Source organism: Cupriavidus sp. Agwp_2, assembly GCF_040784895.1.
GTDB lineage: Bacteria > Pseudomonadota > Gammaproteobacteria > Burkholderiales > Burkholderiaceae > Cupriavidus.
Genome location: NZ_CP088083.1, coordinates 1,408,562 through 1,521,839 on the forward strand (window position 1 = coordinate 1,408,562; position 113,278 = coordinate 1,521,839).

A 113,278-nucleotide genomic window follows, 5' to 3' on the forward strand; every position below is an offset into this window, starting at 1 on the left:
TCGGCGAATTGCCACTGGTCCAGCTTGTTCAGGTCCTTGTGTTCGCGGCGCCATGCCAGCTTGACGAACTCGTTGTCGGTCGAGCCGCCCAGCACGATTGCATCGCGGTCGGCGAAGTCGCCGTTCAGCTTGGCGAATGCAACGATTTCGGTCGGGCACACGAAGGTGAAGTCCTTCGGGTAGAAGTAGATGACCTTCCACTTGCCTTCGAACGACTTTTCGGTGATGTCTTCGAAAGCCGACTGGCCGTTCTCTTCGTGATTGTTGAAACCCGGCTTGACACCGACGACGTGGAAGGCTTCCAGCTTTTGACCAACGGTCTTCATAAGACTATCTCCAGATACGTTGCAATAAGTACAGTGCCGCCGTTGTGGCCCGGCGTGGATCTTGCCAGGCACTTTGCTGCGGTGCACCGCGACAAAACGTGATTATGCGTGAACATCCCGCATGGGGCTAATTGATATTCTCAAAGAGCCCGATAGGCACGGCATGTGGCGATTTAGTGCCGCCTGCATCGGCCGGCAGGGCTGGCGATGCGAAGCGGCAAGTATGCCATGCAAGGCAAGCACGCAAATGGCAAGTTGGTGACGATCCGCCGGGATTCAAGCCCGCTTTCACGCGCGGCGAAAACAGGCACTGACCACCAGGCCCGAATCCGGCGCGGCGCGGTTGGCCAGCAGCAGCCGCCCGCCGTTGCGCTGCATGATGCGGTTGACGATGGACATGCCCAGTCCCGCGCCCTTGGCCTCGCTGCGCGCGCTGTCGAGCCGGTAGAACGGCCGCGTCAGCAGCGACAGCTGGCCTTCGGGCACGCCGTTGCCGCGGTCGGCCACCGTCAGCACCGCTTCCTTGTCGTCGACGCGGGTGGAAATCTCGACCACCGCCATGCCGCTCTGCTCGTCCTTGGCATAGCGGCGTGCGTTCTCGACCAGGTTGTCGAGGATGCGCTGGACTTCCATGCGGTTGGCCACGGCCATCACCGGCGCATTGGCGCGCACATGCACGCGCACATCGTCGTGCGCGGCATAGACACCCACGGCATCGTGCACCAGTGCTGACAGGTCGACCGGTTCGACGGTTTCCAGCGGCGGCCGCGCGTAGTTGAGGAACTGGCCGATGATCGCATCCATCTGCTCGATGTCGGCGATCATGGCGTCGCGCGTGGGCGTGTCCATCGGCGACATCTCGGTCTCCAGCCGCAGCCGCGTCAGCGGCGTGCGCAGGTCGTGCGAGATGCCGGCCAGCATCACCACGCGGTCGTCGTCGAGCTGGCGCAGGTCTTGCACCATCTGGTTGAAGCTGTGGTTGGCCAGCGCCACTTCGCTGGCGCCGCGCTCGGGCAGCGGCGGCGGGTCGCCGCCGGCGCCGATCGCCCGCGCGGCATTGGCCAGGCGCTTGAGCGGATAGTTGACGCGCGCGGTGATAAAGGCCGCGCCGATGATCGACAGCAGCAGCGCGGCAATACTCCACCACAGCCACTGTATGCCGGGCACGCGCTCGAAGCGCTCGGGGCTGATCGCGACCCAGTAGTCGTCGCCCTCGATCTCGAAGCTGACCCACACGCCGGGGATGTCATTGACGGTGGTGGCCAGCACGGTGTCCTCGCCCAGGCGGCTGCGGATTTCCTGCTGGACCAGCGAGGTCAGGAAGGGATTGGCGGTGGGCGCGGCGAAGTCGTCGTCCTTCTCGCGCGGATAGACCTTGATGCCTTCGTTCTGCACCAGGTCGAGCAGCAGGAAGCGGCGCCGCGCGGGGTCTGAGTAGAGCAGCGCGGCGCGCGTGAGCTTGACCACGCTGACCACCTGCATGGCGATCTGCTGCGCGCGCGGGGCGCGTTCGAACAGCCGGTAGCTCTGGAACCAGATACCCAGCGAGATCGCCAGCAGCAGGGCGATAAGCATGAAGGTTCGCCAGAACAGCGAACCAAAGAACCGCGTCGCGGTCCTGCCGATAACGGTCGCCACGATAGGAACAGCGGCCGTTATCGGTTATTTCACGCCATCGGGAATGAAGACGTAGCCCAGGCCCCAGACCGTCTGGATAAAACGCGGGTTGCTGGGGTCCGGCTCGATCAGCTTGCGCAGGCGCGAGATCTGCACGTCCAGGCTGCGGTCGAATACTTCGTATTCACGGCCGCGCGCCATTTCCATCAGCTTCTCGCGCGACAGCGGCTGGCGCGGATGGCGGGCAAACACCTTGAGCACCGAGAATTCGCCGGTGGTCAGCGTGATTTCCTCGTCGTTCTTGGTCAGCGTGCGCGTGGCCAGGTTCAGCACGAAATCGCCGAAGGCGAAGGTCTCGGGCGTTTCCGACGGGGCGCCGGGCACTTCGGCCGGACCCTTGCGGCGCAGCACCGCGTGGATGCGCGCGATCAGCTCGCGCGGATTGAACGGCTTGGGCAGGTAATCGTCGGCGCCCATTTCCAGGCCGACGATGCGGTCCACATCCTCGCCCTTGGCGGTGAGCATGATGATCGGGGTCTGGTCATTGGCGCCGCGCAGCCTGCGGCAGATCGACAGGCCGTCTTCGCCCGGCATCATCAGGTCCAGCACAAGCAGGTCGAAACGCTCGCGCAGCCAGAGCTTGTTCATCGCGGTGGCGTTTTCCGCCACCAGCACGGTGAAACCCTGTTCGCCCAGATAGCGGCGCAGCAGATCGCGCAGACGCGGGTCATCGTCGACGACAAGAATCTTGTGGCTGGTATTTTCCATGGCGGTATCTTAGCGACTATCGCTTTCGCTCAAAATGGCTTAACAAAACGTTACATACTTTACCCCGTGGTATGGCAGCGTGCATCAATCGTGCGATTACACTGCGCCATCGCGTCTTTTTGCGTACCTTGCGCGCCGATTTTCCGCGCGTTTGACCGCAGGATCCACGGCATCGGCCGCCCCGGCTCGCGGGCCCTGGCCCGATGCTTGCAGAGGACAGTAGCGCCAGACGGGTATCGGACGGGGTAACGAAATTTCCCGGCTTCCGGCGGTTTCAAGGACCGCATTTCCCGAAGCCAAGACCGCCATTATCAATGAAAGTGAACCGAACCCGGCACGGGCTTCCGCAGCATGGTATCGCCGGCGCATGCATTGCGCTTGCTGCTGCCGCATGGCTGCTTGGGCCGGCCGGGCCGGCACGTGCCCAGTCGGCCGGCATGGCCAACCTGCTCAAGCGGCATCCGTCGGCGCAGGCGAGCGATCCGGGCAATGGCCAGCGCGAGGCGCGTGCCCGTGCCGAGCGCCATCGGGCCGAGCAGCGCGAGACCGACCGCCGCCGCGCGGACGAACGCGACCGCGGCGGTTCGCGGCTGTCGCCGGACGAGCGGCGCCGTCTGCGCAAGAGCCTCTACGATTTCAGGCGGGAGATGTACGACGGCAGTTGAAAGCTGCCGTCTGCCGTCTGCCGTCAGCCGCGCGGCTGGAAGTGGCGCAGGAAGTCGACGAAGACTTCGGCCGCCAGTTGCGCATCGTCGGCGGTGATGGTCTCCAGCGGGTTGTGGCTGATCCCGCCATTGCCGCAGCGCACGAACAGCATGGCCACGTCGGTGATGCGGTGCATCATCATGGCGTCGTGTCCGGCGCCGGAAGGCAGCTCGAACGCCTCCAACCCCCGTTTTTTCAATACCGCGCCGAACTGGTCCATCAGCCAGCGGGCGCAGGGCGCGTTGTTGACCGGCGGCACGCGCTCGACCTGGGCCGACAGCCCGCGCCGTGCGGCGATCCGTTCGATGCCGGCCACGATGTCGGCGATGGCCGCCTCGCGGATGTCGTCGGCGCCGGCGCGGATATCCATCGAGAAGGTGCAGGCCGCCGGAATCACGTTGCTCGATCCGTTGGGCACCTGCAGCTGGCCGACGGTGCCGACCAGCGTGGGCGCTGCGGCGCAGCGCTCTTCCACCAGCAGGATCATTTCGGCCGCACCCGCGGCGGCGTCCTTGCGCATGCCCATCGGGGTGGTGCCGGCATGGCTGGCCTGGCCTTCCACCCGCACCTGGAAGCGGCTGCTGCCGGCAATCTGCGTGACCACGCCCAGTGGCAGGTCGTGGTGCAGCAGCACCGGTCCCTGTTCGATATGGACTTCGACAAAGCCCAGCAGGGTTGCGGGATCGAGCGCCGCCGCACGCAGCGCGTCCAGGCCGCCCGTGCCGGGCAGGCCGGAGGCAGCCAGCGCCTCGGCCAGCGTGACGCCGTCCGCGTCGGTGCGGGCTAGCAGGGCAGGATCGAAGCGGCCCGCCAGCACGCTGCTGGCCAGGAAGCTGGTCTTGAAGCGCAGCCCTTCCTCCTCGGCGAACCCCACCACCTCGAAGTGGTATGGCAGGCGGATTCCGGCCCGGTTCAGCGCGCCCACCACGGCGATCGGCAGCAGGATGCCAAGGCGCCCGTCATAGCGGCCGCCATTGCGCACCGTATCGAAGTGCGAGCCGGTCATCAGAACGCGGGCATCGGTGACGGCGGCGTCGGCGGCGTAGCGGCCGATGACATTGCCGATGGCGTCGATGCGCACCTGCATGCCCGCGGCTTCCATCCATTGCGCCAGCTGCTCCTGCGCGGCACGGTGCGCCGGCGTCAGGTAGGCGCAGGTCAGGCCGCCCTCCAGGTCGGAGAAGCGGGCGAGCTGGTCGGCGTGGTCGAGGATGGCCTGGCCGAGGGAAGCGGTAGTCTGGGTCATGACGGGTATCGTGGCTGGGCTGCCTATTTACTATGCATCAACTATTGCGGATCCAGGTCTTCCAGGCGATCCACAGCTTGCGCAGCGGCGTCAGGGCGATGCGCTGGCCGAGGACCTGGAACTGGCTGGCCTCCAGCTCATCGAGCAGCGCATGGTAGATCGCCCCCATCAGCAGGCCGGCGCGCTGGGCGCGGCGGTCCTGGCGGGGCAGGGCGGCCAGCGCCTCGCGGTACAGCTTGCGGGCGCGCTCGGCGTGGTATTGCATCAGCGCGACGAAGCGCTCGGAATGCTGGCCCTTGAGGATCTCGGAAGCCGGCACCTGGAACTGCTGCAGCGTATTGACGGGCAGGTAGATGCGGCCACGGCGGGCATCCTCGCCCACGTCGCGCAAGATATTGACCAGTTGCAGCGACAGCCCAAGCTTTTCGGCGAATTCCAGCGTCTTCGGGTCGGTATAGCCGAACAGCCGCGCGCTGAGCGTGCCGACCACGCCGGCCACGCAATGGCAGTAGCGGTTCAGGCCGGCTTCATCCAGGTAGCGTGTCTGCGCCAGGTCCATCTCCATGCCGTCCAGCACCTCGGCCATTTCGGCCTGGGGCAGGCCGGCGCCGGCAACATGCGGCTGCAGTGCCTGGGTGGTCGGGTGCGTGGGCGCGCCGTCGAACAGCCGCCGCAGTTCCGCGCGCCACCAGTCCAGTTGCTGGTGCGCCAGGCCCGTATCATGCGTATCGTCGACCACGTCGTCGACTTCGCGGCACCAGGCGTAGAGCGCGGTGATGGCGCGCCGGCGTTCGGCTGGCAGGAACAGGAAGCTGTAATAGAAGCTGGAGCCGCTCTGGGCGACTTTCTCTTGGCAATACTGATCGGGCGTCACGCCGGTCTCGGTCTGAAAGATGGGGTGGGGGAAGGGTGGGGGGAAGCGCGGGGCGCCGATTGTAGCATCGCCGCTCCCGGCAGCCGGCCGCCGCAGATCGCCGCCAGAGGGCCGCCAGCGGGCCGGGCGGCAGACATTTAACCACAGCTCATCCGCCGGGAACGGCACCTGAGGAGGCATTCCAGTTGTTTCATCGCCTGCCGTTTGACGCACCCCGGTGGGGATCGCTATATTACTGACCGGCCAGTTATTTATTGCCCCGCACTGGCCTCCGCGGCCGACGGCCTGTCTTGCCAGCTGTTCCATCCGACTCTAGCTTACCGATGCCAGTGCTTTGCCCAGTGCCGGAAGTTGCGGCCGCAGCGACTTTTTTTGACACCAAATCGTTACGCCGCGCGCGCTTAGGGCGCGCCTGGCGCCTGGGACGCCTGGGGCGCTTCGCAGTTGCCGCGCTGGTGGCCGTTTCCGCCGTCACGGTCGCGGGTTGCGGCAAGAAGGCCGAGCCGGCGCCCGAGGTCCGCCCGGTGCGCCTGATGCAGCTCAGCCAGCACAGCGGCAAGACCGCCTTCGAGTTTTCCGGCGACGTGCGCCCGCGCGTCGAATCGCGGCTGGGGTTCCGGGTGGGTGGCAAGATCGCCGCCCGCCTGGTGGACGTGGGTGCCGTCGTCACCAGAGGCCAGTCGCTGGCCCGGCTCGATCCGACCGACCTTTCCCTGGCCGAAGCAGGCTCGCGCGCCCAGTTCGAAACGGCGAAAACCGACCGCGACCTCGCCGCGTCAGACCTGAAGCGCTACAACGACCTGTACGCCAAGGGCTTTATCAGCGCCGCGGAGCAGCACCGTCGCCAGGCCAGTTTCGAGGCAGCCGACTCGCGCCTGCGCCAGGCTCAGGCCGGCCTGCGCAGCCAGGCCAACCAGACCGCCTACGCCGTGCTGCATGCCGATGCCGACGGCGTGGTCACGGCCATCGATGCCGAGGTGGGCCAGGTCGTCACCCCGGGCCAGCCGGTGGTGCGCGTGGCCCAGACCGCGGAGAAGGAAGTGGCGATCGGCCTGCCGGAAGACCAGGTCGACCTGCTGCGCGGCATTACCGACGTCAGCATCCATACCTGGGCCGGGCCGCAGCGCGCGCTGCCCGGCCGCGTGCGCGAGATCGCCGCCGCGGCCGACCCGGTCACCCGCACCTATGCCACCCGCGTCACCATTCCCAATCCGCCGGCCGACCTCAAGCTCGGCATGACGGCCGTGGTGACGTTCGTACGCACCGGCGCCACGCCCGCGATCCGCGTGCCGCTGACGGCGCTGCTGCAGGAACAGGGCCGCAACCAGGTGTGGATCTACGACGCTGCCGCCGGCACGGTCAAGCCGGTCACGGTGACGCTGGGCGACGCCGTCGGCAACGAGGTGGAAGTGCGCCAGGGGCTGGCACCGGGCCAGACCATCGTCACCGCAGGCGTGCACCTGCTGCGCCCGGGTCAGAAGGTGCGGCCGCTGCAGACCGTCGCGCCCGCTTCCGCGCCGACCCCGGCCCCGACAGCGGCTCCGACAGCGGCCCCTAAGCAGGGCTGAGGTCGGCATGGATCATTCCCGCTTCAACCTGTCGCGCTGGGCGCTCGAGCACCAGCCGCTGACCCGTTACCTGCTGGTGGTGCTGCTGCTGGGCGGCCTGCTGGCGTTCTTCCAGCTGGGTCAGGACGAGGATCCGCCCTTTACCTTCCGCGTGATGGTGGTGCAGGCATTCTGGCCGGGCGCCACCGCCGAGCAGATCGCGGTGCAGGTGACCGACAAGATCGAGCGCCAGCTGCAGGAAGTGCCTTACGCGGACAAGATCCGCAGCTTCTCCAAGCCGGGCGAAACCACGGTGATCTTCCAGCTCAAGGACACCTCGCCGGCCAGGGAAACCGGGCAGATCTGGTACACCGTGCGCAAGAAGATCGGCGATATCCAGCAGACGCTGCCCGCGGGCGTGCGCGGGCCGTTCTTCAACGACGAGTTCGGCGACGTCTACGGCACCATCTACGCGCTGTCGGCCGATGGCTTCAACTACAAGGAACTGCGCGAGTACGCCGACCTGGTGCGGCAGGAGCTGCTGCGCGTGCCGTCGGTGGCCAAGGTGTCGCTGATCGGGCTGCAGGACGAGAAGGTCTATATCGAGTTCAACCAGGCACGCTTTGCCCAGCTCGGGCTGGACATCAATGCCATCGCCGACCAGATCTCGCAGCAGAACAACCTGACCGGCAGCGGCGTGCTGGTCACGCCGAGCGACAACCTGCAGGTGCGCCTGTCCGGCCAGTTCGCCAGTGTCGAGGACCTGGAGAACCTGGTGCTGCGCGGGCCCAACGGCATCGCCAATATCCGTCTTGGCGATATCGCGCACGTGTACCGCGGCTATGTCGACCCGACCCAGACCCGCATGCGCTTTAACGGCAAGGACGTGATCGGGCTTGGCATATCGATGCAGAAGGGCGGCGACATCATCCAGCTCGGCAAGGACCTGCGCGCGGCCTTCGAGAAGCTGCGCGGCCAGCTGCCGGTCGGCATCGAGATGGACCAGGTGCAGGACCAGCCCAAGGCGGTCAGGCAATCGGTGGGCGAGTTCGTGCGCGTGCTGATCGAAGCCGTGGTAATCGTGCTGGCCGTCAGCTTCGTCGCGCTGGGTTTGCATACGCGGCCGCTGCGGCTGGATGTGCGGCCCGGGCTGGTGGTGGCGCTGACGATTCCGCTGGTGCTCGCGGTGACCTTCCTGTTCATGCACATCTTCGGCATCGGCCTGCACAAGATCTCGCTGGGCGCGTTGATCGTGGCGCTGGGGCTGCTGGTCGACGACGCCATCATCGCGGTCGAGATGATGGTGCGCAAGCTGGAAGAGGGCTTCTCCAAGATGGAGGCGGCCACCTTTGCCTATACCTCGACGGCGATGCCGATGCTGACCGGCACGCTGATCACGGCGGCGGGCTTCCTGCCGGTCGGGCTGGCGCGGTCGACGGTGGGCGAGTACACCTTCGCGATCTTTGCCGTGACCGCGCTGGCGCTGGTGCTGTCGTGGCTGGCGGCAGTGTATTTCACGCCTTACCTCGGCTACCTGCTGCTCAAGACGCGTGGGCCGGGCGCCGGCGAGCATCATGAGGTGTTCGATACGCCGTTCTACGCGCGCTTCCGCCGGCTGGTGGACTGGTGCGTGAGCTGGCGCAAGCTCGTGATCGCAGTCACGCTGGTAACGTTCGCGCTCGGCATCTATGCCTTCAAGTTTGTCGAGAAGCAGTTCTTCCCCGACTCCAGCCGGCCCGAACTGATGGTGGAGCTGTGGATGCCGGAAGGCACCAGCTTTGCCCAGATGGAAGCCGAGGCCAAGCGCTTCGAGCGGCTGGTGGGCAAGGACAAGCAGGTGGAGAGCCTGACCACCTTCGTCGGCACCGGCGCGCCGCGCTTCTACCTGCCGCTCGACCAGATCTTCCCGCAGAGCAACGTGGCGCAGGTGATCGTGATGCCGGTCAGCACCGAGGTGCGCGATGCGCTGCGCCGTCGCATCATCACGCTGCTCGACACCGAATTCCCATACCTGCGCGGCCGCGTCAAGCTGCTGCCGAACGGGCCGCCGGTGGCGTATCCGGTGCAGTTCCGCGTGATCGGCCCGGAGGCGGGCGCAGTGCGCCAGCTGGCCGACCAGGTAAAGGCCATGATGCGCGCGAACCCGAACACGGTCGGCGTCAATGACAACTGGAACGAGAACGTCAAGATGCTGCGCCTGGAGATCGACCAGGACAAGGCACGCGCGCTGGGCGTCACCACCAGCGCGATCGCACGCGTGACGCAGACTGTCCTGACCGGCGTGCAGGTAGGCCAGTACCGCGACGGCGACAAGCTGATCGAGATCCTGATGCGCACGCCGCGCAACGAGCGCGATGCCATTTCCGACCTGAACAACGTGCTGGTGCCGACCAATGCCGGCCGCACCGTGCCGCTGACGCAGGTGGCCCGCGTGGCGCTGAAGTCCGAGCCCGGCGTGGTCTGGCGCGAGAACCGCGACTTCGGCGTGACCGTGCAGGCGGACGTGGTCGACGGCATCCAGGGCCCGACCGTGACCGCGCAGATCAACCCGCAGCTGGACAAGCTGCGCGCGCAGCTGCCGGCGGGCTACCGCATCACCGTGGCCGGCGCGGAAGAAGAAAGCGGCAAGGCCGGCGCGTCGATCGCCGCGCAGCTGCCGCTGTGCATCTTCCTGATCTTCACGCTGCTGATGCTGCAGCTGCACAGCTTCTCGCGCGCGCTGATGGTGTTCCTGACCGGGCCGCTGGGCCTGATCGGCGCCGCCGCGACGCTGCTGCTGCTGCGCGCGCCGATGGGGTTCGTGGCGCAACTGGGCATTACCGCGCTGCTGGGCATGATCATCCGCAACTCGGTGATCCTGGTCGACCAGATCGAGCAGGACATCAGCGCGGGCGTGCCGCCCTGGACCGCCATTGTCGAGGCCGCGGTACGCCGCTTCCGCCCGATCATCCTGACCGCCGCCGCGGCGGTGCTGGCGATGATTCCGCTGTCGCGCTCGATGTTCTGGGGGCCGATGGCGGTGGCGATCATGGGCGGGCTGATCATCGCCACCGTGCTGACGCTGCTGTTCCTGCCGGCGCTGTACGCGGCGTGGTTCCGCGTCAGGCGGCCGGAAGGGGGCGTGGGGGCGCTGGCGGGCTGACGGCGGCGCCAGCAGCCCCGGCATCCGGCCTCAGGCCTGCGTGGCGGCGATTCGCTCTGCCAGAGCGACCAGGCTGCGGTCGCTGCCAGCAGGCCCGATCAGCGAGATACCCAGCGGCGCACCGTCGCGGCTGGCCAGCGGCAGGCTGATTTGCGGAAAGCCGCTCAGCGGCGTCAGGCACAGCGTGTGCGAGGCCAGGTTGCGGTAGCTTTCGAGCGCATCGATCGGCGTGGCGCGCAGCGGGGCGATGTCAGGCATGGTCGGCATCACCAGCACGCCGTCGTCGCCCAGCAGGCGGGCGAGATGCGCGATGAAGTCGCGCCGCACTGCGCTGGCCTCATCGAACTGCGAGCGCGTCACGCCCTTCGAGAACGCAAAGCGCGCGGCCACGTCGGCACCCAACTCCAGCCCGTATTGCTCGATCAGCGCGCCGTCGCTGTGCCACGCTTCATATCCCTGGATGTAGCGGAATGCCCACCACAGTTCCGACAGCGGCCGGTCGGCCACCGTCATGGGCGAGGCCTTGCCGAGAGCTGTCTCGATCCTGGCGATTGCCCGCGACAGCGCGGCGCAGGCCTCGGCGGTGGGCTGCGCAAACAGGTCGGTGGCCAGCAGCACGCGGGGCAGCGAAGGCAGCGGCTTGCGGTCGGCGCCAAACATCACCTCGGCCACGCGCGCGAATGTGCCCGCGTCGCGCGCGAAGAAGCCACACGTGTCCAGGCTCTCGGACAGCGGCAGGCAGCGTGCCAGCGAAATACGCCCGTGCGTGGGCCGGATGCCATACAGCCCGCAGTGGCTGGCCGGCGCGCGTACCGAGCCGCCGGTATCGGAACCGAGCGCAAAGGCGCACAGGCCGTGGGAAACCGCCGCCGCCGAGCCGGACGACGAGCCTCCGGTGATCCGGTCTGGCGCCGCGCCGTTGACCGGCCGCCCGTAATGGGCGCTCTTCCCGTTCATCGAGAACGCGAGTTCGTCGGTATGGGTCTTGCCGCCGAAGGCGGCGCCGGCATCGAGCAGGCGCTGCACGGCCGGCGCGGTGGCGGCCTTGATGCCCGAGCGCGCCAGCACATGCGGATTGCCGCCGCCGGTGGGATAGCCCGCCACGTCGAACAAGTCCTTGACGGCAAAGGTCAGTCCTTGCAGCGGACCGCCGGCGGCGTGGGGCACGGCAACGTCCGGATAGGGCATGAAGGCGCGGGCGGGATGGGTGGCAAGCGTCATGGGTGATCTCTTGGAAGGTGGGGCGATAGCGGGATTACGCCGCGGTGGCAACGGCCGGTTCGGCAGCCAGCACACAGCTGACACGGTGCCCGGCGCCGATGCTGACCGGCGCCGGCACTGCTGCCAGGCAGGCCGGGCGCGCATGCGGGCAGCGCGGCGCGAAGGTGCAGCCGGGCGGCAGGTCGGCGAGGTCGGGCGGGGCGCCGCCGATGGCCTGCAGACGCTGCCCGCGCGCCATGCCGTGCTGGCGGCTTTGCAGCAGCGCGATGGTGTAGGGATGCCGGGCCTCGCGCAGCAGCGTGCGAATGGGGCCTTCCTCGACGATGCGGCCGCCGTACATCACCGCGACGCGGTCGGCGATTTCCACCGCGGCGCCGATGTCGTGGGTGACGAAAACGATCGACAGGCCCAGTTCGCGCTGCAGTTCCCGCAGCAGGATCAGCACCTGGATCTGCACGGTGGCGTCCAGCGCCGTGGTGGGCTCGTCCGCCAGCAGGATGTTCGGGCGCGCCGACAGCGCCAGCGCGATCATGGCGCGCTGGCGCATGCCGCCAGACATCTCGTGCGGGTAGGCGGCCAGGCGCCGCTCCGGGCTGGGGATACGCACTGCTTCCAGCGCCTTGAGCGCGCGTTCCCGCGCCTCGGTGGCTGAAACCTTGCCGTGGGTGCGGATGCACTCGACGATCTGCTGGCCGACGGTGTAGACCGGGTCCAGTGCCAGCAGCGGCTCCTGGAACACCATCGCCACGGTTCCGCCGCGCAGGCGCGCCAGCGCGCGCTGGTCCAGTGCCATCACGTCGGCGCCGTCGATGCGGATCTCGCCTTCCATGCGGGTGCGGCGCGGCGGGTGCAGACGCATCAGCGCGCGCAGCGTGACGCTCTTGCCCGAGCCGGATTCGCCGATCAGCGCCACGGCCTCGCCGGCGCCGACGTCGAGCGAGACGCCATTGACCGCGCGGATGGTCTTGCCGCCACCGGAGAAGGTGACGTGCAGGTCCCGCACCGAGACCATGGGTGCACCGGGGGAAGCTTGTTGTGGGGTTGCAGTCATGTCGGGCTCCTCAGGACGCGGTGGCCAGCAGGCAAGCCGCCGAATGGCCCGGCACCAGTTCGGCCAGCTGCGGTTCCCTGCGCGCGCAGGCGTCCTGCGCCATGGCGCAGCGCGGGTGGAAACTGCAGCCGGAAGGCGGGTCGATCGGATTGGGCGGGTCGCCGGCCAGCGGCGCGGCCTCGGTGCGGCGGTCCGGATCCATCGATGGCATCGACGCCAGCAGCGCGCGCGTGTACGGATGCGCCGGGTCCTGGTAGAGGGTCTCGGTGTCGCCGATTTCCACCACCTTGCCCAGGTACATCACCATCACGCGGTCGCACAGGTAGCGCACCACGTTGAGGTCGTGGCTGATGAAGACGTAGGTCAGGTCGAACTCGGCCTTCAGTTCGAGCAACAGGTTCAGCACCTGTGCCTCGACGGACTTGTCCAGCGCCGATACGGCCTCGTCCAGGATCACCAGCCGCGGGCGCAAGGCGAGCGCGCGGGCGATATTGACGCGCTGGCGCTGGCCGCCCGACAGTTCGTGGGGATAGCGCCCGGCAAAGCGCGCCGGCTCCAGCCCGACGCGCTGCAGCAGGAAGCGCGCGCGCTCGGTGGCCTCGCGCGCCGGCACGCCGTGCACGCGCGGCGTGAAAGAGATCGATTCCTCGATGGTCAGACGCGGGTTCAGCGACGAATAGCTGTCCTGGAACACCATCTGCACCTGGCTGCGGAACTGCTTCATCGGCAACTGCGCCGAGCCGACGCCTTGCGCGTCGAAGATCAGTTCGCCGCTGTCCTGCCCGGTCAGCTGCATCAGCAGCCGCGCGGTGGTGGACTTGCCGCAGCCGGACTCGCCGACCACGCCAAGGGTCTCGCCCTTGAGCACGTCGAAGCTGACGCCGTCGACCGCGCGCACCGCGGCTGCGCGCGGGCGCAGGCCGGGCATGCCGGACTTGATCGGGAAGTGCTTGACCAGCTGGCGGGCGATCACCAGTGGCTGGGCCGGGCCGCCGATATCGCGCGCGGCAGTGGGGGAAGGGGCCTGCATCAGTGCTGGCATGGTTCAGTCCTTGATTTCCATGGCCGAACGGATCCCGTCGGCCAGCAGGTTGAACGAGACCGAGGTCAGGAAGATCATGGCGCCGGGCAGCGCGGCCACCCACGGCTGGGTGTAGATCGCGGTGCGCAGCGTGTTGAGCATCAGGCCCCACTCGGGTTCGGGCGGCTTCACGCCCAGCCCGAGGAAGGACAGCCCCGAGGCCAGGATCATCGATACCGAGATGAGGCTGGTGGCATAGACGAAGATCGGCCCCAGCACGTTGTTGAGCACGTGGGCGCGCACGATCGTCAGCGACGAGGCGCCCGAGGCACGCGCCGCATCGACGAACTCGCGGTTGCGCACCTGCGTGGTCACGCTTTCCGCTACGCGCACGATCTGCGGTATGAAGACGATGGTCAGCGAAAGCAGCGCGTTGCCCACGCCGGCGCCCAGCGTGCCGGACAGCGCGATCGCCAGCAGCACCGACGGGAAGGCATAGAGGATGTCGGTGACGCGCATGATCACGGTGTTGGTCCAGCCGCCGGCATAGCCGGCGACGATGCCAAGCGTGCTGCCGATGACAAAGGCCAGCAGCACTGGCGCGATGCCCATGAACAGCGACAGCCTTGCGCCCAGCATCAGGCGCGACAGCATGTCGCGGCCCAGCTCGTCGGTGCCGAGGGGGAAGTGCTCGGTGCCGATCGGCTTCAGGCGCTTGAGGATGGACGAGGCATACGGGTCGGCCGGCATCAGCATCGGCGCGAACAGCGCCATCAGCACCAGCGCCAGCAGCACCAGCGCGGCCAGCATTGCGAGCTTGTTGCGCAGCAGGCGGCGGCCCACCGTCGCCCAGTAGCCGGGCGAGCGCTGCACCGCCGGCGCGGCTTGCGAGCGGTTGTCTAGCGTCATTTGCATGGCGGTCTCCCTGGCGCTAGCTGCGCTGGATGCGCGGGTCGAACAGCGTCTGCAGCGTGTCGACCAGCAGGTTGAGCAGCACGAAGAACACCGCCAGCACGAGGATCGTGCCTTGCAGCAGCGGGAAGTCGCGCTGGAAGATGGCGGAATTGAGCAGGAAGCCGGTGCCGGGCCACGAGAACACCGTCTCGATCAGGATCGAGCCACCAAGCAGGTAGCCCAGCTGCAGGCCCATCACCGACAGCGCGGTCGGCGCGACGTTCTTCAGCACATGGCGGAACACGGCCAGGTCCGACAGCCCGCGTGCCCGCAGGCCGACGATGAACTCGTTGGACAGGATCTCCGCCACCAGCGCGCGCACGGTGCGCGCGACGATGCCCATCGGGATCACCGACATGGTCACCGCGGGCAGCAGCATGTACTGCATGTGCTCCCAGTCCCACGCCCAGTCGCCCGAGCCTCCCGGTCCCGCGCCGGTAGCCGGCAGCCAGCCGAGCAGCACCGAGAACGCGATCACCAGCACCATGCCGAGCCAGTAGTGCGGGATGCTGACGCCCAGCACCGACAGCAGCGATGCGGTGCGGTCGGCGATCGAATCGCGCAGGTAGCCCGCGACGAAGCCGAACAGGCAGCCGAAGCTGAAGCCGATCAGCGTGGCGATGGTCGCCAGCCGCAGCGAATTGACCACGGCGTTGCCGACTTCGGCCATCACCGGGCGGCTGGTGGCGATGGACGTCCCCAGGTCGCCGTGCAGGGCGCGCCAGAGCCAGTGGACGAATTGCTCCAGGAAGGGCTTGTCGAAGCCGTAGAGCGCGGTGAGCTGGCGGCGCAGTTCTTCGGAGGCGTCGGGCGGCAGCACCGACACCAGCGGGTCGCCCGGTGCGATGTGAACCAGCGAGAAGCACAGCAGCGCCACCCCAAGCAGGATCGGGACGGCATAGAGGATGCGGCGGAACAGGTATTGCATGGCTGGCGGTATCCAGGTGAGGCGGGCTGCGGGGAACCACCGCCGTTCCCGCGCAGGCGGGAACGACGGTGTAGACGGCAGGCGGATCAATCCATCGACATCGTCGCGATGTCGATAAACCAGCTCTGCGGCTGCACCACGCCCTTGACCTTCTTCGAGATCGCGCGCGGGCCGACATCATGCGCAATCAGCACGAACGGCGACTCCTCGACGATGCGCGCATGCAGCCTGGACAGCGCCGCGTCGCGCGCTTTCTCGTCGAACGAAGTGCGCGCTTCCTCGATCAGCTTGTCGAACTCGGCATTGCCGAAGTAGCCCCAGTTGTTGGAAACCGGCGGCTGGGTCTTGGTGCTGACGAAGCGCACCATCGCGAAGAACGGGTCCATTGCCGCGAAGCTGACGTTGATCGCATTGGCGCCGTGCGCGCTGGCGTCCTTGGCGCCGACGCGCCAGTTGGTGAAGAGCGTGTTCCACTCGACCACGTCGAAGTCGACGTCGATGAAGCACTCCTTCAGGTTCTGCTGCACGTACTCGTTCATTGGCAGCGGCTGCATCTGGCCGGAGCCCGAGGCCGACACCTGCACCTTCACCTTGACCGGCCTGGCGGCCGAGTAGCCGGCCTCCTGCATCAGCTTCTTCGCGGCGGCCGGGTCGTACTTGATGTCGAATTTCGGATTGCCCCACCACGGATTGCCGGCCTCGACGATGCCCTTGGCCTCGGCCATGTAGCCGCCCAGCAGCGTCTTCAGCCCGCCGCGGTTGACGCACAGGTTGGCCGCCTGGCGCACGCGCTTGTCCAGCCACGGCGAGCCGGGCGCAAACGACAGTTGCCATGGCCACATATGCGGCTGCGTGTTGGCATAGACCTGGAAGCCGCGGCTCTTGATCTGCGCGACGGCGTCAGGCGCGGGTGCCTCGATCCAGTCGACCTGCCCCGACAGCAGCGCGGCGGTGCGGGCGTTGGCCTCGGGCATCGGCACCATCACCACCTTGTCGATCTTCGGCACGCGCTTTGCGTCCCAGTATTGCGCATTGCGCACCACTTCCAGGCGCTCGCGCGGGACGAAACGGCTCATCTTGAACGGGCCGGTGCCGGCGGCTTCGGCGGCAAAGGCCACCCACGCCTGCTTGGAGCGCTCCACCGGCTCGGTGACCGAGGCCGGCACCGCGGCGAATTTCTTCTCCCACTGCGTGGGCGAAGCCATGAACAGGTTGGTCAGGTTGTAGGGCAGGAAAGAGTCCGGCTCGGACGTGACCAGCTCCACCGTGAGGTCGTCGACCTTCTTCGCGGAGCGCAGCGTCGGCATGCGCGACGCGGTCACGCCGACCTGGCTCGGGTCGAACTGCTTCGCGGTCTTGTCCAGGACCTTGCCGACGTTCCACACCACGGCATCGGCGTTGAACGGAGTGCCGTCATGGAACTTGACGCCGGGGCGCAGCTTGAACACCCATTTGGTCTTGTCCCTGGCATCGACCTTCCATTCGGTGGCCAGGCCCGGGATCAGCAGGCTGGGGCCGTTGCCCTTGGACAGGTCCCACTGCGTCAGTCCGTCGTACATGGGGATGCCGGAGAAGCGGTTGCCTTCGAAGCCCTGGTCGGGCTGGCCGAGCGTGCGCGGGATGTCGGCCGCGGTCATGCCGATGCGCAGCACCTTGTCGGCATGCGCGGCCCCGGGCAGTGCGAGCAGCGTCAGCGCGGCGGCGCTCATCAGGGAAGCGGCGGACTTGAGGCCTTTCGCGAGAGGGGAGGGGACGTGGTGCACAGGCTTGCTCCTGGTTTGGCGTGAGGTCACGTGTGAAGGGACGCAGGTCGGCAAAGCAAGTCATGTGCCACTTTGGCGGCGGCGGTAGCTGCCGCTGCAGCGGCTGCATGCGGTGGTCTGCTTCTTGCTGAACCGATGTCATTCCCTCACCAACCAGCAGACATGGAACCGACACACCTTCCCCGCATCAATGGCGCCCGCCTGTGGCAATCGCTGATGGACCTCGCAGCGATCGGCGCGACGGCCAAGGGCGGCGTATGCCGCATCGCGCTGACCGAGGCCGACCGAAAAGGGCGCGATCTGGTTGTGCAGTGGTGCCGCGAGGCCGGGCTCGACGTGCGTGTCGACGAGATCGGCAACGTGTTCGCGCGGCGTGCCGGCACCGATCCCGCTGCGCGCGCCGTGGCCACCGGCAGCCATATCGACACGCAGCCCTCGGGCGGCAAGTTCGATGGCAACTTCGGCGTGCTGGCCGGCCTTGAGGTCATGCGCACGCTCGATGACCTCGGCGTCGCCACGCGCGCGCCGCTGGAGGTCGCGTTCTGGACCAACGAGGAAGGCACGCGCTTTACGCCGGTGATGATGGGCTCGGGGGTGTTCGCGGGCGAGTTCGACGCCGGCTTTGCGCGCGCGCAGAACGACCTCGACGGTGTCAGCGTGGGCGATGCGCTGCAGGCCATCGGCTACCTCGGCGCGCATCCCGCGGGCGAGGTGCCGGGTGGCATGTTCGCGGCGTACTTCGAAGCGCATATCGAGCAGGGGCCGGTGCTGGAGGCGGCCGGGATACCGATAGGCGTGGTCACGGGCGCGCTCGGGCAGCAGTGGTACGACGTGACCGTGACCGGCATGGACGCGCACGCTGGCCCCACGCCGCTGGCGCTGCGCCACGACGCCATGCTGGCCGCCGCGCGCATGGTCGATGCGGTCAACCAGATCGCGCGCGACGAGGCGCCGCACGGGCGCGGCACGGTCGGCTACCTGCAGGTCACGCCGAATTCGCGCAACGTGATCCCGGGCCGGGTCGATTTTTCAGTGGATTTCCGCAACCTGTCGCAGGCCGGGCTCGATCGCATGGATGCGGCCATGCATGCCGCCTTCGAAGGCATCGCCGCGGCCGCCGGTGTCGAGGTCGGGATCCGCCAGGTGGTCAAGTTCGCGCCGTGCGAGTTCGCGCCCGCGTGCGTCGACAGCGCGCGGCGCGCGGCGGCCATGCTCGGGCTGCCGCACATGGACGTGGTCAGCGGCGCCGGCCACGACGCGGTCTACGTCGCACGGCGCGCGCCCACCGGCATGATCTTCGTGCCCTGCAAGGACGGCATCAGCCATAACGAGCTGGAGGACGCGCTGCCCGAGCATATCGAGGCGGGCGCCAACGTGCTGCTGCAAGCCATGCTGGCGCAAGCGCGCTAGCGCCAGCCAGCGCGCGGCCATTGCAGGCGCGGGCCGGACGGCCTGCGCGCCTAGTTGCAGATCGTGCCGGGAACCGGCTTGCCGGAGTTGGTCAGGCCCTGGCAAGCGTCGCCGTTGGCCAGGCTGGTGTCGGAGGCCGAGGCCGGCGACAGCTTGAGCTTGCCTGCCACCGTGCAGCAGCCGCGCGGCGGCGGAGGCATCGGTGTGCGCTTGATCGGCGGAGCCAGGGCCGGGGCCGGTCCCGGTCCGCCGGCTTCAGCCGTTTCTTCGGCATCGGGGAACACGCACTGCCCTTGCTGGCAGATCCGCTCCCCTTTGCACTGCATGTCGTACTGGCATCCGGCAGCCTGGGCGAGCGATGACCAGCCAGCGGCCATCGACGCTGCCAACAGCAAGGCAGAAACTTTCATATGCCCTCCGAAGGGCTGAGATGAAGACTGGAGTGGCCGGGGAACTGTGCAACACCGCTCCAACACCTTCAGCATAGATCGCGTGGAGGGGCTGTGAAAGCCATTGGCACTCAGGTGTTCTACCACCTCCCGCGAAGCCAGCTCGTTTCGGCGCCCGCGGTCAGTGGGCGATCGAGCGGGAGATCGCCCACGCGCATTCCTGCACCAGCGGCGCCAATCTTTTCCTGGCATCGGCCATGGTCCAGCGGCTCGCCGGCGGCGACACGTGGACGGCGCCGACCGCCTGGCCCTGGCTGTTGACGATCGGCGCGGCCAGGCCCATGTCGCCGAGAAAAAGTTCCTCCTCATTGGAGGCGTAGCCCACAGTGCGGCATTCCTCGACGCGGGCCAGGATCGCCGCCACGTCGGTCAGCGTCGCCGGCGTTCGCGCGACGCGCTCGGACTGCTCCAGCATCTCCCGCACCTGCGCGTCGGGCAGCGTACTCAGGTAGGCGCGGCCGGAACTGGTGCAATACATCGGGATGCGCATGCCCACCGGCGTCAGTACCGGCATGTGCTTGGCGGTCATCAACTGCGCCACGTAGACCATGTCGAGCCCGACCGGCTCGGTCAGGTTGGCGGTCTCGCCGCTGGCGGCGGCGAGCTGCGACAGGTAAGGACTGGCCACCGGGATCAGCGCATCGGCGGCAAGGTAGTTGTAGCCGATCTCCATGACCCGCGGCGTCAGGCGGAAGCGGCGGGTCTGCGGATGCTTGTCGACGTAGCCGAGCGCCTCCAGCGTATGGACCGTGCGCTGGGCCGAACTCTTGGTCATGCCGGTCAGCGTGGCCAGCTCGGGCAACGTCAGCGTGCGGTGGACGCCGTTGAAGGCGCGCAGGACTTCGAGGCCTTTCTCGAGCGACTGGTTGAAGAGCGGGTTGTCGCGGTCGGGGGAGGGCGCTGTTGGGTGGCCGGGCTTGGTCGCCATGGGTCGGTCAGTTTTGTGGGGCTGGCTGCGGGGGCGGGGCGGCACGGGGGCACCAGCGACGGGCCCGCTGCACCACGATGGCAGGATATTGCACCAATATACGGGCATATCGAATAACGATATGCCGGCCATGATAGCGCTGAAGTTTCACGTGCGGAAGCTCCATGGCTATGCGATCTGCCGCGGCGTTATCGGTTCGACTGGGGATGTGGTGAGACCGCCACGGGAAGAGGCGGATGGTGCGAGGGAGGGGACTCGAACCCCTACACCATTGCTGGCGTCAGGACCTAAACCTGGTGCGTCTACCAATTTCGCCACCCTCGCGGTCCTTGCGGCGCAGCCCGGACGGGCGGCCGCGATGCTCGTTGCCTGTGCGGGACACGAAAGCAAAAAAGGCGGCTGGAACTGCCCGCCTTTCATCGGTCCGCTGCTGCCGGCGCCTGCCGTGGCAGCTTATGCGCCTGCAGCGCAACGAGGCTGCGGATTGTAGCGCAAGGCGCCGGGGGAATCCACCCCTGCCGGCCGTCGATATATATTGTCGGCATTGCCAACGCGTGCCGCCTGGGGCGGCGCGCTCCCCGTCCCATGCTCCCTGGTCTGACTTCCTCTTTGAAGGCGCCGCCGTGGCGTCTGCTGTTCTGGGCCTGTGCCTGCGCCGTGCTGGCCCTGTCGCTGATGCCGCCATCCCAGCCGTTGCCAAGCACAGGCTGGGACAAGGGCAACCACCTGCTGGCCTTCGTTGTGCTGGCGCTGCTGGGGCGGCGCGCCTATGGCGGCCACTGGCTAGCCTTGCTGGTGGTGCTGGTTGCTTATGGCGGCGTGATCGAGTTGCTGCAGGGCATGACCGCCTACCGCGAAGCCGACTGGCTCGACCTGGTGGCGGACACCTGCGGGGTGCTGGCAGGCCTGGCGCTGGACTGGCTGTGGCGCAACCGCGGCCGGCGCTTGCCGCGCTGATTTGCGCTAGCTGGCGCTAACGGGCGCGGCGGCGCCTCGCGCTACCGCTCTTCGGCTTCCAGCGTGAACTTCGCGCCGTCGTCCTGGCCGAGCAGGCCGACCAGCAGCGGCATCGCCTCCTGCAGCATTTCCTTCAGCCGCCACGGCGGGTTGACGATAAACATGCCGCTGCCGTGCAACCCCAGCCCGCCTTCGGCCGGGTGCCTGACCGTCAGCGTCACGTGCAGCCAGCTCTTGAGCGGCAGGGCCTTCAGCTGCACCGGCAGCTGCAGCGATTCGCGCCGTTGCACCTGGGGATACCAGACCGCGTAGACGCCCGTGGCAAAGCGCTCCAGGCCGTCGCGCACGGTCTGCACGGTGCGGGCGTAGTCCTGCTTGTCTTCGTAGGACGGGTCCACCAGCACCAGCGCGCGCCGCGGCGGCGGCGGCAGGATCGCCTTGATGCCGCCGAAGCCGTCGCCGTCGTACAGCATCACGCGGCGGCCGGCGCCGCGGAAGTTGTCGCGTAGCACCTGGATTTCGGTGCTGTGCAGTTCGAACAGGCGCAGCCGGTCGTGCTCGCGCAGCATCTGCCAGGCCAGCCATGGCGAACCAGGGTAGTGGCGCAGGTTGCCGTCCTGGTTCAGCGCCCGGACCTGGTCCAGGTACTCGTCCAGCAGCGGCGGCAGCGCGGTGCCGCTGGCGGCGGCCTGCCACAGGGGCGCAATGCCGGTCTCGAACTCGGCCTTCTTCTGCGCCCATTCGTGCTCGAGCGCATAGAGCCCGGCGCCGGCGTGGGTGTCGATATACCAGAACGCCTTGTCCTTCTGCGCAAGGTGCTCGAGCAACTGCACGACGACGGCATGTTTGAGGACATCGGCATGGTTGCCGGCATGGAAGGCGTGACGATAGCTGAGCATGGCGAAGCGGGGCGCCGCTGAGGCGCAGGGTCGGGAGCAGGGCGGCGTGGCCACTGCGGGGAAGGCCGCTATGCTACCATCCGCGGCGAGTCGCCCCCTCCCATGTCCGGCACGTCCGCCCGGGCCCCTAGTATCCGTATCCCATGCCGCGCGCACTCGAGCCCGCCGAGCCCATCCTGTCTGCCGAAGGCACCCCGTACTCACCCCGCTACGACGACGTCTACCACAGCACCGAAGGCGGGCTGGCGCAGGCCGCCTACGTCTTCCTCGGCGGCAATGGCCTGCCGCAGGCGTGGGCCGGCCAGCGCCAGTTCGTCATCGTCGAGACCGGCTTCGGCCAGGGGCTGAATTTCCTGGCAACCTGGCAGGCGTGGCGCGACGATCCCCAGCGCTGCGGCTCGCTGCATTTCGTCTCGATCGAGAAGCATCCCTTCACGCGAGAGGGCCTGGCGCGGCTGCACGACGGCCTGGATGGGCTGGAGCCGCTGGCGCAGGCGCTGCAGGCGCAATGGCCCGATGCCTTGCCTGGCCTGCACCGGCTGGCATTCGACGGCGGGCAAGTGGTGCTGACGCTGGCGCTGGGTGACGCCGAGCAATTGCTGCCGAAGCTGGCGGTGGGTGCCGATGCCTTCTACCTCGACGGCTTTTCGCCGGCGCGCAATGCGGACATGTGGTCGCCGCCGGTGTTCCGGGGGCTGGCGCGGCTGGCCCGGCCGGGCGCGACGCTGGCTACCTACACCGCCGCGGGGTTCGTACGGCGAGGGCTGAAGGAGGTCGGGTTCGAAGTCAGCAAGGCGCCGGGCTTCGGCGGCAAGCGCGACATGACGGTCGCGCGCTTCCGGCCGCTGTGGAAGTTGCGCCGCCATGCGCCGCCGCCGGCGGCGCAGTGGCCCGATCGGCATGCCATCGTGATCGGTGCCGGTCTGGCCGGTTGCGCCGTGACCGAGCGCCTGGCCGCGCGCGGCTGGCGCATTACGCTGTTCGATGGCCACGACGGCCCCGCGCGGCAGACCTCGGCGCACCGCGCGGCGGCCATGCATGCCCATTTGTCCGCCGACGACAGCCTGCTGTCGCGCCTTTCGCGCGCCGGCAACCTGTACGCACTGCGCGCCTGGGGCGCGTTGTGCGAGGCCGGGCATCCGGTCAACTGGCACGGCTGCGGCGTGCTGCAGATCGGCGAGGACGAGGCCGAAGGCGAGGCCCAGCGCACCGCGCTGGTGGCCATGGGATTGCCGGAATCGTTCGTGCGCTGGATGAGCGCGGAGGAGGCAGCGTCTGCCCACCGTGCCGGCGTGCCGCGGGGAGGGCTGTGGTTTCCCGCCGGCGGCTGGGTGGCGCCGCCCGACATCTGCGTGGCGCAGCTGGCCCGTGCCGGCGACGCGGTCACCGCGCGCTTCGGTTGCCGCGTGGCAAGCATCGCGCGCGAAGATGACCAGTGGCACGCGCTGGACGCTGACGGCGCCGTACTGGCGTCGGCGCCGGTGCTGGTGCTGGCCAATGCGCACGAGGCGCAGCAACTGCTGCCGCAACAGCACTGGACCATGCGGCGCGTGCGCGGCCAGCTCACCACGCTGCCCGCAGCGCAGGCCGATGCGATCGGCCGCTGGCCGGACTGCGTGGTAACGGGCGCCGGCTACCTGCTGCCGCGTGCCGCGGACGGCACAGGCCGTGTCGGGTCCAGCTACGACCCTGACGAAGGGCCACTGGCCGAGCGTCCGGAAGTGCATGCGGCAAACCTTGCACGCCTGGCTGGTCTGCTGCCGCGGCAGTCTGGCGCGGTGGCCGGTATCGATCCCGCCACGCTGACGGGCTATGTCGGCGTGCGCACGGTTACGCACAACCGGCTGCCGCTGATCGGGCAGGTCGCCGACGAGGCGGCCGCGCGTGCACACGCGAATGCGTTGCGCGGCGCGCACCTGCGCGACCTGCCACGTGTCCCAGGCCTGTACGCAGCCCTTGCCTATGGGTCGCGCGGCCTCACCTGGGCAGCACTGGGGGCCGAGCTGCTGGCCAGCCAGATCGAAGGCGAGCCATTGCCGCTCGAGGTCGACCTGGCCGATGCCATCGATCCGGCACGCCTGCTGCTGCGCGCGCTGCGCCACGGCCAGGTGGGCTAGCGGCGAAGGTGCCGGAAAGCAGTTCCTGGCCCGCTTCAGGGTAAAAACTGCCGGAACCGAACCGAAACCGTGCGATAATCCTCGTTTTCCGTTTGCGCGGAGCCCTCCGTGCGCCGTCGCGCCGCGTCGGCCCCAGGCAGTGCTGCAAATGGCGCAGCGCAAGCGGTAGCGCCAACGAACACAACTACATTTCTGGATTGGATCTACGACCATGTCGAACGTGATTGAGAACCTCGGCAAGCTGGACCGCAAGGTGACCCTGGCCATCCCCAAGGCCGAAGTGGAGAAGGAAAAGCAGGAGCGCCTGGTTCGCCTGTCGAAGACCGTGAAGATGTCGGGCTTCCGTCCGGGCAAGGTGCCGATGAAGATGGTCGAGAAGCAATACGGCCAGCAAGTCGAGTTCGAAGTGCGCTTCGACAAGGCCGCGCGCAAGTTCTTCGACCTCACCAAGGAGCAGGACGTCAAGGTTGCCGGCCAGCCCAAGTTCGAGATCAAGACCGAAGGCGTGGACGCTGACCAGGTCGCGTTCGATGCCACCTTCGAGGTGTACCCGGAAGTGAAGATCGGCGACCTGGCGGCTGCCGAAGTCACCCGTACCGGCACCGAGATCACCGACGCCGAAGTCGACAAGACCGTCGACATCCTGCGCAAGCAGCGCGTGCATTACCACACCCGCGGCGAAGCCGGCGAGCACGGCGACGGCGGTGCCGACGTCGCGGCCCAGAATGGCGACCGCGTGACGCTGGACTTCGTCGGCAAGATCGACGGTGAAGAGTTCGCCGGCGGCAAGGCCGAGGACTTCCCGTTCGTGCTGGGCGAAGGCCGCATGCTGCCCGAGTTCGAGCAAGCCGCGCTGGGTCTGAAGGTCGGCGAGAGCAAGACCTTCCCGCTGGCATTCCCGGAGGACTACCACGGCAAGGAAGTGGCCGGCAAGACTGCCGAGTTCACCGTGACGCTGAAGAAGATCGAGTGGGCCCACCTGCCGGAAGTCAACGAAGCCTTCGCCAAGTCGCTGGGCATCGCCGACGGCAGCGTTGAGAAAATGCGCGCCGACATCCGCGAGAACCTGGAGCGCGAAGTCAAGCGCCGCACGCATTCCATGCTGAAGGACCAGGTCATGGAAGCCCTGCTGAAGGCAAGCGAGCTGGAAGTGCCCAAGGCCCTGATCGAGCAGGACCAGGAACGCCTGGTCGAGATGGCCCGCCGCGACCTGGAACAGCGTGGCATGCCTAACGCCAAGGACATGCCGATCCCGGCCGAGATGTTCACGCAGCAGGCTGAGCGCCGCGTCAAGCTGGGCCTGATCCTGGCCGAGATCGTCAAGGCCAATGGCCTGGAAGCCAAGGCCGACCAGATCAAGGCTGAGATCGAAGACTTCGCCAAGAGCTACGAAGACCCGAAGGAAGTGATGCGCTGGTACTACGGCGACCAGCAGCGCCTTGCCGAAATGGAAGCCTACGTGCTCGAAAACAACGTGGTAAATTTCGTGTGCGACAAGGCCAAGGTCACCGACAAGAAGGTGTCCTTCGAGGAACTCACCGCCGAAGGCAACCAGCAGCAAGCCTGAGGTCGGGGATAACCCGCAAGCCCGCTTTCTTCGGCGCCAAGGCGCGGGGGAGCGGGCCGGTGTCCCGAGTGACTGATTGCCTTGCGATCCGATGAATCCATGGAGAACCTGCATGACCCGCAATGATTTGCTTGACCGTCTCGCCACCACGCAGGCTTCGGCGCTGGAAACCCAGGGCCTGGGGCTGGTGCCGATGGTCGTCGAGCAGTCCGGCCGGGGCGAGCGCGCCTATGACATCTATTCGCGCCTGCTGAAGGAGCGTGTGGTGTTTATGGTGGGCGAGGTCAACGACCAGACCGCCAACCTGGTGGTGGCGCAGCTGCTGTTCCTGGAGAGCGAAAACCCCGACAAGGACGTGTCGCTCTATATCAACTCGCCGGGCGGTTCCGTGTCGGCGGGGCTGGCGATCTACGACACCATGCAGTTCATCAAGCCCGACGTGTCCACGCTCTGCATGGGCATGGCGGCAAGCATGGGTGCCTTCCTGCTGGCGGCTGGTGCGAAAGGCAAGCGGTTCGCGCTGCCGAACTCGCGCATCATGATCCACCAGCCGCTGGGCGGCGCGCGCGGCCAGGCCTCGGATATCGAGATTCAGGCGCGCGAGATCCTGTACCTGCGCGAGCGGCTGAACAGCATCCTGTCGGAAGTGACCGGCCAGCCGGTCGAGAAGATTGCGCGCGATACCGATCGCGACAACTTCATGAGCGGCGACCAGGCAGTGGACTACGGCCTGGTGGACAAGGTCATTGCCCGCCGCGGCTGATGCCACTGGCCGCCGTTGTGGTAGCCGGGCAACCCGCATTGCGCGGGACGTCCGGCGCGGCAGCGTTGCACCAAATGGCGAAGGCTACACCGGAACGAGGCCTTGTGCCTCGTTTTTTGCTTTTGCCCCACAGCCGGGGGAGAGCGCCGGTGAGGCCAATTGTTTTGGCGTATGATGCGTTTAAAGCGTATCGCCGGGGAGCCTTTCGCCCCGCGGTGTGCGCAATGCAAAAGTGACTGATTCCTATGGCGGACAAAAAAGGTTCATCCAGCGAAAAGCTTCTTTACTGCTCCTTTTGCGGCAAGAGCCAGCATGAGGTCAAGAAGCTGATCGCGGGCCCCTCGGTGTTCATTTGCGACGAATGCATCGACCTGTGCAACGAGATCATTCGTGACGAAGCCACCGCAACCGAGAAAGACGCCGCCGCGGCCGCGCGCTCGGACCTGCCCACGCCCCACGAAATCCGCGAAAGCCTGGACCAGTATGTGATCGGCCAGGAACAGGCCAAGAAGATCCTGGCTGTGGCGGTGTACAACCACTACAAGCGCCTGAAGCACCTCGGCAAGAAGGACGATGTCGAGCTGTCCAAGAGCAACATCCTGCTGATCGGGCCGACCGGCTCCGGCAAGACGCTGCTCGCGCAGACGCTGGCGCGCCTGCTCAACGTGCCGTTCGTGATCGCTGACGCGACCACGCTGACCGAAGCCGGCTACGTGGGCGAGGACGTCGAGAACATCATCCAGAAGCTGCTGCAGAACTGCAACTATGAAGTCGAAAAGGCGCAGCGCGGCATCGTCTACATCGATGAGATCGACAAGATTTCGCGCAAGTCCGACAACCCGTCGATTACGCGCGACGTCTCGGGCGAGGGCGTGCAGCAGGCGCTGCTCAAGCTGATCGAGGGCACCATGGCCTCGGTGCCGCCGCAGGGCGGCCGCAAGCACCCGAACCAGGATTTCCTGCAGGTGGACACGACCAACATCCTGTTCATTTGCGGCGGTGCCTTCGACGGCCTGGAAAAGGTCATCATGCAGCGTTCGGACAAGACCGGCATCGGCTTTGCCGCGCAGGTCAAGAGCAAGGAAGAGCGCGAAGTCAGCGAAGTCCTGCCGCAGACCGAGCCGGAAGACCTGATCAAGTTCGGCCTGATCCCGGAACTGATCGGCCGCCTGCCGGTGGTCGCCACGCTGTCCAAGCTGGACGAGGCCGCGCTGATGCAGATCCTGGTCGAGCCCAAGAACGCGCTGGTAAAGCAATACCAGAAGCTGCTGGCGATGGAAGGCGTCGAGCTGGAAATCCGCCCCGGCGCGCTCACCGCCATCGCGCGCAAGGCAATCCGCCGCAAGACCGGTGCCCGTGGCCTGCGTTCGATCCTGGAGCAATCGCTGATGGACGTCATGTATGACCTGCCGAATTACAAGGGCGTGCAAAAGGTGGTGATCGATGAAAATACGATCACCGGCGACGCGCCGCCGCTGCTGATGTACGAAGAGCAGCAGCCGAAAGTGGCAGGCTCCAACTGACGCGAGGGCTGCCATCGGTGGTAAGTGGTTGGAACCACACCGGCAGCCAGGCGAGAAAGCCGTTCGCGTAGAAGCGAGCGGCTTTTTTTGTTTATTTCCACCGACGAGAAGGAGGAAACGCGGGTATGCTGTTTCAGAGGGGCCTGCAAGTGCAGGAAGCGGCATCTTCCTGTCTTGGTGAATCGATTGGCACGTATCTTGTAATCGACTCAGGCGGCCCAACTTACGCCTTAAATGACTGACTTGGGGAAAATGATGTCCGGAACACAACTCCTCCCGGCCGAGCCGATTCGCCTCCCACTGTTGCCGCTGCGCGACGTGGTGGTGTTTCCGCACATGGTGATCCCGCTGTTCGTGGGACGCCCGAAGTCCATCAAGGCGCTTGAGACTGCGATGGAGGCGGGCAAGAGCATCATGCTCGTAGCCCAGAAGACGGCGGCCAAGGACGAGCCGACCGCCGACGACCTGTACGAGGTCGGCTGCATCGCCAATATCCTGCAAATGCTGAAGCTGCCCGACGGTACCGTGAAGGTGCTGGTCGAGGGTACCCAGCGTGCCAATATCCGCGAGGTGAGCGAGGACGATTCGCACTTCATGTGCGAAGCCGTGCCCGTGCCGCCCGCACCTGGCGAAAGCGCCGAGACCGAGGCCCTGCGCCGCGCGATCGTGTCGCAGTTCGACCAGTACGTAAAGCTCAACAAGAAGATCCCGCCGGAGATCCTGACCTCGCTGTCGGGCATCGACGAGGCAGGCCGCCTGGCCGACACCATCGCCGCGCACCTGCCGATCAAGCTCGAGCAGAAGCAGAAGATCCTGGAGATGGTCAATGTGACCGAGCGCCTGGAAAGCCTGCTGTCGCAGCTCGAGGGCGAGATCGACATCCTGCAGGTTGAAAAGCGCATCCGTGGCCGCGTCAAGCGCCAGATGGAGAAGAGCCAGCGCGAGTACTACCTGAACGAGCAGGTCAAGGCCATCCAGAAGGAACTGGGCGAGGGCGAAGAAGGCGCCGACCTGGAAGAGCTCGACAAGCGCATCAAGGCGGCGCGCATGCCGAAGGAAGCCAAGAAGAAGGCCGACGCCGAATTCAAGAAGCTCAAGCTGATGTCGCCGATGTCGGCCGAAGCCACTGTCGTGCGCAACTACATCGACACGCTGGTGAACCTGCCGTGGCGCAAGAAGAGCAAGGTCAACAACGACCTGGCCAACGCCGAGCGCGTGCTGGATGAAGACCACTACGGCCTGGAGAAGGTCAAGGAACGCATTCTCGAGTACCTCGCGGTGCAACAGCGCGTGGACAAGGTGAAGGCGCCGATCCTGTGCCTGGTCGGGCCTCCCGGCGTGGGCAAGACCTCGCTCGGCCAGTCAGTGGCGCGCGCGACGAACCGCAAGTTCGTGCGCATGGCACTGGGTGGCGTGCGTGACGAGGCCGAGATCCGCGGCCACCGCCGTACCTACATCGGTTCGATGCCGGGCAAGATCCTGCAGAGCCTGTCCAAGGTCGGCGTGCGCAATCCGCTCTTCCTGCTCGATGAAATCGACAAGATGGGCATGGATTTCCGCGGCGATCCGTCGTCGGCGCTGCTCGAGGTGCTGGACCCGGAACAGAACCACACGTTCCAGGACCACTATATCGAGGTGGACTTTGACCTTTCCGACGTGATGTTCGTGGCGACGTCGAACTCGCTGAACATCCCGCCGCCGCTGCTCGACCGTATGGAAGTGATCCGCCTGTCGGGTTACACTGAGGACGAGAAGGTCAATATCGCCCAGCGCTACCTGCTGCCCAAGCAGATCAAGAACAATGGTCTGAAGGCAGGCGAGATCGAGGTCGCAGAAGATGCGATCCGCGACATCATCCGCTACTACACGCGTGAAGCAGGCGTTCGTTCGCTGGAACGCGAGGTGTCCAAGATCGCCCGCAAGGTGGTCAAGCTGCTGCTGCTGAAGAAGGAGTCGGGCACGATCAAGGTCGATTCCGAGAACCTGGACAAATTCCTGGGCGTGCGCAAGTACGACTTCGGCCTGGCCGGCAAGGAAAACCAGGTTGGCCAGGTGACCGGGCTGGCGTGGACCGAGGTGGGTGGCGACCTGCTGACCATCGAAGCCGCGATCATGCCGGGCAAAGGCAACATCACCCGCACCGGTTCGCTGGGCGATGTGATGAAGGAGTCGGTCGAGGCTGCGCGTTCGGTGGTGCGTTCGCGGGCACGTCGCCTGGGTATCACGGATGAGATGTTCGAGAAGCGCGACATCCACATCCACGTGCCCGAAGGCGCCACGCCCAAGGACGGCCCTTCGGCAGGCGGTGCCATGACCACGGCGCTGGTGTCGGTGCTGACCGGCATCCCGGTGCGCGCGGATGTCGCCATGACCGGCGAGATCACGCTGCGCGGCGAGGTGCTGCCGATTGGCGGCCTGAAGGAGAAGCTGCTGGCGGCCCACCGTGGCGGCATCAAGCTGGTGCTGATCCCGGAGGAAAACGTCAAGGATCTGGCCGAGATCCCCGACAACGTGAAGAACGCCATCGAGATCGTGCCGGTCCGCTGGATCGACAAGGTGCTGGAACTGGCGCTCGAGCGCAAGCCCGAGCCGTTGCCGGAAGACGATGCCAAGCCCGCTGACGTGGCGGACAAGGCCGCGGCCAAGGTGGAGCGCTTGCACCACTGATCCGGGCAGAGTGAAATGAACGCCGCGGGGCAGCGATGCCCGGCGGCGTTTTTTTATGCGCACGGCCTTGGCAAACTGAAATCCCCTGTATTACACTTGCGCCCTCGCAACGCAAACCACGGCAACTGCCGCGAGGTGCGAAGCGAAAGCAACCTGCAGGCAGCCTGCCTGCGATGGTCGAGCGGGTGCTTAGCTCAGTTGGTAGAGCGGCGCCCTTACAAGGCGTAGGTCGGGGGTTCGAGCCCCTCAGCACCCACCACGCTCCCCATCGCAAGCGCGGCAAACATGCGGCAGGAAGCAACCGACAATGGAGTGGTAGTTCAGTCGGTTAGAATACCGGCCTGTCACGCCGGGGGTCGCGGGTTCGAGTCCCGTCCACTCCGCCAGTTTTATGAAACGCCCGCTTTAGCGGGCGTTTTTCATTTTGCGGAGGGGAGGAAGCCGCCTGCGCGGCTTCCGGCGGGAATCGAAGGGCTGCGCTTGCAAGCGCAGCCGCGGCCCGCGGGATGTGGGCGAGTCCCGTCCACTCCGCCAGTTTTATGAAACGCCCGCTTTAGCGGGCGTTTTTCATTTCTGCCGCAAGTTTCCCGCCCTGCACAAAAGGGCCGCCCCCACCGGCTCCTGCTAGAATCGCGGAGTTTGTCTTTCGTGCCAATCCACTACCCGAATCCGCATGCTTGATTTCGTACGCAACAACCGGCGCCTGATGCTCTTGCTGCTGCTGGTGCTTGTTTTCCCGTCGTTCGTGTTTTTCGGCGTGGAGAGCTACTCGCGCTTCATGGACAGCTCGCACGATGCGGCCAAGGTCGATGGCCGGGCCATCAGCGTTCAGGAAGTCGACAACGTCGTCCGTGACCAGAGCGAGCGTGCGCGCCAGATCCTCGGTGCCAATTACGATCCGCGCCAGTTCGAGGGCCCGGATGCCCGCAAGGCGGTACTGGACCAGCTGATCCTGCAGCGCGTGATGGCCAATACCGTGGCGCGCGAGCACCTGACCGTGTCGGATGCCAAGTTGCTCGAGGAAATCAGCAGCCTGCCGGCGATCGCCCAGCTGCCGCGCACGAAAGACGGCAAGATCGACGACAAGGCGTACCTGCAGCTGCTGCAGTCGCAGGGCATGACGCCCGAGCAGTTCGACGCACGCATGCGCTTCGAACTGGCAACGCAGCAACTGGGCGCTTCGGTGGCCGCGACGGCGTTCATGCCCAAGTCGCTGCTCGACCGCCTGATCGCCGTGCGTGACCAGCAGCGCGATGTGCAGGCGCTGGTGTTCAAGCCGGCCAGCTACACCGCCAAGGTGCAGCCCGATGCCGCCGCGCTGAAGGCCTACTATGACAGCCACCAGTCGGCCTTCTCGGTGCCGGAGCAGGCCAAGGTCGAGTACCTGGTGTTGTCGGGCGAGGCGCTTGCCGCCGCGCAGCCGGTCACGCCGGAAGAGTTGAAGTCCTACTACGAAAGCAATATCGCGCGCTTCCGTACCGATGAGCAGCGCCGCGCCAGCCATATCCTGATCGCCGCGCCTAAGGATGCGCCGGCTGCCGAACGCCAGGCTGGCAAGGACAAGGCCACCAGGCTGCTGGACGAGCTGCGCAAGCATCCCGGTACCTTTGCCGACGTGGCAAAGAAGCAGTCGCAGGATCCGGGCTCGGCGGAGAAGGGCGGCGACCTCGGCTTCATGGGCCGCGGCGCGCTGGTCAAGCCGTTCGAGGACGCCATGTACGCGCTCAAGGATGGCCAGATCAGTGACGTGGTCGAGACCGACTACGGCTACCACATCATCAAGCTGACCGGCATCAAGGCGTCGGAAACCAAGCCGCTGGAAGCCGTGCGTACCGAACTGGAAGCCGAGCTGCGCAAGCAGTTCGCCGACAAGAAGTTCGCCGAGCAGGCCGACGCCTTCGGCAACACGGTGTACGAACAGGCTGACAGCCTGAAGCCGGCCGCCGACAAGTACAAGCTGACGATCCAGACCGCCGAGAACGTGACCCGCCAGCCGAACCCGGCCCTGGGCGCGCAGAACCCGCTCAACAACGAGAAACTGCTGAAGGCACTGTTCAGCGAAGAGTCGATCCAGAAGAAGCGCAATACCGAAGCCGTCCAGGTCGCGCCGAACACGCTGGTGGCTGCCCGTATCGTCGACTATCGCCCGGCCACCGTGCGCAAGTTCGAGGAAGTGGAAGCCAAGGTGCGTGAGGGCTATGTCGCCCAGCAGGCTGCGGAGCTGGCCCGCAAGGCTGGCGAGGCACGCGTCGAGGCGCTGAAGAAGGCCGACAGCGCCGATGGCTTCGGTGCGGTGCAGACCGTGTCGCGCGCCAAGATCGAGGGCGTGCCGCCGAAGGCGGTCGAGGCAGTGATGCGGGCCGATGCCACCAAGCTGCCCGCGGTGGTCGGTGTCGACCTGGGTGCCGACGGCTATGCCGTCTATCGCGTCACCAAGGTCAGCCAGCCGTCGCAAGCCAACCCGGCGCAGCGCCAGGCCGAAGCGCAGCAGCTGTCGCAGCTCGCTGGCCAGGCTGACCTGCAGGCCTTCTATGAAAGCCTGAAGGCGCGTTCCAAGGTCAAGCTGGTGACGCCGGCGGGCGGCACGCAGTCGCAGGGCGCCGAGTAAGACTGGCACGCATCACGCGCACGCCGCAAGCAAAAAACCCCTGCCATGGTGGCAGGGGTTTTTTGTTTTCGGAAGCTTCGTCGTCAGGCGTTTACTTTGCCGCGGTGCGCTTGAGCATCGGCTTGAGCTGCGGCCATACGGTGTCCAGCAGCGCGGGTTGCGCCTCGGCGGTGGGGTGGATGCGGTCCGGCTGGAACCAATCCTGCCTGGCCATCACCTTGTCGAGGAAGAACGGCACCAACCGCACCTTGTATTCGCCGGCCAGTCTTGGATACAGCGAAAAGAACTTTTCAGTGTAGTCCTGGCCATAGTTGGGCGGGATGCGCATGCCGACCAGCAGCACCCCGGCGCCGGCCTTCTGCGCGCTGCTGACGATCTGGCGCAGATTGGCCTCGGTGGTCTGCAGCGGCAGGCCGCGCAGGGCGTCGTTGGCACCCAGTTCCACCACCACGATGGCCGGCTGGTGCCGCGACAACAGATCCGGCAAGCGGGTCTTGCCGCCGATGGTGGTCTCGCCGCTGATGCTGGCATTGACGACGTTATAATCGAAACGCTCTTGCTTGAGCCGGTCTTGCAGCAGCGTGACCCAGCCGGTGCCGCGCGTGATGCCGTATTCGGCGGACAGGCTGTCGCCCAGTACCAGCAGCGCAGGCGCTGCGGCCTGTGCTGGCTGCATCCCGCCGAACATCGTCAGCGCCATCGTGGCTGCAAGCATCAGCCTGCGCCTTTTGCCCCGGATCACTCGGATCACTCGGATCACTTTATCCATGTCCTCTTCCATTCTTGCCGTCGAGTCTCTTGGAAAGACCGTAGCCGACACGACAGGTTCGCTGACGATTTTGCACGACGTGTCCTTTTCCGTCACGCCGGGCGAAACGCTGGCCATCGTGGGCGCGTCCGGCTCGGGGAAGTCTACGCTGCTGGGGCTGCTGGCCGGGCTGGACCTGCCCAGCGCGGGCACGGTGCGCCTGCACGGCCAGGACCTGTATGCACTGGACGAGGACCAGCGCGCAGCGCTGCGGGGTCGGCATGTTGGCTTTGTGTTCCAGTCATTCCAGCTGGTGGGGCACCTGACAGCGCTTGAAAACGTGATGCTGCCGCTGGAACTGCGCGGCGAAACGTCGCAGGTACGCGAGCGCGCGGTGGACATGCTGCAGCGCGTCGGTCTTGGCGCGCGGCTGAACCACTACCCGCGCACGCTGTCGGGTGGCGAGCAGCAGCGCGTGGCACTGGCACGCGCGTTCGTCGCGAGTCCCGACATCCTGTTTGCCGACGAGCCGACCGGCAGCCTCGATACGGCCACCGGCGAAGCAGTGATCGCGCTGATGTTCGCGCTCAACCGCGACGCAGGCTCGACGCTGGTGCTGGTGACGCATGACCGCTCGGTGGCGGCACGCTGCGGGCGCATCCTGACCATCGACGCCGGGCGCGTGGCCAGCGACGAATGGATGGGCGCCGAGGTCTGATGCCTTAGCTGGCAGCGCCCGCTTTCAGGACAGCGCGGGCGCGCTCGATCAGCGCCGCGGTCGAGGCGTCGTGCTGGCCAGTGCCGGCGCCGGTGAGCTCGGCTTCGATCGGCCGGGCCAGGATCTTGCCCAGCTCCACACCCCACTGGTCGAACGAATTGATCTTCCACACCACGCCCTGCACGAAAGTGCGGTGCTCATAGAGCGCGATCAGCGCGCCCAGCACGTGCGGCGTCAGGTCCTCCATCAGCAAGGTATTGCTGGGGCGGTTGCCATCGAACACCATATGCGCGATGCGCACTTCGTCGGTCAGGCCGGCGGCGCGCAGTTCGTCGGCGCTGCGGCCGCGCATCAGTGCCTCGGCCTGCGCAAAGCAGTTGGCGAGCAGCTTGGCGTGATGGCCCGGCAGCCGGCGCGGCGGCACCAGCGGCGCGACAAAATCCACCGGTACCACCTGAGAGCCCTGGTGGATCTGCTGGAAGTAGGCATGCTGCCCGTTGGTGCCGGCCGTGCCCCATACCACCGGCGAGGTATGGGTGCGCACGCGCTGGCCGTCGAGCTGTACCGACTTGCCGTTGCTCTCCATCTCCAGTTGCTGCAGGAATGCGGGGAACAGTTCGAGCGACGTGGAGTAGGGCGCCATGCAGCTGGTCGGCAGGTGCCAGAAATTGCGGTACCAGATGCCCAGCATGCCGAGGATCACCGGCATGTTGCGTTCCAGCGGCGCTGTGCGGAAGTGTTCGTCCATGGCGTGGCCGCCGGCGAGCAGGTCGGCAAAGGCGTTGAAGCCTACCGCCAGCGTGATCGACAGGCCGACTGACGACCACAGCGAGAAGCGCCCGCCGATCCAGTCCCAGAACTCGAACATGTTGGCGGGATCGATGCCGAACTCGCGCACGGCGTCGGTATTGGTCGAGACCGCGACGAAATGCTTGGCCAGGTCACTCTCGGCTACCCCGTTGGCGATAAACCAGGCACGCGCGCTGCGCGCATTGGCCATGGTTTCCAGCGTAGTGAAGGTCTTCGAGCAGACGATCACCAGCGTGCGCTGTGGATCGAGGCGCACCAGCGTCTCGGCGAGGTCGGTGCCGTCGACATTGGAGACGAAGTGCATGCGCGGACCGGACTGGCCGTCGGCGTCGGACAGGTGCGACAGCGCGCGGCAGACCATGCGCGGCCCCAGGTCGGAGCCGCCGATGCCGATATTGATGACGTCGGTGATGCGTTCGCCCGTGGCACCTTTCCAAACGCCGCTGCGTACGCGTTCGGAGAAGTCGCGCATGCGCACCAGCACCTGCTGGATTGCCGGCATGACGCGCTCGCCGTCGACCTTGTAGCCATCACCGGCCGTGGCGCGCAGCGCAACATGCAGAGCCGCGCGATCCTCAGTGGTGTTGATATGCTCGCCGGCGAACATGGCGTCTCGGCGGCGCGGCACGCCAGACTCGGCCGCCAGTTGCACCAGCAGCCGCATGGTCTCGGGCGTGATGCGGTTCTTCGAATAGTCGAGATAGAGGCCGGCGGCTTCCAGCGAGAACTGCGAGACGCGTTGCGCGCCCTCGGCATCGAACCACTCGCGCATCTGTGCATCGCGAATCGTGTCATGGTGCCGAAGCAGGGCGTTCCAGGCGTGAAGGTCAGTGGGCATGCAGGACTAGTCAGGTTGCAGGGGGCGAGCCGCGTCGCAGACGGGAAGTATAGCGTCAGCGATGTGGCTTTCCGGGCAGGTTGCCACGGCATATCGTTACCACTTGAAACATAGCAGGCACCGTGCCAGCCAGCTATCGGACGTTGTCCGACGGGCGCGTCGCGCGCAGACGCGCCGCCACCGCGCGTAATGCCGGCTCGCCGCCGGCGACGCACAGTCCACCCAGGCAGATGACGCCGATACCGGCCGCCGTGGTCCAGTCAGGCAATTGCCCGAAAGCCAGATAGCCGATCGCCGTGGCCGAGAGGATCTGCAGGTACAGGAAAGGGCTCAGGAACGAGGCATCTGCATGCTGGAAGGCACGGATGACGAAATAGTGGCCCAGCGCGCCCGTGATGCCCGCCGACAGCAGCAGCGCACATTGCATCGGCGTAGGCCAGGCAGGGAACCAGAAGAAGGGCACGATCAGCGTGGTCAGGCACGCGCCGGTCACGCCGCTCTGGATCAGCGTGGTCATGGGCGTGTCGTGCGCGGCAATGCGGCGCGTCAGCATCTGCAGCAGTGCGAACACCAGCGCCGACACCAGTCCCAGCCCGACGCCGAGGGGACTTAGCTGTCCGCCTGGCCGCACCACCACCAGCATGCCGGCAAAGCCGACGATCACGCCGGTCCAGCGCATCCAGCGCGCGTGCCGCCCGGGGCGCTCGCCCAGCAGCCACGGCGACAGTGCTACCACGAACAGCGGTGCGCAGAAATTCAGCGCCGTGGCCTGCGCCAGCGGCATCAGCATCAGCACGCTGAAGAACACCAGCGTCGACACCAGCATCAGGCCGCCGCGCAGCCACTGCAGGCCGGGCTTTGCCGGACGCCAGTGGCGCCGCCAGCCGGACGGCCCCAGCAGCAGGAAGATCGCGGCCACATGGCCGACATAGCGCACCCACGCCACCGCGACCAGCGGCAGGCCCTGCTGCGTCAGCGTCTTGCTGGTGGCGTCGAGCAGGCTCAGCACCCATTGGCCGATCACCAGCAGGGCGATGCCGGCCAGCAGCTGGCGGCGGTCGGATGGGTCACGCAGCAAGGCCGCGCCAGCCGTCATGCGGCGCTTTCCGCGAGCAAGCGGTTGAACACGGCGCGGGCGGGCAGATACAGTTCGCTGGCGGACACGCCTGCCGGTCCGGTGCCTTGCGCGACGAGGTCGTCCGCCGCCTGGCCGTGTATCCATACCGCCGCCTGCGCTGCCGCCAGCGGTGGCATGCCTTGCGCCAGCAGTGCGCCGATCATGCCGGCCAGTACGTCTCCGGTGCCGGCGCTGGCCAGCGCCGCGTTGCCTGTCGGGTTCAGCGTGCCGGGACCGCCGTCCGGTGCCGCGATGACCGATCCCGAGCCCTTGAGCACGACCACTGACTGCCATTGCGTAGCCAGCGCGGTGGCCGCCGCGATGCGGTCGCGCTGCACGTCTGCCACCGAGGTGCCCATCAGGCGCGCCGCTTCAAGCGGATGCGGCGTCATCACGCAGGGCGCCCGGGCGGCCGCCAGCGCGCCGGCGAGGGCAGGATCGGACGCGAGCAGGTTGAGCGCATCGGCGTCCAGCACCGTCGGCACCGGGGCCGCGGCGAGGCCCTGCAGCAGCCGCGCGAAGTGCCGCTGCGCCGTGGCATCAGTGCCAAGGCCCGGCCCGATTACCAGTGCCGACATCGCGCCGGGCGCCAGGCCGTCCAGCGCATGCAGCATCAGTTCCGGATGCATGGGGTCGAGCAGCGGCGCCGGCTGCGCGAGAAAGCCGATATGGACCTTGCCCGTGCCCAGGAACTGCGCAGCCCGGGCACCAAGCAGGGGCGCACCGGTCATGCCATGGTTGCCGCCGATCACCGCCAGCGAGCCATGCGTGCCCTTGTTGCTGGCATGGCTGCGGCGGGGCAGTGCCGCGCCGAACAATGCAGGGCCGTTGACCCGTGCGCCTGGCGGTTCCGGCGGCGGATATTCGAGGCCGATCGGCGCGATGTCGACGGCGCCGGCGCAATCGCGGCCATCCAGCGTCAGCAGGCCGGGCTTGGCGGCAATGAAGGTCAGCGTGCGGCGGGCGCGGACCGCCGGCGCGCCCGCGCCGGTGTCGGCGAACAGCCCGCTGGGAATGTCGAGGGCGTAGACCGGCAGCCCGCTGCGGTTGATCTGTTCGATCCACCAGGCCATGCCGCCGCTGGCGGCGCGGTTCAGGCCGATGCCGAGCAGGCCGTCGACGATGGCGGCGGTTTGCGGCGGCCAGTCCGGTGCGGGATCCGGCGTCGATGCCGGCATCGCCCCAACTTCCCGTATCGGCACGCCTGCCACCTGCGCCTGCTGCCATGCGATCGCCGCGTCGGCCGGCAGCCGGGTCGGATCCGCAGTGATCCATACCTGTACCGTGTGGCCCGCGCCGTGCAGCAGGGTTGCCGCCACCAACGCGTCGCCACCGTTGTTGCCCGGGCCCGCCAGGAACAACAGCGGACCGGCCGGCGCATGCCGCGCCAGCCAGCCAGCGGCGGCGTCGCCGGCCCGCGACATCAGCGTGAACGAAGGCAGTCGTACAAACGCGGCGTTCTCGATGCGGCGGATGGTGGCGACGTCGTACAGCGGAACAGGCAACGGCGAGGCGGCGTCGAGCGCGAACCAGTCGTTGTCCTGGTCTGGCGGCGCGGCGGTGGATGCGGCAGGGTGGCTCATGGGTGGCTATCGGGCGGGGCCAAGGCCATAGCGGTCCGGCAGCAGGCCCTCCATGTCGATGTCGGGCCCGCATGCCGCGCCGGCGCTGGCGGCGATCTGGTCAGCCGCAATCTTGCCTGATCCGCAGCTCATCGCCCAGCCCGTCGAACCATGGCCGAGGTTAAGGAACAGGCCAGGCACGGCAGTGGGGCCGATCAGCGGTGGACCGTCCGGCAGCATCGGGCGCGCGCCGGCCCATTGCGTGGCCTCCTGGTAATTGCCCGCCACCGGGAACCAGTCGCGCGCCACCTTGATCAGCGTGCGCAGCGCGGCGGGGCGCAGGTCGAGCCGGCGCGAACCCAGCTCGGCCGTGCCGGCGACGCGCATGCGGTTGCCCAGCCGCGTGATCGCGATCTTGTACGACTCGTCCATCAGCGCGCCCAGAGGCGCCTGCAGTTCGTCGCGCACCAGCAGCGTGACCGAGTATCCCTTGACCGGATACAGCGGCACGTGCAGGCCCAGCGGCTGTAGCAGCGGGGCGCTGTCGACGCCAGCGGCGACCAGCACGCGGTCCGCGGCCATTGCCGGCGCGCTGCCACCGCTGGCGTGCGCAAGTTCGACCTGGAGCCTGCCGCCCTGGTCCGCCCGGATGCGCGCCACCTGTGTCTCGAAGCGGAACGCGACGCCTGCCGCCTCGGCATGCCGGTGCAGAGCGCGCACGAACATCGGGCAGTTGCCGGACTCATCCTCGGGCAGGTGCAGGCCGCCGGCCAAGGGCGTATCGGCGGCCAGGCCCGGTTCAATGCGCCGGCATTCCTGCGCGCTGACCAGCTGGTGCGGGACGTTGTTCTCGCGCAGCAGCGCCACGGCGGGGCCGGCCAGGTCCAGGTCGCGCGCGGCACGGAACAACTGCAGGTATCCCTGCGACTGCTCGTAGTCGATCTCCAGTTCGCTGCGCAGCCGGTGCAGGCACTCGCGGCTGTAGAACGCCAGCCGCTGCATCCGCAGCTTGTTGGCGCGATAGCGTTCCAGCTTGCATTCGCCCAGCCAGCGCGCGATCCAGCGCCACATCGCCGGGTCCGCCGATGGGCGGAACACCACCGGCGCCTCGCGCGCGAACAGCGTGCGCAACACCTTGCCCGGCATGCCCGGCGCCGCCCACGGCGTGACATAGCCCGGCGCGATCATGCCGGCATTGCCGAAGCTGGTCTCCTGCGCGGGCGCGCCGCGCCGTTCCAGAACGGTGACGTCGAAACCGGCCTGGCGCAGGTACCACGCGGAACTGACGCCGATCACGCCGGCGCCGATGACGATCACGTGCATGCCGTTCGCAGCCTCCGCGCAGTGCATCGGAACCGAAGCGGCGCCCGGGGCATGCTATTTGACCTCCTGCTGCATGACCATGTCGGGCAGCCACGTCACCACTTGCGGCCAGATCGTGATGATGGCGATGGCGACCACCATCATCATGAAGAACGGCAGCGAAACCCTGGCGATATAGTTGCTGTCCTTGCCGGTCATGCTCTGCAGCACGAACAGGTTAAACCCGACCGGCGGCGTCACCTCGGCGATCTCCACCAGCAGCACGATGAAGATGCCGAACCAGACCAGGTCGAAGCCCGCTGCCTGCACCATCGGCAGCACCGTGGCGGTGGTCAGCGCGATCATCGAGATGCCATCCAGCGCGGTGCCAAGCACGATGTAGATCACCGTCAGCACCGCGATCAATGCCCATGGCGACAGGTGCAGCGCGGCTACCCACTCGGCCAGCGCGCGCGGAATGCCGGTAAAGCTCATTGTCACCGACAGGAACGAGGTGGCGCCGAGCACGAACATGATCATCGCGGTCAGGCGCGTCGCCGACATCAGGCTCTCCCAGAACGCCGCGCGCGTCAGCGAGCCGCCCGCCCACGCCAGCCCCAGCGACGCCACCACGCCGTAGGCCGCCGCTTCGGTCGCGGTGGCATAGCCGGTGACCATGACCCAGGTGATAAAGGCAATCAGCACGATGCACGGCAGCAGTTGCCGGATCGACGCCAGCCGCGCATGCCAGTCGAAGCGGTCCGGCGCCGGGGTCTTGTCCGGATTGGCCAGCGCCCAGACCACGATGTACCCGGAGAACAGCAGCATCAACAGCAGCCCGGGGATAAAGCCGGCCAGGAACACGCGGATGATCGACACGTCCGCCGACACCGCATACACCACCATCGTGATCGACGGCGGGATCAGGATGCCCAGCGTGCCCGCGCACGACAGCGAGCCGAGCGTGGTGCGCTCGTCGTAGCCGCGCCGCGTCAGTTCCGGCAATGCGGACTTGGCGATGGTGGCGCAGGTCGCCGCCGACGACCCCGATACCGAGCCGAAGATGCCGCAGCCCAGGATGTTGACGTGCATCAGCCGGCCCGGCAGCCAGTTCAGCCACGGCGAGAGCCCGTTGAACATCTGCTCCGACAGCTTGGTGCGGAACAGGATCTCGCCCATCCAGACAAAGAGCGGCAGCGAGGCCAGCGTGTATGACGCGCTCGACGACCACCACGCGTTAGCCAGGCTCACCAGCGCCTCGCGGTCGGAGAACACCACCAGCCCGATCCACGACGTGACCGCGATCGCCACCGGAATCCACGCGCCGATCGCCAGGAAGACGATCATCACCAGCAGCAGGACCAATGCAACCAGGACTGTGCTCATCAGACCGTCTCCCCGAAATCGCCGGCGGCAAGCTTGGCTTCCTGCGCGAGCTGGTAGCGGGGCTTCTGCCGGCGCAGCACGCGCAGCCATTCGTCAGCGACCGCCAGCAGGAAGCCGATGATGCCCAGCACCGCGAAGCTCTGCGGAATCCACAGCGGGATCACGATCTGGCCCTGCGAGACATCGCCGATGTCCCAGCTTTGCCAGGCGAAGGTGCCAAGCGCCCAGGCCGCGTAGGCGGCAAAGGCCAGGCAGATGGTCAGCGATGCCACCTCCAGAACCCAGCGCCGCCGCGGCCCGACAGCTTCGAGCAGCATTTCCACGCGCACGATGCCGCCGTGCTGGAAGGTCTGGCCGAGGACGAGGAAGGCGGAGGCCGCGCACAGCCAGGCGACGATATCGTCGCCGCCCTTGAAGATCACCGCGGTCTCGCGCGACAGCGACATCAGGATCATGATCACGCAGACGGCGAGGATGCAGAGCGCGCCGAGCGCGGCGAACAGGTCGAGCAGGCGGTCGAGCCAGCGCTTGGGGAGTGGGGCAGTCGGCATGATGGCGGCGTCAGGGAGGAGAGGATCCCCCGCCGTGCCAGCCTGCGCGGCCTGGCGGGAGGCTGCGGTGCTGCTGGCTTACTTGCGATAAGCGTTCAGGATGGCCTTGCCGTCATCGCCCGCGGTCTTGGCCCAGTCGTCCACCATGGTCTGGCCGACCTTCTGCATGTCGGCCTTGAGCTGCGGCGAGGGCGGCTGCACCGTCATGCCGTTCTTCGACAAGGTTGCCAGGTACTCCTTGGTCTTTTGCTCCGAGACTTGCCAGCCGCGCTTCTCGGCGTCGGCGACGGCCTTGAGCAAGGCATCCTGCGTCGGCTTGTCCAGCGCCGCGAAGGCCTTCTTGCTGACCACCAGCATGTTCTTGGGCAGCCACGCGTCCACGGTGTAGAAGTACTTCACGCTTTCCCACACCTTGGTGTCGACCCCGGTGGCGCCCGACGACATGAACGAGTTGACCGTGCCAGTGGCCAATGCCTGCGCCAGGTCCGCTGCCTGGATCGTCACCGGCTGGGCGCTGACCAGTTCGGCGATGCGCGAAGTGGCCGGGTTGTAGGCCCGCCACTTCAGCCCCTTCATGTCGCCGGCCGAGTTGATCGGCTTGTTGGCGTAGATGCCCTGGGGCGGCCATGCCACCGCATAGAGCAGCTTCATGCCCTGCTTGTCGAGCACCTTCTCTGTGACCGGGCGCGATGCCTGCCACAGCTTGTAGGCATCGGTGTAGCTGGTGGCCAGGAACGGCACCGCATCGATGCCGAACACGGGATTTTCGTTGGCCAGCAGCGACATCAGGATCTCGCCCATCTGCACCTGGCCGGTCTGCACGCCGCGCTTGATCTCGTTGGCCTTGAGCAGCGAGCCGTTGGGATGCAGCACGATCTTGAGCTTGCCGCCGGTCGCCTTGTCAACGTCGTTGGCCATCTGCTGCAGGTTTTCCGTATGCAGGTTGCCCGCCGGGTAGCCGGTGGGCAAATCCCACTTGGTATCCGCCTGTACCGTCATGGCGGCCAGCGCCAGGCCGGCCGCAACGATTGCCTTGACTCGCATCTCGATCTCTCCTGGTGTGCGCGCGGGGCGCGGTTGTACAGCTTGTCTGCGTACTACCTGGTGCCTTCCGCGGCGTGGCCGCGGTCAGTGCAAGATCAACAGCGCGGCGGTGGTCTCAGTCGTCGCGCGAAGACGGTTGCACGATCCGTTCCAACGCAAGCGCCGTGCCCAGCAGTTCGGCATCGCGCATCGGGCCGTGCGACAGCATCAGCCCGACCGGCAGCTCGTCCGGCGCATGGCAGGGCAGCGAGATCGAGCAGCCGTCGAAGAAGTTGAAGGCCGAGGTGTTGCGCAACAGCTGGGCATTGACGCGGAAGAACTGCGCGTCATCGGTGCGCAGCGGCGCGATCTCGGGCGCGACCATCGGCACGGTCGGACACACCACGGCGTCGAAGCGGGCCAGGCGCGCTTCCATGCGGGCGATCCAGTCGAGGCGGGCGCGGCCCAGGTCGATATAGTCGGCGGCGCTGACCGTTGCGCCGCGGTCGATGCGCGATGCTACGCGCGGGTCGTACAGATCGCGCTTGCCGGCCAGCACATGGCGGTGGATGGCATAAGCTTCGGGCGCGCTGAAGCCACCCTGGGCGTTCAGGGCGGCGAGCTCGCCAAGCTCGGGCAGGTCGACATGTTCCAGTTGCACGCCGGCGGCCGACAGCCGGCCGAGCGCGCGGTCGAAGGCGCGGGCGACGACGGGGTCGAGGTCGTCCAGCAGGTATTGGCGCGGAATCGCCAGCCGGATTGCCGAGGGGCTGGTGACGCGCGGCAGCGCCGCCTGGTCGGCGATTACGGCATCGATCGCCACGCAGTCGCTGACTGTGCGCGCCATGGCGCAGGCGGTGTCGAGCGTGTACGACAGCGGGAGGGCGCCGGTCAGGGGCACGCGCCGCGCGGTGGGCTTGAAGCCGGTGATGCCGCACAGCGCGGCCGGGATGCGGATCGAGCCGCCGGTATCGCTGCCGAGCGCCGCGACCGCCAGCCCCAGTGCCACCGACACTGCCGCGCCCGACGACGAACCGCCGGGGATGCGCGCCGCGCCGGGCTCGCTGGCCGGATTGACCGGCGTGCCATAGTGGGGGTTGATGCCGACGCCGGAGAAGGCGAACTCCGTCATATTGGTGCGGCCGACAATGGCGGCGCCAGCTTGCCGCAGGCGCGCCACCACGGTTGCGTCCGCCGCGGCCGGGGCTGCGTCCTGGCGCACGACAGAGGCCGCGCGCGTGACTTCGCCCGCCACGTCATAGAGATCTTTCACCGAGACCGGCAGGCCGGCCAGCGGGGGCAGCGTCTTGCCGGCGCCACTGGCGGCGTCGGCGGCGCGCGCGACCTGCGCGGCGGCCTCGAAGGTGCTGTGCAGGAATACCGCTGCGGCGGCGGGCCCGGCTGCCGCGGCGGCGGCCTGCTCAAGGATCGCTGCGCGGCACGTGGCGCCCTCGCGCAGGCGGGTGTTCAGGGTGTCGAGATCGGGAAGCATGGATGGCATGGGCGCGGGGTTGCGGTACCGGGGGTGGTGACCATGCTCATAATTCGTGAATCAAGTGTCAAGCTAAAAATGCCGAATGGCGCGCATAAGCGCAGCCCGGCATGCATGGCGGGGGCGGGCTTGCTTCCCGGGCTTGCACGTCACTCGGGCGATAAATTGCGCAAAGTGATGCATAAGCATTATCACGAACCCCTCTGACACGGCCCCGCCGTGTTGGCGCAGTGCAAAATCCCCCGCCCGGCAAGGTACAATAATGGTTTCCCGCCAGCCGGACACCCCATGCAGCGGTGCCGGCCAAGCAGCAGCCATTAGCCATTACCCAGGCCTTTTTTTGCCTTTACCCAGGCCTTACCTCCACGCCTCCCCGACCGCTACGATCATGGCGCATTTCTCGTGCTTCCCCGGCGCTTTGGCGCTTTCCGCCTTCCGTCAGCAACGCCTGCTCACCGCCCTGCGGCAAATCGATGCCGATATCGAATCGGTGCACGGCCAGTTCCTGCATTTTGTTGACGCGCAGACGCCGCTGTCGGCCGACGAGCAGTCGCGCGTGGCGGCACTTCTGACCTATGGCGCACCCTTCGCCGAGCAGCCCGAGGGCGACCGCTTCGTCGTGATCCCGCGCTTCGGTACGATCTCGCCGTGGGCCAGCAAGGCCACCGACATCGCCCATAACTGCGGCCTCACGCACATCCACCGCATCGAGCGCGGCATCGAGATCACCGTGATCTGCAAGAAGGGCCTGCTGCGCGGCCGCAAGTCGCTGGACGCGGACACCCGCGCCGCCGTCGCCGCGCACCTGTTCGACCGCATGACCGAGACCGTGGTCGCCTCGCGTGACGATGCGGCCGGCCTGTTCCAGGAACTGCCGGCCAAGCCGCTGCGCTTTATCGACATCTCCGCCGGCCGCAGCGCGCTGGCCGCGGCCAACGTCGAGATGGGCCTGGCGCTGTCCGAGGACGAGATCGACTACCTGGTCGACGCCTACGCCAGGCTGGAGCGCAACCCGACCGACGTCGAGCTGATGATGTTCGCGCAGGCCAACAGCGAACACTGCCGCCACAAGATCTTCAACGCCACCTGGACCATCGACGGCGTGCAGCAGGACAAGTCGCTGTTCGCGATGATCCGCAATACGCACCAGCTCAATCCGCAGGGCTCGATCGTGGCCTATTCGGACAACTCGGCGGTGATGGAAGGCGACGTGGCCGAGCGCTGGTTCCCGCGCGGCGGCGAGCACAAGTACGGCCGCCACGAGGCGCTGACGCACACGCTGATGAAGGTGGAGACGCACAACCACCCGACCGCGATCTCGCCGTTCCCCGGTGCCTCGACCGGCGCCGGCGGCGAAATCCGCGACGAAGGCGCGACCGGCCGCGGCGCCAAGCCCAAGGCCGGCCTGACGGGCTTCACGGTGTCCAACCTGATGCTGCCCGAGGCCGTCGAATCGTGGGAAAACGACCGCGACGCCGCCCAGCCGGTGGCGCACCGCAACCCGGACGACAAGCCCGGCGTGACCGGCAAGCCGGACCGCATCGCCTCGCCGCTGCAGATCATGATCGATGGCCCGCTCGGCGGTGCCGCGTTCAACAATGAATTCGGCCGCGCCAACCTGGGCGGCTACTTCCGCGTCTACGAGCAGAACGTCGGCGGCACCGTGCGCGGCTACCACAAGCCGATCATGATCGCGGGCGGCATCGGCAATATCGACGCCTCGCATACGCACAAGAACCCGCTGCCGGCCGGCACGCTGCTGATCCAGCTGGGCGGCCCGGGCATGCGCATCGGCATGGGCGGCGGCGCCGCCAGCTCGATGGCGACCGGCACCAATACCGCCGACCTGGACTTCGACTCGGTCCAGCGCGGCAACCCCGAGATGGAGCGCCGCGCGCAGGAAGTGATCAACGCGTGCTGGCAGCTCGGCGACGCCAACCCGATCCTGTCGATCCACGACGTCGGCGCGGGCGGCATCTCCAACGCCTTCCCTGAACTGGTCGACGGCGCCGACCGCGGCGCGCGCTTCGACCTGCGCCAGGTGCACCTGGAAGAGTCCGGCCTGTCGCCGGCGGAAATCTGGTGCAACGAGTCGCAGGAGCGCTACGTGCTGGCGATCGCGGCCGACAGCTTCCCGCAATTCCAGGCCATGTGCGAGCGCGAGCGTTCGCCGTTCGCCGTGGTCGGCATCGCCACCGAGGAAAAGCAGCTGCAACTGGTCGACGCCAGCGTTGATGCCGCGCTCAAGGAGCACTACGCCGTCAACATGCCGATGGACGTGCTGCTGGGCAAGCCGCCGCGCATGCATCGCGACGTCAAGCGCGTCGAGCAGGCGCTGCCGGCCGTCGACGTGACCGGCATCAGCCTGGAGCAGGCCGTGCGCGACGTGCTGCGCCACCCGACCGTGGCCAACAAGTCGTTCCTGATTTCGATTGGCGACCGTACCGTCGGCGGCATGAACGCGCGCGACCAGATGGTTGGGCCGTGGCAGGTGCCGGTGGCCGATGTGGCCGTGACCACGCTCGACTACAAGGGCAACGCCGGCGAAGCGATGACCATGGGCGAGCGCACCCCGCTGGCCGTGATCGACGCGCCGGCTTCGGGCCGCATGGCGATCGGCGAGGCGCTGACCAACCTGGCAGCCGCTCCGGTCAAGGACCTGGGCAAGGTCAAGCTGTCGGCCAACTGGATGGCGGCCTGCGGCGTGGAAGGCGAGGACGCCAAGCTGTATGACACGGTCCACGCCGTCGGCATGGAACTGTGCCCGGCGCTGGGTATCAGCATCCCGGTCGGCAAGGATTCGCTGTCGATGCGCACCAAGTGGCAGGACGACGGCGTCAACAAGGAAGTGGTGGCGCCGGTGTCGCTGATCATCTCGGCCTTCGCCGCGGTGGACGACGTCAACCGTACGCTGACGCCGCAACTGCGCACCGACGCCGGCGACACCGTGCTGATCGCCGTCGACCTGAGCCGCGGCAAGAACCGCATGGCGGGCAGCATCCTGGCGCAGGTCATGCAGCAGGTCGGTGACAGTGCCCCGGACGTGGACAATGCCGACGACCTGAAGAACTTCTTCAACGTGATCCAGCGCCTGAACCGCGAGGGCAAGCTGCTGGCCTACCACGACCGTTCGGACGGCGGTTTCCTGGCCACGCTGGCCGAGATGGCCTTTGCCGGCCACTGTGGCGTGTCGCTCAACGTTGACATGCTGGCGCTCGATCCGCAGCAGGAACAGGACTACGGCGACGCCAAGAACTGGGCCCAGCAGATCGCCGAGCGCCGCAACGACCAGACCCTGCGCGCGCTGTTCTCGGAAGAGCTGGGAGCGGTGGTGCAGGTGCGCATGCAGGACCGCGACGCGGTATTCGCGGTGCTGCGCGAAGCTGGCCTGTCGGCATGCAGTCACGTGGTCGGCAAGCCCAACACCACCGACCAGGTCGAGATCTACCGCGATGCCAAGAAGGTGTTCGGTGCGTCGCGTACGGACCTGCAGCGCAACTGGAGCGAGGTCAGCTGGCGTATCGCGCGCCTGCGCGATAACCCCGCCTGCGCCGACAGCGAGTACGACCGCCTGCTGGATGCTGCCGATCCTGGCATCAGCCCGGTGCTGACGTTCGATCCGGCGGAGGACATCGCCGCGCCGTTCATCGCTGCCGGCGCGCGTCCGCGCGTGGCGATCCTGCGGGAGCAGGGCGTCAACTCGCAGATCGAGATGGCGTACAGCATGGATCGTGCGGGGTTCGATACGCATGATGTGCATATGAGCGACCTGATTGCCGGTCGCGCCAACCTGGCGGATTTCAGCGGCTTTGTTGCCTGCGGTGGCTTCAGCTACGGCGACGTGCTGGGCGCGGGCGAGGGCTGGGCCAAGACGATCCTGTTCAATGCGCAGATGGCTGAGCAGTTCGCGGCGTTCTTCAATCGCCAGGACACGTTTGCGCTGGGCGTTTGCAACGGTTGCCAGATGATGAGCAACCTGGCGCCGATCATTCCGGGTGCGGGGGCCTGGCCGCAGTTCACGCGTAATCAGTCGGAGCAGTACGAGGCGCGCTACGTCACGGTGGAAGTGCAGTCGTCACCGTCGATCTTCTTTGCCGGGATGGAAGGCAGCCGCATTCCTATCGTGGTGGCACACGGGGAAGGGTTTGCTGACTTCTCGCAGCAAGGGAATGTCGGGGATGCCAGGGTGGCGCTGCGGTTTGTCGATAACTACGGCGCGCCGACGCAAACCTATCCGCTGAACCCCAATGGCTCGCCCGAAGGCATCACCTCGGTGACCACCGTCGACGGCCGCTTCACCGTGCTGATGCCGCACCCGGAGCGCGTGTTCCGTGCTGCGACGATGAGCTGGGCGCCGGATGCGTGGAAGCAGGTTGGCGATGGTGGCAGCCCGTGGATGCGGATGTTCCGGAATGCGCGGAAGTGGGTGGGGTAAGACTTTGGATTGGGGGGAAAGCCCCTGTCCTTCGCTTAGAGACCTCGTTGTTGGTGACATGCTGGCGGCCGTTGACGCGTTGGTGTCGCTGCTGGTGACATGCTGTCGGCCGTTGAACCGCCTGGTTCCGCCCTCCTGGGCGGGTCACTTTTTGGCCGAGCGCCAAAAAGTAACCAAAAAGCGCGTCGCCTGAGCGGCTGGCTATCAATTTGGCGGTGTGGGTGGTTCGGGCGGTGGTGATTTCCGTTTGGCTTGAGTGCCCGTTCGAACCTGCTAACGCCAGGTGATTCAGGGCCTGTGCCTGGCGTTAACCGGTTATTGAACGATCCCCATGCCGGGCGTAGGCCGCCTGCTGCATGCCATATTGGTGGGGGCGCCTTCGGCTGCGCTGCGCGCGGGTCCTGACGTGGCAGCGCGGCCGATCTCTCTCTGGTCATTGCCGTCGCCGCCCAGCGAGCGCAGCGATGCGGGTTCGTGCCAGGGCACCTCATCCGCGAGACTGAGCCGCGCGCAGCGCAGCCGTAGGCGATGATGCGATACCGCAGGCAGCAGGCGGCCTACACTCGTCCTGGGGATTGTTCAAAAGTGGGTATTCGCCAGGCACCGACATTCACTCACCTGGCGTAGCAGGCTGGCACCGCGACCACGTCTCACGGAGACCAATAACGCCCATACATCAAGAAGCGCCAAATTGGCTCAGCCAGCCGCAGGCGACGCGCTTTTTGGTTACTTTTTGGCGCTCGGCCAAAAAGTGACCCGCCCAGGAGGGCGGAACCAGGCGGTTCAACGGCCGACAGCATGTCATCAACAGCGACATCGGGCGCTTAAACGGCCGACAGCATGTCACCAACGGCGAGGGCCGTCGAGAATCTACGACAGAGCCGACTCACCCCAAAACCGCCCCCATCAACCTAGAACTCCACGACGCATACGCATAAGTCAACATCCGCCCCGCCTCAAAGCCGGGTGTAGGCCTGATCTCACCCCGAGCCTCCTTGTACGCCACCACGGCGTGCAGGATCTTCTCGGGCGCATAACGGTCACGCAGGGGAAGGTAGGAGTGGAGCTGGCGCCAGCCAGGGGCGGCGCCGTCCAAAGATGCCCAGGCCAAAGCGCAATAGCACATGCCCCGGGACGTGAGATGCCAAAGTTGCCAGTAGGGGGCGGTCGTCTCCACACGCTGCATCGTTCACCCTTGCAGAACCGGAGGCACGACCGGTCCGTGATTACTGGATTTTCGCCTTGTCCTTCAGCGACTTCATCATGGCCTGGAACTGCTCGCGCTGCCAGTTCTGGTCGCCCATCATCATCTGCATCAGCTGCGGCTTGACCTCTTCGAAGGACGGGATCTTGGCGTCGCGCACGTCCACCAGTTCGATGATGTGCCAGCCAAACTGCGTCTTGACCGGCGTATCGGTCATCTGGCCCTTCTTCAGGCCGGTCATGGCGGCCGAGAACTCCGGCACGTAGCTGCTGCTGTTGGCCCAGTCCAGGTCGCCGCCATTGGCTGCCGAGCCCGGGTCCTTGGACGCGGCCTTGGCCTGGTCCTCGAACTTGGCGCCGCCCTTGATCTTGGCGATGATGGCCTTGGCGTCCGCTTCCTTCTCTACCAGGATATGGCGGGCATGGTATTCCTTGCCATTGCCGAACTGCGACTTGATCTTGTCGTACTGCTTGCGCAGCTCGGCGTCGCTGGCGCCGTGGGTCTTGACATAGTCCTCGAACACCGCGCCGGCCAGCACGTTCAAACGTGCCTGCTCCAGTTGCTCCTGCACGTCGTCGCGCTGGGTCAGGCCGCGCTTGTTGGCTTCCTGCGCGAGCAGTTCGCGGTCGATCAGCATGTCGCGGCCACGCTTGCGCAGCTCCGGGTTGTCGGGCTGGCCGGTGCCGGCGATCAACTTGTCCAGCTTTGCCGACGGAATGGCCTTGCCATTCACGACGGCGGCATTCTGGGCGATGGCCGGCAGGCTGCCGGCTGCAAGCACAGCCGCCAGGCTGAACGAGAGGACTGTGGTCTTCATGGAATCAGGTCTGAGAGTTGCTGGAAGAAGCGCGCGCTTGGGCGCGCGATTGGTACTCTTGGTCGGTGTACGCAGTCACGGCCAAGGCGTGGATCTGCGCGGGGAACAGACTGCGCAGCGCATCATACACCATGCGGTGTCGCGCAACCCGGCTGTGACCTGCAAAGCGCTCGCTGACGATTGTCACGTCGTAATGTCCGCCGCCGGATGCGGCACCGGCGTGTCCGGCGTGCAATGCGCTGTCGTCGCGCACGGCGAGGTGGCTGGGGGCGAGCGCTTCACGCAGCATCGCCTCGATCGTGGCGGGATTGGCTGCCATCGTTGGATTCCTTTTGGGGAAGTGGGGGCAAGACGGCCGGGACGCGTCAGTCCTGGCTGTTCTCAGGCATGTGGCGCGACAGCCAGACGCTCTGCGCGACGATGAACACCAGCATCAGCCCCATACTGCCGAACAGCTTGAAATTGACCCAGACGTCGGTGGAGAACTGGTAGGCCACGTAGAGGTTCAGCACGCCCATGGCCGCGAAGAAGGCGGCCCAGGCGGCATTCAGGCGCGTCCAGACCGGATCGGGCAGGCTGACCTGTTTTTCCATCATGGCGCGGATCAGGTTCTTGCGCCAGATGGTCACCGAGCCCATCAGCGCCGCGGCGAACATCCAGTAGAGCACGGTCGGCTTCCACTTGATGAAGGTCTCGTTGTGCAGCACCAGCGTGGCGCCGCCGAACACCCCGATGATCAGCAGGCTGACCCATTGCATCGGCTCGACCTTGCGGTGGCGGAACCAGACCCAGCCGATCTGCACCACCGTGGCGGCAATGGCCACGGCGGTGGCGGCGTAGATGTCGGCCAGCTTGAAGGCGGCGAAGAACAGGATGACCGGAAACAGGTCGAACAGGAATTTCATGCGGTACCAGGTTGTTGCCGGCGTCCTTGCCGGGGCATTCAGCGCGGCGGGTCGCGCCGGGGATCGTTGCCGCTGCCGGCGCCGTGGGCATCATCCGCCTCACGCTGCGCCGGGTCGCGATCGTCGAATTTTAGCGCAGCCGAGTTGATGCAATAGCGCAGGCCGGTCGGCGCCGGGCCGTCCTCGAAGACATGGCCCAGGTGGCTGCCGCATTCCTTGCAGCGGACTTCCACCCGCACCATGCCGTGCGTGTGGTCGGCATGCTCGGCAATGACCTCGCCGTTGATCGGGCGGAAGTAGCTGGGCCAACCGCAGCCGGCGTCGAACTTGGTGGCGGACTCGAACAGCGGCGTGCCACAGCCTACGCAATTGTATATGCCGCGATCCCAGTGGTCCCAGTAGCGGCCGGTGAACGGCCGCTCGGTGGCGGCCTCGCGCGCCACGCGGTATTCGATGTCGGAGAGCTGTTCACGCCACTCGGCGTCGGTCTTGGTGGTGGTCATTGTCATTTCCTCACGGTCTTGGCCGGGGTCATGGCCCCGGAACCTTCGTTGGTCGGCGCACTGGCGCGAACCTTACACCGTCCGGCGCCGGCGTGCCGGCTTCGTCTCATCCGCAATCGCATCATGACGAACAGCTGACTTCCAGCCCGGAGGCCCAGTCGGGCGGCAGCGCGGCGTAGTGCTCGGCCTCGGGCTGCTCGTCGAAGGGGCGCGACAGCACCGCCAGCAGTCGCTCGGTTTCGCTGAAGTCCTTTGCGCGCGCCTGCCGGATCGCGGTCTCGGCAAGATGGTTGCGCAGCACGTATTTGGGGTTAGCCGCCAGCATTTCCAGTTCTCGCGCGGCATCGTCCGATTGCTCCGCACGCAGGCGCGCGCGGTAGTCGGCGGCCCAGGCGTCGAAGGCGGCGCGGTCCAGGAACAGGTCGCGCACCGGTGCATCGCGCGAGGCATCCTGCGACGAGATGCCGCACAACTTTCGCCAGAACAGCGTGTAGTCCACGCGCTGCCCGTGCAGCAGCTGGAACAGGCTGGTCAGCAGGGGCTCGTCAGCCTTGTCGTCGCCACCCGCGGGCGGGCGCAGGCCCAGCTTGGCGCGGTAGTGGCGGAAGAAGGCGGCAGCATAGCGGTCGCGGAACGGGTCGAGCGCGGCGCGCGCGGCCTCGACGGCGGCGTCGCGGGCGCCTTCCTTGCTGTCGTCCTCAGCCGGCAGCCACAGCGGCAGCAGCGCCTGCGCCAGGCAGTGCAGGTTCCAGAACGCTACTTGCGGCTGCTGGCTGTAGGCGTAGCGGCCCTGCGTATCGGAGTGGTTGCAGATATGGTTGGCGTCGAACGCATCGAGGAAGCCGAACGGGCCGTAGTCGATGGTCAGGCCCAGGATCGACATATTGTCGGTGTTCATCACGCCGTGGCAGAAGCCGATGGCCTGCCAGTGCGCGACCAGGTCGGCGGTGCGCAGCGAGACTTCGCGCAGCAGCGCCTGGTAGGGCTGTGCATCGTCGCGGCAGGCCGGCATGAAGTTGTCGATGACAAAGTCCGCGAGCTGGCGCAGCGACGCTACGTCGTCATGCGCGGCGAAATGCTCGAAATGCCCGAAGCGGATAAAGGTCGGCGCCAGGCGCGTGACTACCGCCGCGGTCTCGATGGTTTCGCGCCGCACCGGGGCGTCCGAGCCGATGATGCTGAGTGCGCGCGTGGTCGGCACGCCGAGGGCGGCCATGGCTTCCGAGCACAGGTACTCGCGGATCGAAGAGCGCAGCACCGCGCGGCCATCGGCCATGCGCGAGTAGGGCGTCAACCCGGCGCCCTTGAGCTGGATTTCCCACGGACCCGTAAGGGTGTCGGCCTGTGCCAGCCGGATCGCGCGGCCGTCGCCGAGCTGCCCGGCCCAGATGCCGAACTGGTGTCCGGAATAGACCGTGGCAATGGGGTCGGCCCAGTCCGGTATCTGGTTGCCGACAAAGGTCTCGACAAAGCCCGGGTCGGCACCGATGCCGGCATCCCAGCCGAGCAGCTCCGCGGCGGCCGGCGCCACGCCGACCAGGTAGGGCGAAGGCAGTGGCGCCGGCTGCAGGCGCGTGAAGAATTTCTCGCCGAGCACTGAGAACCCGGGCGTGGTGCCGAAGGGTACTGCAAACGGTACGGCGGGCGGCGTGGCGCCGTTGAGATCGGAGTCGTGCAAGGCGTTGGGCTGGGGCGTGTCTGGCATCGCGAAAGGGGCGCGCGGCATGCGCAATCCGCGGGTCCGGCCGCGGCGCGCAGGGCCGCTTCCGGGGCGATGCAGCGCCGCATGACGAGGGCACGGGAATGCGTAGATGGCTAGGGAAAACGACATGTTGAGGTGCAACATGCCACGCAGTATTGTACGTCCTCAACGGCTCACATCTGGTGAGACGGCCATGCACCGCACGGTTATTTCCCTCCTTCAGTGCGCACATGAATCCGGTGCATGGACTTCGCAGAATTGCGGCCCCGATGACCACGGCTTGAGTACGGCTTCACACCACGGCTTCACCACGGCTTCACCACGGCTTCACCACGGCTTCACCACGGCTTCACCACGGCTTCACCTCACGGCTTAACCACAGCAGTACGGCAGTGCACAACAGACTCACCGTGACGCTGTTCCGAGGCGCGCGGACAACCGCCTAAAAATAGTACGGTTGTTCGTTTTTAGACGGAAAACAAAGACTTCAGGAGGCAGTTCCATGGCATTGATGGGTCAAATGATGAGCGCGCCGCTGCTCATTTCTTCCATCATCAAGCACGCCGCCCGTTATTACGGGGCAACGGAAATCGTTTCGCGCCGCACCGAGGGCGACCTGCATCGCTACACCTACCGCGATTGCGAACTGCGCGCCCGCAAGCTGGCGCAGGCGCTTGGCGCGCTGGGCGTGCAGCAGGGCGAGCGCGTCGGCACGCTGGCCTGGAACGGCTACCGCCACCTGGAAATCTACTACGGCGTGTCCGGCATGGGCGCCGTCTGCCACACCATCAACCCGCGCCTGTTCCCCGAGCAGATCGCCTATATCGTCAACCACGCCGAAGACGGCTACATCTTCTTCGACCTGACCTTCCTGCCGCTGGTGGAAGGCGTCGCGCCGCATTGCCCCAACGTGAAAGGCTGGGTCGCGATGACCGACCGCGCCCACATGCCGGCCGAGTCGAAGGTGCCGCTGCTGTGCTACGAGGAACTGGTCGAGGGGCAGGACGGCAACTACGAATGGCCGCAGTTCGACGAGAACCTCGCGTCGAGCCTGTGCTACACCTCGGGCACCACCGGCAATCCCAAGGGCGCGCTGTATTCGCACCGCTCCACCGTGCTGCATTCATACGCCTCGGCGTTGCCCGATGCGCTCGGCTGCTCCGCGCGCGACGTGATCCTGCCCGTGGTGCCGATGTTCCACGTCAATGCCTGGGGCCTGCCGTACTCGGTGCCGCTGGTCGGCGCCAAGCTGGTGTTCCCGGGCGCCAAGCTGGATGGCGCTTCGCTCTATGAACTGTTCGAGCAGGAGAAGGTGACCTTCTCCGCCGGCGTGCCGACGGTCTGGCTTGGCCTGCTGCAATACGTGCAGTCGAACAACCTGAAGTTCTCCACCTTCCGCCGCACCGTGATCGGCGGCTCGGCCGCGCCGCCGGCGATGATCCGCGCGCTCGAGGCGATGGACGTGGAAGTCATCCACGCCTGGGGCATGACCGAGATGTCGCCGCTGGGCACGTCGTGCAAGCTGCTGGCCAAGCACGAGGAACTGTCCGATGCCGACCGCCACCAGATCCTGGAGAAGCAGGGCCGCGTGATCTACGGCGTCGACATGAAGATCGTCGACGGCGAAGGCAAGGAGCTGCCATGGGACGGCAAGGCCTTCGGCGACCTGATGGTGCGCGGGCCGTGGATCATCGGCCAGTACTATCGCAACGACAGCAATCCGCTGGTCGACGGCTGGTTCCCGACCGGTGATGTTGCCACCATCGATGAAGACGGCTTCATGCAGATCACGGACCGCAGCAAGGACGTGATCAAGTCCGGCGGCGAGTGGATTTCGTCGATCGACATCGAGAACGTCGCCGCCGCGCACCCCGCGGTGCATATGGCGGCCTGCATCTCGGCCTACCACCCCAAGTGGGACGAGCGCCCGCTGCTGGTGGTGGTGAAGAAGCCCGGCGCCGAGATCACGCGCGAGGAACTGCTGCAGTTCTTCGAGGGCAAGGTTGCCAAATGGTGGATCCCGGACGATGTGGCGTTCGTCACGGAGATTCCGCTGACGGCCACCGGCAAGATGCAGAAGCTCAAGCTGCGCGAACAGTTCAAGGACTACAAGCTGCCGGCCGCCTGAGGCCGGCAGGGCAGCATCCGGTACGCCGTGCCTGCTTGCGGCACGGCGTTGCCGGGGCCGTCGCGCGGCGCACAGGGGGGCGCCACGCGGTCGGCCGCAATCCACGACAAGCCATCGACAAGCCAACGACAAGAGTGAAGGAGACAGGTATGACCAAGATGCGTCCGCTGGTGGCCAGCGTGGCCGTGTTCGCCGCAATGGGTTCTGCGCTGGTTTCGGGGTCGGCACTCGCGGATACGGTGAAGATTGCCTTCATCGATCCGCTTTCGGGGCTGATGGCCCCCGTTGGACAGAACCAGCTCAAGAGCTGGCAGTACGTGGCCGACGTCGCCAACCAGAAGGGCTGGGCCGGTGCGCACAAGTTCGAGGTGGTGGGCTTCGACAACAAGCTCTCGCCGCAGGAAAGCCTGACCATCCTGAAGCAGGCGATCGACCAGAACATCCGCTATATCGTGCAGGGCAACGGCTCGTCTGTGGGGCTGGCGCTGCAGGACGCGGTGGCCAAGCACAACGAGCGCAATCCCGGCAAGGAAATCGTCTACCTGAACTATGCCGCGGTGGATCCGGACATGACCAATGCCAAGTGCAACTACTGGCATTTCCGGCTCGATGCCAACTCGGACATGAAGATGGAGGCGCTGACCACCTTCCTGGCCAAGGATCCCAACGTCAAGAAGGTCTACCTGATCAACCAGAACTACTCGTTCGGGCACCAGGTGGCCAAGGCCGCCAAGGATTACCTGAAGCGCAAGCGCCCGGATATCCAGATCGTGGGTGAAGACCTGCACCCGCTGGCCCAAGTGAAGGACTTTGCGCCGTATGCGGCCAAGATCAAGGCGTCGGGCGCCGATACCGTGATCACCGGCAACTGGGGCAGCGACCTGGCGCTGCTGATCAAGGCGGGCAAGGACGCCGGCCTGACCACCAACTACTACACCTACTACGCCGGCACCACCGGCGTGCCGACCGCCATGGGCGCGGCCGGTGCCGAGCACGTCAAGTACGTGGGCTACTACAACCCCAATAACAAGGGGTTCAAGGGGGCAGATGTCATCGAAGGCTTCAAGAAGAAGTACAACGATGACTTCTACGTGATGGCGTCCTATACCGGCATCGCCATGCTGTCCAAGGCGTTCAAGGAAGCCAATTCGACCGACCCGGTCAAGGTGGCCAAGGCGCTCGAAGGCATCAGGGTCGAAAGCATGAACGGCACGGTCGAGATGCGCAACACCGACCACCAGGCCCAGCAGCCGCTGGTGGTGGCCACCTGGACCAAGATCGACGGCAAGGACATCAAGTACGACCAGGAGAACACCGGGTACGGCTGGAAGACCAATGCGCAGATGGACCAGTACGTGTCCGCGCAGCCGACGTCCTGCCAGATGAAGCGGCCGGGCTGATCCTGTCAGTTCTCGGGCCGGCCACGATGACGCGCCGCGCGAAACAGCGTGACAAGCGTGATAAAGCGTGACAGCGTGGCCGCCCGATCCTGCATACTTTCGGTCTTTCTGGATCGATAGCGGTAGCGTCCGGGGCGCCATGCGCCCTACGGAGGGGGACGCTCACCCCAATCCAGCCGGACGGATGCCAACGCACCCCACTGCGGCGGCACCAGCTTGAAGGACACGCTGTGGAATTCTTCGTTATCTCTCTGCTCAACGGCATCAGCTACGGGCTGCTGCTGTTCATGCTGTCGTCAGGCCTGACCCTGATCTTCAGCATGATGGGCGTGCTCAATTTCGCGCACGCCAGTTTCTACATGCTGGGCGCGTACTTTGCCTACAGCATCGCCAGCAAGGTCGGCTTCTGGCCGGCGCTGATCTTCGCGCCGCTGCTGGTAGCCGGGGCGGGCGCGCTGGTGGAGCGCTTCGGCCTGCGCACGGTGCACAAGTATGGCCACGTGGCCGAACTGCTGTTCACCTTCGGCCTGGCCTACCTGATCGAAGAGGGCGTCAAGCTGGTGTGGGGGCTGGCCGCAGTGCCGTACCGCATCCCCGCCGAGCTGGACGGGCCGCTGTTCCAGGTGTTCACCTCCTCCTTCCCCAAGTACCGCGCCTTCATGATGCTGGTGTCGCTGGGCATGCTGGTGGCGATCTACCTGGTGCTGACGCGCACGCGCATCGGCCTGGTGATCCAGGCCGCGCTCACCCATCCGGAGATGGTCGAGGCGCTGGGCCACAACGTGCCGCGCGTCTTCATGATGGTGTTCGGCGGCGGCGCCGCGCTGGCGGGGCTGGCCGGGGTGATCGGCGGCAATGCCTTCGTCACCGAGCCGTCGATGGCGGCGGCGGTGGGATCGATCGTGTTCGTGGTGGCGGTGGTGGGCGGCATGGGGTCGTTGGTAGGGGCCTTCATCGCCTCGATCCTGATCGGCGTGCTGCAGACCTTCGCGGTCACGATCGATGCCTCGCTCGCGGGGCTTCTGCGCAGCCTTGGCATGGCAGTCAGCGAAGCCACGCCGTTCTATGCCTTGTGGAAGCTCACGGTGGCCCAGGTGGCGCCGGTGCTGCCGTACCTGCTGCTGGTGGTGATGCTGATCTTCCGCCCGCGTGGACTGATGGGAACCCGGGAGAGCTGACACCATGGAGCAAGCGATGCAACAACGCCGCGAGCCGGTAGTCACCGGCCGCACCCTGCGCTACCGCCCGGTGAACCTGGCGCGGTGGATGATCTGGAGCCTGACCATCCTCATCATGCTGGTGCTGCCGCTGGTGTTTACCGGGGGCTTCGCCATCACGCTGATGTCGCAGATGGGCATCATGGTCATCTTCGCGCTGTCGTACAACATGCTGCTCGGGCAGACCGGCATGCTGTCGTTCGGCCATGCGGTGTATTCCGGGCTGGGCGCCTTTATTGCCGTGCATGTGCTGAACATGGTTGGCGCCGGCAAGGTATGGCTGCCGGTGTCGATGCTGCCGCTGGTGGGCGGGCTGGCCGGCGCGTTCTTCGGCGTGATCTTCGGCTATGTCACCACCAAGAAGGCTGGCACCACCTTTGCCATGATCACCATGGGCATTGGCGAGATGGTGTTCGCCAGTTCGCTGATGTTCCCCGAGTTCTTCGGCGGCGAGGGCGGCATCTCCACCAACCGCGTGGTCGGGGACCCGTTCCTTGGCCTCACCTTCGGGCCCGGGCGCCAGGTCTACTACCTGATCGCGGTGTGGTGCCTGGTGTCGATGGTGGCTATGTACGCATGGACGCAGACGCCGCTGGGCCGCATTGCCAACGCGGTGCGCGACAACCCCGAGCGGGTCGAGTTCATCGGCTACAACACCCAGCGCGTGCGCTACCTGGTGCTGATCCTGTCGGCGTTCTTCGCCGGGATCTCGGGGGCGCTGGCGGCGATCAACTTCGAGATCGTCTCGGCCGAGAACGTCAGCGCGGTGCGCTCCGGCGGCGTGCTGCTGGCGGTGTTCATCGGCGGCGCGGGCGTGTTCTTCGGGCCAATCATCGGCGCGGTGGTGTTCATGCTGTTCGCGGTGGCGCTGTCGGACCTGACCAAGGCATGGCTGCTGTACCTGGGCCTGTTCTTCGTGCTGATGGTGATGTTCGTGCCGGGCGGCCTGGCCAGCCTGCTGCTGATGCAGCTGCCGCTGGCGGCAAAGGGCAAGCTGCGCCGGATGCTGCCGTCCTACGCCAAGGCGGGCGCGGCCGGCGTGGTGCTGCTGCTGGCGATGATCGTGACCGTCGAACTGGTCTACAAGGTGCAGGTCGACAGCGCCAATGGCACGGCCATGAAGCTGTTCGGCGTCGGCTTCGATGCCGCGACGTGGGCGCCATGGCTGGTGGCGGCGGTGATGTGGGCCGTGGGGCTGGCCGCATGGCGGCTGACGGTGCGCGCGGCGCGCGTGGAATGGGACAAGGTGCAGGCGGAAATCGCGGGAGGCACGGCATGACGGCGGCACTGGAACTGACCGAGGTACGCAAGAAGTTCGGCCAGACGGAGATCATCCGCGGCGTGAACCTGAGCATCCCGAAGGGCGAGCGCCATGCGCTGATCGGGCCCAACGGGGCGGGCAAGTCCACCACCTTCAACCTGATCTCGGGCCGCTTCGCGCCCACCAGCGGCACGGTGCGCCTGAACGGGCAGGAGATCGGCGGGCTGCAGCCGTTCGTGATCAACCGCATGGGGCTGTCGCGCAGCTTCCAGATCACCAATATCTTTCACCGGCTGTCGGTGTTCGAGAACCTGCGTTGCGCGGTGCTGTGGTCGCTCGGGTACAAGTACTCGTTCTGGCACCGCCTGACGGGTTTGCGCGATGCGCGCGAGCGGGCTGATGAGGTGCTGGAGCTGATCGGTATGCAGCACCGGCGCAATACGCAGGCGGGATTGCTGACCTACGCCGAGCAGCGCGCGCTGGAAATCGGCATCACCATCGCCGGCGGCGCCGAGGTGATCCTGCTGGACGAGCCCACCGCGGGCATGAGCCGCTCTGAGTCCGACCATGCGGTGGAACTGATCCGCAAGGTCACCGTGGGCAAGACGCTGGTGATGGTGGAGCACGACATGAGCGTGGTGTTCGGGCTGGCCGACCGGATTTCGGTGCTGGTCTATGGCGAGGTGATCGCCACCGATACGCCGCAGGCGATCCGCAACAACCGCAAGGTCAAGGAAGCCTATCTGGGAACCACGCTGGACGAAGACGCCACCGAAGGAGTGCACTGATGGGCAAGCGGATGCTGGAAGTCACGGGCCTGCATGCCTACTACGGCAAGAGCCATATCCTGCATGGCGTCGATGCGCACATCGGCGAAGGCGAGATTGTCGCGCTGCTGGGGCGCAACGGGGTGGGGCGGTCGACCATGGCCAAGGCCATCCTCGGCATGGTCAAGGCCGAGGGCTCGGTGAAATTCCGCGGCGAGGAGATCCTGGGGCGGCGCACGTTCGAGATCGCGCACCTCGGCATCGGCTATGTGCCGGAGAACCGGGATATCTTCCCGACGCTGACGGTGCGGCAGAACCTGCTGCTGGGCGAGAAGCGCAATCCGCGGCAGCCCAAGCCGCGCTGGTCGGTGGAGGACATGTTCAATATGTTCCCCCGGCTCAGGGAGCGTGAGAACACCGCCGCGGGCGTGTTGTCCGGCGGCGAGCAGCAGATGCTGACGCTGTGCCGCACGCTGATGGGCGATCCCGACCTGGTGCTGATCGACGAGCCCACCGAAGGCCTGGCGCCGATGATCGTGACGCTGGTGGGCGACTACCTAAAGACGCTGAAGGAGCGGGGCATCTCCGTACTGCTGATCGAGCAGAAGCTGGCGATTGCGCTGGATATCTCGCAGCGGGTCTATGTCATGGGACACGGGCACATCGTGTTCGAGGGCACGCCCGGCGAGCTCAAGGCGAATTCGCAGATCCGGAAGGAGTGGCTGGAGGTTTAAGCGCTTCGGCCGGGGCCGCGGATCCTTGTGGCGTCGGCTTCACTTCATGTTTTCCCTGCAGGATGTGCCGAAAGTGGCTTGATGGTCGCCTTTCGCCGGCAGCCCTCGGCGAAACAGCTGAGTGCTCCACCTCTTTTGCTGCTGACAAGCCGCTTTGTAACACTGTTGTAAATCTGTCTTAATTCTGCACTGGGAATGATTCGCATTTGTACTTCGATTCCTACATCCCTATAATCGCCCGCCGGGGATGGATGACTTGATTCACGGGCGACAGTGGTAGTGCTTCCTTGGGCTTGTCTTCATTGACCACGCTTGTTCGCGTCAAGAACTACAAGACAACACAGGGAAGGCAAGGCCGTGAAAGGAAACCAGAAGTCGTTTGAATTGACCCCGCTCGCCGCTGCGCTCGCGGGCGCCGTCGCAGCGTTTGCCATGCAGGGTGCATCGGCGCAGGAGAGCCAGCCTGTCGTCGTCGCCGCGGGCCAGGCCGCGCCGGTGACGCTGGAACGGGTTACCGTGACCAGCAAGCGCGAAGACGGCTACAAGGTGGAAGAGGCGCAGTCGCCCAAGTTCACCGCGCCGCTGCTCGACACGCCCAAGTCGGTGACCGTGGTGCCGGCCGAGGTGATCCAGCAATCGGGCTCCAACTCGCTGCAGGACGCGCTGCGTACCACGCCGGGCATCACCTTCGGCGCCGGCGAAGGCGGCAACCCGATTGGCGACCGTCCTTTCATCCGCGGTTTTGACTCGATGTCGAGCATCTATGTCGACGGCGTGCGCGATACTGCGTCGCAGACCCGCGACACCTTCAACATCGAAAGCATCGAAGTCATCAAGGGCCCCAGCTCGGCCTTCGGCGGCAAGGGCTCGGCCGGCGGCATGATCAATATCGTGTCGAAGCTGCCCCAGGCCGAGAACTTCGCGCAGGGCTCGATCGGCGTGGGCACGGACTCTTACTTCCGCGCCACGGCCGACGGCAACTACGTGATCAACGACAATACCGCCGTGCGCCTGAATGCGCTGGGGTACACCGCCAACGTGCCGGGCCGCAATGAAGTCGACCAGAATTCCTGGGGCTTCGCGCCGTCGGTGACGTTCGGCATGAAGTCCGATACGAAGGTCACGCTGTCCTACTACCACCTGCAGGGCAACGGCATGCCGGACTACAGCATTCCGTACTCGCGCCCTGCCAGCCAGTCGACCAAGGCCAATCCGTCGCAGCCGGCAAACGTCAACCGCAACAACTTCTACGGCCTGACCGACCGCGACTTCCAGAAGACGCAGAGCGATATCGCCACGGCCACCGTCCAGCATGATTTCCGCAACGGCCTGGTGTTCAGCAACACCACGCGCTGGGGCCGCGCCACCAACGACTACATCGTCACCAACCCTGACGACAGCCGCGGCAACGTGCCGCGCGGCTTTGTCTGGCGCAACACCAAGAACCGCGACTCGGCCACCGAGACGCTGACCAACCAGACCGACCTGACGGCCAAGTTCGAGACCGGCAGCCTGAAGCACAGCGTGCTGTTTGGCTTCGAGTTCAGCCGCGACGATACCAACAACACGCCATATAACGTTCTGTCGGCAAATCCTGCTTCCAATCCCACGGCCGCTGTGCCGACGGTGCCGGGCATTTGCAACGCATCGCTGGTGGCGAGCTTCGACTGCACGTCGCTGGCCAACCCGAACCCGAACGACCCGTGGCGCGGCAGCATCACCAAGATGCCGTTCACCACCAACACCACCACCAATACGCGCTCGGTCTACCTGTTCGATACGGTCGAGATCACCAAGCAGTGGATGGTCAACGGTGGCGTTCGCTACGACAGCTACGACACGCACGCCTTCACCAACGCCTACACCAACCCGAATACCGGCGCGGCAGTGGCGCAGGTGGACATTCGCAACAAGTCGAACTTCTTCAACTACCAGGCCGGCGTGGTCTACAAGCCGGTCGAGTACGGCAGCATCTACGTGTCGTACGGCACCTCGTCGACGCCGCCGGGTTCGACCAACGGTGACGGCGCCGACAACATCACGGCGGCGCAGCGCAACCTGGAGCCGGAAACCGCGCGTTCGGTGGAAATCGGCACCAAATGGGATCTGCTGGCCAGGCGCCTGTCGCTGACTGGTGCGATCTTCCAGATCGAGAAGAACAATGCGCGCGTGGCGGTCGATGCCAACACCACGGTCAATGCGGGCAAGCAGCGCGTGAAGGGCTTCGAGCTGGGCTTTGCCGGTAACCTGACTGACAAGTGGGGTCTGTTCGGCGGCTATACGTACCTGAACAGCGAACTGATCGACAATGGCCCGCAAGCCACCAATGCGGCCAACAACGGCAACCAGTTCCCGAATACGCCGAAGAACAGCTTCAGCCTGTGGACCACCTACCAGGTGCTGCCGGCGCTGACGGTTGGCGGTGGTGCGTACTACGTCGACAAGGTCTATGCCAATCCGGCCAACTCGCTGTACGTGCCTTCATACTGGCGCTTTGACCTGATGGCCGCGTATCGCGTCAACAAGAACCTGTCGCTGCAGCTGAATGTGCAGAACCTGTTTGACAAGACCTACTACACCAAGGCGCATAACCACTACGGTGCGCTGGGTGCGGGCCGGTTCGGGATGCTGACGGCCAACTTCAAGTTCTGACAAGGGCGCAAGTCAGCCTGAACGGCTGACGCCGCCACCCAATGAAAACCGCGTGCTCCGGCTGATGCCGGGGGCCGCGGTTTTTTGCTTTCCGGCGTGACGCGCTCACTCACGGCCGCGGCCTGTGCCGGGCTCCCAAATAAAGTCGCATACTGCTTAGAGCCAGCCTTCGGTACAAAGCCGGAAGTGCATCGGGCGCCATCGAGCAGCGCGGCGCTATGGCGTTTTCGGCGTCCGGATGGCGGACGTCATGCACGCCGATAAGGGGCGCAATGCGTGCGGCTTATTCCGCATGGGAAGCCTCCAAATTGAAATTGAACGACCGTGCTATTTTGTGTATGCTTGTTTCGCCCAAGCCCCGGAGGGCTTGTGGCAAGCAGCAACCGCGGCGGGTTAACCCTGTGCCAACCGCGCCCGCACCCAGCAGCAAAACAATAATTCGAGAATTCGAATCCCGAGACAAACTTCTGTAAAAGGAACCAGCATGACAGCGCAGTATCAGGTTCAGGACGGCGTAGCCGTCATCACGCTCGACAATCCCCCTGTCAACGGCCTGGGTCACAGCACCCGTCTTGGCATCGTCGAAGGCATGACCCGTGCGCTGGACGATGCCGCCGTCAAGGCCATCGTCATCACCGGCGCCGGCAAGGCATTCTCGGGCGGCGCCGATATCCGTGAATTCAATACCCCCAAGGCCATGCAGGAGCCGACCCTGCACTCGGTGATCCGCGTGCTGGAGGCGTCGTCCAAGCCGGTTATCGCCGCCGTGCACTCGGTCGCCATGGGTGGCGGCCTGGAACTGGCGCTGGGCTGTAACTACCGCGTGGCGTCCAAGGGCGCGCAGATCGCGCTGCCGGAAGTGAAGCTGGGCCTGCTGCCCGGTGCCGGCGGCACGCAGCGCCTGCCGCGCGTGATCGGCCTGGAGGCCGCCGCCAACATGATCGTGTCGGGCACCCCGGTGCTGTCCGAGAAGTTCGCCGGCACCAAGCTGTTCGACGAGATCGTCGACGGTGACGTGCTGCCCGCAGCGGTCAAGTTCGCGCAGAACGTCGGCGCCGCCAACGGCCCGCATCCGAAGGTGCGCGACCTGAAGGTGCGCCACGAGAACCCGGAAGGCTACCTCGGCTTTGCCCGCAACACCGTGGCCGCGATGGCCAGGAACTTCCCGGCGCCGCTGAAGTGCCTGGAAGCGGTGGCCGGCTCGCTCAAGCCGTTCGAGCAAGGCCTGAAGGAAGAGCGCGAGGGCTTCCTGTTCCTGGTGACCACGCCGGAATCGCGCGCGCTGCGCCACGCCTTCTTTGGCGAGCGTGCCGCCAGCAAGATCCCCGACGTGCCCGAAGGCACCCCCGTGCGCAAGATCGAGAAGGTTGCCGTGATCGGCGCCGGCACGATGGGCGGCGGCATCAGCATGAATTTCCTGAACGCGGGCATCCCGGTCACCATCCTGGAAACCAAGCAGGAAGCGCTGGACCGCGGCGTCGGCATCATCCGCAAGAATTACGAAAACAGCGCCAGGAAGGGCAAGCTCACGCAGGAGAAGGTCGAGCAGCGCATGGGCCTGCTGAGCACCACGCTGTCCTATGACGAGATCAAGGACGCCGACATGGTCATCGAGGCCGTGTTCGAGGAAATGGGCGTCAAGGAAATCGTCTTCAAGAAGCTGGACGAAGTGATGAAGCAGGGCGCAATCCTGGCTTCGAACACCTCCACGCTGGACGTCAACAAGATCGCCTCGTTCACCAAGCGTCCGCAGGACGTGGTCGGCATGCACTTCTTCAGCCCGGCCAACGTGATGAAGTTGCTGGAAGTGGTGCGTGGCGAGAAGACCGGCAAGGACGTGCTGGCCACGGTCATGCAGATCGGCAAGAAGATCAAGAAGACCGCGGTGGTGTCGGGCGTGTGCGACGGCTTTATCGGCAACCGCATGATCGAGCAGTACAGCCGCCAGGCCGGCTACCTGCTGGATGAAGGCGCGCTGCCGGAGCAGGTGGACAAGGCCATCGAGAAGTTCGGCTTTGCCATGGGCCCGTTCCGCATGGGCGACCTGGCCGGCAACGACATCGGCTGGGCCATCCGCAAGCGCCGCGCCGTGGACAAGCCGGAGATCCAGTACTCCAAGACCGCCGACCTGCTGTGCGAGATGGGCCGTTACGGCCAGAAGACCGGCGCGGGCTGGTACGACTACAAGGCGGGCGACCGCAAGCCGTACCCGAACCAGCAGGTCAACGACATGATCGTGCAGCACTCGAAGGACCTGGGCATCACGCGCCGCAAGATCTCTGATGAAGAGATCGTCGAGCGCCTGGTGTTCGCGCTGGTCAACGAAGGCGCCAAGATCCTGGAAGAGGGCATTGCTTCCAAGGCCTCGGATATCGACATGGTGTACCTGACCGGCTACGGCTTCCCGCTGTTCCGCGGCGGCCCGATGCTGTACGCGGACCAGGTCGGCCTGTACAACGTGGCGCTGGCAATGAAGCGCTACGCCAAGGGCTACCACGGTGAAGCCTGGCAGGTCGCGCCGCTGCTGCAGAAGCTGGCGGACGAGGGCAAGGGCTTTAACGGTTAATACGCCACGAGGGTTCAGCCCGGAGCTGAGTTGAACACCACCATCGGACCTGACGATTGCCTGCTGGTGATCGACGTGCAGAACGACTTCATGCCTGGCGGCGCGCTTGCCGTGCCCAACGGCGATGAAGTGGTGCCCGTCATCAACCGGCTGGCACGCGCGTTCGGGCACGTGGTGGTGACGCAGGACTGGCATCCGGCCGCGCACGTTTCGTTCGCGGCCAACCATGCCGGCACGCAGCCGTTCCAGATGCTCGCGCTGCCGTATGGCGAGCAGGTGCTGTGGCCGGTGCACTGCGTGCAGGACACGCCCGGCGCCGCGCTGCATGCGGGCCTGCACGTGCCGCAGGCACGGCTGGTGATCCGCAAGGGCCACCACGCCGACGTGGACAGCTACTCCGCTTTCCTTGAGGCGGACCGCACCACGCGCACCGGGCTGGCCGGCTACCTGCGCGAGCATGGCGTGAAGCGCGTGTTCTGCGCCGGGCTGGCGACGGACTACTGCGTGGCATGGAGCGCGCTCGATGCGCGCGCCGCGGGCTTCGAGGCCGCGGTGATCGAGGATGCATGCCGCGCCATCGACCTGCAAGGGTCGCTGGCGCAGGCATGGCAGGACCTCGGCGCCGCCGGCGTTGCACGTGTCATGTCCGCCGATGTGCTGAATGGGGCTTGAGGGCCAGGGCTGAACCGAACCACCGAACTGAAAGACACAAGAGATTCCGAGGAGCAACACATGAACGAAGCAGTCATCGTATCCACCGCACGTACCGCGCTGGCCAAGAGCTGGAAGGGCGCCTTCAACATGACCCACGGCGCCACGCTGGGTGGTCATGCCGTCGAGCACGCCATCGCCCGCGCCAAGATCGACGCCGCCGAAGTGGAAGACGTGCTGATGGGCTGCGCCAACCCGGAAGGTGCCACCGGTGCCAATATCGCGCGCCAGATCGCACTGCGCGCCGGCTGCCCGGTCACCGTGCCCGGTGCCACCGTCAACCGCTTCTGCTCGTCGGGCCTGCAGACCATCGCCATGGCCGCGCAGCGCGTGATCGCCGATGAGGGCGACATCTTCGTCGCCGGCGGCGTGGAAAGCATCTCCTGCGTGCAGCAGGAAATGAACCGCCACATGGTCCAGGAAAGCTGGCTGGTGAAGAACAAGCCGGAAATCTACTGGAACATGCTGCAGACCGCCGAGAACGTGGCCAAGCGCTACAACATCGCGAAGGAGCGCCAGGACGAATACGGCGTGCGCAGCCAGCAACGCGCCGCCGCCGCGCAGGAAGCCGGCAAGTTCAAGGACGAGATCGTGCCGATGACGGTGCTCGCCGGCGTCGCCGACAAGTCCACCGGCCAGCTGGTGACCAGGGAAGTCACGATCTCCGCCGACGAAGGCATCCGCGCCGACACCACGCTGGAAGGCGTGGCCAAGATCCGCAGCGCGGTGCCGGGTGGCGTGATCACCGCGGGCAATGCCTCGCAGTTCTCGGATGGTGCTTCGGCGGCCGTGGTGATGAACGCGCGCGTGGCCGAGGCCAGGGGCCTGCAGCCGCTCGGCGTGTTCCGCGGCTTTGCCGTGGCCGGTTGCGAGCCGGACGAGATGGGCATCGGTCCCGTCTTCGCGGTGCCCAAGCTGCTGAAGAAGGCTGGCCTGAAGGTCGAAGACATCGGCCTGTGGGAGCTGAACGAGGCCTTCGCCGTGCAGGTGCTGTACTGCGCCGACAAGCTGGGCATCCCGATGGACCGCCTCAACGTCAACGGTGGCGCCATCGCGGTGGGCCACCCGTACGGCGTGTCGGGTGCGCGCCTGGTTGGCCATGCGCTGATCGAAGGCAAGCGCCGTGGCGTGAAGTACGTGGTGGTGACCATGTGCATCGGCGGCGGCCAGGGCGCGGCTGGGTTGTTCGAGGTCCTGTAACGGCAGACCGCTGGTTTGCTCCCCTCTCCCGCCTGCGGGAGAGGGGCCGGGGGAGAGGGCAGGCGCTGGCACACCAACGCGCTTTACTTCGTCGCCCCGCCGGCCCTCTCCCCAACCCTCTCCCGCAAGCTGGAGAGGGAGCACCCACGCGATTCGTCTTAGAGCCCCGCGGTCAGCACAAGAAGCCAACAAGAAAATCGCGGCCGCGCCACCGCAGTGCGCCGCATGGAGACACCATGTCGATGATCCTTTCCCGCCGCGACCTGAACTTCATTCTGTACGAATGGCTCAAGGTCGACGAGCTGACCCGCATCCCGCGCTATGCCGACCACTCGCGCGAGACGTTCGACGCCGCGCTGGACACTTGCGAGAAGATCGCCGCCGACCTGTTCGCGCCGCACAACAAGAAGAACGACCAGCAGGAACCCGAATTCGACGGCGACACCGTCACCATCATCCCCGAGGTCGGCACCGCGCTGAAGGCCTTCTGCGAGGCCGGCCTGATGGCCGCCGGCCAGGATTACGAGCTGGGCGGCATGCAGCTGCCGGTAGTCGTGGAAAAGGCCGGCTTCGCCTACTTCAAGGGCGCCAACGTTGGCACCAGTTCCTATCCCTTCCTGACCATCGGCAACGCCAACCTGCTGCTGACGCACGGTACGCCGATGCAGGTCGAGACCTTCGTCAAGCCGGAGATGGAAGGGCGCTTCTTCGGCACCATGTGCCTGTCGGAGCCGCAGGCCGGCTCGTCGCTGTCGGATATCACGACGCGCGCCGAGTACGAGGGCGAATCGCCGCTGGGCGCGCAATATCGCCTGCGCGGCAACAAGATGTGGATTTCCGCCGGCGAGCACGAGCTTTCGGACAACATCGTCCACCTGGTGCTGGCCAAGATCCCCGGCCCGGACGGCAAGCTGATCCCGGGCGTGAAGGGTATCTCGCTGTTTATCGTGCCCAAGTACCTGGTCAACGAGGACGGCTCTCTGGGCGAGCACAACGACGTGGTGCTGGCCGGCCTGAACCACAAGATGGGCTACCGCGGCACCACCAACTGCCTGCTGAACTTCGGCGAGGGCATGAAGTACAAGCCGGGAGGCAAGGCCGGTGCGATCGGCTACCTGGTGGGCGAGGCGCACAAGGGCCTGGCCTGCATGTTCCACATGATGAACGAGGCGCGCATCGGCGTGGGCCTGGGCGCGGTGATGCTGGGCTATACCGGCTATCTGCATGCGCTCGACTATGCGCGCAACCGTCCGCAAGGCCGCCCCGTCGGCCCCGGCGGCAAGGACGCCGCCAGCCCGCAGGTGAAGCTGGTCGAGCACGCCGATATCCGCCGCATGCTGCTGGCGCAGAAGAGCTATGTCGAGGGTGGCCTGGCGCTGAACCTGTATTGCGCGCGGCTGGTTGACGAAGAAGAAGCCGCTGCCACCGCCGGTGACCAGGAAGCGCACGCGCGCCTGGCGCTGCTGCTCGACATCCTGACCCCGATAGCCAAGAGCTGGCCGTCGCAATGGTGCCTGGAGGCCAACAACCTGGCGATCCAGGTGCATGGCGGCTACGGCTATACCCGCGAATACAACGTCGAGCAGTTCTACCGCGACAACCGCCTGAACCCCATCCACGAAGGCACGCACGGTATCCAGGGCCTGGACCTGCTGGGCCGCAAGGTGGTGATGAAGGATGGCGCCGCGTTCAAGCTGCTGGGCGAGCGCGTGCAGGCCACCATCGGCCGCGCGCTGGCCGCGGACGATGCCGAGCTGGCGGGGCAGGCGCGCGCGCTTGGCGCCGCAACGCAGCGCCTGGCCGAAGTGACCCAGACGCTGTGGAGCGCCGGCGATTCCAACGTGACGCTGGCCAACGCGTCGGTCTACCTGGAAGCCTTCGGGCATGTGGTGGTCGCGTGGATCTGGCTGGAGCAGGCACTGCTGGCGCAAGCCGCGCTGGCGCAGGCGAGCGGCAAGGAAGACCAGGACTTCTATCGCGGCAAGCTGGCCGCGGCGGCGTACTTCTTCCGCTTCGAGTTGCCCAGGGTCGGCCCTCAGTTCGACCTGCTGGCGTCGCTCGACCGCACCACGCTGGACATGCAGGACGCGTGGTTCTGACCTCTGGTTCTGACCGATTACTACTGATTCAAAGACAACCAAGGAAGAGACACATGCGCACCATCCAGCAACTGTTTGACCTGAAGGGCAAGACCGCACTGATCACCGGCGGCTCGCGCGGCCTTGGCCTGCAGATCGCCGAGGCACTGGGCGAGCAGGGCGCGCGTATCGTGCTGTCGGCGCGCAAGGCCGACGAACTGCGCGCGGCGCAGGAACACCTGAAGGGCCTGGGTATCGAGGCCGACTGGATCGCCGCCGACGGCTCGCAGGAGTCCGAGATCGCACGCCTGGCCGACGAAGCCATCGCCAGGCTTGGCCACGTCGACATCCTGGTCAACAACGCCGGCGCCACCTGGGGTGCGCCGGCGGAAGACCATCCCGTGGAGGCGTGGGACAAGGTGATGAACCTGAACATCCGCGGCCTGTTCCTGCTGAGCCAGCGCATCGGCAAGCTGTCGATGATCCCGCGCCGCTATGGCCGCATCATCAACGTGGCGTCGATCGCTGGCCTGGCCGGTAATCCGCCGGGGTCGATGGACACCATCGCCTACAACACCTCCAAGGGCGCCGTGGTCAACTTCACCCGCACGCTGGCGGGCGAGTGGGGCGAGCACAACATCACCGTCAACGCGCTGGCACCGGGCTTCTTCCCGTCCAAGATGACCAAGGGCTCGCTGGAGCGCATGGGCGTCGATGCGATGTGCGCCGGCGTGCCGCTGCACCGCCTGGGCGACGACGAAGACCTGAAGGGCGCGGCGCTGCTGTTCGCCAGCGATGCCGGCAAGCACATCACCGGGCAGATCCTGGCGGTCGACGGCGGCGTGAGCGCAGTCTGAGCGACAGCCTGCGTTTGCGGCAATAATGCGGGATCGGCGCCGGCGGGCAAGCTGCCACCGGCGCCTCTCCAACCCCCACTTCCACTCGCATTGCCATGAACCAGTACACCGGCTCCCTGAGCCATATCCCGTTCCTTGCCGACCTCGGCGTGACCTGCACTGTCGCAGAGGGCGGGCGCAGCGAGATTTCGCTGCCGGTTGAAAAGCGTCACCAGAACAGCTGGGACATGGCCCACGGCGGCGTGATCATGACGCTGCTCGACGTGGCCATGGCGGTGGCCGGCCGCAGCAGCGATGCCGATGGCCGCGGCGTGGTCACCATCGAGATGAAGAGCAGCTTCATGGCGCCGGGCCGTGGCCAACTGACCGCGCGCGGCACCACCGTGCATCGCACCACCACCATGGTGTTCTGCGAGGCCGAGATCGTCGATGCCGAGGGCAAGACCGTGGCGCGCGGCTCGGGCACGTTCAAGTACATCCGGCGCATGCCGCCGCAGCGCCCGGGCGAAACCGATACCGGCGCCGACGGCTGAGCGCCGGCGCCAGGACATGCGGGGCGGATCACGCCCCGCTTTAGCAGTTTCCATGCAGTTTCCATCTCCCATTGGAAGGAACCCGACCATGTCCAACACGTTCAAGCGCATCGTCCTGGCCTCGCGTCCCGAGGGCGCGGTGACGCCGGCCAATTTCCGGCTGGAAGAAGTGCCCGTGCCGCAGATCGCCAACGGCCAGGTGCTGGTGCGCAACCACTACCTGTCGCTCGACCCGTATATGCGCGGGCGCATGAACGACAGCAAGTCGTACGCCGCGCCGCAGCCGCTCAACGAGGTGATGATCGGCGGCACCGTTGGTGAAGTGGTGGAGAGCAAGAACAGCAAGTTCAAGCCGGGCGACAAGGTCGTCGGGATGTTCGGCTGGCAGGAAATGGGTGTCAGCGACGGCACCGGCCTGCAGCCCGTCGATACCACGCATATTCCGCTGTCGGCCTACCTGGGCTCGGTCGGCATGCCGGGCGTGACCGCATGGTATGGCCTGAACAAGATCATCCAGCCCAAGGCGGGCGGGACCATCGCGGTCAGCGCCGCGTCGGGCGCGGTCGGCAGCGTGGTTGGCCAGCTGGCCAAGCTGGCGGGCTGCCGCGCGGTTGGCTTTGCCGGCGGCAAGGACAAGTGCGACTACGTGGTCAATGAGCTGGGGTTCGACGCCTGTATCGACTACAAGGCGGCGAAGGATCCCAAGGAGCTCTACACCATGCTCAAGGAAGCCACGCCCGACGGCATCGATGGCTATTTTGAAAACGTCGGCGGCGAGATCTTCGACGCGGTGCTGTCGCGCATGAACGCCTTCGGCCGCATCGCCATGTGCGGCATGATCGCCGGCTATGACGGCCAGCCGCTGCCGCTGAAGAATCCGCAGCTGATCCTGGTCTCGCGCCTGACGATCGAGGGCTTTATCGTCTCCGAGCATATGGACGTGTGGCCGCAGGCGCTGAAGGAGCTGGGCACCGCGGTTGCGCAGGGCAAGCTGAAGTTCCGCGAGAGCATCGCCGAAGGCCTGGCCAGCGCGCCGGAAGCCTTCATGGGCCTGCTCAAGGGCAAGAACTTCGGCAAGCAGCTGGTCAGGCTGGTCTGAGCGCAGCACCGGCACCCCCGTGTCCCCACGGGTTTGCCGGGCAGGACAACGCAGGCAATACAAGAGGAGGAGACACCCATGAATGCCCCGCAAGTTCCGCAAGTCCAGCAAGTTCCCCAGGCAACCGATGACGAGATCGGCGCCGGCCTGCCTGAAGAGGTCAAGGCCCGCTACCGCAACCTGCCGCGGCCGCCGCAGTTTGCCACCGCCGCCGAAGAGCGGCTGCACCGCAAGCAGCGCGTGGCCGCCGCCTTCCGCCTGTTCTCGAAATTCGGCTTCGATGAAGGCGTGGCCGGCCACATCACGGCGCGCGATCCCGAGTTCACCGACACCTTCTGGGTCAATCCCTTCGGCGTGCATTTCAGCCAGGTCAAGGTCTCCAACCTGATCCGCTGCGATCACCACGGCGACGTGGTGGAGGGCGATTACCCGGTCAACGCCGCGGCCTTCGCGATCCATTCCCGCGTGCACCAGACCCGGCCCGACGCGGTCGCCGCCGCGCACTCGCACAGCACCTATGGCCGCGCCTGGTCGACGCTGGGCCGCCCGCTCGATGCGCTGACGCAGGACGTGTGCGCGTTCTACAACGACCACGCGGTCTACGACGATTTCGGCGGCGTGGTGGTGGAGCTTGACGAAGGCCAGCGCATCGCCAACGCGCTCGGGCAGAGCAAGGCCGCGATCCTGCAGAACCATGGCCTGCTGACGGTCGGCAAGACCGTCGACGAGGCCGCGTGGTGGTTCATCACCATGGAGCGTTCGTGCCAGGTGCAACTGCTGGCCGAAGCCGCCGCGGCGCGCACGCAGGCGCCCCTGAAAGTCATTTCCGACGCGGCCGCGCGCCAGGCGTTCTCGATCGTCGGCACTGCGCAGGCGGGCTGGTTCCAGTTCCAGCCGCTGTACGCGCGCATCGTCAAGGAACAGCCCGATCTGCTGGACTGATCGCCGGCATCGGGTGTTGCAGCACGGCCGCCGGCTGGCGGCCATTCTTGCAGTCGTTCCACTGACAGGGAGGTGGCTCGCATGGCAGACATCATTCTTCACCAGTACGCAACCTCGCCGTTCTCGGAAAAAGTCCGGCTGCTGCTGGGCGCCAAGGGCCTCGCATGGCAGGCGGTGGAAATCCCCGCCATCCTGCCCAAGCCCGACCTGCTGTCGCTGACCGGCGGCTACCGGCGCACGCCGGTGATGCAGGTCGGCGCCGACATTTATTGCGACACGGCATTGATCTGCGAGGTCATCGACGCGCTGGCGCCATCCGCGCCGCTGTATCCGCCCGTGCAGGCCGCGGCGGCGCGCATGATGGCGGCGTGGTTCGACAGTGCGCTGTTCACTGCCGCCGCGACTTACGTGTTCCAGCCGGCCGGCGTCGCCAGCATGCTGGGCCATTTGTCGCCGGCGCAGATCCAGGCGTTTGTCGCCGACCGCAAGGCCATGCGGGGCGACACCAACGCGCTGCGCATGCCGTTGCCCGAGGCCACCGCGCAGCTGCATGAAACCTTCGGCAGAGTGGAAACGCAGTTTGCTGCCGGCGTCGAGCATGTCGCCGGGCCATTGCTGTCGGTGGCGGATTTTTCGCTGTACCACAACCTCTGGTTTATCCGCCGCGCCGGCGCGCTGGCGCAGATGCTGGAGGCGTATCCCAGGCTGCAGGCCTGGTATGCGCGCATGAATGCCTTCGGCCACGGGCGTCCCCGTGTGATCGACGGCGAGCAGGCCATCGGCGTGGCGCGCAGCGCCGACCCGGTGGCGCTCGAAGAAGGCGTGCGCGAGGGTGAAGGCGTGCAGCAGGGCGACCCGGTCACGGTCACGCCCACCGACTACGCACGCGACCCGGTGGCAGGCGTCTTGCTGGCACTGGGCCCGCACCGCGTCACGCTGCGCCGGCAGGACCCGCGCGCCGGCGCGCTCAACGTGCATTTCCCGCGGCAGGGCTACCAGGTGCAGCGCGCCGCCTGAACCGGCGCTGCGCTGCGTCGCTGCGCGCGGCCATCCACCTACAGATTTCACGCGACAGGACAGACGACATGAAGGATTTTTCCAACAAGGTAGCCGTCATCACCGGTGGTGCTTCGGGGTTTGGCAAGGAATTTGCCCGCATCGGCGCCGATCTCGGCATGAAGCTGGTGCTGGCCGACGTGCAGGAAGACGCGCTGGACGCGACCGTGGCCGAATTCAAGGCGCGCAACGTGCCGGTGATCGGGCTGCGCACCGATGTGTCGCGCGCCGAGCAGGTGCAGGCGCTGGCCGATGCCGCCATGGAGGCGTTCGGGCAGGTCAACCTGCTGTTCAACAATGCTGGCGTGGGCGCGGGGGGACTGCTCTGGGAAAACTCGCTGCGGGACTGGGAATGGGTGCTCGGCGTCAATCTCTACGGCGTGATCCACGGCGTGCGCATCTTCACGCCGCTGATGCTGGCCGCCGCGGAGAAGGACCCGTCGTACCAGGGCCATATCGTCAACACCGCGTCGATGGCAGGACTGCTCAACCCGCCGGCGATGGGCGTGTACAACGTGTCCAAGCACGCGGTGGTGTCGCTGTCGGAAACGCTGTACCAGGACCTGGGGCTGGTCAGCGAGCAGGTGCGTTGCTCGGTACTGTGCCCGTATTTCGTGCCCACTGGCATCAACCAGTCGCAGCGCAACCGGCCGGCGGAGCTGGCCAACCAGACGCCGCCGACGCGCTCGCAGCTGGTGTCGCAGGCGCTGTCGGACAAGGCGGTCGGTTCCGGCAAGGTGACCGCGGCCGAGGTCGCGCAGCAAACCTTCGATGCCATCCGCGCCGATAGCTTCTATATTTATTCGCATCCGCAGGCACTGGCGCCGGTACGCCAGCGCTTCGAGGACATCGTCGGGCCGCGCAACCCCGGCGATCCCTTTGCCGACAAGCCCGAAGTCCGTGCGGGCCTCGTTGCCGCGCTGCGCGGCTGACACGCCAACGCTACCAACGAGGAGCCACGCACATGGAGACCACCATGGCCGCCCCCGCCGCCGTGATCCGGCACCTGCAGTACGCCAGCCTGTCCAACGGCACCCGTCTGCACTACGCCAGCGCCGGCGAGCGCGGCAAGCCGCTGATGCTGTTCGTGCACGGATTTCCCGAATTCTGGTACGAATGGGAAGCCCAGCTGGCCGAGTTCGGGCGCACGCACTTCGCCGTCGCGCCCGACCTGCGCGGCTTTAACCTGTCGAGCAAGCCGGGCGACGTAGCGTCCTACCGACCGCGCCATATCGTCGAAGACCTGGTGCAGTTCATCGGCGCACTGGGTTATGACCAGGCCATCGTTGTCGCGCACGACTGGGGTGGCGCGATCTGCTGGAACCTGGCGATCCAGTTCCCGCAACTCGTGCGCCAGCTCGTCATCATCAACTCGCCGCACCCGTACCTGTTCGCGCGCGCGCTGGCCACCGATCCGGAGCAGCAGGCCGCTTCCGCCTACATGAACTGGCTGCGCAAGTCCGGCTCGGAAAGGGCATTGGCCGCCAACGACTTCGCGCTGCTGGACCGCATGCTGGCGGATGCCGACGGCAAGCCGGCCGCGTGGTACACGCCGGAGACGCGCGAGCGCTACCACGCCGCGTGGTCGCAGCCGGGCGCAGAGGGTGAAGAAGGCGTGCATCCGCTGGCCGGCGGCGTCAACTTCTACCGCGCCTCGCCGATGCGGCCGCCCGGCGATGGCGAAGCGGGACCGGACCTGTCGCAGCTGGATCCGGCCAGGTTTGTCATCCGCGTGCCGACGCTGGTGATCTGGGGCGAACGCGACCGCGCCTTGCCGAAATCCCTGCTCGATGGCCTGGAGGACTTTGTCACGGACCTGCGCCTGGAGCGCATCCCGGACGGCACCCACTGGGTCGTCCACGAGCAGCCGGAGCACGTCAACCTGCTGATCCGCAGCGCATTGCCAGCGGGCTAGCCGACGACGGCCAGGCTGTGCTCCGCCCAGGCCTGCGCCACAAGTTCTGACGCAGGCCCCGGCGGCCAGCGTCAGGCCAGGCGCTCGCGGTACAGGCGGTAGTTCTCGTCGTCGAAGCAGACGAAGGTCACCTGCTCGATCTCGGGCGCTGCCGCCAGTGCCTCGCGCACCGCGGCTATGGCGATATCCGCCGCGCGCTCGCGCGGGAAGCCGTAAATGCCGGTGCTGATATTGGGGAAGGCGAGCGTGCGCAGGTGGTGCTGCGTGGCTACGCGGATGCTGTTGCGGTAGGCGTCGGCAAGCTGTTCGTCCTCGCCTTGCCCGCCGCCGTGCCAGACCGGCCCGACCGCGTGGATGACGTACGGCGCGGGCAGGCGCCCGCCGGTGGTGATGACTGCCTCGCCGGTGGGGCAACCGCCGTTCGCGTCGCGGATCGCGCGGCAGGCCTCCATGATGGCGGGGCCGCCGGCCCCGTGGATGGCGCCGTCAACGCCGCCGCCGCCCAGCAGGCCGCTGTTGGCCGCGTTGACGATGGCATCGACTTCCATCCGGGTGATGTCGCCATGGACTACCTGCAGGTGCTCGCCGGTCATGTCGTCTCCTGGTTTGAGAGCGCGCCCGCCGCGGTGCCGGCGGGCCATCTTGCTGCTACGTACTACATGGATTGCTCAAGCATACGCCGATAATCGGCCGCGCTGGCTTCTTTGGGGTTGGTCTTGTGGCAATGGTCGGCCAGCGCGCCGGCGATCACCTTGTCGAACATGTCCTCGGTGACGCCCATCTGGCGCAGGCCGGTGGGCAAGCCCAGGCGCGCGGTCATGTCATGCACGGCTTGCGCGAGATCGGCGCCGTCGGGCAAATGCATGGCGCGGCGCAGGCGCGCGTAGCGGTCGTCGCGCACCACCGTGGGCGCGTCGGCGTTGAAGCGCAGCACCGCCGGCATCACCACCGCGTTGAGCGTGCCGTGGTGCAGGCCGGTGCGGCCGTCGATCTTCAGCCCGCCCAGCGGGTGCGACAGCGAATGCACGCAGCCCAGGCCCTTCTGGAATGCCATCGCGCCCTGCATCGATGCGCTCATCATGTTCAGCCGCGCGTCGCGGTCCTGGCCGTCGCGGGTGGCGCGCTCGATATGGGTCCAGCCGCGCTCCAGCCCGTCCAGCGCGATGCCGTCGGCGGGCGGGTTGAAGGCGGGGGCGAGATAGGTCTCGATGCAGTGCGCGATCGCATCCATGCCGGTGGCAGCGGTCAGCCCCGCGGGCAGGCCCAGCGTCAGCTCCGGATCGCAGATGGCCGACTTGGGCAGCAGGTGCCACGAGTGGAAGCCCAGCTTGCGTCCGTCGTCCAGGATGATGATGGCGCCGCGCGCCACTTCGCTGCCGGTGCCCGAGGTGGTGGGCACGGCGATCAGCGGCGCGGCCTGGTCGGTGATCTTGATGCTGCCGCCTTCGATGGTGGCATAGGTGGTCAGCTCGCCCGGGTGGGTGGCGAGGATGGCGATGCCCTTGGCCAGGTCGATCGACGATCCGCCGCCCACCGCCACCAGCCCGTCGCAGCCGGCCTCGCGGTATTGCCCGGCGGCCTTGCGCACCATCGCCTCGGTCGGGTTCGACGGCGTCTCGTCGAACACCGCGACCTGCAGCCCCTGCATCGCGTCGATGGCGCGCTGGGCCACGCCGGCGGCGACCACGCCCTTGTCGGTCACCAGCAGCGGACGGCGGATGCCGATGCGTTCGCACTCCGACTTGAGCAGGCTGACTGCGCCGAAATCCAGGTGGATGTTGGTCAGATAGTAGATAAACGCCATATTTGTTTGTCTCCTGCAGGGTTCTGCCGCGATCTGGGGTCCGGGTAAGGCACTGGCCAGGTGCGCCGCCTTCGGTTTCAATGGGTTGTCGTGGCCCCGTGCCGCGCGTCAGCCGATCATCGCGCAAAAACTGGCCGCGTGGCAGGCTGGCGTGAGGCTTTTGGGGTTATCTCGTACTGCCTCGTTTCAGAAACATCTGGCATCATACTAAAATCGAACGATCGTTCACTATTCGAACTTCCACCGATGCGGGCGGCGTCCGCGACACGCCGGCCGCTGCAGCCGGAGTTCGGATTTAACTGATTTCTTCATGTCCGCCGTACCGTCTTCCGACAACCCAACGCCCGGCCTGCCGTCGGCGCCGCTTGACCCGCAGGTGGCGCAGCTGCTGGAACTGATCGCCCGCGCCAAGCGGCCGCCGATCAACGCACTGGATCCGGAGGACGCCAAGATCGCCTACGAGAAAAGCGCGCCGATCCTCGACATCAGCCCGCCCGCCGTGCACGCGACCGAAGACCTGCACGTGCCTGCGCGTGATGGCCATGCCATCCCGGCGCGGCTGTACACGCCGCGCGAGGCCAGCTGGGCCGAGCCGTTGCCACTGCTGGTGTACTTCCATGGCGGCGGCTTTACGGTCGGCAGCGTCAGTTCGCACGACGCGCTGTGCCGGCTGCTGTGCAGCCAGGCCGATTGCATGGTGCTGTCCGTGGATTACCGCCTCGGACCGCAATGGCGCTTTCCCACCGCGGTCAACGACGCGTTCGACGCGCTGCACTGGATTTTTGCGCAAGCCGGGCGGCTGGGCGCCGACCCGGCCCGCATCGCGCTGGGCGGCGACAGCGCCGGCGGCACGCTGGCAGCGGCCAGCGCGGTGGAGGCACGCAACGCAGGGCTCGCGCCCGTGTTGCAGATGCTGCTCTATCCCGGCACCTGCGCGCGCCAGGACACGCCATCGCACCGCGCGCTGGCCGAGGGCTACCTGCTGACCGCCGGGATGATCCGCTGGTTCTTCTCCCAGTACCTGGACCAGGAAGCCAGCCGCGACGACTGGCGCTTTGCCCCGCTGGACGGTGGGGGCACCGGCGCCGATGTGCGCAATGTGTGCCCGGCGTGGATCGCGGTGGCGGGCTACGACCCGCTGCATGACGAAGGCGTCGCATACGGCGCCAAGCTGCGCGCCGCCGGCGTGCCGGCCACGCTGGCGAACTACCCCGGCATGATCCATGATTTCTTCAAGCTGGGCCGGTTCGTGCCGGCGGTGGCGCAGGCGCATGCCGACGCCGTTGCCGCGCTGCGCACAGCATTCGACCAGCCCTGAACACAAAAAAGCAGCACCGACAATTTTCAGCAGTGACTTGCAGCACAAGGAGACCTAGTCAAATGCAACGCCGCCATTTCCTCGCCCGCGCGGGCCTCGCCGCCGCCACCGCAGCCATCGGCCTGGCCGCCATGCCTGCCCAGGCACAGGCCGACAAGTTCCCGCAGCGCCCGATCCGCCTGGTGATCGGCTATACCGCCGGCGGCTCCACCGACATCCCGTTCCGCGTCCTGGCCGAGAACGCGTCCAAGATCCTGGGCCAGCCGGTGATCGTCGAGAACAAGCCCGGCGCCGGTGGCGTGCTGCCCGCGCAGATGATGCAGGCGACCGCGCCCGACGGCTACACGCTGGCGCAGGTCGCCATGCCGGTCTACCGCCTGCCGTACACCACCAAGATCAACTGGGACCCGGTCAAGGACCTGAACTACATCATCAACCTCGCCGGCTATTCGTTCGGCCTGGTGGTGCCGGCCGATTCGCCGATCAAGACCATGCAGGAGTACGTCGCCTACGCCAAGGCCAATCCGGGCAAGCTGACCTATGGCACGCCAGGCAGCATGACCACGCTGCACCTGACCATGGAGGAGCTGGCGCTGAAGCAGGGCGTGCAGTTCTCGCACATCCCTTACAAGGGCAATGCGGAATCGATGCAGGCACTGCTGGGCGGCCACGTGATGTCGGTGGCCGATACGCCGGCCTGGGCGCCATACGTGGAGCAGGGCAAGCTGCGCCTGCTGTCGACCTGGGGCGAAAAGCGCTCGGCGCGCTTCCCCAACGTGCCGACGCTGAAGGAACTGGGCATGGGGATCGTGCAGACCTCGCCGTTCGGCCTGGTCGCGCCCAAGGGCACGGACCCGAAGATCGTGCAGAAGCTGCATGACGCCTTCAAGAAGGCGATGGAAATGCCCAACTACCGCGAATCGCTGGCCAAGTTCGACATGGAGCCGTTCTACATGAACAGCCAGCAGTACGCACAGTTCGCGGCCGAAACCGTCAAGAAGGAAAAGGCGATCATCGAGAAGCTTGGCCTGGCCAAGCCGCAGTAAGCCAGCGCCGATTCCATTCAGCCAGGCCGCCGCGCCTGCCGGCCCTGTGCCGGCGGGACGGCGGCCTGATGCTATGCATCGCTCAGGCAAGCAACCAAGGAGACCATGTCAATGGCCAAAGAGGAGTTCCGCCACACCATCCCGCTGCGCGTGCGCTGGTCCGAAGTCGACCCCCAGTCGATCGTCTTCAATGCGCACTACCTGACCTATTGCGATATCTGCGTGACCGAGTACTGGCGTGCGCTGGGGATCCGCTATCCGGAGGACGTGCTGCACGCGCATGGCGTGGATATCTTCGTGGTCAAGTCCACGCTTGAATATCACGCGTCGGCGCGGTTTGACGATGAGCTGGAACTGCGAGGGCGCATGGCGCGGCTGGGGCGGTCCAGCATGTTGTTCCGGGTGGAGATGTACCGGGGCGACGAGCACCTGATCACCGGTGAAATCGTCTATGTGTGCGCGGACCCGGCGACGCAGCAGTCGGCGGCGATCCCGGGGGTGGTGCGGGAGATTATCGAAGGGTATGAGGTGGTGAAGCCGGCCATGTGACTGGCCAGAGGCGCCACCATCCTGTCGGCGCCCACGCCTTAGCTCCAGTTCTTTGCAAAAGTCACTGCAAATAGGACGTTTCCGATTGCTTCTCGTCGCCGATTTCGGCCCACTGATATTCGGTAAAAGCCGATTTCGCACGAGGAGCAATGATGCCAGATACTCGCTACGCACTCCGGAACGGAGACAAGACCAGCACTAGTGGCGTACTTGTCGCCACGGGCCGCAGCGTCTTCCACCATGACACGACGATAGGTGTGGAAGGTGACTACGCAACCTGCCCAGTCTGTAAAGCTGGCGGTCCTGTGATGAATGACTGCTACCCAGCTTTCGATATTGGCGGAAAGCAGGTATTGGTCAGTGGTGCGCACGTCTACTGCAGGTGCCAAACGAAGCCGGTCGTGCTGCCATCGCAACATGATTTCACCATCGAGGTAAACCGGCTAGGCCGCAGCATCGCTACCAACCCTGGGCCCTCCACGATTCTTGGTGAAACCAGTTATACGGGCAGTCATAAATGCGACGAGCTAATCGTTCTAGTGGACGAGGATGGCTATCCAGTGGCCCACCAGCGCTACAAAATCACCACAGAAAATGGATGGATTCATGAGGGCATGACCAACGAGGCCGGTGAAGCGAGTCGGATTAGCACCGATGGTCCGAGCAAGCTCACGATCGAATTGGTATGAGTGAAGTCATGTCAAATTTCATGCGGAACAATGTCGCTACAACGAATTCCCGTGACGGCAGCCGGCATGCTGTCATCGTCGAAACGCGCTACGTAAAACTGGATGAGAATACATACGGTTGGCTAAGAATCGCCTTGGCCGATGGTGGCTTTGATTTTCTCTGCGAATATACCAAGGTGACAATGGTGAAAACAGAGAATGGGCGCACCCATTTCAAGGTCGCTGATGGATGGAGCGCCAGTGTTGGTAAAACGGCGAGCCTGTCCGAAGAAAACGCCGCAAAGCATTTGGTGAAATCCGCCCCCGCTAACAGAATGGAGACCGTGAGGATAAAGTATGGCCCACGAAAGGAGGAGGTGTCGCCGTTTAAAGGTCGGTTGTTGCAGCAATGGGCGACGTTGAACGTAAGGGGGCAGGCTATCCGGGTGACTCTCAACAGCCTGTGGAATGGAGCCTTTTTCCCAATTCCCCAAGGCATTCATCGAATCATGGCACCCGATACTTCTCATGCAAATATTTCGACCCGTGGTTATCGTGACAGTTTCCCTGGGCGGATCAAGGCAAACGATGTTTGGTTTCCGATCGAGTTGGATGGAAAGATCGGGAATTCATCCCGCTATGTCCATATCGGTCACCTGTCGGAGGGTTGCGTCACTGTGTACGATATCGAGCGATGGAATATCGTTTATGATTTTCTTATTTCAAACCGATTGTCGGGTAGCAACGGAAGATATGTTGCACTGCTCGAGGTGACAATATGAAGTGGGTTTTTCTGCTGTGCCTGATTGCAATACTCGGAAATGCAACGGCATCAGAAGAAGCAGCGCCGCATCTTGTTTGCGGCGACTTTATGAGCCGGCTTGGCTTGCAACGACCCGACGTAAGATTCGTCAGTTGTGAGCCGGTCAGGAGTAGCGATCCCGGTATGGATAGGCTGGAGGCGGTGTACCGCGTCGAAGGAAAAGATATTGCGAAGGTGGAGAACTGGCTGATCCGATTTGCCCACGTGAAGCCGTTGAGATTCGCGTGCTGTGGCTGGCAAACCAGCGAGGGAGCCTTCACTGGCCGCGATGGTGCCTTTTATACGATTGGCATGGGCGGCGAAACGTCCGTGAGCACGCGCAAAGCGTTTGCCAAGATTCCATTCCTGAAACTGCGGATAACGCGCTACTTCGAGCAGCCATGAGAGCCTCGCGGGCTTTGACGCTTGCGCATGTCACGAACCCTCTCCCGCAAGCGGGAGAGGGAACCGTTCTTCAGCAGATGTAGGGCGTCGTCATAACGAAAGCAGCAACTTCTTACTTGCCCACCCCGGCATCTTCCATATAAGCCCGGATCACCGCATCAAAGCTGGCATCGCTCTCGAAGCCCAGCGACAGCGCCCGCTCGGCATTCCACGCCGCCGGCCACGTGCCGACGATCTTCTCGACGCGCTCTTCGCGTTCCCACGTCACAAGATCCGCCACAGCATCGCCGGCCACGCGGCGCAGCGCATCGACCATGCCCGCCGCCGTCACCGACAGCCCCGGCAGGTTGACCACGCGGCGGTTGCCCAGGCGTTCGCCGGCCAGTTCGATGCCGTTGACCAGCGCCGCCACCGCCGCGCGCGGCGACAGCAGCCACAGCTTGGTCTCCGGTGCCACCGGGCAGTTGGCCGCCACGCCCGACAGCGGCTCGCGGATGATGCCGCTGGCGAACGACGAGGCCGCCGCGTTGGGCTTGCCCGGGCGCACGCTGATGGTGGGCAGGCGCAGCACGCGACCGTCGACGAAGCCGCGGCGGCTGTAGTCCGACAGCAGCAGTTCGCCGATCGCCTTCTGCACGCCGTACGACGATTGCGGGTTCAGCGCGGTGTCGTCCTGCACCACCGGCGGCAGCTCGCCGCCATAGACGGCGACCGAGCTGGTGAACAGCACGCGCGGCTTGTGGCCGAGTTCGCGGCAGGTTTCGAGCAGCGCGCGCGAGGCGTCGAGGTTGACGCGCATGCCCAGTTCGAAATCCGCCTCGGCCTGGCCACTGACCACGGCGGCGAGGTGGAATACCGCGCCGGTGTCCTGGTCGATGGCCTGGCGCAGCACCGCCGGGTCGGACAGGTCGCCGGTGACCACGCGCACCCGTGCATCGTCCAGACCTTGCGGCGCGACCACGTCGAGCAGCGTCAGGCGGTCGAAGGCGACGGCATTGCCGTCCAGGTTAAGGGTGCCGCGTTGCAGCAGCAGGCGGGCGAGTTGCAGGCCGAGGAAGCCGGCGCCGCCGGTAATCAGTACGTTCATGGCAAGAGATCAGTGGTTGTTCTGTGTCAGCGGCCGAGGTAAGGCTTGAGCCAGCCCAGTCCTTCGGAGGTACCGGCGCGCGGACGGTATTCGCAGCCGATCCAGCCCTGGTAGCCGAGCGTGTCGATCAGGTCGAACAGGTACGGGTAGTTCAGCTCGCCCAGGTCAGGCTCATGGCGCTCGGGCACGCCGGCGATCTGGATATGGCCGATGCCGGGCATGTCGCGCTTGAGCTTCATCGCGATATCGCCCTCGACGATCTGGCAGTGGTAGCAGTCGAACTGCACCTTCAGGTTGGCGGCGCCGACTTCCTTGCAGATCGCCTGCGCGTCGTCCTGGCGGTTCAGGAAATAGCCCGGCATGTCGCGCGTGTTGATCGGCTCCAGCACGATGGTCACGCCCTGTGCGGCGGCGGCCTTCGCGGCGAAAGCGACGTTTTCCAGATAGCTGGCACGGTAGCGCGCGCGGTCGGCGTCGGCCGGCACCAGGCCTGCCATCACATGCACGCGGTCATTGCCGATCACCCCGGCGTATTCCAGCGCGCGGCCGACGGCGTCGCGGAATTCAGCCTCGCGCCCCGGCAGCGACGCCAGGCCGCGCTCTCCGGCTGCCCAATCGCCCGGTGGGGCGTTGAACAGCGCCTGCGTGAGACCGTTCGCATCGAGGCGCGCGCGCAGCTCGGCGGCGGGGTGCTCGTACGGGAACAGGTACTCCACCGCCTGGAAGCCGTCCGCCGCGGCAGCGGCGAAGCGGTCCAGGAAAGCGTGCTCGTTGTACATCATCGAGAGGTTTGCGGCGAAGCGCGGCATGGGAACTCCAGAGCGTAAGACGGAGCCGGCCCCGTCGCAGTTGCGCGACCGGGCCGGCCGGATATCAGCAGTATCAGCGGTATCAGCGGTATCAGCGGTTGACCAGTTTAGCCGGCGTCAGCCACACCAGCACGGCACCGACGATCAGGATCGCGGACAGCACGTACATCGGCAGCTGCGTGCTGTGCGTCAGGTCCTTCAGCGCGCCGACCATGTACGGCGACACGAAGCCGGCCAGGTTGCCGACCGAGTTCACCACGGCGATGCCGGAAGCGGCGGCAATGCCGGACAGGAACGCGGTGGGCAGCGACCAGAACAGCGGTGCGCAGGTCAGCACCCCGGCAGCGGCCAGCGACAGCGCGGCGATGGACACGGTCGTATTGTTGGTGAACGAGGCGGCAATGGCAAAGCCCACCGCACCCATCAGCGCGGGTACGATCAGGTGCCAGCGGCGTTCCTGGCGCGCATCGGCGCTGTGGCCGAGGATGTTCATGACGACGATGGCGCAGATGAACGGGATCGCCGAGAGCAGGCCGATCTTCAGGTTGCCGGTGACGCCGCTGGCCTTGACCAGCGTGGGCATCCAGAACGTCAGCGCGTACTGGCCGGTGACGAAGCAGAAGTAGATCAGGCACATCCACCACACGCGGCGGTCGCTGAACACGGCGCCCAGCGAGTGGCCGTGCGCCTGGCCGGCGGCGGCGCCGGCCTTCTGCTGGTCTTCCTCGACATTGCGCTTGAGCACGCGCTTTTCATCGGCGCTGAGCCACGGTGCCTTGTCGATGCCGTCGCGCAGCACGAAGACCGTCACCACGCCGATCACCAGCGCGGGCAGGGCTTCCAGCAGGAACATCCATTGCCAGCCGCTCATGCCATGCGTGCCGTTGAAGGCATCCATGATCCAGCCCGACAGCGGGTTGCCGAACATGCCGGCGACCGGAATGCCCGACATGAACAGCGCGATCATCTTGGCGCGGCGGTTGGCCGGGTACCAGTAGGTCAGGTACAGGATCACGCCGGGGTAGAAGCCCGCCTCGGCCAGGCCGAGCAGGAAGCGCATCACGTAGAACTGGGTCGGCGTCTGCACGAACACGAACAGCGCCGAGATGATGCCCCAGGTGATCATGATCCGCGCAATCCAGATGCGCGCGCCGATCTTGTGCATCAGCAGGTTGCTGGGCACCTCGAACAGGAAGTAGCCGATAAAGAACAGGCCGGCGCCCAGGCCGAACACGGTCTCGGAGAAGGCCAGGTCCTGGCCCATCTGCAGCTTGGCGAAACCGACGTTGACGCGATCGAGGTAGGCGATCACGTAGCACAGCATCAGGAACGGCATGATGCGCCAGAACACCTTGTTGTAGGCGCGTTTCTCGATCTGGGTGTCGGTGTCGAGCCGGGCGTTGCCGCCCAGGCTGTCGAAGGCGGGCGCGCTGGCCGCCGGTTGGTTGGATGGCATCGGTGGTCTCCGGGTAGGGTGAGTCTGGTCTAGTAATGGGTTGCGGCCACGCGAAGCGCAGGCGTGCGCGTGCCCCGCACGGTGGCCGCAAGGCAACCGCGCCGGTTAAATGCGTATGGCCGTGGTCAGTCGGAAAAAACGGGTGGCTGTGCTACCAGCGCGCCTGGAAGGCGTCGCGCAACTCAGCCAGTGCGCCGTCGGGCAGCGCCGCGCGGGCGGCGAAGCCCGGCGTGTCTTTCATCATCATCCATAGCTTCGCGGTCTCCTCCAGTTCTTCCAGCGCGAACGCGGCGCGCGAGACGCTGGATTCCCACACCACCGGGCCAAGGCGCTCCAGCAGCACGCCACGCACCTGCGCGGCCAGCGTGGCCACGCGCGCGGCGACCGCGGGATCGCCGGGCCGGTGATAGGGAATCAGCGGGATATGGCCGACCTTCATCACGTAGTACGGCGTGAGCGGCGGCAGTACGTCGTCCGGTTGCCAGGCACCGGCCAGCGTCAGGGCCACGAGGTGTGTCGAGTGCGTGTGCACCACGGCGTGTGCCCCGGGGTTGTTGTCGTAGATCGCGCGATGCAGCGTGAGCGTCTTGGACGGCTTGTCGCCCGATACCCAGGTGCCGTCCGTGGCCACCTTGGCGACCGCGGCGGGGTCCATCATGCCCAGGCAGGCATCGGTCGGGGTGATCAGCCAGCCGTCATCCAGCCGCGCGCTGATATTGCCGGCCGAGCCGACGGTGTAGCCGCGCTGGTAAAGGCTGGCGCCGATGCGGCAGATCTCTTCGCGCAGCTGGCTTTCCGTGGACATCACTGACCTCCCAGCTGTCGCAGCGCTTCGTCGAAGAAGTCCGGGCCGCCGAAGTTGCCCGACTTGAGCGCCAGCGCCAGCGGCGTGGCGCCCAGCGTGACCGTGGCCGGCACGCCGGGGGCGATCTGCGAGCCAATGCGCAGCGCGCGTACGTTCAGCGCCTGCACCACGGCGCCGGAGGTCTCGCCGCCGGCGACGACAAAGCGGCGCGTGCCGCGCGCGAGCAGGCCGGCAGCGACCGCAGCCAGGCATTGCTCGACCAGGTGGCCGGCGCGCTCGACGCCCAGCTCGGCCTGCACGGCCTTGACCTCGTCGGGGCTGGAGGTGGCGTAGACCAGCACCGGCTCGTCGTGCGAGGCGGCGAAGTCCAGCGCGGTGTCGGCCACGGCTTCGCCGCGCGCCAGCGCCAGCGGGTCGATGCGCAGCGCCGGGCGGCTTTGCTCGAGCCAGCGGGCCACTTGCCCGTTGGTCGCGCGCGAGGCACTGCCCGCCAGCACCACGCCCGGGCCGTCGATGGCGGGGACCGCGTCGGCATCGCCGCGCTGCGGCAGCAGGCCGGCGCGACGGAAATTCCCGGGCAGGCCCAGCGCGATGCCGGAGCCGCCGGTGATCAGCGGCAGGCCGGCGCAGGCTTCGCCCAGCGTAAACAGGTCGGCATCCGAGACCGCATCGGCAATCGCCAGCCGCACGCCATCGGTGCGCAGCGCGGCGATGCGGTCGGCCGTGGCCTGCGCGCCGCGCGCCACGGCGTCATAGCGCAGCAGCCCGACCTTGCTCTGGCTCTGGCGCTGCAGCACGCGCACCAGGCTGGCATCGGTCATCGGCGTCAGCGGGTGGTGCTCCATGCCCGATTCGTTCAGCAGCGCATCGCCCACGAACAGGTGGCCGCGGAAGATGGTGCGGCCGTTCTCGGGGAAGGCGGGGCAAGCGATGGTGAAGTCGCTGTCCAGCGCGCCCAGCAGCGCTTCGGCGACCGGGCCGATATTGCCGGCGTCGGTCGAATCGAAAGTGGAGCAGTACTTGAACACGAACTGGCGGCAGCCCTGCGCGCGCAGCCATTGCAGCGCGGCCAGCGACTGCGCCACGGCTTCGGCGGCGGGGATGGTGCGCGACTTCAGCGCGACCACCAGTGCATCGGCGTCGCCGATATCGGCTGCGGTGCCCGCTTCAGGCACGCCGATGGTCTGCACGGTGCGCATGCCATTGCGCACCAGCGTGTTGGCGAGATCGGTGGCGCCGGTAAAGTCGTCGGCGATACAGCCCAGGAGCGCGGTCATGGTCGGTGCTCCTTATTCAGCCTTGCCCGGCAGCTCGATGCCCGGGAAGATCTTGATCACCGCCGAATCGTCCTCGCCGCCATGGCCGGCGGTGGAGGCCATCATGAACATCTGGTGCGCGGCGGCCGACAGCGGCAGCGGGAATTTGCTGGTGCGCGCGGTGTCGAGCACCATGCCCAGGTCCTTGACGAAGATGTCGACGGCCGACAGAGGGGTGTAGTCGCCCTTCAGGATATGGGGCACGCGGTTCTCGAACATCCACGAGTTGCCGGCGCTGTGCGTGATCACGTCATAAAGCGCGTCCGGATCGACACCTTCGCGCATGCCGAGCGCCATCGCCTCGGCCGCGGCGGCGATATGCACGCCGGCCAGCAGCTGGTTGATGATCTTCACCTTGGAGCCCGCGCCGTGCGCGGCGCCCAGGCGGTAGACCTTGCCGGCGATGGCGGCCAGCACGTCCTCGGCCAGCGCATAGGCTTCGGCCGGGCCCGAGGTCATCATGGTCATCTCGCCGCTGGCGGCGCGCGCGGCACCGCCGGAGACCGGGGCGTCCAGCATCAGCAGGCCCTTCTCGGCGAGGCGGCGGGCCAGGGTCTCGGCAAAGCCCGGCGGCACGGTGGCGCTGGCGATCACCAGCTTGCCCGGCGCCATGGCGGAAGCGGCGCCTTCAGCGCCGAACAGCACGGCCTCGGTCTGCTGCGCGTTGACGACCAGCGTCAGCACCACGTCGCAGCGGCTGCCCAGCTCGGCGGGCGAGACGCACGGCACGCCGCCGGCATCGGCAAAGCGCTGCAGCACTTCGGGGCGCAGGTCGCAGGCGTGCACGTTGAAACCGGCACGCAGCAGCGACTGCGCGACACCAAAGCCCATGGCACCAAGGCCGATGACGCCGATATTCCTGGACATAGAGGGACTCCTGAAGCTGATACGGGAAATGCTCGAATGGTGCGGGTAGCGTCAGTTGGACGCACCCCGGATGGTGGCGGCGTCATCGCCGCTGGTCGCGTTTTCATCGGCACCCAGCTGGGCGAGCCGGCGCGCGGCGTTGTACATGTGGTTCTGCGCGGCATTGCGCGCGGCCAGCGGGTCGCCGGCGCGGATCGCCGCGACGATGGCCTGGTGCTCCTCGCGCACCTGGCGCGAGAAGTCGGCGCGGCGCGCCTCGTTGGTACGGGTCACACGGGTCGCGGCTTCCAGGTACTGGCTGAGGAATTCCAGCGTCTTCAGGAAGTAGGGGTTGCCGGTGGCGCCGGCGATGGCGCGGTGGAAGGCCACGTCGGCGGCCACGCCGTCGCCGCCTTGCTCGACTTCCTCGTCGATGCGGGCCAGCGCGGCATCGATGGCGGCCATCGACGCATCGGTGCGGCGGCGGGCGGCCTGCGCGGCCACCTCGGCCTCGATCGCGCGGCGCAGCTCGACGATCTGCAGCACCGATTCCAGCGTGCCCGTGTCGGTGTAGTCGATGCGCAGCGGCCGGATGCCGGCCTGCAGTGTCACGAACACGCCGCTGCCCTGGCGCGACTCGACCACGCCTTCGTACTTCAGCCGGGAAATCGCCTCGCGCACCACGGTGCGGCTGACGCCGAACTCCTCGGACAGCACCGCTTCGGTGGGCAGCTTGTCGCCGCGGGCAAAGGCGCCGTTCTGGATCTTGTCCAGCAGTTGTTCGGCGACGTTGTCGGTCAGGGCGCGGGCAGGGACTTTCTGGAACATGCGGATTCCCCGGGTTATTCGGTAATCAGGTCATCATACAAATTTGCTAGAGCGATGCCGATCCCGGGAAAACCCTAGTATGGTGCGATTTGTGAAGGATTGGGGTTGCAAATGCTCCACTTTGGTGCTTCGTCGCTTGTTTTGGGTTGGCGTATCATGGGCGCCCGTCCGGGATCGCAAAGCCGGACACCTACGAATGCTCCAGCCTGACCCTAGCCAACATGCCAGTCACTGTCCTGATCTGCCCCTGGTCCGAAGCGCGTGAGCGCGCGCGCGCCATCCGTTACACCGTGTTCGTCGAAGAACAGAACGTGCCGGTGGAACTGGAATGGGATGAATGGGACGAGCCCAGCTGGCACGCACTGGCGCTGGCCGAGGACGGCACCCCGGTGGCCACGGGCCGGCTGCTGCCCGACGGCCATATCGGCCGCATGGCCGTGCTCAAGGCGGCGCGCGGGACCGGTGTCGGGGCGCAGGTGCTGCAGGCGTTGATGGAGAAGGCCGCGCAGCTGGGCTATCCGGAGCTGGTGCTCAACGCCCAGACCCATGCCGCGCCGTTCTATGCGCGCGCGGGGTTTGCCCAGTTTGGCGGGGAGTTCGAAGAGGCCGGCATCCCGCATATCGAGATGCGCAAGCGGCTGGCGGGCTGAGCGCCCGCTACCGTCAGTACCGCGGCGTTTGCACGATGCCGGTGTCGCGCGACAGGTTCAGCTTGCCGTGGTAGGACACGTCGCCGATGCGGCCAGTGGCGTCGAAGCTGCGTTCGCTCAGGTCGAAGCGGCCATCGTGCCGAACGCGCAACACCGTGCTGGCGCGGGTGCCGTATGACGGCGAGCGGATAAACGCCGACGACAGCAGTTTCTCCCACTCCGGCGCAACGCCGGTGGAAGGCAGCTCGAAATCCGCCGCCTGGCGCTCGTCGGCCAGCATCCGCAGGTATGGCTCGGCACTGGCATCGGCCCGCCCGCTGTCGCGCGCCAGCACCTCGGCCAGCGCGCCCACGCGGCTGCGCACCTTGGGCCAGGGGGTGTCGAGCAGTGCATTGGACAACCCGTACAGGCCCGGCCGCAGCTTCTGCGGCTGGCGCGAGGCCGAGCGGTTGCTGTACCACCAGAGTTCGCGCAGGTCGCTGGCGAGCAGGTTGAAACCGTTGTAGCAGCCGTCCTCGCCGGCCAGCCCGTCGAGGTAATCAAACGGCGCATGGTGGCCGCGCAGGAAGCCAGCCACCAGTTCGCCGCGCGAGCGCGCATCCGTGCGTTTCTCGGAAGGGGCGCGGTAGTTGGTCAGCGCCGCAAACCGCCCGTCGGCATTGACGCCCATCCAGGTGCCGGGCTCGCCGATGACTTCCGCCAGGTCGCGTCCGGCCAGCACTTGCGGCGCTTCCTGCCACCAGTGCGCGGCCGCCGCGGGGCGGACATAGAATTCATCGCGGTTGCCGGCGACGACCAGGGCATAGTCCGGGTGGGATTGCCAGGCAACCAGGATCAGGCACATCGTTCGACTTCCTTTGCCGACGGGGGCGCTGGGGGGCGCGGTAGTCCCGGCGTACTTCGCGTTTCGGCGGTTCCCGGACGCTACAGCACGTCCAGGTCGATAAAGTGTTCGGCCTGCCGCTCGCCGTCCACCCACTGGTCCAGCCCGCTCTGGCGCCACAGGCCGGCCAGCGTGACATCGAAGGCGGGCGGCACGTCGGCGTAGCATTCCATCCAGGTCTGCAAGCCGGCTCGGGTCTCGGGCCTGCGCATCAGCGTACCACCAATTCCGGTCGCCTCGGCAACCGTCTCCATCCAGCGGTGCCAGAGCGGCATCGCTTCGGCGGCGGCGGCTTCGGGCACGCGGAAATAGACGAACAGGTGGTCGCTCATGGAGGGGCCCCGTTTCAAAAAGTCAGCCCGCCGCCTGGGCAGCATCGCCCAGCGGCACGTCGTAAGGCAGGGTGGCAGTCGCCAGCGCCGGGCCTTCTGCGCTGCCCAGCCGCAGCGTGCTCCCGGCGGCGTCGATCTTCAGCTCGGCCAGGCCGGCCCAGCCGCCCTGCGGCGCGGGCGCGGCATTGACGATCATGCCGCACGGCTGGCCGGGATCTTCCGGCCGGTAGATCTCCGCGGCGGGCGCCGGCACCTCGCCGTCGCCCTGCACCAGCCACATGCGGCGCTTGAGCGTGCCGCGGTACTGGCTGCGCGCCACGATTTCCTGGCCCGGGTAGCAGCCCTTGCGGAAATTCACGCCGCCGACCAGTTCGAAATTGATCATCTGCGGCACGAACTGTTCCTGCGTCGCGGCGACGATGCGGGGCAGGCCGGATTGCACCTCCAGCCAGTCCCACAGCGCCGGCGGCGCCTCGTGCAGCTTGCCGGCGAGCGCCGCGCGCACGGCGTCGGCGCGCCCGGCCGGCACCACCAGTTGCCAGCGCGGCTGGCCGGCGGCGTCCGGCAGGCGGATCACGGTGATGCCGTCAGCCTCGGCCACGCCAAAGGCGGCTTCCGGCGTCGGCAGGTTTGCGGCAGCCAGCGCGGCTGCGCCACCGGCGCCCGCCACGCCGATGACGGCGCTGGTGGGCGAGATATCGGAGAGCCTGGCCTTGGCGCGCAACACGAACATCGACAGTCGCTTCTGCACCGCAGGCTGGATATCGGCAGACAGCTGCAACACGATGCCTTCGGCATCACGCCACATCAGGAAGGTGGCCAGCAGGCGCCCCTTGGGCGAACAGTAGCCAGCCAGGCGCGCGGTGCCCGGCTCCAGGTCTTCAACCCCATTGGTGAGCTGGGTGTGCAGGAAGCTGGCGGCATCGTCGCCTGCCACGCGGATCAGTCCGAGCCCGGCGGGGGCACAGACGATTCCGCCGGCCTGCAAGGATTCAAGGCTGGCGGCGAGTTCCGGGGCTTGGGCATTCATCACTGGCATTGCGAAATTGTGGCGATCGTCGGGACGGATTGTCGGGACAAAGCGGGTTGGAAAGGCACCGATGGCGGCGCGCGCGGCCGGGGTGCGCAAGCGGCGCCGGAGCCGCCGCGCATGGTCGGTGCGAGGCTGCCGGTTATTATATGGGGCTACGAGATTTTCGGCCGGGGCCGGCGCCGCTGCGGCGGTGCGACAGCGCTCCGAGGGCGTTCGGAGGGCGGTAAGCACTGTCCTGGACCACCCGCGCCGCCGTCTCGCCCCTGATCCTGATACATGAAACGTTTTTTCCTTCGCCTGGGCCTGGCCGTCCTGGTACTCGCGCTGGCGGCAGCCGGCGGCTTTGCGTGGTGGGCCAATCACCCGCTGGCGCTGAACCGTTCGCCGGTAGAAGTGGTGATCAAGCCCAGTTCCGGCGTGGCCAGCGTCGGCCGTCAGATCCAGCGCGGCGGCGTCGGCATGGATCCGCGGCTGTTCGCGTTGCTGGTGCGCCTGACCGGGCACGGCCCCGACCTGAAGGCCGGGGGCTATGAATTCGAGACCGGCGCCACGCCGCTGTCCGTGATGGGCAAGCTGGTGCGTGGCGAAGTCACGCACTATGTGGTCACCGTGATCGAGGGCTGGGAATTCCGCAAGATGCGCGCGGCGGTCGATGCCAGCCCCGCGCTGCGCCACGAGACGCGCGACATGTCCGACGCGGAGCTGATGAAGGCGATCGGCGCCGCCGAGACTTCGCCCGAGGGGCTGTTCTTTCCGGACACCTACCTGTTTGCGCGCGGCAGCAGCGATATCGACCTGTACAAGCACGCCTACCGCGCCATGCAGCGCCGCCTCAACGAGGCCTGGAACGCACGCGCGCCCGACCTGCCGTACAAGTCCCCGTACGAAGCGCTGGTGATGGCATCGATCGTGGAAAAGGAAACCGGGCAGGCAGCCGAGCGCCCGATGATTGCCGCGGTGTTTATCAACCGCCTGCGCAAGAACATGATGCTGCAGACCGACCCGACCGTGATCTACGGCCTGGGCGAAGCTTTTGACGGCGACCTGCGCAAGCGCGACCTGCAGGCCGACACCCCGTACAATACGTACACCCGCACCGGCCTGCCGCCCACGCCGATCGCGTTGCCGGGCCTGGCCTCGCTGGCGGCGGCCACCGCGCCGGCGCCGTCCGATGCGCTGTACTTCGTCGCCCGCGGCGACGGCAGCAGCCATTTCTCCAACTCGCTACCTGAACACAACCGCGCGGTCGACAAATACCAGCGCGGCAAATAGGCATTCCATGCGCGGAAAATTCATCACCTTCGAAGGCATCGACGGCGCCGGCAAGAGCACCCATATCGACTGGGTGGCGGCAAGGCTGCGTGAGCGCGCCGGCATTCCCGCAGTGGTCACCACCCGCGAGCCGGGCGGCACGCCGCTGGGCGAAGACCTGCGCCAGCTGCTGCTGCACCGGAAAATGCACCTCGAGACCGAGGCGCTGCTGATGTTCGCGGCGCGGCGCGAGCATATCGCCGAGGTCATCGCTCCCGCGCTGGCGCGCGGCGAATGGGTGATCTCCGACCGCTTTACGGACGCGACCTTTGCCTACCAGGGCGGGGGCAGGGGCCTGCCGACGCAGCGGCTGGAAGTCCTGGAAAAATGGGTGCAGGACGGGCTCCAGCCGGACCTGACGCTACTGTTCGACGTGCCGCTGGAAACCGCCAGCGAGCGGCTGGCCGGGGCCCGTGCGCCGGACAAGTTCGAGGCGGAATCGCGTGCGTTCTTCCAGCGCACCCGCGATGAGTACCTGCGCCGTGCCGCCGCGGCGCCGGGGCGCTTCCGCGTGATCGACGCCACGCGCAGCATCGAGGCGATTCGCGAGGAACTTGAACAAATCATCGCAAGCCTTTGATCAGGCAGAACCATATGCAGACGATGATGGCGGCGCCTTGCACTGTTGCGCGCCCCGCAATAACGCGGTCTGCTAAGCCAATACGTCAAATACCGCGGCTAACCCACTGATTCACATGCTCTATCCCTGGCAGAAGGAAGACTGGAAACGGCTCGGCATCCTGCGCGAACGGCTGCCGCATGCGCTGCTGATCCATGGCCAGCAAGGCATCGGCAAGCGCGACCTGGCGCTGCATTTCGCCCAGGGGCTGCTGTGCGAGGCAGCGCTGCCTGACGGCCAGCCCTGCGGCCAATGCTCGGCCTGCCACTGGTTCAGCCAGGGCAACCACCCCGATTTCACCGTGGTGCGCCCGGAGGCGCTGGACGCCTCGGCCGAGCCCGATACCGACGAAGGCGGCAAGAAAAAAGCGCCGAGCAAGATCATCCGCATGGAGCAGGTACGCGCGTTGATCGATGCCGTTGGCGTTGGCACGCACCGGGCCGGCCTGCGCGTGGTGGTGGTGTATCCGCTCGATGCGCTGCAGACCGAGGGCGCCAACGCGCTGCTGAAGACGCTGGAGGAACCGCCGCCGTCGACCGTATTCCTGCTGGTGACCGATCGGCTCGACCGTATCCTGCCGACCATCCTGTCGCGCTGCCGCCAGTTTTCGGCGCAACGCCCGACGCCGGAGGCCGCGCTTGCGTGGCTGCAGCGCCAGGGCGTTGCCGATGCCGAAGCGCAGCTGGCCCAGGCCGGCGGCTCGCCACTGACGGCGTTGCACGCGGCCGAGGCCGAGGAGCAACCGCTGCAACGCCTGCTGGTCAGCCAGCTGGGTGCGGGCGCCGCGTTCGACGCCTCCGCCGCCGCCGAACAACTGCAGAAGCTGCCGGTGCCCGCCGTGCTTGGCATCCTGCAGCGCTGGACGTACGATCTGCTGAAGCTGCGGCTGGATGCCGCCGGCAGCACCGCGCCGCGGTATTTCCCCAAGGAGCGCGTCGCGCTGGCGCGCTGTGCCGCGGCAACCGACGCGCACCGGCTGCAGGCGTATGCGACGCGGCTGACCGCGCACCGCCGCAGCGAGAACCATCCGCTGGCGGCGCGGCTGGTGATGGAAGCGGTATTCCTGGAGTACCGGCAGCTGTTCCGATAGCTGTTCCGATAGCTGTTCCGATAAGGCAGCGCCATTGCAGGACAAAGCCAAAACAACAAAGCAACATCGTCATTCAGGGGGTCAACCATGAACACTGCAGTGACCGGGGCACCACCGGCCGCCCCGCTGGGCGCGCCGACCGGCAGCGGCGCCGCATCGCGTCCCAATGTGCTGTCCTTGTCGATCAAGGACCAGGCCGGACTGTACGCGGCCTATATGCCTTTCCTGGCGCGCGGCGGCATTTTCGTGCCGTCGAACCGGCCGTTCCGGTTGGGCGAGCAAGTGTTCCTGGTGCTGTCCCTGCTGGACCGGCCGCAGAAGTACCAGATCGCAGGCCAGGTGGCCTGGATCACCCCGGCGGGCACGCCGATGAAGACCCCCGGCGTCGGCGTACACTTCCCCGACGACGACAACGGGCGCAACCTGCGCCGTGCGGTGGAGGAAATCCTGGGCAAGCTGCTGGAGTCCGGACGGCCCACCCAAACCTTATGAAGATTGCGAAGATCGTTTCGCAGTGTATTGATTGTTAATGAATTCTTCCCGTTTTTCCCTGCGTATTGCCGAGCCCCGCGACCTGCCGGGCATCGTGGCGATCTATAACAGCACCGTGCCCTCGCGCATGGTCACCGCCGACACGGAACCCGTCACCGTGGCCTCGCGCCAGGCCTGGTTCGACGCCCACCAGCCGGGGCGCCGCCCGCTATGGGTGTGCGAGGATGCCGATGGCCGCATGGCCGGCTGGATGAGCTTCTCCGATTTCTATGGCCGCCCGGCCTATGGCGGTACTGCCGAGGTCTCGATCTACCTGGACGCCGAGCGCCGCGGCCAGGGGCTGGGCCGCTACCTGCTGCAGCAGGCCATCGACCATGCGCCCGCCGTTGGCGTGAATACGCTGCTCGGTTTCATCTTTGGCCACAATGCCCCCAGCCTGGGCCTGTTCGACGCGATGGGCTTTACCCGTTGGGGCGACCTGCCGCGCGTGGCCGTGCTGGACGGCGTCGAGCGCGACCTGATCATCCTCGGCCGCCGCGTGGATGGCGAGCAGCAGGCCTGAGCAGCCGAGAACCAGAGATTTCCCATGTTTGTTGATTCCCACTGCCATATCGATTTCCCCGAGCTGGCCGCGCGCCTGCCCGAACTGCTGGACAACATGCGCGCCAACCAGGTCACGCATGCGCTGTGCATCTCGGTGACACTGGAGGACTTCCCGCGCGTGCTGGCGCTGGCCGAGCAGCATCCCAACCTGTATGCCTCGGTCGGTGTGCACCCCGACTATGAAGAGGGCGAGGACCCATCCGTCGAGCGTTTGGTTGCGTTGTCGGCGCATCCGCGCGTGGTCGGCACCGGCGAGACCGGGCTGGACTACTACCGCCTGAACGGCCGCAGCATCGCCGACATGGAATGGCAGCGCGAACGCTTTCGTAACCATATCCGCGCCGCGCGCCAGACCGGCAAGCCGCTGATCATCCATACCCGTTCGTCCGCCGACGACACGCTGCGCGTGATGCGCGAGGAAAACGCGGGCGAAGCCGGCGGCGTGATGCACTGCTTCACCGAAACCTGGGACGTCGCCCGCCAGGCGCTGGACCAGGGCTTCCATATCTCGTTTTCCGGCATCGTCACCTTCAAGAGCGCCGCCGACCTGCAGGAAACCGCGCGCAAGGTGCCGCTCGACCGCATGCTGATCGAGACCGATTCGCCCTACCTGGCGCCGGTGCCATACCGCGGCAAGACCAACGAGCCGGCGTGGGTGCGCCACGTGGGCGAGTTCATCGCGCAGCTGCGCGGGGAGCCGGTGGCGCAGGTGGCGGAGCAGACTACGGAGAATTTCTTTAACCTATTCAAGCACATCGACAGGAATGCTCATGTTTGACCTGAAGTTTGTCCGCCGCGCAGCGGGCGCCCTGGTGCTCGCGGCGGCCACGCTGGCGCAGGCGGCGCCCGCCGACGACATGCGCAAGGCGGTCGAATTCGACGACGCCAATACCGTCAAGAAGCTCCTGGCCAAGGGCGTCGATCCCAATATCGTCGACAGCCGCGGCAACCCGGCCCTGGTGCTGGCACTGCGCGAGAAGTCGCTCAAGGCGGCGACGGTGCTGATCCGCGCCAAGGACATCGATTTCGACAAGGCCAACCCCGCCGGCGAGACCCCGCTGATGATGGCGGCGCTGCAGGGCCAGCTCGACATGGTCAAGCTGATGGTCGACGAGATGGAGGCCGAGATCAACAAGACCGGCTGGACCCCGCTGCACTACGCGGCCACCAACGGCCATAACAACGTGGTCAAGTACCTGGTCGACCATGCCGCGTATATCGACGCCGAGTCGCCCAACGGCAGCACGCCGCTGATGATGGCCGCGCGCGGCGGCCATATCGAGACCGTGAAGCTGCTGCTGGACGAAGGCGCCGACATGCGCCTGAAGAACCAGCAGGGCATGACCGTGATCGACTTTGCCGAACGCTACAACCACGCCGAAATCGCCAACGGCCTGAAGTCGCGCTGGCAGAAGATGTATCCGCAGACGCCGATCGTGCCGGCGCCGCCGCTGAAGGCGCCCACGGGCACCCCGGGTGGCCAGCGTCCCGCCACCGCGCCGGCCGCGCCGCAGACCAAGGGCTGGTAAGGGCTGCTAAGGGCTGGCAGCGCGCCCCGGCATGGATGCCGCACCAGCCCCGGCCGCGCCAGGCCGCCTGCGCCAATGGGCGCGGCGGCTCAAGGCCAGCCTGCTGACGCTGTGGTTCTGCAGCCGCCACCCCGGCACGCCGTGGGGCGCGCGGCTGCTGGCGGTGCTGGTGGTCGGCTATGCCTTCAGCCCGATCGACCTGATTCCCGATTTCATCCCGGTGCTGGGTTACCTCGACGACGTGGTCCTGGTGCCGCTGGGCATCTGGCTGGCGTTGCGGATGATCCCGCCTGCGGTCACCGAGGAATGCCGTGGCCGTGCCGAGGCCTGGCAGGCCACCCATGCGCAACGGCCGCGCAATCGCGCGGCCGCCGTGGTCATCGTGCTGTTGTGGGTCCTGCTGGCGTGGCTGTCGTGGCGCTGGCTGACGCCGCGCTGAGCCGGAACCGCCCGACGGCAGCTAGACGTCGTCCGCCAACCGCACGCCGGTGAACTGCCAGCGCTGGTGCGGGTAGAAGAAATTGCGGTAGGTCGCCCGGATATGCGATTCGGGCGTGACGCACGACCCGCCGCGCAGCACCATCTGGCCGCTCATGAACTTGCCGTTGTACTCGCCGACCGCCCCGGCGTTGGGGCGGAAGCCAGGGTAGGGCAGGAAGGCGCTGCCGGTCCATTCCCAGACGTCGCCGAACATCTGGCGCAACACGCCGGAAGTGTTCTGCCGGTCCGGCAGCGGCCGCAGCGCGCGGCCTTCGACAAAATTCCCCGTCGCCGGCAGGCTGCGCGCGGCTTGCTCCCATTCGGCTTCAGTCGGCAGCCGGCGCTCGGCCCAGCGCGCAAAGGCGTCGGCTTCATAGAAGCTGATGTGTGTGACCGGGCTGTCAGGGTCGACCGGATGCATGCCGCGCAGCGTCATCTGCCACCACGTACCCTCACGCGCTTCCCAGTACTCCGGCGCCTGGACGCCTTGCTCGCAGACCCAGCGCCAGCCATCCGACAGCCACAGGCCGGCGGTCTGGTAGCCGCCGTCGTCGATGAACTCGAACCACTGGCGGTTGCTCACCGGATGCGAGCACAGGGTAAAGGGCTGCAGGTAGACCTTGTGGCGCGGGCCCTCGCAGTCAAAGGCAAAGGTGTCGCCGCGATGGCCAATCTCGACCACGCCGCCGTCGAAGCCGATCCAGTCGGGCGCCGGGCGCGGATCGGCGATCACCGGCTCGGGCAGCTCCGGCGCAAAGGCCGGTCGCAGCGGGTTCTGGGCGAACAGGTGCAGGATGTCGGTCAGCAACAGTTCCTGGTGCTGCTGCTCATGCTGCAGGCCCAGCGTGATCAGCGCGGCCTCGGCGTCGGTCTGGGCGCTGCCGAGCAGCGCCATCATCGATTCGTCGACGGCCTCGCGGTAGGCCAGCACCTCGTCCAGCGACGGGCGCGTCAGCAGCCCGCGCCGCGGGCGCGGATGGCGCGGGCCGACCGCTTCGTAATAGGAGTTGAACAGGTATCGGTAGTCCGGATCCACCGGCTCGTAGTCGGGGATGCGCGCGGCCAGCACGAATTCCTCGAAGAACCAGGTGGTGTGCGCCAGGTGCCATTTTGCCGGGCTGGCGTCGTCCATCGACTGCACGGTGGCATCGGCATCGGACACGTCGGCCACCAGCGTCTCGGTGCTGGCGCGGACGTGGCGATACTGCGATAGCAGGGCGGGTTCGTGCGGGGGATGGAGGGCGGCGGCGGGCAACAGGGCTGAAGTCATGCGGGCTCCCGGGTATGGATCGATCGATGACTGCGGCCGGCCGGCGCTTGCCTTGCTGCCTGCGCCAGCGTGCCGCCAATGGCACGCGGGGCGCCGTAGCGCCCCGATCCATCATAGACCCGATCCGTTGCCGGAGCGAGCAGGCGCCGTCCTACAAGGCGCGTAGCTGCTTGCTGGCTTCAGATGGCCGATCAGGCGGCCAGCCGGGTAGCGTCGTTCAGCGCCGCGGCTTCGGTGCGGGCGTTGGCCAGGCCGGCTTCGCGGAACTGCGGACCCATGGCCAGGCCGTGGGCGCGCACGTAGGTGATGTCGGTGATGCCGAGGAAGCGCAGCACCACGTCGACGGTGACTTCGTGCAGGTCCAGCGCGCTGGCGTCCTGGCGCACGCCGCCGCGCGACGACACCACAATCACGCGCTTGCCGCCGGCCAGTCCGACGGGGCCGTTCTCGGTGTACTTGAAGGTGCGGCCAGCCTGCGCGATGCGGTCGAACCAGGCCTTGAGCTGGCTCGGGATGCCGAAGTTGTACTGCGGCGCGCCAAGCACCAGCACGTCGGCGGCGAGGAACTCGGCCAGGAACTGCTCGGTGCGCTCCAGCTCGGCTTGCTGCACGGCGCTCAGGCCATCCTTGGGACCGCCCAGAACCGGCAGCAGGTTGCCCGACAGGTGCGCCGGCGCATCCTGGTCCAGGTCGCGCACGGTGACCTTGGCTTGCGGGTTGGCGGCGACGAGGTCGGCCACCACGCTGGCGGTCAGGGTGCGCGAAACGGAGTTGTCGCCGAGGACGCTGGAATCGATCTGCAGGATGTTCATGTCTTTCTCCACGAAGGTGCGGTTGCGATGGAGGAAAGATACTGGCTGGCCATTGGTATCGGTAGTGAGGCAAAATGCAAATGATTGTTCTATCGGTGCAACGCCCACCCGTTTCGGCGTGCGGAGCCTCCATGCAAGATCTCAACGACCTGTCCCTGTTTGCGCAGGTGGTGGAACACGGCAGCTTTTCGGCGGCCAGCCGCGCCACCGGCGTGCCCAAGTCGCGCCTGAGCCGGCGTATCGCCCAGCTTGAGCGCGACCTAGGCGTGCAGCTGTTGCGCCGGACTACGCGCCAGGTGCGCGTGACGCCGCTTGGCGAATCGTTCTACGAACGCTGCCGCGCCATGCTCAACGAAGCCGAGGCCGCGCGTGAAGTGATCGAGCAGGCGCGCGAGCAGCCCGGCGGCACGTTGCGCGTCAGCTGTCCGGTGGCGATCGCGCAGATCCTGCTGGCGCCGGCCATCGGGCATTTCATGCGTGCCAACCCGGCGGTGCGCATCGAACTGGAGGCCACCAACCGGCGTGTCGATGTGATCGCCGAGGGCTTCGACCTGGCGCTGCGCGTGCGCGAGGTGATGGAAGACTCGAGCCTCGCCGTGCGCACCTTCGGCGAGAGCCAGCTGATGCTGGTGGCCAGCCCCGGGCTGCTCGACAGCATCGGCCGGCCGCGCACGCCGCAGGCGCTTGACGGCATGCCCGGCGTGGGCCAGCACCCGCATGACGGCAAGCATGTCTGGACGCTGCGCTGCAAGCCCGGCGAGACCATCCAGATCGCCTATGACCCGCGCCTGGTCACCGATGAATTCGCGCTGCTGCGCGAGGCCGCGATCGCCGGCGTGGGCGTGGCCATGCTGCCGCGCATGTACTGCCGCGACGCCATCGACAGCGGCCAGCTCGAACTGCTGCTGCCGCAGTACGAGATGCCGGTCGGCATGCTGCACGCGGTGTTCCCCTCGCGCAAGGGCGTCACGCCGGCGACCCGGCGCTTCCTCGATTTCCTGGGCGAGATCCTGCCCGAGTGCGCGCGCAAGGTCGGCATGGTCGAACCGAGGCAGCCCGCCATGCACAGGGTGGTCTGAGCACCGCGCGCAAGTTCGACAATTGCGGCTTTACCTTCACGCCGGCTCGCACTAAGGTACAGGGGCGGCACCTGGGCGTGAGGGTAAAGGCGCATGGCAGGGCCGGACCGTTCCCGTACAACTCGGCAAGGAGAATGGCCATGGGTGGCTCTCAGGGTTCCCAGGACTTGGGCAAGGCGCTGCTGCGCATCGTGCTTGGCGTGCTGATCCTGATGCACGGCATCGCGAAGGTGACTGGCGCATCCGGCATCGGTTTCGTGTCGAAGGTGGTCGCGGATGCGGGATTGCCGGCCTGGGTCGCCTACGGTGTCTATATCGGCGAGCTGGTGGCGCCGATCCTGCTGATCATCGGGCTGTGGAGCCGGCTGGCGGCGATCGTCGTCGCCGTCAACATGCTGTTTGCGATGTTCCTGGTGCACGCCAAGCAGTTCGGCATGCTGGCCGATACCGGCGGCTGGGCGCTGGAGCTGCAGGGCATGTTCCTTGGCGCCGCGCTGGCCGTGGCGTTGTTGGGCGCGGGCCGTCTCAGCGTGGGCGGCATCAACGGCAAGCTCAACTAGCTTCCTGCCGAATTGACGCCGCGCGGCATCGTGGCGTTCCGGTGCCGTGGGTGGGCGAGGGTGCTGCGCGGACGCATGACCGTGGCCTCTGGAGACGTATCGTGAAATCCTTCCGGCTGTCCTTTTCGCTGGTGGCGGTGGCGCTGACCGTTGCAGGCTGCGCCAGCGCCCCCGACATCAAGACCGACTACAACCGCTCGGCCAACTTCAGCGCCTACCGCAGCTTCGGCTTCGTCGAGCAGCTGGGCACCGACCGACAGGGATACGAAAGCCTGACCACCCAGTACCTGAAGGGCGCGGTGCAGCGCGAGATGACCGCGCGCGGCTACCGCTACGCGCAGCAGTCGCCCGACCTTCTGGTCAACTTCAACGCGCGCTTGCAAGAGAAGGTCCAGGTCAGCCCGGCACCGGCGCCGATGATGGGCTACTACGGCTATCGCGGCGGCCTCTATGCGCCGTGGCCCGGCTACGGCTTCTACAACGACGTCTATACCTACACCGAAGGCACGCTCAATATCGACCTGGTCGATGCCCGCGAGAAGAAGCTGGTGTGGGAAGGCGTGGCGGTGGGCAGCGTGGATACCGGCGACAAGGCCGATGCGCAGCAGCGCATCGACAAGGTTGTCGGGCAGATCTTTGCCAAGTATCCGTTCCGCGCGGGGCAATAGCCCGCTCCAGGCCGCTCCAGGCCGCGCTAGCCGGGGCGCGGCGCGCGCTCGATCGCCTCGGCGATAAAGGCGTCGACGGGTTTCGGCGCCGACCACAGGTAGCCCTGGCCGAGCGGGCAGCGCAGCGCGCGCAGGGCCGCGCGCTGACTTTCCGTTTCCACGCCTTCGGCCACGCATTCCAGCCCCAGGTCGCGCGCCATCGCGATCATGTGGCGGCAAATGGCTTCGCGCTGGCCGTGGCCGTCGATCTCCGCGACGACATAGCGGTCCAGCTTGAGCTGGGTGAAGGGCAGGTCCGCCAGCAGCCTGAGCGTGGCAATGCCGATGCCGAAATCGTCGATCGCCACGCCGTAGCCCTTCAGCCGCAGCCGGTTCAGCGCGACCGACAGCGCCACGTCGTCACGGACGGGATACCCCTCGGTCAGTTCCACCGTCAATGCGCGCGGCGGCACGCCGCTGGCCGCCACCAGCGTATCGAGCTGGTCCAGCACGGCGGGCCGGCACAGGGTTTGCGCCGAGGCGTTGATGCCCAGCGCAATGTCGATGCCCGCCGCGTGCAACTGCCGCTGTGCCGCCAGGCACTCGCGCGCGATGAAGGCAAAGACCGGGTCGGCGGCATCCAGCGCTTCCAGGCGCGGAATAAAGGCATCGGGACGCAACAGCCCATGGACCGGATGGCGCCAGCGCACCAGCGCTTCGGCGCCGGCCAGCCGGCCGCTGGCGAGATCGTGCTGCGGCTGCAGCATCAGCAGCAGCCCGTCGCCTGAGCGCGCCGCGGCGGTCAGCTCGGCATCGTCGGGCGACCAGGCGGGCAATTGTGCGTCGTCGCCCGGCCCGGGCGCGAGCGCGGCGGCCAGGATCTCTTCCACGGCATCGCGCGACAGCGGCTTGCGCAGCGCATGCACGCGCGCAATGCCGGCGGCATGCGCCAGGCTCCGGTTCGATTCCAGGATGTCTTCGGCCAGCGCCGTGACCCAGACCCACACCGGCGGTGCCCCGGCAAATGCCTGCGCGCCGCGGCGGTGCAGGTCGGCGATCAGTTCGGGGCCGTTGCAGCCGGGCATCTCGATGTCGCACAGTACCGCGTCGAATACCTGGCCGCCGAGCAGGGCGGCGGCCTCATTGCCGCTTTCGGCGCAAACCACGGCTTGCACGCCCAATTGCCGCAGCAGTCCCTCGGCCGCGAGCCGCTGGAACGGGTGGTCTTCGACGACGAGAATGCGCAACGTGGCGAAGCGGATCGGCATGGGGAGGGGAGGGCGCGGCGCGCGCATCCTGGCATGGTAGCGCGGCACCGGCGCGTCGGCCAGCATGCCGGCTGGCGCTGCGGATTTGTCGCGATGATGCCGCGAAACCAGCGAAAACGCGCTGCGTTACGAATATTTGCGCTTTCCGATTCAATGACCCGCTGCCATACCCGCTACAATCGCTGCCCGTAGTTTTGAACATGGCATGTCGATAATGGGTTTGGGCTGGTTCGGATTTTCGACTTTCTGGGTGGTGCCGCTGGTCTGGCGGATGGCCGGGCGCTGGCTTGCCGGCGATCGCCGGCTGGCCGGGCCGGGTTCGCTGCGTACCTGGCTGGGTACGCTGGCCGTGCTGTGTGCCAGCGCCGGCCTGGAGGCGCTCACCAGCGGGGCCGACCCCGAGTCCACCGCGGGCGGTTCCGCCGGACGCGCGCTTGCCGGCATGTTCGGCAACCTGCTTGGCTGGACGGGTGCCTTGCTGCTGATGCTGGGGGTGCTGGCGCTGGCGGCACCCATGGTGTTCGGCGAAACCTGGCGCAGCCTGTTCGCGCGCAAGCCGCGCCACGCGGTGGCTCCCGATGCCGCGGCCGAGGAGCCGGCGCCGGCCTTCACCAATCCCTTCGCGAATCCCTTCACGCCGCAGGCGCCGCGCGACGCCGAACGCCGCGAGGCCGCTGCCGTCGCCCACGGCAACTGGAGCGCGCCGGCCCAGCGCCACCGCAGTTTCGAAGCAGTCTCGGCACGGCGCCAGCCCGCGTGGCAGCCGCCGCGGCGTACCCGTGAATCGCCGCCGCAGCCTGGCGAGATCTGGCTGCATGCTGCCGATGGCCCGACGGCGGGCAAGCCTGTGCGCGCTGCGGGAACCTCCGCTGCGGCGGGCGTTGCCCAGGCCGTTGCGCAGGCGGCGCCGGTACCGCGGCCCGCACCGGTTCCGGCCCCGACCCCGGCGCCACGCAAGCCCGCTGCAGCGCCGGCACCGGCCTCGGCGTCGGTGCCTGCGCGTCCTGCGCAACCACCGCGCGCGACCGTGGTCAGCAGCCCGTTCCGGCAGCCGCAGCCGCTGGTGCGCTCGTCGATCACGACATTGCCGGAGGCGCAGGCCAGGGCGGCGACTACGGCGCCATTGGCTGCGCTTTCGCCTGCCGCCGTGGCTGTGCCTGAGACGGCGGCCAGCGTTGTGCAGGCAGCGGTCGAGCCGGCGACTGCCATCGCCGAGCCCGCAGTGCCGGACACGCCGGTGGCAGAGGCCACCGCGACGGTGGCAACTCACGCGATTGTGATCGAGCCCGACACCGCGGCGCCGGTAGCTGCGGTGGAGGCGGCGGCCGTGCCGCCGGCCGTTGACGAAGTCATTGCCGACACTGACGCCGCCACGCTGGCAGCGATCCGGCAGGAAGCGCTGGACCTGCTGGCCGAGTTGCAGGCGCTGGCGCGCAAGGCTATCGCGCAGCCCGCGCCAGTCCCGGAAGTCACCGAAGTCCCTGAAGTCACCGAAGCCCCGGAAAGCGCCGAGATCACGCCGGCCGTGGACGACCTTGCCGACGCAACCGCTGGTGCGGCCGATATCGATGCTTCGCCACAGGTCGAGGCAGACGAAACACAGCCGGAAAGCCAGTCAGTAGTGTCCGCCGAGCCGTCTGATGACATTGCCGATGCCGATACCGATGCCGATGCCGTGGCACAGGCGGTTATTACCTCGGCGATGGAGGAGGGGAGCGGGGCTGCACCGGTCTCGGCCGACCCCGTCGCTGACCGGGACACGGAAACGCCGATGGACGGTAACGGCCTCGTAGGCGAAGCCCTTGCCGATACGGAAACAGTTGAAGCTGCTGGCGAGGCGGAGGTTGTTGAGGCCGCTGGGGTCGTTGAAGCCGCTGCGGTTGTTGAGGCCGCCGAGGTCGTTGAACCTGCTGAGGTTGTGGAGGCCGCTGAACCCGCTGAGGTAGTAGAGGCAGTAGAGGCAGTTGACTCTGTTGAAACAGTCGAGTCATCTGCGGCCACCGAGCCTGAGGAAGAGGTAGCGGCCACCGTGGTCGAGGCGGCAGCAGAACCTGCAGAAGCCACCGCCGTAGCCGAGCCGGCAACGCCCGAGATCGCCTTGCCCGTGGCCAAGCCCCGCATCGTCCTGCCGGCCGTGGTCGGCCGGACGGTGCCGCTGGCCGCGACACAGCTCGCTCCCGCACCCGCACCCGCCCCGGCTCCCGCCCCGGCTCCCGCCCCGGCTCACGTGCCGCCCGCTCCCCGCCCGCCGGTGGACTACCGCCTGCCGCCCGCCGACCTGCTGGAAAACCAGGTCGACAGCGGCGAACAGGTGTCGGAAGAACGCTTGCGCGAAACCGGTGAACTGATCGCGCAGCGGCTGGCCGAGTTCAAGGTGCCCGTCGCCGTGGTCGGCGCCGATGCCGGCCCGGTCATCACGCGCTTCGAGGTAGAGCCCGCCATGGGCGTGCGTGGCGCGCAAGTCGTCGGCCTGATGAAGGACCTGGCCCGCGCGCTCGGCGTGACCTCGATCCGCGTGGTCGAGACCATCCCCGGCAAGACCTGCATGGGCCTGGAGCTGCCCAATGCGCGCCGGCAGATGATCCGGCTGTCCGAGATCGTCAAGGCCGCCTCGTTCCAGGCGCACCATTCGCGCCTGGTGCTGGCGATGGGCAAGGACATCACCGGCAACCCGGTGGTCACCGACCTGGCGCGCGCGCCGCACTTGCTGGTGGCAGGTACCACCGGCTCGGGCAAGTCGGTCGCGGTCAACGCGATGATCCTGTCGATGCTGTACAAGGCCACGCCGGAAGAAGTGCGCCTGATCATGATCGACCCCAAGATGCTCGAGTTGTCGGTCTATGAGGGCATTCCGCACCTGCTGTCGCCGGTGGTAACCGACATGAAGCAGGCCGCGCACGCGCTTAACTGGTGCGTCGGCGAGATGGAAAAGCGCTACAAGCTGATGTCGGCGCTGGGCGTTCGCAACCTGGCCGGCTACAACCAGAAGATCCGCGCCGCCGAGGCTGCCGAGCGCAAGGTGCCCAACCCGTTCTCGCTGACGCCGGAGGCGCCCGAGCCGCTGTCGAGGCTGCCGATGATCGTGGTGGTGATCGATGAACTGGCCGACCTGATGATGGTCGCCGGCAAAAAGATCGAAGAACTGATCGCGCGCCTGGCCCAGAAGGCCCGCGCCGCCGGCATTCACCTGATCCTGGCGACGCAGCGCCCGTCGGTCGACGTGATCACGGGGCTGATCAAGGCCAATATCCCGACGCGGGTGGCATTCCAGGTCTCGTCCAAGATCGATTCGCGCACCATCCTCGACCAGATGGGCGCTGAAAGCCTGCTGGGCCAGGGCGACATGCTGTTCCTGCCGCCGGGCACCGGCTACCCGCAGCGCGTGCATGGCGCCTTCGTCGCCGACGAGGAAGTGCACCGCGTGGTGGAGCACTGGAAGCAGTTCGGCGAGCCGGACTACGATGAAGCCATCCTGGCCGGCGACCCGGCCGAAGCCAGCAGCGCCGACCTGTTCGGCGAGGGCGGCGGCGATGGCGAAGCCGACCCGCTGTACGACGAAGCCGCGTCCTTCGTGCTGACCAGCCGGCGCGCCTCGATCTCCGCGGTGCAGCGCCAGCTGCGCATCGGCTACAACCGCGCGGCGCGGCTGATCGAGCAGATGGAAGCCGCCGGGCTGGTGTCGCCGATGGGCCGCAACGGCGCGCGCGACGTGCTGGCGCCGGGGCCGGCGGACTGACGCAACGTTACCTGCCGGAGAACGCGATGGCGCTCGAGCATGGAAGCCTGCTGGCCGATGTGCCGGTGAACCTGATGGAAGAAGTGTTCCAGCCGCTGCTGGCGCGGCCGGGCCTGAAGATCGAGCGGATCGTCTCCAACGGGCAGGCCAGTCCGCAAGGGTCCTGGTATGACAGCGCGGAAGGGGAATGGGTGTTGCTGGTCAGCGGCAGTGCCGCGCTGGAAGTGGAAGGCGAGCCGGCATTGCGGGTGATGCAGCCGGGGCAATGGCTGCATCTGCCCGCGCATTGCCGGCATCGGGTGGCGTGGACGGATGCGGCGCAGCCTACGGTGTGGCTGGCCGTGCATTACGATGCCGCCGACAAGGCGGCTGCGCCTCAGCGCGCTGACTGATCCGGAAACACCGGCTCCCCCAGATTCAGCATCAACCGGTTCGCCCACGCAAAGATTGCAACCGAGTGGATCAGGTCTAGGATCTCCGCATCCGACACCCCCACATCGCGCAGCGGCTTGAGCTGTGCCGCCGTCACCTCCGCCGGCCGCTCCGTCAGTTCGATCGAGAACTGCGCGATCGCCTTTTCCCGCGCCGTGGTGCCCGCCGTGCGCGGGTCCTCGAACACCTCCTTGATCACGTCGTTGCGCTTGGCCAGTTGCTCGAAGCGCTGTGCATGCACCGATGCGCAATACACACAGCCATTGATGCGCGACACCACCGTGGTGGCCAGCTCGCGCTCGGCGCGCGGCATGCCGCCGGGCGCGTACATGATGGCGTTGAAAGCGGTGGAACGCTGGCGCAGGATCTCGGGCTGGTGCACCAGGAAGCGGTAATAGTCCTGCACCTTGGCCTTGGGATGGCTTTCTTCGAGAACGGCAATCTGCTCGGGCGTGGCCTGGTCCAGTTCGACGATATCGAGCCAGGCCTTCCAGTCCAGCACTTCATTGGTAAAACCGTGGGATTGGATGATCTCGCTCATGCCTGGGCTCCTGCGTTGTCATTCAAGTCCTTCAGGGCGTCCAGTCCGGCGACGAGGCGGACCTGGTACGACAGGAAGGCAATCAGCTGCGCCAGCGTAACCACGGCGGGCGTGCTCAGGCCCGCGGCGGGCAGCGCCTGCAGCGCGGCCTGGTCGCCTTCGACGGGCTTTTCGATCAGCGTGCGGGTGAAAACGAGTATCGCGTGCAGGCGCGGGTCGGCGATGTCCTGCGGCTGCCCTTCGGCGGCGGCGCGCACCTGCGCGGCTTCGGCGCCGAGTTGTTCCAGCCGCGCGCGGTAGTGCGCCGCCAGCGCCGCGGACGGCGTCAGCCGTGCCGCGTACAGCGCGACCAGCAGGCGTTCTGCGAGCGACAGGCCGGGCAGGGCCGGGTCGAACAGGGCGTCATAGCTGCCTTGCGTGGCGGCCACGACCTTGTTGCGCTGGTGGCGCAGCGCATGGGTGGCGCTGCCGGGCGCCAGGCCGGTGAGCTGGTCGATCAGGTCGACCGCGGGGGCGGAGGTCTGGGTCATCGGACTCTCTTGGTTCGGGTATCGGTTCAAAGGGTTACGGTCAGGCCTGCGCGGTGCGCAGTGCCGGCGGCAGCGCCGGGGTCCATTCGTCGCCGAAGACTTCAGGTTCGGCAAAGGCCTGCAGCGCTGCGTAGTGCAGTTCGACGTCTTCCTGGTACAGCAGCGCGGCGATGCCCTGGCCGAGCCGGCGCGCGCCGTCGCTGATCGCCGGGATATCGCCGGAAATGGTGCCGTGCGACAGCGCCGCCGGGTAGCAGAAGCAGTGGATACGCGACAGGCCCGGGCACGCGCCCGGGGTTTTTTCCTGGAATTCAAAGGATTCGCCCAGGTCCGGCGAATCGGACAGTTCGCGGTCTTCCTGCCCTGCCGGCGGCACGTAGCGGTCGCGCCAGTAGCGGATATGCGGGGCAAAGGCGGCAAATTCCCGCCGCGTATCCAGGTCAATGCGGAAGCCGGTCGAGAAGATCAGGAAATCGAGTTCGAAGGTGCCTTGCGGCGTCCTGGCGACGAGCACGTCGCCACGCATTTCGACCGATTCCAGCGCCGCGCCCAGGTTGAAATGCGCATTGGCATGACCCGACACGCGCAGCGTGCTGCCGCGCGGCGGCGGCACCTGCTCGGCGTTGATGTAATGGCGCAGCCGCCATTTCCAGGCATCCGGCAGGCCATAGTGGCCGTGGGTCAGGCCCGGGTTGCCGGCGCCCTTGCTCTTGTTGACGCGCGGGATGTCCTGGCGCCGAACCAGCATCTCGACGCTGGCAGCGCCGGCTTCAAGCGCGGTGGCGGCGCTGTCCATCGCCGACGCACCGGCGCCGACCACACCCACGCGCTTGCCGCGCAGCGTGGCGTAGTCCATCTCGTCGGACGAATGCGCCCACAGCTGGCGCGGCAGCGCATGCGCCAGCGGCGGCACGTAGGCGCCGCCGAGGCCATCGCGGCCGGTCGCCAGCACCACGCGGCGCGCGAGGACAGTCAGCGGGCCGTCGGGGCCCTGCATCGACAGCGACACCAGGCCATCGGCGCGCGGCACGATCTGTTCGACGCGGTGCTCGTTGCGGATATCGAGCTCCAGCACCTGTCGATACCAGCGCAGGTAGTCCATCCACTGCAACCGCGGGATCTTGTCCAGCGCCTGCCACGCAGCGTCTCCGAACTGCGCCTCGAACCAGGCGCGGAAGGTCAGCGCCGGCAGGCCCAGCGCCGGGCCGGTCAGCTGCTTGGGCGAACGCAGTGTTTCCATGCGCGCCGTGGTGGCCCAGGGGCCTTCGAAGCCGGCCGGCGCGCGGTCGAAGGCGCGCACGCGGATGCCAAGGTGCGCCAGCGTGGCGCTGGCCGTCAGGCCAGCCATGCCGCCGCCGATCACGGCGACGTCCAGCACGTCATGGCCGTCGTGGGTACGTGGCATGGTCCACGGTTTGGCGGGTAGTTCCAGCCAGGACAGGTCCTGGCGCAGGCGTGCCTCGAGTGCGGACAGGCCGGCGGGGGTGGGAGTGGTTGGGTCAGTCATGGCTGGGAAGGTCGGTATCTGGTGAAAGCAAGTCGGTGCCATCGCTGGCGTCTCCGTACAGCGATTGCAGCAGCGCGCCGTGCTCGGCCGGGTCGCGCATCAGCAGGTCAGGCAGCAGCGCCGCGGCGGCATCGGCCACCGCCTGCACCAGCCCCAGCACCGCGGTACTGGCCGGGCGCGCCTGCGGCGTGATGACGCCGAAATAGAACGGGATATCCGCGTCGATCGGGCGCACGGCAATGTCGGTCAGCGGCAGCCCGCGCGCGGTCACGGGCTCCAGCAGCGCGATGCCGAGGCCGGCGCGCACCAGCGTCAGCGCGTTGATCGAGGTGTTGGTGTCGATCACGCCGGCCGCCGGCACGCCCGCACTGGCCAGCGCCCGGTCCACGCGGCGGCGCAGCCGGTAGGGGTTGTGCATGGTCACGATGCGGCGCGCGCGGCAATCCTGCAGCGAGACCGACGCTTGCGCCGCGAGCGCATCGCTGGCCCGCACCGCCGCCACGCAAGCCGACTGGCCAATCCAGTGCACGGTCACGCCGCGGTGCTCGAGCGGCAGGCTGTTTAGGCCGATGTCGGCGGCACCAGTCAGCACGGCATGCACCACCTGTTCCGGCGACACGCCTTGCACGGCCACCCGTTCCGGCGCGCACAGGCCGCGCTCGAACGCCAGCGCCAGCGCGGGCGGCAGCAGGCCCGCGGCCAGTGCCGGCGTGGCCGCGATGCGCAGTGGCCGGCCGTCGCCGCGCGCCAGCGCCGCGGCGCGGTTGCGGATCTGCTGCATGCCGGCCAGCGTCTGCTCGACCTCGTCGTAGAGCAGGAAGCCTTGCTCGGTCGGACTGACACGCGGGCCGCTGC

98 protein-coding genes and 3 tRNA genes (2 of these 101 cut by a window edge) are annotated in these 113,278 nt (G+C 66.8%); 53 read left to right on the plus strand and 48 right to left on the minus strand.

The features are described from left to right. From LPA45_RS06585 to ompR, 3 genes are all read right to left on the minus strand, one after another. Nucleotides 1-326, minus strand: partial view of a peroxiredoxin gene (locus LPA45_RS06585; RefSeq protein ID WP_116321039.1) — the 5' portion only. Its footprint begins 223 nt before the window's first position; 326 of the gene's 549 nt are visible here — the first part of the coding sequence; it begins with the start codon at nucleotides 324-326; its stop codon lies beyond the left edge, outside the window. 288 nt (nucleotides 327-614) lie between these two features. After that, nucleotides 615-1,964 (minus strand): ATP-binding protein, encoded by a 1,350-nt coding sequence (locus tag LPA45_RS06590; RefSeq protein ID WP_116321038.1) that lies wholly within the window; start codon nucleotides 1,962-1,964, stop codon nucleotides 615-617. A gap of 24 nt (nucleotides 1,965-1,988) precedes the next feature. Then, nucleotides 1,989-2,711, minus strand: coding sequence for a two-component system response regulator OmpR (ompR, locus tag LPA45_RS06595; protein WP_010810107.1), 723 nt, complete (start codon nucleotides 2,709-2,711; stop codon nucleotides 1,989-1,991). Nucleotides 2,712-3,025: 314 nt separating this feature from the next. On the opposite strand from ompR, the gene LPA45_RS06600 reads away from it, so the two are divergent. Further along, complete coding sequence (locus LPA45_RS06600; protein ID WP_116321037.1) at nucleotides 3,026-3,376, plus strand: hypothetical protein; 351 nt, start codon at nucleotides 3,026-3,028, stop codon at nucleotides 3,374-3,376. A gap of 23 nt (nucleotides 3,377-3,399) precedes the next feature. Here LPA45_RS06600 and LPA45_RS06605 read toward each other — a convergent pair whose 3' ends face one another. Together LPA45_RS06605 and hpnD are read right to left on the minus strand one after the other, a co-directional pair. After that, entirely contained in the window at nucleotides 3,400-4,662 is a 1,263-nt protein-coding gene (locus tag LPA45_RS06605) for a Zn-dependent hydrolase (protein ID WP_317922618.1), read from the minus strand. 37 nt (nucleotides 4,663-4,699) lie between these two features. Then, entirely contained in the window at nucleotides 4,700-5,536 is an 837-nt protein-coding gene (hpnD, locus tag LPA45_RS06610; RefSeq protein WP_116321035.1) for a presqualene diphosphate synthase HpnD, read from the minus strand. 323 nt (nucleotides 5,537-5,859) lie between these two features. Here hpnD and LPA45_RS06615 point away from each other — a divergent pair, with 323 nt between their 5' ends. Together LPA45_RS06615 and LPA45_RS06620 are read left to right on the plus strand one after the other, a co-directional pair. Continuing rightward, nucleotides 5,860-7,104, plus strand: coding sequence for an efflux RND transporter periplasmic adaptor subunit (locus tag LPA45_RS06615; protein WP_317922617.1), 1,245 nt, complete (start codon nucleotides 5,860-5,862; stop codon nucleotides 7,102-7,104). A 7-nt stretch (nucleotides 7,105-7,111) separates the two neighbouring features. Continuing rightward, on the plus strand, nucleotides 7,112-10,225 hold the full coding sequence (locus tag LPA45_RS06620; RefSeq protein WP_317922616.1) for an efflux RND transporter permease subunit: 3,114 nt from the start codon (nucleotides 7,112-7,114) through the stop codon (nucleotides 10,223-10,225). Nucleotides 10,226-10,255: 30 nt separating this feature from the next. Here LPA45_RS06620 and LPA45_RS06625 read toward each other — a convergent pair whose 3' ends face one another. The 6 genes from LPA45_RS06625 to LPA45_RS06650 all read right to left on the minus strand — a co-directional run bounded on the left by LPA45_RS06625 (nucleotide 10,256) and on the right by LPA45_RS06650 (nucleotide 17,109). Next, nucleotides 10,256-11,446, minus strand: coding sequence for an amidase (locus LPA45_RS06625; RefSeq protein WP_317922615.1), 1,191 nt, complete (start codon nucleotides 11,444-11,446; stop codon nucleotides 10,256-10,258). A gap of 34 nt (nucleotides 11,447-11,480) precedes the next feature. Further along, a complete protein-coding gene (locus LPA45_RS06630; protein ID WP_317922613.1) occupies nucleotides 11,481-12,497 on the minus strand; it encodes an ABC transporter ATP-binding protein in 1,017 nt (338 codons plus the stop codon). Between the two features lie 10 nt (nucleotides 12,498-12,507). Next, nucleotides 12,508-13,539, minus strand: a complete 1,032-nt coding sequence (locus LPA45_RS06635) for an ABC transporter ATP-binding protein (RefSeq protein WP_317922611.1) — start codon at nucleotides 13,537-13,539, stop codon at nucleotides 12,508-12,510. A gap of 3 nt (nucleotides 13,540-13,542) precedes the next feature. After that, nucleotides 13,543-14,433 carry an ABC transporter permease gene (locus LPA45_RS06640; RefSeq protein ID WP_317922609.1) on the minus strand — a complete coding sequence of 297 codons (891 nt, stop codon included), beginning with the start codon at nucleotides 14,431-14,433 and terminating at the stop codon, nucleotides 13,543-13,545. Between the two features lie 16 nt (nucleotides 14,434-14,449). Then, a complete protein-coding gene (locus LPA45_RS06645) occupies nucleotides 14,450-15,400 on the minus strand; it encodes an ABC transporter permease (protein ID WP_116321021.1) in 951 nt (316 codons plus the stop codon). Between the two features lie 86 nt (nucleotides 15,401-15,486). Then, nucleotides 15,487-17,109, minus strand: coding sequence for an ABC transporter substrate-binding protein (locus LPA45_RS06650; RefSeq protein ID WP_317922664.1), 1,623 nt, complete (start codon nucleotides 17,107-17,109; stop codon nucleotides 15,487-15,489). A gap of 216 nt (nucleotides 17,110-17,325) precedes the next feature. Between LPA45_RS06650 and LPA45_RS06655 the strand changes: the two genes are divergently transcribed. Beyond that, nucleotides 17,326-18,573, plus strand: a complete 1,248-nt coding sequence (locus tag LPA45_RS06655) for a Zn-dependent hydrolase (RefSeq protein ID WP_116321019.1) — start codon at nucleotides 17,326-17,328, stop codon at nucleotides 18,571-18,573. 50 nt (nucleotides 18,574-18,623) lie between these two features. On the opposite strand, the gene LPA45_RS06660 is transcribed toward LPA45_RS06655, so the two are convergent. From LPA45_RS06660 to LPA45_RS06670, 3 genes are all read right to left on the minus strand, one after another. Further along, entirely contained in the window at nucleotides 18,624-18,983 is a 360-nt protein-coding gene (locus LPA45_RS06660) for a hypothetical protein (protein ID WP_116321018.1), read from the minus strand. Nucleotides 18,984-19,143: 160 nt separating this feature from the next. Continuing rightward, nucleotides 19,144-19,950 (minus strand): IclR family transcriptional regulator, encoded by an 807-nt coding sequence (locus LPA45_RS06665; RefSeq protein ID WP_317924119.1) that lies wholly within the window; start codon nucleotides 19,948-19,950, stop codon nucleotides 19,144-19,146. 237 nt (nucleotides 19,951-20,187) lie between these two features. Beyond that, nucleotides 20,188-20,274: transfer RNA gene (locus LPA45_RS06670), tRNA-Leu, on the minus strand. Nucleotides 20,275-20,535: 261 nt separating this feature from the next. On the opposite strand from LPA45_RS06670, the gene LPA45_RS06675 reads away from it, so the two are divergent. Continuing rightward, the gene (locus LPA45_RS06675) at nucleotides 20,536-20,907 is read left to right on the plus strand and encodes a VanZ family protein (protein ID WP_116321016.1); all 372 of its coding nucleotides are present in this window, start codon (nucleotides 20,536-20,538) and stop codon (nucleotides 20,905-20,907) included. A gap of 41 nt (nucleotides 20,908-20,948) precedes the next feature. Here LPA45_RS06675 and LPA45_RS06680 read toward each other — a convergent pair whose 3' ends face one another. Then, nucleotides 20,949-21,806: a 23S rRNA (adenine(2030)-N(6))-methyltransferase RlmJ gene (locus LPA45_RS06680; protein ID WP_317924116.1), complete on the minus strand. Its 858-nt coding sequence runs from the start codon at nucleotides 21,804-21,806 to the stop codon at nucleotides 20,949-20,951. A 143-nt stretch (nucleotides 21,807-21,949) separates the two neighbouring features. Here LPA45_RS06680 and mnmC point away from each other — a divergent pair, with 143 nt between their 5' ends. The 8 genes from mnmC (at nucleotide 21,950) to LPA45_RS06720 (ending at nucleotide 33,051) form a co-directional block, all read left to right on the plus strand. Further along, nucleotides 21,950-23,923 carry a bifunctional tRNA (5-methylaminomethyl-2-thiouridine)(34)-methyltransferase MnmD/FAD-dependent 5-carboxymethylaminomethyl-2-thiouridine(34) oxidoreductase MnmC gene (gene mnmC, locus LPA45_RS06685; protein ID WP_317924114.1) on the plus strand — a complete coding sequence of 658 codons (1,974 nt, stop codon included), beginning with the start codon at nucleotides 21,950-21,952 and terminating at the stop codon, nucleotides 23,921-23,923. Between the two features lie 211 nt (nucleotides 23,924-24,134). Then, on the plus strand, nucleotides 24,135-25,490 hold the full coding sequence (gene tig, locus LPA45_RS06690) for a trigger factor (protein WP_116321013.1): 1,356 nt from the start codon (nucleotides 24,135-24,137) through the stop codon (nucleotides 25,488-25,490). A gap of 112 nt (nucleotides 25,491-25,602) precedes the next feature. Then, complete coding sequence (gene clpP, locus LPA45_RS06695) at nucleotides 25,603-26,253, plus strand: ATP-dependent Clp endopeptidase proteolytic subunit ClpP (RefSeq protein ID WP_029049269.1); 651 nt, start codon at nucleotides 25,603-25,605, stop codon at nucleotides 26,251-26,253. Nucleotides 26,254-26,498: 245 nt separating this feature from the next. Next, nucleotides 26,499-27,776: an ATP-dependent Clp protease ATP-binding subunit ClpX gene (clpX, locus tag LPA45_RS06700; protein ID WP_116321012.1), complete on the plus strand. Its 1,278-nt coding sequence runs from the start codon at nucleotides 26,499-26,501 to the stop codon at nucleotides 27,774-27,776. Between the two features lie 255 nt (nucleotides 27,777-28,031). Then, nucleotides 28,032-30,443, plus strand: a complete 2,412-nt coding sequence (gene lon / locus LPA45_RS06705; protein WP_116321011.1) for an endopeptidase La — start codon at nucleotides 28,032-28,034, stop codon at nucleotides 30,441-30,443. Between the two features lie 183 nt (nucleotides 30,444-30,626). Next, nucleotides 30,627-30,702 (plus strand) — tRNA-Val (locus LPA45_RS06710). 50 nt (nucleotides 30,703-30,752) lie between these two features. Next, nucleotides 30,753-30,829 (plus strand) — tRNA-Asp (locus LPA45_RS06715). Between the two features lie 287 nt (nucleotides 30,830-31,116). After that, complete coding sequence (locus tag LPA45_RS06720; protein ID WP_116321010.1) at nucleotides 31,117-33,051, plus strand: SurA N-terminal domain-containing protein; 1,935 nt, start codon at nucleotides 31,117-31,119, stop codon at nucleotides 33,049-33,051. Nucleotides 33,052-33,142: 91 nt separating this feature from the next. Here the strand turns inward: LPA45_RS06720 and LPA45_RS06725 are convergent, their stop codons facing one another. Then, the gene (locus LPA45_RS06725; protein WP_376790635.1) at nucleotides 33,143-33,832 is read right to left on the minus strand and encodes an arylesterase; all 690 of its coding nucleotides are present in this window, start codon (nucleotides 33,830-33,832) and stop codon (nucleotides 33,143-33,145) included. Here LPA45_RS06725 and LPA45_RS06730 point away from each other — a divergent pair. Beyond that, a complete protein-coding gene (locus LPA45_RS06730; protein WP_116321009.1) occupies nucleotides 33,819-34,517 on the plus strand; it encodes an ABC transporter ATP-binding protein in 699 nt (232 codons plus the stop codon). The two genes, LPA45_RS06725 and LPA45_RS06730, sit on opposite strands and share 14 nt — an antisense overlap. Before the next feature lie 4 nt (nucleotides 34,518-34,521). On the opposite strand, the gene pgi is transcribed toward LPA45_RS06730, so the two are convergent. The 8 genes from pgi to LPA45_RS06770 form a co-directional block, all read right to left on the minus strand. Beyond that, nucleotides 34,522-36,165 carry a glucose-6-phosphate isomerase gene (pgi, locus tag LPA45_RS06735; protein ID WP_116321008.1) on the minus strand — a complete coding sequence of 548 codons (1,644 nt, stop codon included), beginning with the start codon at nucleotides 36,163-36,165 and terminating at the stop codon, nucleotides 34,522-34,524. A 133-nt stretch (nucleotides 36,166-36,298) separates the two neighbouring features. After that, nucleotides 36,299-37,261: a DMT family transporter gene (locus LPA45_RS06740; RefSeq protein WP_116321007.1), complete on the minus strand. Its 963-nt coding sequence runs from the start codon at nucleotides 37,259-37,261 to the stop codon at nucleotides 36,299-36,301. Further along, complete coding sequence (locus LPA45_RS06745) at nucleotides 37,258-38,865, minus strand: NAD(P)H-hydrate dehydratase (protein ID WP_317924104.1); 1,608 nt, start codon at nucleotides 38,863-38,865, stop codon at nucleotides 37,258-37,260. The genes LPA45_RS06740 and LPA45_RS06745 overlap by 4 nt, the downstream gene beginning before the upstream one ends. Nucleotides 38,866-38,871: 6 nt before the next feature. Further along, nucleotides 38,872-40,167, minus strand: coding sequence for a D-amino acid dehydrogenase (locus LPA45_RS06750; protein ID WP_317924102.1), 1,296 nt, complete (start codon nucleotides 40,165-40,167; stop codon nucleotides 38,872-38,874). A gap of 54 nt (nucleotides 40,168-40,221) precedes the next feature. Beyond that, the gene (locus LPA45_RS06755; protein ID WP_317924100.1) at nucleotides 40,222-41,532 is read right to left on the minus strand and encodes a TRAP transporter large permease; all 1,311 of its coding nucleotides are present in this window, start codon (nucleotides 41,530-41,532) and stop codon (nucleotides 40,222-40,224) included. After that, complete coding sequence (locus LPA45_RS06760) at nucleotides 41,532-42,083, minus strand: TRAP transporter small permease subunit (protein ID WP_116321003.1); 552 nt, start codon at nucleotides 42,081-42,083, stop codon at nucleotides 41,532-41,534. The genes LPA45_RS06755 and LPA45_RS06760 overlap by 1 nt, the downstream gene beginning before the upstream one ends. A 78-nt stretch (nucleotides 42,084-42,161) precedes the next feature. Then, nucleotides 42,162-43,127: a TRAP transporter substrate-binding protein gene (locus LPA45_RS06765; protein WP_116321002.1), complete on the minus strand. Its 966-nt coding sequence runs from the start codon at nucleotides 43,125-43,127 to the stop codon at nucleotides 42,162-42,164. A 115-nt stretch (nucleotides 43,128-43,242) separates the two neighbouring features. Then, a complete protein-coding gene (locus LPA45_RS06770; protein ID WP_317924097.1) occupies nucleotides 43,243-44,607 on the minus strand; it encodes an amidase in 1,365 nt (454 codons plus the stop codon). Nucleotides 44,608-44,986: 379 nt separating this feature from the next. Here LPA45_RS06770 and purL point away from each other — a divergent pair, with 379 nt between their 5' ends. Then, nucleotides 44,987-49,033, plus strand: coding sequence for a phosphoribosylformylglycinamidine synthase (purL, locus tag LPA45_RS06775; RefSeq protein WP_317924096.1), 4,047 nt, complete (start codon nucleotides 44,987-44,989; stop codon nucleotides 49,031-49,033). A 1,226-nt stretch (nucleotides 49,034-50,259) separates the two neighbouring features. Here the strand turns inward: purL and LPA45_RS06780 are convergent. From LPA45_RS06780 to LPA45_RS06800, 5 genes are all read right to left on the minus strand, one after another. Next, a complete protein-coding gene (locus LPA45_RS06780) occupies nucleotides 50,260-51,054 on the minus strand; it encodes a peptidylprolyl isomerase (RefSeq protein ID WP_116320998.1) in 795 nt (264 codons plus the stop codon). A gap of 4 nt (nucleotides 51,055-51,058) precedes the next feature. Beyond that, a complete protein-coding gene (locus tag LPA45_RS06785; protein ID WP_116320997.1) occupies nucleotides 51,059-51,373 on the minus strand; it encodes a BolA family transcriptional regulator in 315 nt (104 codons plus the stop codon). 46 nt (nucleotides 51,374-51,419) lie between these two features. Continuing rightward, nucleotides 51,420-51,959, minus strand: a complete 540-nt coding sequence (locus LPA45_RS06790; RefSeq protein ID WP_317923846.1) for a septation protein A — start codon at nucleotides 51,957-51,959, stop codon at nucleotides 51,420-51,422. Nucleotides 51,960-51,997: 38 nt separating this feature from the next. Next, nucleotides 51,998-52,462, minus strand: a complete 465-nt coding sequence (msrB, locus tag LPA45_RS06795; protein WP_116320995.1) for a peptide-methionine (R)-S-oxide reductase MsrB — start codon at nucleotides 52,460-52,462, stop codon at nucleotides 51,998-52,000. 121 nt (nucleotides 52,463-52,583) lie between these two features. Further along, nucleotides 52,584-54,167 (minus strand): protein adenylyltransferase SelO family protein, encoded by a 1,584-nt coding sequence (locus LPA45_RS06800; RefSeq protein WP_317923849.1) that lies wholly within the window; start codon nucleotides 54,165-54,167, stop codon nucleotides 52,584-52,586. Nucleotides 54,168-54,666: 499 nt separating this feature from the next. Here LPA45_RS06800 and LPA45_RS06805 point away from each other — a divergent pair, with 499 nt between their 5' ends. The 18 genes from LPA45_RS06805 to LPA45_RS06890 all read left to right on the plus strand — a co-directional run bounded on the left by LPA45_RS06805 (nucleotide 54,667) and on the right by LPA45_RS06890 (nucleotide 77,280). After that, nucleotides 54,667-56,292 (plus strand): 3-(methylthio)propionyl-CoA ligase, encoded by a 1,626-nt coding sequence (locus LPA45_RS06805; protein WP_317923843.1) that lies wholly within the window; start codon nucleotides 54,667-54,669, stop codon nucleotides 56,290-56,292. 149 nt (nucleotides 56,293-56,441) lie between these two features. Next, complete coding sequence (locus tag LPA45_RS06810) at nucleotides 56,442-57,692, plus strand: branched-chain amino acid ABC transporter substrate-binding protein (protein ID WP_116320993.1); 1,251 nt, start codon at nucleotides 56,442-56,444, stop codon at nucleotides 57,690-57,692. 230 nt (nucleotides 57,693-57,922) lie between these two features. After that, complete coding sequence (locus LPA45_RS06815; RefSeq protein WP_317923841.1) at nucleotides 57,923-58,870, plus strand: branched-chain amino acid ABC transporter permease; 948 nt, start codon at nucleotides 57,923-57,925, stop codon at nucleotides 58,868-58,870. A 4-nt stretch (nucleotides 58,871-58,874) separates the two neighbouring features. Beyond that, nucleotides 58,875-60,188: a branched-chain amino acid ABC transporter permease gene (locus LPA45_RS06820; protein WP_317923840.1), complete on the plus strand. Its 1,314-nt coding sequence runs from the start codon at nucleotides 58,875-58,877 to the stop codon at nucleotides 60,186-60,188. Then, entirely contained in the window at nucleotides 60,185-60,958 is a 774-nt protein-coding gene (locus tag LPA45_RS06825; RefSeq protein WP_116320990.1) for an ABC transporter ATP-binding protein, read from the plus strand. Before LPA45_RS06820 ends, LPA45_RS06825 begins: the two co-directional genes overlap by 4 nt. Then, the gene (locus LPA45_RS06830) at nucleotides 60,958-61,671 is read left to right on the plus strand and encodes an ABC transporter ATP-binding protein (protein WP_116320989.1); all 714 of its coding nucleotides are present in this window, start codon (nucleotides 60,958-60,960) and stop codon (nucleotides 61,669-61,671) included. Before LPA45_RS06825 ends, LPA45_RS06830 begins: the two co-directional genes overlap by 1 nt. Nucleotides 61,672-62,103: 432 nt before the next feature. Continuing rightward, a complete protein-coding gene (locus LPA45_RS06835) occupies nucleotides 62,104-64,323 on the plus strand; it encodes a TonB-dependent receptor domain-containing protein (RefSeq protein ID WP_317924909.1) in 2,220 nt (739 codons plus the stop codon). 484 nt (nucleotides 64,324-64,807) lie between these two features. Continuing rightward, nucleotides 64,808-66,889 carry a 3-hydroxyacyl-CoA dehydrogenase NAD-binding domain-containing protein gene (locus LPA45_RS06840; protein WP_116320988.1) on the plus strand — a complete coding sequence of 694 codons (2,082 nt, stop codon included), beginning with the start codon at nucleotides 64,808-64,810 and terminating at the stop codon, nucleotides 66,887-66,889. Between the two features lie 30 nt (nucleotides 66,890-66,919). Continuing rightward, nucleotides 66,920-67,561 (plus strand): bifunctional nicotinamidase/pyrazinamidase, encoded by a 642-nt coding sequence (gene pncA, locus LPA45_RS06845; RefSeq protein ID WP_116320987.1) that lies wholly within the window; start codon nucleotides 66,920-66,922, stop codon nucleotides 67,559-67,561. 60 nt (nucleotides 67,562-67,621) lie between these two features. Beyond that, nucleotides 67,622-68,800 carry an acetyl-CoA C-acyltransferase gene (locus LPA45_RS06850; RefSeq protein ID WP_116320986.1) on the plus strand — a complete coding sequence of 393 codons (1,179 nt, stop codon included), beginning with the start codon at nucleotides 67,622-67,624 and terminating at the stop codon, nucleotides 68,798-68,800. A gap of 236 nt (nucleotides 68,801-69,036) precedes the next feature. Further along, a complete protein-coding gene (locus tag LPA45_RS06855) occupies nucleotides 69,037-70,899 on the plus strand; it encodes an acyl-CoA dehydrogenase (RefSeq protein ID WP_116320985.1) in 1,863 nt (620 codons plus the stop codon). 53 nt (nucleotides 70,900-70,952) lie between these two features. After that, entirely contained in the window at nucleotides 70,953-71,735 is a 783-nt protein-coding gene (locus tag LPA45_RS06860; protein WP_116320984.1) for an SDR family oxidoreductase, read from the plus strand. A 95-nt stretch (nucleotides 71,736-71,830) separates the two neighbouring features. Next, nucleotides 71,831-72,268: a PaaI family thioesterase gene (locus LPA45_RS06865; RefSeq protein WP_116320983.1), complete on the plus strand. Its 438-nt coding sequence runs from the start codon at nucleotides 71,831-71,833 to the stop codon at nucleotides 72,266-72,268. 88 nt (nucleotides 72,269-72,356) lie between these two features. Continuing rightward, nucleotides 72,357-73,367: an NADP-dependent oxidoreductase gene (locus LPA45_RS06870; protein ID WP_116320982.1), complete on the plus strand. Its 1,011-nt coding sequence runs from the start codon at nucleotides 72,357-72,359 to the stop codon at nucleotides 73,365-73,367. A gap of 78 nt (nucleotides 73,368-73,445) precedes the next feature. Then, nucleotides 73,446-74,309, plus strand: coding sequence for a class II aldolase/adducin family protein (locus tag LPA45_RS06875; protein WP_116320981.1), 864 nt, complete (start codon nucleotides 73,446-73,448; stop codon nucleotides 74,307-74,309). 81 nt (nucleotides 74,310-74,390) lie between these two features. Further along, on the plus strand, nucleotides 74,391-75,326 hold the full coding sequence (locus LPA45_RS06880) for a glutathione S-transferase family protein (RefSeq protein WP_116320980.1): 936 nt from the start codon (nucleotides 74,391-74,393) through the stop codon (nucleotides 75,324-75,326). A 68-nt stretch (nucleotides 75,327-75,394) separates the two neighbouring features. After that, the gene (locus tag LPA45_RS06885) at nucleotides 75,395-76,297 is read left to right on the plus strand and encodes an SDR family oxidoreductase (protein ID WP_317922073.1); all 903 of its coding nucleotides are present in this window, start codon (nucleotides 75,395-75,397) and stop codon (nucleotides 76,295-76,297) included. A 32-nt stretch (nucleotides 76,298-76,329) separates the two neighbouring features. Then, the gene (locus LPA45_RS06890) at nucleotides 76,330-77,280 is read left to right on the plus strand and encodes an alpha/beta fold hydrolase (RefSeq protein ID WP_116320978.1); all 951 of its coding nucleotides are present in this window, start codon (nucleotides 76,330-76,332) and stop codon (nucleotides 77,278-77,280) included. Between the two features lie 71 nt (nucleotides 77,281-77,351). On the opposite strand, the gene LPA45_RS06895 is transcribed toward LPA45_RS06890, so the two are convergent. After that, the gene (locus LPA45_RS06895; RefSeq protein ID WP_116320977.1) at nucleotides 77,352-77,873 is read right to left on the minus strand and encodes an O-acetyl-ADP-ribose deacetylase; all 522 of its coding nucleotides are present in this window, start codon (nucleotides 77,871-77,873) and stop codon (nucleotides 77,352-77,354) included. Between the two features lie 62 nt (nucleotides 77,874-77,935). Further along, nucleotides 77,936-79,084, minus strand: a complete 1,149-nt coding sequence (locus LPA45_RS06900) for an iron-containing alcohol dehydrogenase (RefSeq protein WP_116320976.1) — start codon at nucleotides 79,082-79,084, stop codon at nucleotides 77,936-77,938. 310 nt (nucleotides 79,085-79,394) lie between these two features. Between LPA45_RS06900 and LPA45_RS06905 the strand changes: the two genes are divergently transcribed. The 6 genes from LPA45_RS06905 to LPA45_RS06930 all read left to right on the plus strand — a co-directional run bounded on the left by LPA45_RS06905 (nucleotide 79,395) and on the right by LPA45_RS06930 (nucleotide 83,872). Then, a complete protein-coding gene (locus LPA45_RS06905) occupies nucleotides 79,395-80,402 on the plus strand; it encodes an alpha/beta hydrolase (RefSeq protein ID WP_317922076.1) in 1,008 nt (335 codons plus the stop codon). Between the two features lie 62 nt (nucleotides 80,403-80,464). After that, nucleotides 80,465-81,448 (plus strand): tripartite tricarboxylate transporter substrate binding protein, encoded by a 984-nt coding sequence (locus LPA45_RS06910; protein WP_116320974.1) that lies wholly within the window; start codon nucleotides 80,465-80,467, stop codon nucleotides 81,446-81,448. Nucleotides 81,449-81,559: 111 nt separating this feature from the next. Further along, nucleotides 81,560-81,997, plus strand: coding sequence for a YbgC/FadM family acyl-CoA thioesterase (locus LPA45_RS06915; protein WP_116320973.1), 438 nt, complete (start codon nucleotides 81,560-81,562; stop codon nucleotides 81,995-81,997). Nucleotides 81,998-82,146: 149 nt separating this feature from the next. Beyond that, a complete protein-coding gene (locus tag LPA45_RS06920; protein WP_116320972.1) occupies nucleotides 82,147-82,686 on the plus strand; it encodes a PAAR domain-containing protein in 540 nt (179 codons plus the stop codon). An 8-nt stretch (nucleotides 82,687-82,694) separates the two neighbouring features. Next, nucleotides 82,695-83,447: a hypothetical protein gene (locus LPA45_RS06925; RefSeq protein WP_116320971.1), complete on the plus strand. Its 753-nt coding sequence runs from the start codon at nucleotides 82,695-82,697 to the stop codon at nucleotides 83,445-83,447. Then, complete coding sequence (locus tag LPA45_RS06930) at nucleotides 83,444-83,872, plus strand: DUF4952 domain-containing protein (RefSeq protein WP_116320970.1); 429 nt, start codon at nucleotides 83,444-83,446, stop codon at nucleotides 83,870-83,872. Before LPA45_RS06925 ends, LPA45_RS06930 begins: the two co-directional genes overlap by 4 nt. A gap of 112 nt (nucleotides 83,873-83,984) precedes the next feature. On the opposite strand, the gene denD is transcribed toward LPA45_RS06930, so the two are convergent. The 7 genes from denD to LPA45_RS06965 all read right to left on the minus strand — a co-directional run bounded on the left by denD (nucleotide 83,985) and on the right by LPA45_RS06965 (nucleotide 91,019). Next, nucleotides 83,985-84,959, minus strand: coding sequence for a D-erythronate dehydrogenase (denD, locus tag LPA45_RS06935; RefSeq protein ID WP_116320969.1), 975 nt, complete (start codon nucleotides 84,957-84,959; stop codon nucleotides 83,985-83,987). 26 nt (nucleotides 84,960-84,985) lie between these two features. Then, complete coding sequence (gene otnI / locus LPA45_RS06940) at nucleotides 84,986-85,768, minus strand: 2-oxo-tetronate isomerase (RefSeq protein WP_116320968.1); 783 nt, start codon at nucleotides 85,766-85,768, stop codon at nucleotides 84,986-84,988. Between the two features lie 91 nt (nucleotides 85,769-85,859). Continuing rightward, entirely contained in the window at nucleotides 85,860-87,224 is a 1,365-nt protein-coding gene (locus LPA45_RS06945; protein ID WP_116320967.1) for an MFS transporter, read from the minus strand. A 151-nt stretch (nucleotides 87,225-87,375) separates the two neighbouring features. Further along, nucleotides 87,376-88,029: an aldolase gene (locus tag LPA45_RS06950; protein ID WP_063241854.1), complete on the minus strand. Its 654-nt coding sequence runs from the start codon at nucleotides 88,027-88,029 to the stop codon at nucleotides 87,376-87,378. Beyond that, on the minus strand, nucleotides 88,029-89,306 hold the full coding sequence (otnK, locus tag LPA45_RS06955; protein ID WP_116320966.1) for a 3-oxo-tetronate kinase: 1,278 nt from the start codon (nucleotides 89,304-89,306) through the stop codon (nucleotides 88,029-88,031). The genes LPA45_RS06950 and otnK overlap by 1 nt, the downstream gene beginning before the upstream one ends. Nucleotides 89,307-89,318: 12 nt before the next feature. Further along, nucleotides 89,319-90,212 (minus strand): L-threonate dehydrogenase, encoded by an 894-nt coding sequence (gene ltnD, locus LPA45_RS06960; protein WP_317922078.1) that lies wholly within the window; start codon nucleotides 90,210-90,212, stop codon nucleotides 89,319-89,321. 51 nt (nucleotides 90,213-90,263) lie between these two features. Continuing rightward, the gene (locus LPA45_RS06965) at nucleotides 90,264-91,019 is read right to left on the minus strand and encodes a FadR/GntR family transcriptional regulator (RefSeq protein WP_116320964.1); all 756 of its coding nucleotides are present in this window, start codon (nucleotides 91,017-91,019) and stop codon (nucleotides 90,264-90,266) included. 221 nt (nucleotides 91,020-91,240) lie between these two features. Here LPA45_RS06965 and LPA45_RS06970 point away from each other — a divergent pair, with 221 nt between their 5' ends. Further along, nucleotides 91,241-91,669 carry a GNAT family N-acetyltransferase gene (locus LPA45_RS06970; RefSeq protein ID WP_116321070.1) on the plus strand — a complete coding sequence of 143 codons (429 nt, stop codon included), beginning with the start codon at nucleotides 91,241-91,243 and terminating at the stop codon, nucleotides 91,667-91,669. A 13-nt stretch (nucleotides 91,670-91,682) separates the two neighbouring features. Here LPA45_RS06970 and LPA45_RS06975 read toward each other — a convergent pair whose 3' ends face one another. The 3 genes from LPA45_RS06975 to LPA45_RS06985 form a co-directional block, all read right to left on the minus strand. Then, nucleotides 91,683-92,513: an NRDE family protein gene (locus LPA45_RS06975; RefSeq protein WP_116320963.1), complete on the minus strand. Its 831-nt coding sequence runs from the start codon at nucleotides 92,511-92,513 to the stop codon at nucleotides 91,683-91,685. Between the two features lie 80 nt (nucleotides 92,514-92,593). Then, nucleotides 92,594-92,884: a DUF4936 family protein gene (locus tag LPA45_RS06980; protein ID WP_116320962.1), complete on the minus strand. Its 291-nt coding sequence runs from the start codon at nucleotides 92,882-92,884 to the stop codon at nucleotides 92,594-92,596. A gap of 22 nt (nucleotides 92,885-92,906) precedes the next feature. Next, a complete protein-coding gene (locus tag LPA45_RS06985) occupies nucleotides 92,907-94,013 on the minus strand; it encodes a YgfZ/GcvT domain-containing protein (RefSeq protein WP_376790636.1) in 1,107 nt (368 codons plus the stop codon). Nucleotides 94,014-94,193: 180 nt separating this feature from the next. Between LPA45_RS06985 and mltG the strand changes: the two genes are divergently transcribed. The 8 genes from mltG to LPA45_RS07025 all read left to right on the plus strand — a co-directional run bounded on the left by mltG (nucleotide 94,194) and on the right by LPA45_RS07025 (nucleotide 100,000). Then, the gene (gene mltG / locus LPA45_RS06990) at nucleotides 94,194-95,189 is read left to right on the plus strand and encodes an endolytic transglycosylase MltG (RefSeq protein WP_116320961.1); all 996 of its coding nucleotides are present in this window, start codon (nucleotides 94,194-94,196) and stop codon (nucleotides 95,187-95,189) included. 7 nt (nucleotides 95,190-95,196) lie between these two features. Continuing rightward, nucleotides 95,197-95,808, plus strand: coding sequence for a dTMP kinase (gene tmk, locus LPA45_RS06995; protein WP_116320960.1), 612 nt, complete (start codon nucleotides 95,197-95,199; stop codon nucleotides 95,806-95,808). Nucleotides 95,809-95,923: 115 nt separating this feature from the next. After that, entirely contained in the window at nucleotides 95,924-96,937 is a 1,014-nt protein-coding gene (locus LPA45_RS07000; protein WP_317922083.1) for a DNA polymerase III subunit delta', read from the plus strand. An 87-nt stretch (nucleotides 96,938-97,024) separates the two neighbouring features. Further along, nucleotides 97,025-97,429 carry a PilZ domain-containing protein gene (locus tag LPA45_RS07005; protein WP_116320958.1) on the plus strand — a complete coding sequence of 135 codons (405 nt, stop codon included), beginning with the start codon at nucleotides 97,025-97,027 and terminating at the stop codon, nucleotides 97,427-97,429. Between the two features lie 37 nt (nucleotides 97,430-97,466). Beyond that, nucleotides 97,467-97,991, plus strand: a complete 525-nt coding sequence (locus LPA45_RS07010; protein ID WP_116320957.1) for a GNAT family N-acetyltransferase — start codon at nucleotides 97,467-97,469, stop codon at nucleotides 97,989-97,991. Between the two features lie 24 nt (nucleotides 97,992-98,015). Further along, nucleotides 98,016-98,810: a TatD family hydrolase gene (locus LPA45_RS07015; protein ID WP_116320956.1), complete on the plus strand. Its 795-nt coding sequence runs from the start codon at nucleotides 98,016-98,018 to the stop codon at nucleotides 98,808-98,810. Next, nucleotides 98,803-99,561 carry an ankyrin repeat domain-containing protein gene (locus LPA45_RS07020; RefSeq protein WP_116320955.1) on the plus strand — a complete coding sequence of 253 codons (759 nt, stop codon included), beginning with the start codon at nucleotides 98,803-98,805 and terminating at the stop codon, nucleotides 99,559-99,561. Before LPA45_RS07015 ends, LPA45_RS07020 begins: the two co-directional genes overlap by 8 nt. A 31-nt stretch (nucleotides 99,562-99,592) precedes the next feature. Further along, nucleotides 99,593-100,000, plus strand: coding sequence for a YkvA family protein (locus LPA45_RS07025; RefSeq protein WP_116320954.1), 408 nt, complete (start codon nucleotides 99,593-99,595; stop codon nucleotides 99,998-100,000). A 21-nt stretch (nucleotides 100,001-100,021) separates the two neighbouring features. Here the strand turns inward: LPA45_RS07025 and egtB are convergent, their stop codons facing one another. Next, entirely contained in the window at nucleotides 100,022-101,311 is a 1,290-nt protein-coding gene (egtB, locus tag LPA45_RS07030) for an ergothioneine biosynthesis protein EgtB (protein WP_116320953.1), read from the minus strand. Between the two features lie 191 nt (nucleotides 101,312-101,502). Further along, the gene (locus tag LPA45_RS07035; protein WP_116320952.1) at nucleotides 101,503-102,123 is read right to left on the minus strand and encodes an FMN-dependent NADH-azoreductase; all 621 of its coding nucleotides are present in this window, start codon (nucleotides 102,121-102,123) and stop codon (nucleotides 101,503-101,505) included. A gap of 131 nt (nucleotides 102,124-102,254) precedes the next feature. On the opposite strand from LPA45_RS07035, the gene LPA45_RS07040 reads away from it, so the two are divergent. From LPA45_RS07040 to LPA45_RS07050, 3 genes are all read left to right on the plus strand, one after another. After that, nucleotides 102,255-103,202, plus strand: a complete 948-nt coding sequence (locus LPA45_RS07040; protein ID WP_116320951.1) for a LysR family transcriptional regulator — start codon at nucleotides 102,255-102,257, stop codon at nucleotides 103,200-103,202. Nucleotides 103,203-103,342: 140 nt separating this feature from the next. After that, nucleotides 103,343-103,762 (plus strand): DoxX family protein, encoded by a 420-nt coding sequence (locus LPA45_RS07045; RefSeq protein WP_116320950.1) that lies wholly within the window; start codon nucleotides 103,343-103,345, stop codon nucleotides 103,760-103,762. 101 nt (nucleotides 103,763-103,863) lie between these two features. Then, nucleotides 103,864-104,430, plus strand: a complete 567-nt coding sequence (locus tag LPA45_RS07050) for a DUF4136 domain-containing protein (protein ID WP_116320949.1) — start codon at nucleotides 103,864-103,866, stop codon at nucleotides 104,428-104,430. Nucleotides 104,431-104,456: 26 nt separating this feature from the next. Here the strand turns inward: LPA45_RS07050 and LPA45_RS07055 are convergent, their stop codons facing one another. Beyond that, nucleotides 104,457-105,677 carry an EAL domain-containing protein gene (locus tag LPA45_RS07055; protein WP_367395014.1) on the minus strand — a complete coding sequence of 407 codons (1,221 nt, stop codon included), beginning with the start codon at nucleotides 105,675-105,677 and terminating at the stop codon, nucleotides 104,457-104,459. A gap of 214 nt (nucleotides 105,678-105,891) precedes the next feature. Between LPA45_RS07055 and LPA45_RS07060 the strand changes: the two genes are divergently transcribed. Both LPA45_RS07060 and LPA45_RS07065 read left to right on the plus strand, forming a co-directional pair. Further along, nucleotides 105,892-109,413, plus strand: coding sequence for a DNA translocase FtsK 4TM domain-containing protein (locus LPA45_RS07060; protein WP_317922101.1), 3,522 nt, complete (start codon nucleotides 105,892-105,894; stop codon nucleotides 109,411-109,413). Nucleotides 109,414-109,439: 26 nt separating this feature from the next. Beyond that, nucleotides 109,440-109,805 carry a cupin domain-containing protein gene (locus LPA45_RS07065; RefSeq protein ID WP_116320947.1) on the plus strand — a complete coding sequence of 122 codons (366 nt, stop codon included), beginning with the start codon at nucleotides 109,440-109,442 and terminating at the stop codon, nucleotides 109,803-109,805. Here the strand turns inward: LPA45_RS07065 and LPA45_RS07070 are convergent. The 4 genes in view from LPA45_RS07070 to LPA45_RS07085 are tightly spaced (at most 40 nt apart) and all read right to left on the minus strand, a layout consistent with a single transcriptional unit that may run on beyond the window. Then, entirely contained in the window at nucleotides 109,790-110,386 is a 597-nt protein-coding gene (locus LPA45_RS07070) for a peroxidase-related enzyme (protein WP_116320946.1), read from the minus strand. The two genes, LPA45_RS07065 and LPA45_RS07070, sit on opposite strands and share 16 nt — an antisense overlap. Next, on the minus strand, nucleotides 110,383-110,916 hold the full coding sequence (locus LPA45_RS07075) for a CMD domain protein (protein ID WP_116320945.1): 534 nt from the start codon (nucleotides 110,914-110,916) through the stop codon (nucleotides 110,383-110,385). Before LPA45_RS07075 ends, LPA45_RS07070 begins: the two co-directional genes overlap by 4 nt. A gap of 40 nt (nucleotides 110,917-110,956) precedes the next feature. After that, entirely contained in the window at nucleotides 110,957-112,423 is a 1,467-nt protein-coding gene (locus LPA45_RS07080) for an FAD-dependent oxidoreductase (protein ID WP_317922088.1), read from the minus strand. Then, on the minus strand, nucleotides 112,416-113,278 hold the 3' portion of the coding sequence (locus LPA45_RS07085) for a LysR family transcriptional regulator (RefSeq protein ID WP_116320943.1). The gene runs 148 nt beyond the window's last position; only the last 863 of its 1,011 coding nucleotides appear in the window; its start codon lies off the right edge, out of view; it ends in the stop codon at nucleotides 112,416-112,418. Before LPA45_RS07085 ends, LPA45_RS07080 begins: the two co-directional genes overlap by 8 nt.

Excerpts from the sequence above, each read along its gene's own strand:
- LPA45_RS06880 (WP_116320980.1), top strand. The coding sequence starts at position 74,391 with ATGGCAGACATCATTCTTCACCAGTACGCAACCTCGCCGTTCTCGGAA.
- LPA45_RS06915 (WP_116320973.1), top strand. The coding sequence starts at position 81,560 with ATGGCCAAAGAGGAGTTCCGCCACACCATCCCGCTGCGCGTGCGCTGG.
- LPA45_RS06950 (WP_063241854.1), bottom strand. The coding sequence starts at position 88,029 with ATGTCCACGGAAAGCCAGCTGCGCGAAGAGATCTGCCGCATCGGCGCC.
- LPA45_RS06660 (WP_116321018.1), bottom strand. The coding sequence starts at position 18,983 with ATGAAAGTTTCTGCCTTGCTGTTGGCAGCGTCGATGGCCGCTGGCTGG.
- LPA45_RS07025 (WP_116320954.1), top strand. The coding sequence starts at position 99,593 with ATGGATGCCGCACCAGCCCCGGCCGCGCCAGGCCGCCTGCGCCAATGG.
- LPA45_RS06740 (WP_116321007.1), bottom strand. The coding sequence starts at position 37,261 with ATGACGGCTGGCGCGGCCTTGCTGCGTGACCCATCCGACCGCCGCCAG.
- LPA45_RS06755 (WP_317924100.1), bottom strand. The coding sequence starts at position 41,532 with ATGAGCACAGTCCTGGTTGCATTGGTCCTGCTGCTGGTGATGATCGTC.
- LPA45_RS06780 (WP_116320998.1), bottom strand. The coding sequence starts at position 51,054 with ATGAAGACCACAGTCCTCTCGTTCAGCCTGGCGGCTGTGCTTGCAGCC.
- LPA45_RS06840 (WP_116320988.1), top strand. The coding sequence starts at position 64,808 with ATGACAGCGCAGTATCAGGTTCAGGACGGCGTAGCCGTCATCACGCTC.
- egtB (WP_116320953.1), bottom strand. The coding sequence starts at position 101,311 with ATGACTTCAGCCCTGTTGCCCGCCGCCGCCCTCCATCCCCCGCACGAA.
- LPA45_RS06650 (WP_317922664.1), bottom strand. The coding sequence starts at position 17,109 with ATGAGCGCCGCCGCGCTGACGCTGCTCGCACTGCCCGGGGCCGCGCAT.
- LPA45_RS06620 (WP_317922616.1), top strand. The coding sequence starts at position 7,112 with ATGGATCATTCCCGCTTCAACCTGTCGCGCTGGGCGCTCGAGCACCAG.
- LPA45_RS07060 (WP_317922101.1), top strand. The coding sequence starts at position 105,892 with ATGGGTTTGGGCTGGTTCGGATTTTCGACTTTCTGGGTGGTGCCGCTG.
- msrB (WP_116320995.1), bottom strand. The coding sequence starts at position 52,462 with ATGACCACCACCAAGACCGACGCCGAGTGGCGTGAACAGCTCTCCGAC.
- LPA45_RS06635 (WP_317922611.1), bottom strand. The coding sequence starts at position 13,539 with ATGCCAGCACTGATGCAGGCCCCTTCCCCCACTGCCGCGCGCGATATC.
- LPA45_RS06850 (WP_116320986.1), top strand. The coding sequence starts at position 67,622 with ATGAACGAAGCAGTCATCGTATCCACCGCACGTACCGCGCTGGCCAAG.
- LPA45_RS07020 (WP_116320955.1), top strand. The coding sequence starts at position 98,803 with ATGTTTGACCTGAAGTTTGTCCGCCGCGCAGCGGGCGCCCTGGTGCTC.
- LPA45_RS07015 (WP_116320956.1), top strand. The coding sequence starts at position 98,016 with ATGTTTGTTGATTCCCACTGCCATATCGATTTCCCCGAGCTGGCCGCG.
- LPA45_RS06885 (WP_317922073.1), top strand. The coding sequence starts at position 75,395 with ATGAAGGATTTTTCCAACAAGGTAGCCGTCATCACCGGTGGTGCTTCG.
- LPA45_RS06605 (WP_317922618.1), bottom strand. The coding sequence starts at position 4,662 with ATGACCCAGACTACCGCTTCCCTCGGCCAGGCCATCCTCGACCACGCC.
- LPA45_RS06965 (WP_116320964.1), bottom strand. The coding sequence starts at position 91,019 with ATGTTCCAGAAAGTCCCTGCCCGCGCCCTGACCGACAACGTCGCCGAA.
- ompR (WP_010810107.1), bottom strand. The coding sequence starts at position 2,711 with ATGGAAAATACCAGCCACAAGATTCTTGTCGTCGACGATGACCCGCGT.
- LPA45_RS06970 (WP_116321070.1), top strand. The coding sequence starts at position 91,241 with ATGCCAGTCACTGTCCTGATCTGCCCCTGGTCCGAAGCGCGTGAGCGC.
- LPA45_RS06750 (WP_317924102.1), bottom strand. The coding sequence starts at position 40,167 with ATGCACGTGATCGTCATCGGCGCCGGCGTGATCGGCGTCAGTTCCGCG.
- LPA45_RS07040 (WP_116320951.1), top strand. The coding sequence starts at position 102,255 with ATGCAAGATCTCAACGACCTGTCCCTGTTTGCGCAGGTGGTGGAACAC.
- LPA45_RS07035 (WP_116320952.1), bottom strand. The coding sequence starts at position 102,123 with ATGAACATCCTGCAGATCGATTCCAGCGTCCTCGGCGACAACTCCGTT.
- LPA45_RS06895 (WP_116320977.1), bottom strand. The coding sequence starts at position 77,873 with ATGACCGGCGAGCACCTGCAGGTAGTCCATGGCGACATCACCCGGATG.
- LPA45_RS06930 (WP_116320970.1), top strand. The coding sequence starts at position 83,444 with ATGAAGTGGGTTTTTCTGCTGTGCCTGATTGCAATACTCGGAAATGCA.
- clpX (WP_116321012.1), top strand. The coding sequence starts at position 26,499 with ATGGCGGACAAAAAAGGTTCATCCAGCGAAAAGCTTCTTTACTGCTCC.
- LPA45_RS06975 (WP_116320963.1), bottom strand. The coding sequence starts at position 92,513 with ATGTGCCTGATCCTGGTTGCCTGGCAATCCCACCCGGACTATGCCCTG.
- denD (WP_116320969.1), bottom strand. The coding sequence starts at position 84,959 with ATGAACGTACTGATTACCGGCGGCGCCGGCTTCCTCGGCCTGCAACTC.
- LPA45_RS07065 (WP_116320947.1), top strand. The coding sequence starts at position 109,440 with ATGGCGCTCGAGCATGGAAGCCTGCTGGCCGATGTGCCGGTGAACCTG.
- LPA45_RS06870 (WP_116320982.1), top strand. The coding sequence starts at position 72,357 with ATGTCCAACACGTTCAAGCGCATCGTCCTGGCCTCGCGTCCCGAGGGC.
- LPA45_RS06905 (WP_317922076.1), top strand. The coding sequence starts at position 79,395 with ATGTCCGCCGTACCGTCTTCCGACAACCCAACGCCCGGCCTGCCGTCG.
- LPA45_RS07045 (WP_116320950.1), top strand. The coding sequence starts at position 103,343 with ATGGGTGGCTCTCAGGGTTCCCAGGACTTGGGCAAGGCGCTGCTGCGC.
- ltnD (WP_317922078.1), bottom strand. The coding sequence starts at position 90,212 with ATGTCCAGGAATATCGGCGTCATCGGCCTTGGTGCCATGGGCTTTGGT.
- LPA45_RS06860 (WP_116320984.1), top strand. The coding sequence starts at position 70,953 with ATGCGCACCATCCAGCAACTGTTTGACCTGAAGGGCAAGACCGCACTG.
- LPA45_RS06980 (WP_116320962.1), bottom strand. The coding sequence starts at position 92,884 with ATGAGCGACCACCTGTTCGTCTATTTCCGCGTGCCCGAAGCCGCCGCC.
- LPA45_RS06655 (WP_116321019.1), top strand. The coding sequence starts at position 17,326 with ATGGAACCGACACACCTTCCCCGCATCAATGGCGCCCGCCTGTGGCAA.
- tmk (WP_116320960.1), top strand. The coding sequence starts at position 95,197 with ATGCGCGGAAAATTCATCACCTTCGAAGGCATCGACGGCGCCGGCAAG.
- LPA45_RS07070 (WP_116320946.1), bottom strand. The coding sequence starts at position 110,386 with ATGAGCGAGATCATCCAATCCCACGGTTTTACCAATGAAGTGCTGGAC.
- LPA45_RS06675 (WP_116321016.1), top strand. The coding sequence starts at position 20,536 with ATGCTCCCTGGTCTGACTTCCTCTTTGAAGGCGCCGCCGTGGCGTCTG.
- pgi (WP_116321008.1), bottom strand. The coding sequence starts at position 36,165 with ATGCCCACTGACCTTCACGCCTGGAACGCCCTGCTTCGGCACCATGAC.
- LPA45_RS06760 (WP_116321003.1), bottom strand. The coding sequence starts at position 42,083 with ATGCCGACTGCCCCACTCCCCAAGCGCTGGCTCGACCGCCTGCTCGAC.
- LPA45_RS06945 (WP_116320967.1), bottom strand. The coding sequence starts at position 87,224 with ATGCCATCCAACCAACCGGCGGCCAGCGCGCCCGCCTTCGACAGCCTG.
- purL (WP_317924096.1), top strand. The coding sequence starts at position 44,987 with ATGGCGCATTTCTCGTGCTTCCCCGGCGCTTTGGCGCTTTCCGCCTTC.
- LPA45_RS06745 (WP_317924104.1), bottom strand. The coding sequence starts at position 38,865 with ATGAGCCACCCTGCCGCATCCACCGCCGCGCCGCCAGACCAGGACAAC.
- LPA45_RS06855 (WP_116320985.1), top strand. The coding sequence starts at position 69,037 with ATGTCGATGATCCTTTCCCGCCGCGACCTGAACTTCATTCTGTACGAA.
- LPA45_RS06835 (WP_317924909.1), top strand. The coding sequence starts at position 62,104 with ATGCAGGGTGCATCGGCGCAGGAGAGCCAGCCTGTCGTCGTCGCCGCG.
- LPA45_RS06615 (WP_317922617.1), top strand. The coding sequence starts at position 5,860 with ATGCCAGTGCTTTGCCCAGTGCCGGAAGTTGCGGCCGCAGCGACTTTT.
- LPA45_RS06600 (WP_116321037.1), top strand. The coding sequence starts at position 3,026 with ATGAAAGTGAACCGAACCCGGCACGGGCTTCCGCAGCATGGTATCGCC.
- LPA45_RS06790 (WP_317923846.1), bottom strand. The coding sequence starts at position 51,959 with ATGAAATTCCTGTTCGACCTGTTTCCGGTCATCCTGTTCTTCGCCGCC.
- LPA45_RS06800 (WP_317923849.1), bottom strand. The coding sequence starts at position 54,167 with ATGCCAGACACGCCCCAGCCCAACGCCTTGCACGACTCCGATCTCAAC.
- LPA45_RS06810 (WP_116320993.1), top strand. The coding sequence starts at position 56,442 with ATGACCAAGATGCGTCCGCTGGTGGCCAGCGTGGCCGTGTTCGCCGCA.
- LPA45_RS07080 (WP_317922088.1), bottom strand. The coding sequence starts at position 112,423 with ATGACTGACCCAACCACTCCCACCCCCGCCGGCCTGTCCGCACTCGAG.
- lon (WP_116321011.1), top strand. The coding sequence starts at position 28,032 with ATGTCCGGAACACAACTCCTCCCGGCCGAGCCGATTCGCCTCCCACTG.
- LPA45_RS06625 (WP_317922615.1), bottom strand. The coding sequence starts at position 11,446 with ATGACGCTTGCCACCCATCCCGCCCGCGCCTTCATGCCCTATCCGGAC.
- clpP (WP_029049269.1), top strand. The coding sequence starts at position 25,603 with ATGACCCGCAATGATTTGCTTGACCGTCTCGCCACCACGCAGGCTTCG.
- LPA45_RS07075 (WP_116320945.1), bottom strand. The coding sequence starts at position 110,916 with ATGACCCAGACCTCCGCCCCCGCGGTCGACCTGATCGACCAGCTCACC.
- LPA45_RS06875 (WP_116320981.1), top strand. The coding sequence starts at position 73,446 with ATGAATGCCCCGCAAGTTCCGCAAGTCCAGCAAGTTCCCCAGGCAACC.
- LPA45_RS06630 (WP_317922613.1), bottom strand. The coding sequence starts at position 12,497 with ATGACTGCAACCCCACAACAAGCTTCCCCCGGTGCACCCATGGTCTCG.
- LPA45_RS06925 (WP_116320971.1), top strand. The coding sequence starts at position 82,695 with ATGTCAAATTTCATGCGGAACAATGTCGCTACAACGAATTCCCGTGAC.
- LPA45_RS06830 (WP_116320989.1), top strand. The coding sequence starts at position 60,958 with ATGGGCAAGCGGATGCTGGAAGTCACGGGCCTGCATGCCTACTACGGC.
- LPA45_RS07000 (WP_317922083.1), top strand. The coding sequence starts at position 95,924 with ATGCTCTATCCCTGGCAGAAGGAAGACTGGAAACGGCTCGGCATCCTG.
- LPA45_RS06680 (WP_317924116.1), bottom strand. The coding sequence starts at position 21,806 with ATGCTCAGCTATCGTCACGCCTTCCATGCCGGCAACCATGCCGATGTC.
- LPA45_RS06725 (WP_376790635.1), bottom strand. The coding sequence starts at position 33,832 with ATGGAAGAGGACATGGATAAAGTGATCCGAGTGATCCGAGTGATCCGG.
- LPA45_RS06890 (WP_116320978.1), top strand. The coding sequence starts at position 76,330 with ATGGAGACCACCATGGCCGCCCCCGCCGCCGTGATCCGGCACCTGCAG.
- LPA45_RS07005 (WP_116320958.1), top strand. The coding sequence starts at position 97,025 with ATGAACACTGCAGTGACCGGGGCACCACCGGCCGCCCCGCTGGGCGCG.
- LPA45_RS06825 (WP_116320990.1), top strand. The coding sequence starts at position 60,185 with ATGACGGCGGCACTGGAACTGACCGAGGTACGCAAGAAGTTCGGCCAG.
- LPA45_RS06820 (WP_317923840.1), top strand. The coding sequence starts at position 58,875 with ATGGAGCAAGCGATGCAACAACGCCGCGAGCCGGTAGTCACCGGCCGC.
- mltG (WP_116320961.1), top strand. The coding sequence starts at position 94,194 with ATGAAACGTTTTTTCCTTCGCCTGGGCCTGGCCGTCCTGGTACTCGCG.
- otnI (WP_116320968.1), bottom strand. The coding sequence starts at position 85,768 with ATGCCGCGCTTCGCCGCAAACCTCTCGATGATGTACAACGAGCACGCT.
- LPA45_RS06920 (WP_116320972.1), top strand. The coding sequence starts at position 82,147 with ATGATGCCAGATACTCGCTACGCACTCCGGAACGGAGACAAGACCAGC.
- LPA45_RS06910 (WP_116320974.1), top strand. The coding sequence starts at position 80,465 with ATGCAACGCCGCCATTTCCTCGCCCGCGCGGGCCTCGCCGCCGCCACC.
- mnmC (WP_317924114.1), top strand. The coding sequence starts at position 21,950 with ATGCCGCGCGCACTCGAGCCCGCCGAGCCCATCCTGTCTGCCGAAGGC.
- tig (WP_116321013.1), top strand. The coding sequence starts at position 24,135 with ATGTCGAACGTGATTGAGAACCTCGGCAAGCTGGACCGCAAGGTGACC.
- LPA45_RS06665 (WP_317924119.1), bottom strand. The coding sequence starts at position 19,950 with ATGGCGACCAAGCCCGGCCACCCAACAGCGCCCTCCCCCGACCGCGAC.
- LPA45_RS06765 (WP_116321002.1), bottom strand. The coding sequence starts at position 43,127 with ATGCGAGTCAAGGCAATCGTTGCGGCCGGCCTGGCGCTGGCCGCCATG.
- LPA45_RS06640 (WP_317922609.1), bottom strand. The coding sequence starts at position 14,433 with ATGCAAATGACGCTAGACAACCGCTCGCAAGCCGCGCCGGCGGTGCAG.
- LPA45_RS06730 (WP_116321009.1), top strand. The coding sequence starts at position 33,819 with ATGTCCTCTTCCATTCTTGCCGTCGAGTCTCTTGGAAAGACCGTAGCC.
- otnK (WP_116320966.1), bottom strand. The coding sequence starts at position 89,306 with ATGACCGCGCTCCTGGGCTGTATCGCCGACGACTTTACCGGCGCCACC.
- LPA45_RS06645 (WP_116321021.1), bottom strand. The coding sequence starts at position 15,400 with ATGCAATACCTGTTCCGCCGCATCCTCTATGCCGTCCCGATCCTGCTT.
- LPA45_RS06785 (WP_116320997.1), bottom strand. The coding sequence starts at position 51,373 with ATGGCAGCCAATCCCGCCACGATCGAGGCGATGCTGCGTGAAGCGCTC.
- LPA45_RS06720 (WP_116321010.1), top strand. The coding sequence starts at position 31,117 with ATGCTTGATTTCGTACGCAACAACCGGCGCCTGATGCTCTTGCTGCTG.
- LPA45_RS07010 (WP_116320957.1), top strand. The coding sequence starts at position 97,467 with ATGAATTCTTCCCGTTTTTCCCTGCGTATTGCCGAGCCCCGCGACCTG.
- LPA45_RS07055 (WP_367395014.1), bottom strand. The coding sequence starts at position 105,677 with ATGCCGATCCGCTTCGCCACGTTGCGCATTCTCGTCGTCGAAGACCAC.
- LPA45_RS06865 (WP_116320983.1), top strand. The coding sequence starts at position 71,831 with ATGAACCAGTACACCGGCTCCCTGAGCCATATCCCGTTCCTTGCCGAC.
- LPA45_RS06805 (WP_317923843.1), top strand. The coding sequence starts at position 54,667 with ATGGCATTGATGGGTCAAATGATGAGCGCGCCGCTGCTCATTTCTTCC.
- LPA45_RS06770 (WP_317924097.1), bottom strand. The coding sequence starts at position 44,607 with ATGCCATCCATGCTTCCCGATCTCGACACCCTGAACACCCGCCTGCGC.
- LPA45_RS06900 (WP_116320976.1), bottom strand. The coding sequence starts at position 79,084 with ATGGCGTTTATCTACTATCTGACCAACATCCACCTGGATTTCGGCGCA.